This window comes from Paenibacillus sp. FSL R5-0636 (assembly GCF_037974255.1).
In the GTDB taxonomy this organism is placed as follows: Bacteria; Bacillota; Bacilli; order Paenibacillales; family Paenibacillaceae; genus Paenibacillus_AQ; species Paenibacillus_AQ odorifer.
The window spans coordinates 4,671,385-4,786,727 of record NZ_CP150232.1 but is presented as its reverse complement, the minus strand read 5'-3'; the positions used below and the strand labels follow the sequence as shown (position 1 = coordinate 4,786,727).

Genomic DNA, 115,343 nt, shown 5'->3' with positions numbered 1-115,343 from the left:
CCCCCTTAAAGTTGAAAAGCTTTATATGTCGAGGACGCCCTGATGGGCAGTCCACAATACCAGAAGATTCACGAACTAGTAGAGAAAAACATGTAATAATAGTAGATCAACGCGGTGTCGCACAAAAGAAACAGCGTGCAAGAGTACCGCGAAATCGGTAACTTTGGGCATAAGGTAGTATTTATGGGGGATTAGGGAATTAAAAAAACTCCCAACCCCATACTACTGCCGTAGTAAGGGACGAGAGTTATCTTCGTGGTACCACCCTAATTCACTGCAACTTGGAAGAAGCAGCCTCATTGGCCTGCATAGGCCACACTGTTAACGGAGTTGATCCGATTGTACCTACTTTAAGGTTCGATACAATATCTCAGGAGCGCTAAAGATAGCTGTTCGTCACCGGTTTGCACCAACCACCGGCTCTCTGAAGACTTCCAGGATCTTTGTTCCATCATCGGTTTTGAATGATTAATTTTTTCATAATGTAACACGGTATGCAAGTTGTGTCAATAGGCTTTACAAGTAGCGTTTCTTGAAGTGAACTTCATTTTTCGTTATGATTCAATAACTGGTTCTATTCAAAAAAGAACGGAAGCTGAGGTAGTGTCTCCCTGTTATAATACTGTTCCCGCCATTTTATAAAATCCTGTTCCTGCACAGCACCTGTAGAAATCAACAAGGTTACTGAGGACTGGATATCCGAAAGATTTAATGAGTTTGCAGTGCCTGAGTAAATCATATCGTCTATTTTAGCAGTGATGTCCTGAGGATCATAACCTGCAAAAATTCCGCGATTCAACATCATGTCAGCGATAGAAGCATTCTTCAAAAGAAGGGGCATTTTTTTCCACTGAATGAAAGACATCGTTTTTAGTTCGCCAGGTGCAGAAGGTATTTTCTGGTTTGTCTTAGAGCCCCATTTTAGCATAGAATCATAGAAGTTCTTTTGTGCTAACAGACCGTACTTCACGGCGCCAGTTGTAAATTCATCATTTTTCAATAACTTTGCGGTCTCTGCACCAGATGCACTAGTAGAGACTTTGCCGGAGGCTTTAGAAAATAAAGTTAAGCTTTTGAGTACATTGACCTGTGACTGATGTAATAGAGGAGAGTTAGTGAAAATAGAATCTTGATTAACTCTCTCATATTGCTGGTCTGCTAGAATACTTAGATTCTTCATTACTGCCGCATTCATACGAGCATCTGTGCTGCGCGCTAACTTATCTACTTGAATGTTCCAATTCCGCTTGAATTCCCGATAGGGCAAAAATACGTTATGATAGAAAGTAACCAGATCCTGCTGTTGATAAGAGCCCGTGAATTCTACTAAACCATTCATACTTGATTGATTGTCATATTTGGCTTCAGTTTTGTCTGCGCCAACCTTGACGCCAGTAAAAAATGCGGCGAAGGCGCAAACTAGGAAAAACAAAAAAACTAGCGTGTATAACATTTGATTGCGGGACTTACGTTTGCTCATAATAAATGCTCCTTTTTCTGGGGGGATTATCCTATGTATTATGTATTGATAGCAACACTATGGACGGTTTCTCTCTCGGAGCTGCCCGAAAAAAATAAAGAACAGGCAGGTCACGATGAAAAAATTCAAATTTGGCGAGATTAAGGTTAAAAAGGTAGAACCAGGCCAGTTGACAGACCGTCTTCTGCTGCTCAATCTCTATATCACTCAGGGGCTCACATTAATTATCGGTTTGATATGGATATTATTTCAGAAAAGAAATCCTTTTCAGCTATTAATTATTCCAGAAAAAGTACATTTTGTGGCATGGGGCCTCGGACTTGCTGCTGCAATGCTAATTGTTGACTATTTATTGACACATATTGTCCCTGAGGAAAGCATGGATGATGGTGGAATAAACGACCTTTTATTTCGAAATCGCCCTGTGTGGCATATTATCGTCATAGCAGCAATTGTATCGGTATGTGAGGAGCTCTTATTCCGCGGTGCCATCCAATATTCCATTGGCCCTTATTGGACGAGTATAGTATTTGCTCTTATTCATGTCCGTTATTTACGTCACTTTGTACCTACCGGCTGGGTGTTCTTAAGCAGTTATGGTCTTGGATATATTTACATTCAATCGGGCAGCCTCTGGGCCCCTATACTATGTCACTTCTTCATCGACCTGATCTCAGGTCTGGTGATCCGCTATAGGAGGGAATCATGAGTGAGGAATTAAGCCGGGTAAAGTCTCGACAAAAACAACACAAAAGTGAAAGCAAACATCCTGGCAAAAGTAAAAAAGAGAAGCGGACTTCGGAGGCTGTAAAAAAGGCTACTCCTGAAAAGAAGTCTGCTCCTATAAAGAAAAATGCTACCGCTCGGGTCTCTACGGCAACTTTATCAAGAAAAGCTCGCCGCCCAGCAGGTTCTGCAAAGCGCTCTTCCACAGGAAGTAAAGAGAAGGATGAAGAATCTGTTCCTTCTCGTGCAGATACTTATTCTTCAGAAAAAGTTCGTCTAAGCAAGATGTTTGTGAACTCTTTGATTTTTATCTTTGTTATTTTGCTAATAGGGCTGCTTTGGTGGGGAATTGAAGGAGCGCCTCCGCTGAGTACATTATGGTGAGTACATGGGCATGGGGAGTGGTCTTGGCCATTCTATTGATAGCTGCGGCTGTTGTCATAATCATGATGATCAACGCGTTTAGAAACAGAATTATTACCGAGGAAATAATGCTAGATTCGCTACCTGAAGAGTTCGATGGATTTCGTATCTTGTTTATAACAGATATCCATCGCCGCCGCCTTCCGTCCTCGCTTCTGATGCCATTAAAGGGTGGAGTAGATGTTGTCTTTCTGGGAGGAGATCTAACGGAAAAAGATAGCCCTTTAAATCGTCTTGTCGATAATATGACTCTAGTTACTTCTATTGCATCTACCTATGTAGTGCATGGAAATCATGATTATCGGGCTAATATTACAAGGGTGGATGAGATTATTCAGGACAGTGGTGCAAAACTGTTAATGGATGAAAATGTGGCTTTTGAACGTGAGGGAGCTAAACTTTGGTTAACCGGAATTGATTTTCCGAAAAATGGGGGCAAAACTCCATACCGTCCTTTTCCGCAATTAACCACAAACACTTCTGCTGAAGATACCTGTCGTATAATTCTTGTACATGATCCGCTTTGGTTGTCCAAGCGCCAAAGTGTGCCAGCGGACCTGATTCTGGCAGGTCATACGCATGGGGGCCAGGTGATCCTTCCGTTTGTGGGTCAAAGACATGTTGAGCATTTCTATCATAAATATGACGCTGGAAAGTTTAGTTGGCCAAGAGGTGACGGTTCCGCAAAAAATGCGCTGCTGCTGATCAGCAGAGGGTTTGGAACAGCACATCTGCCAATTCGCTGGGGCAGTCCTGCTGAAATGCATGTGCTGACACTGCGTAAATCAACCCAATAGTGCTTACTCTTTCCAGTAAGAAAAATAGGTAGCGTAAAAAAGGGGGGTCCAAAGCCATACAAATGGCTTTTGGAACCCCCTTCTATTTTTCGTTTGATTTGATCAACGCATTTTTAGCTCAATGCTGCGCGGATCAACAAAGCTATATCCTTTGCCCTCAAGTGTAGTGAGCAGGGTATCCAGACCTTCAACGGTCCATGGTAGCTCATGCATCAGGATATTACTGCCAGAATGCAGCTGATCGGTAACATTGCTGATCAATTTTTCTGTCTTACCCGTTTCTTTTTCTTTCATTTCCCAGTCAAGAGAGCCTACAGACCAGGTCATGTATAACATTCCATTCTCGGCAGCGACCTTCTTGCCAACATCCCCGCCAGCACCATGTGGCGGACGGAAAAAGTGAGGAGCTTCTCCCAGCGTTTCTTTGACAATATTTTGAACATCTTCGATTTGCTTTTTAACCTCAGTATAGGACTTGTCTTTCAATACAATATGATCCCAGCTGTGGTTGCCGATAATTCCACCGCGGTTATGTATTAACTCCAGAAGCTCAGGATGCTCCTTAACACGATAACCATTCACGAAAAAGATGGCTTTAGCTTGATGTTTGTCCAGAACATCCATCAAAGGGTTAATCATTGCCGCATCTTTAGGACCGTCGTCAAAGGTGAGCAAAACCACTTTTTTATTTGTAGCTTCCTCATTAGGGACGATATCGTAATTTTTGTTCATATGGTACAGCAGTGGAATTTCAGCGGATGCTTCGCCCTTACTGGCTGTACTATTTCCTGTAGTACCTCCATCTGCTGTTGCTTCAGGGGTAGGACTGGCTGTTGCTTCAGGTGATGGCGCCGTAGTTTCTGCGCTTTGTGTAGCTGCCGCCGTGGGCGGATTGTTTGAGGCATTTGTTTCCTTAGCTGTATTTCCATTTGCACCGCTGTTGCCACAGGCAGTAAGCAACAAGGTAGCCAATAGGAGCACTGATGTCATTTTACCCACTTTTTTCAACTCGCTTTCTTGTTATTAGGTTGTATGAGCCGGAATCTTTCCGCGAACACTAAACATGATTTTACCATACAAGGAGGCTGGAAATATGAATACTTCGTCATTTTTATGCGGGGTGCTGATGGGCGCCGCAGCCAGTATGATTATGTCCAAAAAGCGGAATTCTTTAATGTCTTCGCTAGGGCAATCGGGTGGTTCCATGAGTGGAGCTGCAGATAAAGCAAAAGAAAAAATAATCGGTATGGCCACGACTGGTTTTGGTAACACTGCTGTTTCAAGCAGTAATGCTCAAAGTAACGGTTCAAGTAGCGGAACCACTGAGCATAAGACTGAATTACCAGTGAAGTCGAAGGAATCCAATCTTAAATTGTTAAAGGAATTCATTCGCAGCAATCCTGAAGTGAAGAGCGAAGTAGAGCAGATTCTTAAAGAAACGCATACAACCATACCGGGATTGTAACCGTAAAGGACTCCATCAGAATCATTTTGGGGATGAAATATTCCGCAGAATGATTCTTTTTTATTATTCAGGGCTCTGAAAATGGTTTATTCAATAGAGAGGATTTTATATATTTATTTACGTGCATTTATCTCGGCAAAATGATAACATACTTACATAGTAACCATTTTTGGCTCATTACTCGGGACTCATCATACATTATAATAAATGAGCTTGCAAAAGGAGGATCCTGTCATGAGAATAGAGCGATTAAGTCAAGATAAGATACGGATTTTCCTCACTTTTGACGACCTGAGCGAGCGGGGCATCCAGAAGGAAGACATGTGGCAGGAAGTTCCTAAGGTTCATGACCTGTTTACGGAGATGATGGATCAAGCATATAGTGAACTAGGTTTTGATGCCACGGGTCCGCTTGCCGTAGAAGTTTTCGCATTGCCCGCGCAAGGTATGGTCGTTATAGTGACCCGAGGAAAATATGATCACCATCAGTACGGTGCGTCCGGGGAAGAAGAATTGCCAGAAGAGATTTATGAAATGGAAGTTACTCTTGAACAAAGCGACTCCATTGTATATGCATTCCGCGATTTCGAGGTTCTGGTTGAAGCGGCCCATGTGCTCATCGGTAATATTACTTCCCAGGGGAAACTGTATTCTTATAACAATAAATGGTATCTGTATTTCGATCCAAAGGAATTTGAAGAAACGGCGTTGTCAGGTCTTGTTGGCGTACTAGCTGAGTTTGGAGATTCCTCACCGGTCACAGAAGCTGTTCTCGATGAATATGGGAAAACAGTGATGCCGGAGAATGCGGTCCAGTTATTGTGCACTCATTTTAAGCGTCAGGAGTAATTAGGCAAGATCTAGGGGCTGATGACCATTGTTTAGGCCGATCAGCCCTAGTCTTGTTGTTGGTGATATGTCGGTCATTCTTGTATCAAAGTTATCATCTACCTTGCTGTGTAACGGCAGTAATAGGGTTTAGGGGTGTAGGGAGGTTATTCGGTGCTCGTGTTATCGGTTATTTCGTCGGCAGTGGCGCCGGGACTTGCTCTGTTGACCTTTTTTTATCTGAAAGACAAGTATGATCAAGAACCGCTTCATGTAGTCATTAAAGTATTCTTGCTCGGCCTTCTGATTGTGTTTCCTGTCATGATCATTCAGAGAGGGCTGATGCTGGGACTAAATGGCGGTCCGTATGTGGAGTCGTTTCTCATATCCGCTGGCGTGGAAGAATGTCTAAAGTGGTTTGTGCTTTACCATATGATTTACAATCATACCGAATTTGACGAGCCATATGATGGGATACTATACGCTGTGGCGATTTCGCTCGGCTTCGCAACAATAGAAAATGTAATGTACGCTTGGTATAGCAACGCTTCAATCGGATCAATGTTTCTGAGAGCACTTCTTCCGGTTTCTGGACACGCTATGTTTGGTGTGATCATGGGCTACCATATGGGGAGGGCGAAGTTCTCAAAAGGTGTTAAGACCCGGAGAATTCTGGTTTTTTCGCTACTGTTGCCATGGATGTGGCATGGGATATATGACTTTATTTTGAGTACGACAGCTAACTATTGGATATGGTTTATTGTGCCTCTGATGGCTATCCTATGGTATGGAGGTATGGGAAAGGTAGCTAGGGCCAACAGCCGTTCTCCTTTCCGCTTTCTGAAACGTGAAGAAGAGGTTAACCTATAATCGAGATGGACACACTTATATTCGAAGGGCAGTTCCTAGTAAGGAATTCCAGAGAGGAGAGAGGTGTCTTTTTTTGCGTATAAAAGTACGTATCGTTTGCAAACAGTGCGGTGAGACCTACATATTAAGAGGGATTAAAGAGCATGGTATCATTCAAACCGGCTTTAAACAATGCCTTTGCAGTAATAGCAGTGGCTTTGAGATTGAAGAAAGAGCATGAGCGGACGTTATAGTCACATGGTGTAGCAACTTCAGTGCATAAGACTCCTAGTTTATTGTCAAACTAACGCCAATAAGCTATCGAAAGGAGTCTTGTAGCCCTATGTACAAAAGATTAAGTGCTGTAATGTTCCCGCTGACCGCGCTGCTGCTGATTGGTGCGCTTGTGTGGGGTTATCAGGAGAACCAGGAGAAGAATTCAATACTAATTAAGGCGGAAAACCAATATCAACGCGCCTTTCACGATTTGTCCTATCATGTGGACCGTCTTCATGGTGAGCTTGGAAATACGCTTGCGGTTAATTCTGCTTCTAACGGGATGCACCGCAAAGGACTCGTCAATGTGTGGCGGATGACCAGTGAGGCCCAAAATGAGATTAATCAGCTGCCGCTGACCTTGCTGCCATTTAGCAAAACAGAGGAGTTTCTGTCCAAAATCTCCAACTTTTCTTATAAAGCCGGGATTCGTGACTTCACTAAAAAACCTCTGACAGATGGAGAATTGAGTAATCTAAAAGCATTATATAAGAACTCGGGAGAAATCTCTAAGGATTTGCAAGAGGTACAGAATAAAGTCATTGGCAACCGGCTGCGCTGGATGGATGTTGAAACGGCATTGGCAACAGAAAATAAAGCGGAGGACAACACGATTATTGACGGTTTCAAAACGGTGGATAAACGTGTTGGCGCATACCCTGAGCTAGACTGGGGCCCTTCAGTAGCAAGCATCTACGATAAACGTTCCGTCAAAATGCTCGGAGGTAACCCCGTGACTGCCGGAGACATCAAACGTAAGGCATTGAAGTTCGCGGATGCGGGCTCCAACGCTAAAGTCGATGTTAAAGAAAATGGGAAGAACACCGAATGGCCATCCTATACGGCAACAGTTAGTGGTTCGAATGAGAAGCACACCATCAGTATGGATTTCACAAAAAATGGCGGATTGCTGATCTCTTATTATGATAACCGTGAGATTGGACCTGCCAAGGTATCTATTAAAGAAGCAGTTACCAAAGCCGAGAAGTTTCTTGAGAAAAAAGGATATCCCCATATGACTGCAGTCAGCGCTGATCGTTATGATAATATCGGGAATTTGACCTTTGTGACCAAACAGAATGATGTATTGATTTATCCTGAAAAAATGACTATTCGTATGGGGCTGGATACAGGTGATACCATCGGTTTTGAGGCCAGCGAATATGTTAAAGAGCATAAGGACAACCGTCAGCTTCCAAAACCAAAGCTTACTCTTGCTGAGGCGAGAAAATTTCTGAATTCTGATTTCAAGGAGCAATACAATCGCTTGTCCTGGATTAAAAATGATGATTCCGTCGAGGTCTTGACTTACGAGTTCGGTGGAGGAGTCAATGGCTCAAAGTATCGTATTTATATTAACGCTGAGGATGGAATTGAAGAGTCTGTGGAAGAAATCAGACCTTCTTCGGGGTCTGAGGCAAAATAAAAGGGAGGGCGCATCCAGCAGTTGGGTGCGTCCCTTTTTTTTGCAATATCTATAAAATATATCTGACTGGCTGATATTCCCATGCTATAATCAGGCTTAGTGATAATTACTAAACTGATGTGGCGGTGACATCTTTGTATCCTAAAATTAACGAATATCTATACATACAGGTTGCTTCCAGTGACGCTGCTGAAGCAGAAGTTGAATATAGATCAAGAATTGCAGAGACGGAAGAAGACGCATTTCTGATTGAAATTCCTATGCAGGAGAGCAATGGTCGTCTAAAAAGGCTCTTTATGGGGGACGAGCTTTCGGTCTATTTTTTAACTGAGGGTGGCATTAAAAATTACTTTAATACTTATGTGCTGGGCTTTAAAGAAGATGTAATTCGTATGGTCCGGATTCAAAAGCCAGAGACAGATTCAATATTTAAGATCCAGAGAAGAAGCTTTTTTCGAGTGAATGCTGATCTAGAGCTTGCTGTGAAGGATAGCCTTGGCAAACGGTTCCTGGTTCGTACAGATGATATTGGTGGTGGAGGAATCTCCTTTTTGGTGGATAACCAGGTTAAGCTGGAGGTTGGTAATAAATTGTCCTGCTGGGTACTGGTGCCTTATCGAAACGGAAGCACGGAGCATGTCAATTTTGAAGGTGAAGTAGTGCGCATTAAAAAGCTTGAGAATGGACGTCTTTTAGCCATGTTGAAATTTGTCGCTATTTCAGATTTGGAACGCCAGAAAATTATCCGTTATTGCTTCGAACGTCAGTTTGATTTCCGCAACAGATAAGCATTTTTAACAGCTCTATTAAGCTGTCTGATTTTGCACTGAAGTATAAACTGTGGTATAATTTTATAAGTCGCAGGCAATGCCTGCTTTTTTCTTGATAATATCATCAAGCATAACAATTTATGTGTGCTCCTTGATATTGCAGGAATAGTTTTCGTAACGCTAGATGTTTTTTTTATGAAAGAGTGTTTGAGGAGGAATGCCCCGTTGGATAGGCAGGGTACACATACTTATGACAGAATAAACGTCGCCATCGACGGACCTGCCGGGGCAGGCAAGAGCACTGTAGCCCGATTGGTAGCCCAGAAGTTGTCTTATATCTATGTCGATACTGGTGCAATGTACCGGGCAATCACCTGGTATATGATCCAAGAAGGCATTGAACCGGAAGATCAGCAGCGAGTGAACGAGAAGGTTCGCGACATGGTGATTGAACTTATTCCGGAACGAGACATTCAGAAGGTGCTGATTAATGGGGAAGACGTGACCCCACATATTCGGAGCCTTCAGGTTAGCGGCCTTGTGTCGCAGTATGCGAAGATCGAGGATGTAAGATCCAGACTGAGTCAATTGCAGCGTCAGATGGCGCTTCGCAAAGGCGTGGTAATGGATGGCCGCGATATCGGTACAACCGTGCTGCCGGATGCCGAGGTAAAGATTTTTATGACGGCAAGTGTGGAAGAACGAGCTCTCCGTCGTTATAAGGAACTGAGAGACGCGGAATCGGTGACGCTTCAGCAGCTTGAACACGATATTGCAAAGCGGGACCGTCTGGATGAAGGACGGGAGATTTCACCGCTGCGCCGTGCAGAGGATGCTATTCTTCTGGATACGACCTTAATGAATATCGATCAAGTTGTGGAGGCCATTGTATCCCACTGTAGATCTCATGTTGACGGGGAGAGAAATCATTTATGATTTATGCAATTTGTGTTGGATTGCTTCGCTTGATTTACGCAATCCTTTTCCCGCTTAAGATTGTGGGGAAAGAAAATGTGCCAAAGGAGGGCGGGGTACTGCTCTGCGCTAACCACATTAGTCTGCTTGATCCAATGACTATTGGAATTAAGCTGGACCGTCAGGTAAAGTATATGGCTAAGGCTGAACTGTTTGAGGTTCCGGTGCTTGGCTGGCTTATTAATAAATTGGGTGCTTTTCCGGTGAAACGTGGCGGCGTAAGCAAAGAATCCATAAAAACGGCCCTTAACACACTTCGTAATGGTAATGTCATGGGTATCTTCCCGGAGGGTACGCGTAACTCTGATGCCGGAGTGGCCAAGAAGGGTGCTGCTAGCTTTGCACTTCGAAGTGGCGCAGCAGTTATTCCAGCGGCTATTATTGGCCAGTATAAACCCTTTCGACGCATGGTCGTTGTCTACGGTGCTCCTGTAGACCTTAGTCAATTTGCCGGTGCGGGGAGCGAATCTCTCGAGGCTGTTACCGATGTCATTATGGATCGCATCCGTGAGATGAAAGAGACAGGTAAACCAAGTGCTAGTTAAGGGATGAGCAGAACAATAAATTTTGCTCAATGTTTTGATTAAATAACGGCATAGCCGCTATTTTTTGGAACATACTATCATCAAGTGTAAGTGGCAATATCAAGCATTGCTTGTTTTGAACTCTGCTATACGCAGGTTTAAATAAATGGGGTTTTGAATCGAGGAGGCTAATCACATGTCTGAAGAAATTAAAAATCAGGAAGCTGCGGAAAAGAATGAATCCGTAGAAGCGGTGGATTCCGCTGTGACAGAAAATAACGGAGCTGTAGAAGAAGTTGCTGCCGTTAACGAAGAAGAAGTGACTAACCAAGCTGACTTGGAAATCATTTCTCTGAAAAAAGGCGATACCGTGAAAGGAACAATCGTCAAAATCGAAGATAACCAAGCTTATGTAAGCATTGGATATAAATACGACGGTGTGATCCCAATTCGCGAATTGTCCGCTGTACAACTGGACAACGCTGCTGCAGCAGTAGAAGTTGGACAGGAAGTAGAATGTAAAGTTGTCAGCATCAACGACAACAAGGAAAGCCTTGTTCTTTCCAAACGTGCAGTTGATAGTGAAAAATCATGGGAAGATCTTGAGAAATACTTCGCTTCCCAAGAAGCTTTCGAAGTTACAGTGGCTGACGTTGTTAAAGGCGGTCTAGTAGCTGATGTTGGAGCTCGTGGATTTATTCCAGCTTCCATGGTAGAGCGTCATTTCGTTGAAGATTTCAGCGATTACAAAGGCCGTACCTTGCGTGTTAAAGTGAAAGAACTTGACCGTGAGAACAGCAAAGTAATCTTGTCTGCTAAAGAAGTTCTTGAAGAAGAATTCGAAGCTAACAAGCTGAAAATTATGGCTGAGCTATCTGAAGGCCAAATCATCGAAGGTACAGTACAACGTCTGACTCAATTCGGCGCATTTGTTGATGTGGGCGGAGTTGACGGTCTTGTACACGTATCTGAAATCGCTTGGAGTCACGTAGAGAAACCTTCTGATGTAGTATCTGAAGGTGATAAAGTACGTGTTAAAGTATTGAAGGTTGATCCTGAAAAAGGCAAAATCAGCCTGAGCATCAAAGCTGCTGCTCCAGGTCCTTGGGACTCTGCTGCTGGCGAAATCAACATCGGTGATGTTGTAACAGGCGTTGTAAAACGTCTTGTGAACTTCGGAGCGTTCGTAGAATTGCTTCCGGGTGTGGAAGGTCTTGTGCACATCTCACAAATCTCCCACAAACACATCGCTACTCCACACGAAGTATTGAAAGAAGGACAAGAAGTTCAAGTGAAAGTTCTGGACTTCAATCCATCCGAGAAACGTGTTAGCCTGAGCATCAAAGAAACTGAAGAAGCTCCAGCTCCATCTGCTAGACCTGAACGCAGCAATAGCAGAGACAGAGCTCCTAAAGAAGTTCTGAACAACCCTAACGTTTCCCTTAGCAACGAAGGCCTTAGCTTTACGCTTGCTGAACGTTTTGGTGATAAGCTGGACAAATTTAAGGGTAATAACTAATCCCTAAACGAGCTTTTGAATATACGGGTAAAGTAATCGGCGAGCCCTCGATACGGGGGTTCGCCGATTGTCTTTTTTTCGGAACCGGCAGGATTGATGAGAGTTAACATGATTGTTAGCCAATTTAAATGTTTTTTGCTATGATGAGTAACGTAAGGATGACAGGAGGAATGAATATGGCAAGACCCGTTGTGGCAATCGTTGGGAGGCCTAACGTCGGGAAATCGACGATATTTAATCGGCTGATTGGCGATAGATTAGCCATTGTAGAAGATAAACCGGGGATTACACGTGACCGGATTTATGGTATTTCAGATTGGAACGGTAAGTCGTTCAGTGTGATTGATACCGGAGGTATTGAAATTGATGGAGAAGACACAATTCTGAAATCAATCCGCGTTCAAGCGGAGCTGGCGATTGAAGAAGCGGATGTTATTGTATTTATGTGTGAGGCAAAGAGTGGTGTGACGAATTCAGATGAAGAGGTAGCTCAGATTCTGTTCCGTTCAGGTAAACCGGTCGTTCTTGCCATCAACAAAGTGGATAATATGAAGCGTGCGGATGATATTTATGAGTTCTATAGCCTTGGTTTTGGCGATCCAATCGGAATTTCTGGTAGTCACGGAACCGGACTCGGCGATTTGCTAGATGCTGTAGTTGAGCGCCTACCTGAGAAAATAGATGATGAATACGATGAGGATGTCATTCGTGTAGCTTTGATTGGCCGTCCGAATGTAGGGAAATCCTCTTTGGTCAACGCGATTTTGGGCGAAGAACGTGTTATCGTCAGTGATATTGCAGGGACAACAAGAGATGCTATCGATACTCCTTTTGAACGTGATGGGCAACGTTATGTGCTTATCGATACGGCAGGTATGCGTAAAAAAGGCAAGGTATACGAGAACATTGAGAAATACAGTGTTATGCGTGCTATGCGTGCGATTGAACGGGCTGATGTGGTCCTCGTTGTAATTAACGGCGAAGAGGGCATTATCGATCAGGACAAGCATATTGCTGGTTATGCACATGAAGCTGGTAAAGCATCTATTTTTGTTGTGAACAAATGGGATGCCATTGTGAAAGACGATAAGACTATGCAAAACTTTGAGACTAAGATACGTGACCATTTCTTGTTTATGAGTTACGCACCGGTTGTCTTTTTGTCGGCCTTAACCAAACAGCGTTTGCAAAAACTGCTGCCTGTTGTACAGCATGTATCTCAACAGCACGCACTGCGCATTACTACACATTTGGTGAACGACGTTGTATCTGATGCAATCGCGATTAACCCTCCACCAACTGACAAAGGCCGTCGCTTGCGTATTAACTACGTAACGCAGGTTGCGGTGAAGCCGCCTACGATTGTGGTGTTCGTGAATGATCCATCGCTGATGCACTTCTCCTATGAACGTTATCTGGAGAATAAAATTCGCGCAGCGTTTAATTTCGAAGGAACACCAATCCGTCTCTTTACACGGCGCAAATCCGAAAACGAAGGTTAGGGGAGAAGAAGTGTGGCGCTTGAACTTCTGGTTATCGTTGTAAGCTATTTGCTTGGTTCTGTCAGCTTTAGTGTACTGCTTGCAAAGTTGCTAAAGGGAATTGATATCCGTCAATACGGAAGCGGAAATGCGGGGGCTACCAATACACTGCGTGTATTGGGTAAAGGTCCTGCAATATTAGTGCTGTTGCTGGATGTGCTGAAAGGGGTTGCCGCTGTATGGTTAGGAACCTGGGTCGGCGGATGGGGAACCTGGGTTCCGGCTCTTTGCGGAATCGCTGCCATCATCGGACATAATTGGCCGCTCTATTTTCGTTTTCGTGGGGGGAAAGGCATTGCTACTACGATCGGTGTTATGGCTACGCTTTGTTTATGGCCAGCGCTGCTCGCCGGTATCATCGCCATCCTGTCTATCTTTATCACACGTTACGTGTCCCTTGGCTCATTAATTTTTGTAGCACTGACACCAGTGGCTTTATTGTTGACAGGATTTACACAACCTGTGCTCTGGACCAGTATTATTATTGCGGTCTTCGCCTTCTGGCGGCACCGGACGAATATTGTAAAGATCGTAGAAGGCCGTGAGAACAAGATAGGCTCAAAAGTTAAAGGAGGGAATCGTGTTGTCTGATAAAGTTACCGTACTTGTAGCGGGGAGCTGGGGAACTGCGCTGGCTAGTGTGCTGGCTGCAAACCACTCGGAAGTTTATCTGTGGACACGCAACTCTGATCAAGCTGCCGAGATCAATGGCTCTCATACGAATAATAAGTATCTGCCTGGCATCGCTCTGCCAGCTAACATTATTGCAACTACGGATATGGAAACGGCAGTGTCCGGTTCTAAGGCGGTTGTAATTGTGGCTCCGTCTTCAGGAATGCGGCAGGTTGCTCGCAGTCTGAAGCCATTCTGGAAGGATGACATGTTATGTGTCCATGCTACGAAGGGCTTTGAGTCGGAAAGCAATAAGCGGATGTCTATCGTAATTGCAGAGGAACTGGGCTGTGACGAAGGGCAGATCGTTGTGCTCTCCGGTCCAAGTCATGCAGAGGAAGTTGTACGTCTGTGCCCTACAACAGTTGTAGTTGCTTCACCTGATGACAAGCGTAGCGCCGAAGCGCAGGAATTGTTCATCAACAACGATTTCCGTGTATATACGAATCGTGATCAGGTTGGGGTAGAGCTTGCCGGTGCTCTTAAGAATATTATTGCCCTTGGTGCAGGCCTATCCGATGGCCTTGGATATGGGGACAATGCTAAAGCAGCGCTTTTAACCCGTGGACTCGCTGAGATCTCTCGGGTGGGAGTTGAGCTTGGAGCCAATCCTTTGACCTTTGCCGGACTTGCCGGAATTGGCGATCTTGTTGTGACAGCTACTAGTCAGCACAGCCGTAACTGGCGCGCTGGGTCCATGCTTGGTCAAGGTAAGCCGCTGGCCGAGGTGCTGGAATCCATGGGGATGGTAGTCGAAGGTATTCGTACTACCGAAGCAGCTTATGCAATTTCGCTCAAACTGGGTGTGCAGATGCCGATTACGGATCAGATTTATCATGTGCTCTTTCAAGGAAGAAGCCCACGCAGTGCGGTTGAAGCCTTGATGGGGCGTGATCGTAAACCTGAGCTTGAGTCGATCTCCCAGGAAACTTGGGAGCAGTGGCATTCCTGATCCTGTTCACCTTTTTCCGCAAATTCTCATATGTTGTAATGGGGATTGACGGAGGAGGGATGAAAAGTGAGCAGAGATTTTTCCAAGGATGCATTGAACGCCATTAACAAAAAGGCGGGCAAGAACATTACGGAAAGTGCCGTCAAAAAGCTAGCCAGTACGGTAAAGCCAGGAACTACGCAGAATGAAGCCCAGCTCCGCCAGTTAATTAAGCAGGTGTCATCAATGGCGAAAGTGCCGGTCAGTGAAGCTACTGTGCAGGAGATTATCAATGCCGTTAAAAAAGGCGGCGCAGGTTCCAGCACAATGGAGTCTTTAATGAAAATGATGCTTAAAAAATAGCTTTATGTTGGGTGAGCAAAAGAAAACGGATCAATGAATGATTCCGTCGTCTTTTGCTTTTTTTTTTATATTCCTGATAATTTTCACGAAGCATAGTTTATTTAAAATAATACATAAAAAATGATGTTTTTTTACAGAAAAGGATAAGGTCATGATATAATAGTCCCTAATAAATTACAGGCGAATGGGGGCTTTGACCATGGATCCGATGACAAAAATGTGGTTATCCCTGATTGCGATGCTGATTATGGGATTATCAGTATTTCTTATAACTTTTGCTCGGAGCAAAACCAAGGGATTGCTTAAGGCTGTACTGTCTATACTTGCTTTTGTCATCATGTTAGTGGGCCTATTGGGCGGAGTTGTTTCAATTATGTAAGCAGTTACATAGTGTTGAGGAAGGAAGTAACATCATGAAATCACAAAAAGGAGTTACCGTTGTATTTCAACCAGAAGGCCGTAAAGCTGTTGTGAACCGTGGCATTTCGTTATTAGAGGCTGCTCGTAAAGCAGGAGTGCCAATAACAACTAGATGCGGAGGCAAAGCAGGCTGTCTGATGTGCAAGGTTACAGTCGCGAAGGAAGAGGCTGCTGCAGTAAGGCCTCCCGGTGATATTGAGCGGCGTAAGCTTGGATCGGCCTTAGAAGAAGGAACGCGTCTGGCCTGTCAGGCTGCCGTATGGAGCGACGTAACCGTTCAGGTGCCGGAAGATCCACTGAAGGCTGCGGTGCGCCGTAAGCTTGAAGCAGCGCGGCGTGGGGAAGAAGATGAGCTGTGGTAGCGTAAGAATGTCACCGTGGGAGGGACTCGGTTGGAGTTTATAGGATATAAAATGAAACTGAAGGCAGGGGCCAAGATTTTGCTAGGGATGGTATCGCTCGCGCTTACGCTTTCGGGCTGTCTATACCCAGGTGAAGAGAAGCGGGCTAGTGTTAATTATCGGGAAAGTGTTAAACGGATACAAGCAGCCGTTGATTATTATCAACAGGAGGAAGGGGTACTGCCCATTCTTAATGCGGATGAAACTACTCCAAGGTATGAGAAGTTTCGTATCGACTTGGGGAAGCTGAATAATAAGGGATATTTGGATGATATACCGGCTACCGCTTTTGAGCAGGGTGGAAGTGCTTATTTTCTTATTTTGAATGAGGAAATTGATCCTGTGGTGAAGGTGATGGACCTTGTTACGGTTCAAAAGGTGAATGACGTGCAACGACAGGTTAACCGCTATAAATCAGCTCATGGCGGCAACCTGCCTGTGCTTGATGAGCTATACCCCGGATTGTATACCATTGATCATAAGCAGGCGGGTACAAGCTCTATAACGTTAACTAGTGTCTATTCCGGTCAAGTTCTTGACTTTATCATGGATAAGGATGGAACTGTCTACGTAGATTATGTTTTTGATATCATGGCTGCCGTCGATAAGAAGGGTGGAGAGCGCGACAAGAATCAGGACTTGCGACTGGATCTGGAGGAAGCTTCATATTACGTTCCCGTGAAGTCTTTGCCGTATCTATGGATTAACAATCAGCCAATCCCGCAGCCTCCAAGTTAGAGTGAAAGTTTAAGAGCGTCTAAGCTTCGGTTTTATCCGGGGTATTAGGCGTTTTTTTGTTTATATCCTTTTACACCAAGTCCTGTAATCTCAGCATCCACTAAAAATAGTTCTATCAAAGAATCCTAGCTCATAAGATGGATGAGTAAGCTTCCGGGCGTCAGACGCCTTGCGGCGCGCAGACTTAACTTTTTTGAAATTACATTGGGAAATGCGCGAATACGGGTCATAAATTCGTTCCGGATACATATGATGATACTAGTCCAAATGCATGTCCGAGCATTCGGAGTTTAGCGCGGGGCAAGTACGTCCCGGTCGAAAGCAGCTAGGCTTCGGGCGGGCATACGATAAGTCCGGTTGATGTCCTGCAAGGGTCAGATTACCGGCGGAACGCGAAGTCGATGCTCTTCAGGCATTTTTTCTTCGGAGTAATATGAGGAGGGGATCTCTTTTGGAAAAAGTGGATATTTTCAAGGACATTGCCGAGCGTACCGGCGGAGACATTTATCTTGGCGTCGTCGGCGCGGTTCGCACGGGGAAATCGACATTTATCAAGCGCTTCATGGAAACAATTGTCCTGCCAAACATCACGAATGAGGCTGATCGAGTAAGAGCTGTGGATGAGCTTCCGCAAAGCGCAGCAGGCAAAACGATTATGACGACAGAACCGAAGTTTGTGCCTAACAACGCAGTCCAAATCAAGGTTGCGGAAGGGCTTGAGGTTAATGTTCGTCTGGTAGACTGTGTGGGTTACGCTGTAGAAGGTGCAAAAGGCTACGAGGATGAAAATGGACCACGAATGATCTCTACACCTTGGTTTGAAGAGCCTATTCCTTTTCAGGAAGCGGCAGAAATCGGGACACGTAAGGTTATTCAGGAGCATTCAACGCTAGGTGTAGTGGTAACAACAGATGGTACGATTGCAGAAATTCCGCGGAACTCGTACGTGGACTCTGAAGAGCGCGTCATTGCAGAGCTGAAGGAAGTGGGTAAGCCATTTGTGCTTGTCATTAACTCCACCCGGCCACGCAGTGAGGAAGCGCAGCAGCTCCGTAACGAGCTAGCCATCAAATACGATATCCCAGTTATGACGCTAAGCGCCGCAAACATGAGCGAAGATGACGTAACTGGTGTGCTGCGGGAAGTGCTTTATGAATTCCCAGTGCATGAAGTAAATGTAAACCTGCCAAGCTGGGTTATGGTGCTTGGAGAAAACCACTGGCTGCGTAGTAGTTATGAGAACTCCGTTCGCGATACGGTAAAAGACATTCGCCGCTTGCGGGATGTTGACCGCCTCGTATCTCAGTTCACCGAATATGACTTTATTGATAAAGCTGGCCTAAGTGGTATGAACATGGGTCAGGGCGTAGCAGAGATCGACCTGTATGCTCCAGAAGAGCTGTACGATCAAGTTCTGATGGAAGTGGTCGGGGTTGAGATCCGCGGTAAAGATCATTTGCTCCAGCTTATGCAGGAGTTCTCGCATGCGAAACGAGAATACGACCGATTCTCAGAAGCATTGGAAATGGTCAAGACTACAGGTTATGGTATCGCGGCTCCATCCTTAGCCGAAATGGCGCTCGACGAGCCAGAACTGATACGTCAGGGCTCTCGCTTCGGGGTTCGCTTAAAGGCTACTGCACCGTCCATTCATATGATTCGGGTGGATGTGGAGTCTGAATTCTCGCCAATCATCGGAACGGAAAAGCAAAGCGAAGAGCTGGTTCGTTATCTGATGCAGGACTTTGAGAATGATCCTATTAAGATTTGGGAATCCGATATTTTTGGCCGCTCCCTGCACTCCATTGTTAGAGAAGGCATTCAAGGCAAGATAGCTATGATGCCGGATAATGCACGCTACAAGCTGCAAGAAACGCTTGGCCGCATTATTAACGAGGGTTCCGGCGGACTTATTGCAATTATTCTCTAAGCTGAATATAAATAAATTCAAAGAGTGGGAGAAATCCTGCTCTTTTTATTTGTATATATCCTAAAACTTGATTCCTAGTTCCTATAATAACGGTGAATCTGACTCAATTATTCTGATGAAATAAAGACCTAAACTGCTCCTATAGGTCTAACAAATTAGATCGAATTTAGATAAATATGCACGGATAGATGATAATTTCTGCTCCTTTTTTGAGTAACAGCTTGAATTTATGGATGGGCTGTATTACTATAAGTTTGTTGCGCTTCAAGGTCTAAGGGCGCCAAAGTTAAGTTTTAAACGGGATTATCACGTATATTTTACGTTGAAACGGAAACAGTGTATGATACCGGAGAATTTACTCAGGGAGGTGAGAAAACATGAATAAATCAGATTTGATCAATGTAGTTACAGAAGCAACTGAACTTCCCAAGAAGGATGCTACTAAAGCTGTAGATGCGGTTTTCGAAGCAATTACAGAAGCACTGCAAAGCGGTGATAAAGTACAACTGGTTGGATTCGGAAACTTTGAAGTGCGTGAGCGTTCTGCACGTAAAGGCCGTAACCCGCAAACTGGTGAAGAAATCGAAATTCCTGCAAGCAAGGTACCGGCATTCAAACCCGGTAAGGCGCTGAAAGACGGAATCAAATAAAGATTTCTACATACCTATCCCATAGTCTTTTAAGAACAACTATGCCGCCCTCCAAGGCGGCATTTGTTTTTTGAAATACTATGAACTGTATAATAGGTTTAGAGGAGGATGAGTGATGATGGATAAAAATACGGGTACTACTCCGCTTCCAACGGGCAGCGACTATATTGTGGTTAAAGCTAAAGATAATGGCGTTCAGGTCATTGGGCTAACCAGAGGTACAGATACACGTTTTCATCATACAGAGAAGCTGGATAAGGGCGAGGTATTGATTGCCCAGTTTACTGATCATACCTCAGCGATGAAGATTCGCGGTAAGGCTGAAATATGGACAAAGCACGGACAATTGGAAAGTGAAAGCTGAAAAGCAGGCATAGCCTGCTTTTTTTCAAAATATAGTAAAGATAAATGATCGTATTAGCTAAGAGGGGAATTATGGATAAGGAGGCGTGTTCATGAACAAGGCCTGGTGGGTCGGAGCCGTATTACTCTTGACTGCAACCTCTGCTGTAATATTGCCCAAAGTGGCAGATATGGATTCTACCTTACAGCAACGCAATGGTGCAGTAGAGACTTTTACTGGCGGCCATAACACAGTGCTAGACAACGATAATCTTGTTGATGTTCTTGGTGCACTTCCATTGACCTTATCCATTGATAGCGTAGGCTGGGAGGATCACGTTCTGTCACTGGATTTAAAAGTGAGCGGAAATGATCATGAACCCCAGGAGCTTTATCGAAATATGGCGCAGGCTATTTCTTTTGCTTTTCAAGAAACCTCGAATGTGGATCAGCTTTTGCTGCGCATCGTGGTCATGGATAAATGGCTGGATAGCCGCCGGCTGCTGCTAGCAGGGGATATCAGACGCACGGAGTGGTCGGCTGAACTCCAGAATGAACTTCAGTCTGCGGGTAATCTCCCCATATCCGAGCGACTCAAGACGGGCTTCCGTATTAGTGAGACTGAGCTCTGGAAGAAGCAGTTCATTTATCCTTAAGAAGAATAAAAGAAACTCAGTCCTACCACAGTGCGTGACAAAAAAACATGTGATATAATAGACAAGATTGTGAACAAAGGAATTATTATTAATGTCAATGGCTTCGGAGGCTGAAATGAAACCGTACTGCATACCGCAACTGGCAAAACCCTACACCGACTACGACATGATTCAGAAGCATACGGATTTGCCGCCGTTTTCTGATGGCCGGGGTCATTTGTTATATATTTTTCTAAACCATGGATCTTCTGTTAAAGGAAATGCTGGTGAGTTGTATACGCTCGTAACAGCACTTATTCAACTTGGACTAGATACACATGAGGTAATTGACCGCTCGAATGATAGACGCGGTGGAGATCCTATGCGTTCCCGTCAATTAAAGGTATTGGCTGGCGATTATTTCAGTAGCTGGTTTTACCATCTGCTTGCAAAGAGTGATCAAATTGAGATGGTTGGAATCTTGAGTAAGGCGATTGCTGATTTTAATGTCTTGAAAGCGAACCTCTATGTGAAGATGAGAGGAATCCGTCTTTCGGCTGAACAATACTTGAGGCACATGGTACAGCTCAATATGCGGCTGTTCCTTTCTTTTACGCCCATGATCGAGAATTCCTTAGTGGAGTTGTGGGAGAAGTTATTGACAGAATTCAGTCAGTGCGAAACTGTTGCCATAGAGCTTCAGCGTTGTGATAACCTTGAGAATGCTAGCAATGGTTATTGCTACTGGAAGATGCTGGAGTCAGCGACAGAGGAAGAACGCAAACAGCTTCAAGACCAGAACCTTGATCAGAAGGACTGGAAGATGCTGAAGATGAAATATAAATGTGATTCTCTGCTGACGGACAAGCTCCATCAGTCGATTCAGTCGATTCAGGGACTATTACAAAGCGTTAAAGACGAAAGCCTGCTTAGAGAGCTTGAGATAGCGCTGGATCGTATTCTCCTGCAGATGAAAGTCTCAGGACAAGCAGCCGTGGAGGGTTAGTGGATGACTATGGACAAAACTACAACTGCTGTGGGTGATAACAGCAAGCCGAAGGAACAGTTTGTGCACTCGGTGTTTGAGAGTATTGCAGGTAAATATGATTTGATGAATGATATCTTAAGCTTTCGCCGCCATAAGGCTTGGCGCAAGTTCACGATGAAGAAGATGGGCATGAAGCGCGGGGATTCAGCTGTAGACTTATGCTGCGGCACTTGCGATTGGAGCATTGCCTTGGCAGAAGCCACACAGACAGGGAATGTGATAGGACTTGACTTTAGTGCTGGCATGCTTGAAGTGGGGCGCCGTAAGGTGGAGGAGCGCAAGCTTCAGGACCGGATCTCTCTCGTACAGGGCAATGCTATGGAGTTGCCTTTTGAAGACAACGCATTCGATTATGCAACGATTGGTTTTGGACTCCGCAACGTACCGGATCTTGTTCAAGTGCTGAACGAGATGAAACGCGTGGTAAAACCCGGAGGAATGGTGGTCTGCCTGGAGCTTTCCAAGCCGATGAAACAACCGTTTAAAGGTATCTATTTCTTTTATTTTCAGCGTGTACTTCCATTGCTGGGCAAGTTATTCGCTAAAAGGTATGAGCAATACAAATGGCTGCCAGAATCGCTGGCGCTGTTCCCTGACCGGGAGCAATTAGCTGCTATTTTCCGTGAAACCGGACTGCAAAAAGTGGAATCCTTCCCCTTGACCGGAGGCATCGCGGCATTACATATTGGGCTCAAGGAGAACGGGAATGTTTAAGAAAATCGGTATCTTTTTACAAATGATCAAGTTTGAACATACGGTATTTGCTTTACCTTTTGCTTTTATGGGCGCTTTACTTGGTTCCGTTGTCATGTCTGGCACGCTACCTTCCTGGAGCCAGATTGGTTGGATCGTAGTGGCTATGTTTGGGGCACGGAGCGCTGCTATGGGGCTGAATCGACTGATTGACCGGATAAGTGATGCTAAGAATCCTCGCACAGCGGGAAGGGCTATTCCTGCAGGATTATTGAAGATCGGTGAAGTCGTCATTTTTATCGGCATTTCGTTTTTCTTACTCTTTTGGGCAGCCTTTAAGCTGAATCCTTTGTCGGCCAAGCTCTTGCCAATCGCAGTTTTCCTTCTTGTTATTTATTCATTTACGAAGCGCTTTACATGGGCTTGCCATCTTATCCTCGGTCTGACCATTGCGCTTGCACCTTTAGGCGGTTGGGTAGCTGTGACCGGTAGCGTGAATTGGACTTCAATGGTATTTTACTTCACTATTGTGTTTTGGACTGCAGGTTTTGATGTAATTTATTCTTGTCAGGATGTTGAGTTTGATCTAAAAGAGGGCTTGAAGTCCATTCCGGTTCGGTTCGGGGTTCAAGGTGCACTCATTATTGCCCGCGTATTTCACATTCTCACGGCGATTGGATTCGTATCGTTGCTGTTTATGACGGATTTAAGCTGGTGGTATGTAGCAGGCATGATCATCGCATATATTATTCTCTTTTATGAGCATTACATTGTATCTCCGAGTGACCTGAGCCGTCTGCAGACTGCTTTTTTCACTATGAACGGCGTATTGAGCATCGTAGTGTTCTCTTTCACTTTGATTGACTTGGTGGTGCAGTTCTACTAATGACGCTTACTAAACCGAAAAACATCGTGGTTGGAATTACAGGAGCAAGCGGTGCGATATATGGTGTTCGTCTAACTGAAACCTTGCTGTCACTAGGCTACTCCGTGCATTTGGTGGTTAGCAATGCGGGCTGGCGCGTATTTAAAGAAGAACTTGGCTATATCGCATCAGACCGGGAGGGCTTTTTGAACGAAAGGTTCAAAGGCTATCCCGGTTCTCTGCTTTATCATCCTGTTGCGGATATCGGCGCATCCATTGCAAGTGGTTCGTTTCGTGTGGAAGGGATGATTATTATGCCTTGCTCTATGGGAACATTGTCCGCGGTAGCGAATGGGACCTCTGATAATCTGATGACACGTGCTGCTGACGTTATGCTCAAGGAAGGACGCCCACTGGTGCTTGTTCCTCGTGAGACTCCACTGCATGCCATTCATCTAGAGAATATGTTGAAGCTGTCCCGTCTGGGAGTTCGGATGATTCCCGCAATGCCGGCTTTTTATTTCGGGCCGCAAAGTATGGATGATCTGATTAATTTCATGGTGGGCAAAGTGCTTGACAGCTTTAATATTGAACACAATTTATTTCGAAGATGGGGGGATTGAAAGGATGGACAATAACAGCCACACCATCATCGGCAAAATCAGCTATACCAACTCATGGCCGGTATTTCACAATTTTCATCCCTCTGCATTAAAATATCCTGCAGAGATGGTGAGTGAGGTACCTGCCATTCTTAATCAGGGGATGAGCCGTGGAACTATTCATGTAGGTGCTTTATCCTCTTTTGCTTATGCTGAGGCCAGTGACAAATTATTACTACTACCTGATTTATCGGTTAGCGCGGACGGTCCTGTGAGATCAATATTCCTTTTTTCCAGGGTGCCATTTGCTCAGATTGGTAGCGGTAAGATTGCTGTTACGAATACTTCTGCAACCTCGGTAAATTTGCTGAAAATTTTAATGGAAAAAGCTTTTGGCAATAAACCGGAATATATTAGCGCTAATCCTGATTTGGATGCCATGATGCATGAAGCGGATGCCTGCTTATTAATTGGTGATAATGCTATTAAAGCCTCATGGCAGGATCAAGGTTATATCGTTACTGATCTAGCTGAGGTTTGGAAGGAATGGACGGGCTTAGGGATGACCTTTGCGGTCTGGGCAGTGAACCGAAAGGCTGCTGAGGACAAACCGGAGGCTATTTCTGAGATTGCAGAGGCTTTTGCCGAGAGTAAAATGCGGGGATTGAGAGATTTAGATCCTATTGTACAAGCAGCTTGTTCTAACATTGGAGGAACAAAGTCTTATTGGGAAGGGTACTTCCGCAATTTATGTTATGATTTTGGAGAAAGGCAGCAGCAAGGTTTGAACCTCTATTTCCGCTATGCCTATGAGATGGGCCTGCTGCCGCAGGAAGTGAAGATGGAGATTTGGAGCCATAAACTGTTGACACGGGTGAAAGAATGAAACGACTGCAAATATTCGGATTACTGAACAGAGATATGGATCAGATTGAAAAAGAGCTGTACCGCAGTGTACAGGGGGATGACGATCTGCTTACAGAAACCTCCCTGCATTTATTAAAGGCAGGGGGCAAAAGATTACGTCCCGTATTTGTCCTGATGGGCGGGAAATTCGGTAAGTATGATCTGGAAAAGCTGAAACGGGTAGCGATACCGTTAGAGTTGATCCATAGCGCTTCACTGGTCCATGATGATGTGATCGACGATGCAGAATTGCGCCGTGGTGAACTCACCGTGAAAGCAAAATGGGGCGATAAAATTGCCATGTACACTGGTGACTACATATATGCAAAAGCGCTGGTTATGACTACGGAGCTGAAGAATCCACGAATTCATCAAATTCTGTCTAAGGCGATGATCGAAATGTCGATCGGAGAGATGGAGCAGATTCGTGACTTTTTCAACAGTGAGCAAAGTGTACGTCATTATCTACGGCGTATCCGCCGCAAAACAGCCCTGCTGATTGCAGTTAGCTGCCAACTCGGCGCACTTGCTGCTGAGGCAGATCCAGAAGTAGCTCGCCTGCTTTATAATTATGGATATAACGTGGGTATGGCGTTCCAGATTCGTGATGATTTACTGGATCTCTCAGGCACAGAGAAACAGATCGGTAAACCTCCGGGCAGTGATATGCGTCAAGGAAACATTACACTTCCAGTGATTTATAGTCTTGAGGATGAGCGGCTGCGCGAGTCATTGCTTGAGGAACTGAAGTCTATACGTGAGGGCCATAGCACGGTAGGACGTGCGATTGATCTTATACTTTCCGGAGACGGAATCGCCCGCTCTGAGGAGCTCGCTTCACGTTATATTGACAAGGCGCTGGCGGCGCTGGAACAATTGCCTAATAATAAGACTAAGCGCAATCTGCGTGATATTGCTTATTTTATAACAGGAAGAAGTTATTGATCTTCTGGTGAGATTGAAATTAAACGTTTCCAGAAAGCAATGTTTCTGTTAAGATAGCGTCAAAACAACCCTTCAAATGGGAAAATGGAGAGTGCTTCTATGGAAAAGACGTATCTGATGGTCAAGCCTGATGGAGTTCAACGTGGATTAATAGGGCGTATTGTTACCCGCTTTGAGGATAAGGGGTTTAAATTGGTCGCTGCTAAGCTGATTACAGTTAGTGAGGATCAAGCGAAAAGACATTATGCTGAGCATGCAGGCAAAGACTTTTTTTCGGAGCTGGTCTCTTTCATCACTTCAGGTCCAGTGTTTGCAATGGTATGGGAAGGCGATGATGTTGTAACGTTATCCCGGACACTCATAGGCAAGACAAAAGTTGGAGAAGCTCTGCCAGGCACGATTCGTGGCGACTTTGCCAGCCATACACCACTTAATCTAATTCATGGATCAGACTCGCCTGAAAGTGCAGAACGGGAAATTGCTAATTTCTTTGCTCCAGATGAACTGAATCAGTATAACAAAGACATCGCAGTCTGGATGTAAGGTCCAGGTGGGAGGCAGGGGATTAACATGTCTGATCGTAATGTTGCAGCATTAACAACAGATCCAGATTATAGCGGATTTATTCACAACGTTAAACAAAGCACCGGAATTGATCTGGCTCAATATAAAGAAGCGCAGATGAAGCGGCGTTTGACGACTCTTCGGATGAAGAATGGGTATCATACCTTCAGTGATTTTTTTGCAGCGATGATGAAAAATAAGGACTTATTTTATGAATTTTTAGATCGAATGACGATCAATGTCTCTGAGTTCTGGCGGAATCCGAATCGCTGGGAAGTTTTGCGGGATATTATCCTTCCTGACCTCCAGCAGTCAGGCCGCAAATTAAAGCTATGGAGCGCGGCGTGTTCCACTGGCGAAGAGCCTTACACGCTGGCTATGATTTTGTCGGACAAGAATATATTGGCGCAGACAGGCATTCTTGCCACTGACATTGATGATGGCGCTTTATCCAAAGCAAAGCAAGGTCTTTATTTGGAACGTTCTTTAAAGGATGTGCCAAAAGACGTGGCAGCACGTTACTTTACACCGGAAGGCCCTGTTTTCAAGGTCAGCGATTCACTTAAGAAAAACATAGATTTCCGCAAACAGAATCTGCTCTTGGACAAGTTCGACGAAGGTTTTGATCTTATTATTTGTCGCAATGTAATGATCTATTTTACTGAAGAGGCGAAGAACAAGCTCTATCATAAGTTTTCGGCTAGCTTACGTCCGGGTGGTTATTTGTTTGTGGGCAGCACAGAGCAAATCTTTACACCGGCTCAATACGGTTTTGAATCGACGGAAACTTTTTTCTATCGTAAAAAATAAATATTTTTTGCTCCTTCGCCATTAACTTCAAAGGTATACTTTCGCAAAAGTTCAGTGATACTGGATAGTAGAATCTGTACGCTAAGTGAAAGGAAAGTTAAACCGATGGACAAAAGCAAGGTCATTGCCGCGTACAAACGAGGCTTTATCACCGTTCGTGAGTGCGGGCAAATTCTCGGTGTGGAAGAAATGCAATTGGAGCGCCTTCTGCAGCTGGAAGAGCGTAAGTCTACATTCCCTCCACCAAGTCAGCGGCTCGGCAGCTAACAAGCTGAGGACCCAGCCGAGGAGCGCCATTCATACTCTTAAGGGTATGGATGGCGCTTTTTATTTCGATATACATAGAGTGTTTCTAGGGAGAGCCCTTTCTTGTCAAAGCGGATTCCCTATACTATAATGAGCAAAGATCATAGGATTTTAGCGGTTTACAGTTTAAAAGTATAAAAGGGGGAAGACATCATGAGTTTACGCTATTTAACAGCGGGGGAAACGCACGGCCCCCAGCTAACGGCTATTATTGAGGGATTGCCAAGTAATTTAACTTTGGATTTTGAAGAGCTTAACTTTCAATTGCATCGTCGACAAAAGGGATACGGACGTGGACGCCGCATGCAGATTGAGAAAGATACGGCACAAATAGTCGGTGGAGTACGTCACGGCTATACTACAGGTGCTCCGGTAGCCTTGGTAGTAGAGAACAAGGATTGGACTCACTGGAAGAACATAATGAATATTGAACCTATTCCAGGCAGTGATGAAGAAAAACGCCGGGTAAATCGGCCGCGTCCTGGACATGCAGATTTGAATGGTGGATTGAAGTACAATCATACGGATCTTCGCAATGTTCTGGAGCGCTCCAGTGCCCGCGAAACAGCAGCCAGAGTTGCATGTGGCGCTGTAGCCAGACAGCTGCTGGCAGCTTTTGGTGTGAAAGTAGCAGGCCAAGTCATTCGTATTGGTGAAATTGAAGCGCCTGCAAATGATCTGCCTATCGATGAGCTGATTGAACGCACAGAACAGTCTTCTGTCAGAGTTGTCGACAAAGAAACGGAACAGAAAATGGAGGCTTACATAGATCAGATCAAGGAAGAGGGCGACTCCATCGGTGGAATCGTTGAATGTATCGTCGAAGGACTGCCCATCGGACTTGGCAGCTATGTACAGTCAGACCGGAAGCTGGACGGTGCGATCGCTGGGGCAGTGATGTCGATTAATGCCTTCAAAGGCGTTGAAATCGGCATTGGGTTTGAAGCAGGTAAATTGCGTGGATCGCAAGTCCATGACGAAATTATGTATGAAGCTTCTAAAGGATACTATCGCGCAAGCAATCGTTTAGGCGGTTTTGAAGGCGGGATGACGAATGGTATGCCGATAGTGGTTCGTGGTGTTATGAAGCCTATTCCTACCTTGTATAAGCCACTTCAAAGTGTAGATATCGATACGAAAGAACCTTTTACAGCTCAAGTAGAACGTTCGGATGCATGTGCAGTTCCAGCGGCATGTGTGGTTCTGGAAAGCGTAGTGGCATGGGAAGTTGCCAAAGCTTTTCTTGATAAATTCGGCGGGGATTCTCTCGAAGAAATTAAAGCGAACTATGAAAACTATCTTGCACAATTGGAGAGTTATTAATCATGCGTACGATCAATGTAGATTTAGGAGATCGTTCTTATCCAATTCACATCGGTAGTGGTCTGCTGCAGAACATTGGCCAGTACTGTGCTGAGGCTGGACTGTCCACTCGCAGCCCACTACTGGTTGTGAGTGATAGTGAAGTAGCTCCACTGTATTTACCGTCGCTTGAAGAAGCTCTACGTCAGCAAGGCTATACCGTAGTCAGCCATATTATGCCGGCAGGGGAAGCATCCAAATCATTAACCGTGTATGAAGAGGTTATGACGACCGCGATTCAAGCGGGACTGGATCGCAACTCAGCTGTGTTGGCTTTAGGTGGCGGGGTTGTTGGTGATTTAGCTGGTTTTGTAGCAGCTACCTACATGCGCGGAATAGGATTTCTACAAATTCCAACGACGATTCTAGCCCATGACAGCAGCGTAGGCGGCAAAGTGGCTGTCAATCATCCACTAGCCAAAAATATGGTTGGTGCGTTCTATCAACCTTCGCTGGTGCTTTACGATTTGGATACCCTTCGCACGCTTCCGCCACGCCAAGTCTCTTCTGGCCTGGCCGAAGTAGTGAAGCATGGTCTGATTACGGACAAAGAATTCGCATATTGGTGCCGTGAACATGCTGATGAGCTGCTTGCTCTGAATGCTGAAGCACTCGGCTATGCCCTTGAGCGCGGTTGTGCAATCAAGGCTCATGTCGTAGCGAACGATGAACGTGAGCATGGACTTCGGGCGATTCTGAATTTAGGACATACGATCGGACATGCTATTGAAGCGGTTGGCGGATATGGCGTATTTTTGCACGGTGAAGCGATTGCGATTGGTATGGCGGGTTCGGCGCTGCTGGCTGTAAAGCTTGGACATGATCGATCCATTTATGAGGATACAGTATCTATGTTATCTGCACTTTCATTGCCTATACAGCTTCCTTCTGAATATGATGAAGCTGAGCTAATGGAAGCAATGATGCATGATAAGAAATTCAAAGAAGGCAGAATGACTTTTATTGTGCCTGATGCCATAGGAGCCGTAAGCATTGTAAACGATATACAGGAATCGCTTGTGCGAGAGGTTCTCGCAGAGCTTAAAAAGGAGGGGAAACCGTGGTAAATCGAGGGATTCGCGGAGCAACTACCGTGATTAATAACGAAGAAACAGAGATTTTGCGTGAAACCGTTGTGCTGCTGCGGGAGATCGTAGAACGTAATGATGTTATAGCTGAGGATATTAGCAATGTATGGATTACGATGACCAATGATCTGGATGCTACTTTTCCGGCAAGAGCCATTCGTGAGATTGAGGGCTGGGAAATGGTGCCACTTATGTGTTCAACGGAGATCCCTGTTAAAGGCAGTCTGCCGATGTGTATCCGGTTAATGGTGCAGTTTAATACGGATAAATCACAGCGTGAGATCCGCCATGTATATCTGAATGAAGCTCAGAAGCTTCGTCCGGATTTGTCGCAGAGTAAGTCTTAAATTTGAGTTGTGGGTTGTCAATGACCCTTGTCATCATGTATAGTGTAATTAGCCGAGTATAGAAGAGTTTAGTTGAGTTGAGATGAGTATAGTTGAGCAGAGTGCAAGAAATTTTTGCGAATATAAGAAAGTATAAGCTTTGTTCTATACATTCTTATATTTCACGCATATACGCTTACCGTCCTTATAAGGACGCTGAAGACGTTTATGCCTGATTAGCAGTTTTTGTGTACGCAGAGTCTTTATTTTGATATGTACTGGAGTGTTATTTCACATCCGTGATGTATCTTATTTAGAGATAAGTCTGTAGGCACAACATAACGATGCTGATCATTGCTCAAAAACATATACTTACTTACACAAACCCTCTACTTTGGTAGAGGGTTTTTCTGTGTTTCGGAAAGATTTATATAACTAAGGGGGCATCTAAAAATGACGAATCCGAGTGTTCAAGAGGTGGTAAAGCTGTCGCAGGATTATAATCTGATTCCTGTTGTGAAGCGGCTGCTGGCTGATATGGAAACACCTATCCGGTTATTCCAACGTTTTGCTGAACGTGACCGCGCGTTCTTACTAGAAAGTGTAGAGGGCGGCAAACAATGGGCCCGGTATTCGTTCATCGGCAGCGATCCCTTTTTAATGATATCGGGAAAAAAGGGTGCAATTAACGTAGAGATCGACGGTAAGAAAAAACAGCTGCATGGAAAGCCGATTGAGGAGCTTAAAGCACTGCTTCGTTCATACCGTAGCCCTAAGCTGGATGAGATGCCGCCATTTACTGGAGGAGCTATCGGATTTTTTGGATATGATCTGCTGCAATATTATGAGAAGCTGCCTGAGCATCCAGTAGATGATCTCCAAATGGATGATATCCGGTTTATGTTCTGTGATCGCATCATTGTTTTTGATCATGTGAAACAACAAATTCTCCTAGTTGGCAACCTGCATGTTAAAGACGGTGATACGGACTCAGATATCAAATCTAATTACGAAAGCTTAAGTCGTAAGCTTGAGGATATGGCCGAAGAGCTGCAAAAGGAAGGGCCAAAGGAAAATGTGAACCGCCGCAGCATTCCGCAGGATATTGAGCTGGGTGAGATTCATTCCAACCTGACTAAAGAACAATATATCAACAACGTAGAACAAGCGAAGGAATACATTCGGGCTGGCGATATTTTTCAAGTGGTGTTGTCGCAGCGCCTGCATATTGAAACGGAGGTTTCTCCACTGCATGTATACCGGATGCTCAGGACGCTTAACCCATCTCCATATATGTATTATTTGAAAATGGATGAAGAGATTATTGTTGGAACCTCACCGGAAGCGCTCGTAAAGGTAGATGGAAACCGTGTGGAGACACGGCCGATTGCCGGAACAAGACCAAGAGGTGAAAGTGAAGCTTCGGATCGTGCTTACGCCGCGGAGCTGCTGGAGGATGAAAAAGAACGTGCAGAGCATTTGATGCTAGTTGATCTAGGTCGTAATGATCTAGGAAGAGTGTCCAAATTTGGTTCTGTAAAATGCGACTCCTTTATGGAAATTGAAAGATACTCTCATGTCATGCATATGGTATCGAATGTGTCAGGCACGCTTAGCGAGGATAAAGATTTCTTTGATGCCTTTCTCTCCTGTCTGCCAGCCGGTACTGTCTCAGGAGCACCTAAGCTACGGGCAATGGAGATTATTGCTGAATTGGAGCGAGAAGCCCGTGGTGCTTATGCGGGGGCGATTGGATATTTGGGATTCTCGGGAAATATGGATTCATGTATCACCATCCGTACAATCATCTTCCGTAAGGGCAGAGCATATGTGCAGGCCGGGGCGGGTATCGTTTGGGACTCGGTTCCGGAGAAAGAGTATGAAGAGACGGTGAATAAAGCGAAGGGCATGCTAAAAGCTATTCGTATGGCAGAGGCTATGTTCCCACCCGAGATAAAAGAGAAACAAGTCATCAATCAAGATTACATGTACACATATACCCCTGAACAGGTGGTTTGATTAATATAAAAGATTACATTAAGGCTGGGAGGATGAACATTATGGATGCAACAAAATTGATACAATCAGGAATCGCTGGACTAATCGAAGGCAAAAGTCTGACACGTGGAGAAGCACGGGATATAATGGGTGCAATCATGCTGGGAGATGCTTCTCAGGCGCAAATCGGATCACTGCTGACCGCTTTACGGATTAAGGGAGAGACCGTGGAGGAAATTACGGGGTTTGCGGAAGCCATGAGAGGTTTCGGCACACCTGTCCTTACTGAAAAAGCGCGTCTGCTAGATACATGTGGTACGGGCGGTTCCGGCATCCATAAGTTTAATATTTCTACCGCCTCAGCGATTATTTCATCAGCGGCTTCTGTACGAGTTGCCAAACATGGCAACCGCTCAGCTTCCGGTAGAGCAGGAAGTGCAGATGTACTTGAAGCTTTGGGCGTCAACATTCATCTGAATGCGGATCAGGCTCGGGAATGCTTGGATCGAATCGGCATTTGTTTTTTATTCGCGCAAATCTATCATCCTTCGATGCGGCATGCGGCGGCACCGCGTAAAGAGCTTGGAGTGCGGACGATTTTTAATATGCTTGGTCCGCTTACGAATCCCGCGGGTGCTGACCGTCAGCTGCTGGGGATTTATGATCGGAATAAGACAGAGACGGTGGCTAATGTACTGAAGGAGCTGGGGTCCAAGCGTGCGATGGTTGTTAGCAGCTTGGATGGTCTGGATGAAATCAGCATCTCGGCCCCTACATTAGTGTCTGAGCTAAAAGAGGGCACCGTAACCACGTATGAGGTAACGCCAGAGGCATTAGGTCTTAACAGACATCCACTGGAAGCTGTGTTGGGTGGAGATGCAGCTGAAAATGCGGCGATTATTACCTCGGTCCTTCAAGGGCAGATTAATCCTTATCGTGATATCGTTCTTGCTAACGCCGGAGCCTGTATATATGTTGCTGGTCTGGCAGATACCATGGCCGGAGGCGTAGAGAGAGCAAAAGATGTAGTGGATTCAGGCAAGGCACTATCCAAGCTTAATCAGCTTGTAGCTATGACGGAGGAACTAAATTATGTATCTTGATAAAATTGTCGCGACTAAGATTAAAGAGGTTGAACTGCTCAGTAAAAACTTTTTGTTGGCACAAGCAGAGCGTGAAATTGCTCTTCTTCCGGCAACAAGAGGCTTTCGTAAGGCTCTGACCCAAGGGAAGAACAGAGATATGGGCTTGATCGCTGAGGTGAAGAAGGCTTCTCCTTCCAAAGGGTTGATCCGTGAAGATTTTGATCCTGTTTCCATTGCAAAAGGGTATGAAGCTGGAGGCGCTGATTGTTTATCTGTTCTGACGGACACAGAATATTTCCAGGGCAGCGCAGCTTATCTGCAGCAAGTGAAGGAAGCTGTAAATCTGCCGCTGCTTCGCAAAGATTTTATTATCGATGAGAAGCAAATCTACGAAGCACGTCTTCTCGGAGCGGATGCCGTGTTGTTGATCGTCGCTATTTTGACACCGGCACAACTGTCTCATTTTATAGATATAGCTTCAGGGCTTGGATTGGATATCTTGATTGAGGTGCATGACCGAAATGAACTGGCGGTTGTACTGAGCACAGAAAAGATAACCCAACCTAACGTCCTGCTAGGAATTAATAACCGTAATCTACGTACCTTCGAGACCTCTTTGGAGACAACAGCCGAGCTGGCAGCTCTTGTGCCGCAAGGTGTTCCAGTGATCAGCGAAAGTGGAATTTCCGGGTCAAAAGACATCGGCTACCTAAGAACTACTGGTGCTCACGGAGTGCTCGTTGGGGAGTATCTAATGCGTCAAGCTAACGTAGAGGATGCGGTTAACGGTTTGCTCGGTGAGCTTCCTAACGGAAAGGACCGTGTCCGGCATGGCTGAGACATTAGTAAAAATCTGTGGACTTCAGGACGTTGAAGTGCTAAAATCTATGTTACACTTACCACTAGATTATATCGGATTTGTTTTTGCACCTAGCCGCCGGAAGGTATCCATAGAGCGTGCTGCCGAACTGATTGCAGAACTTCCAAATTGGAAGACTGGTGAAATTCCTAAGGCTGCAGGAGTTTTTGTTAATCCGGAGCTGGATGAGTTGAACGAATTGTTGTCTGTGGTGCATTTAGATGTAATTCAGCTCCATGGACAGGAGAGCCCGGCTTTTTGCCAGCAGGTTCGCCAAGCTTATCCACAGGTTCAGGTATGGAAGGCACTGTCCGTTGCTGATCAAGAGCGGGATAAAGCTGAAAATGAATATACCTTGGAAGATTACGCAGCTGCAGTAGATGCGGTTTTATTAGATACTTATGATCCATTGCAGAGCGGCGGCTCTGGCCGAACCTTCGCATGGAACAAATTACCTGAGTACCAAGAAATTGCAGTACGACATGGCTTGCCCTTGTTTGTGGCTGGAGGGCTTCATTCAGATAATGTTGGTGAATTGCTTGATACCTATGTCCCGTATGGGGTAGACGTATCGAGTGGAGTAGAGACTGACGGCATTAAGGATATTCAAAAAATGACAGCTTTTGTGGAAAGGGTGAAGCAATCATGATACAAGTACCGGACCAGCATGGACGTTTCGGTTCATTCGGAGGCCGCTTCGTGCCCGAGACTTTGATGAATGCATTGATTGAGTTGGAGGAGGCCTACCGTAAGTTTTCGGCAGATCCAGCTTTTCAGGAAGAAATAGATTATCTATTAAAGCAGTATTCCGGACGGGAGACCCCGCTGTATTATGCGGAACGTCTGAGCAAACATCTGGGAGAAGCTAAAATATATTTGAAGCGTGAAGATTTGAATCATACAGGTGCCCATAAGATTAACAACGCGATTGGTCAAGGGATTTTGGCCAAAATGATGGGAAAAACGAAGGTAATCGCTGAGACTGGCGCGGGTCAACATGGTGTAGCCACAGCTACAGTTGCAGCTCTGCTAGGTATGGAATGTAAGGTGTTTATGGGGGAAGAGGATACGCGCCGCCAGGCCCTTAATGTATTCCGGATGAAGCTGCTTGGTGCAGAAGTGATTCCCGTTACTTCCGGATCGCGCACTTTAAAAGATGCCGGCAACGAAGCGCTTCGCTACTGGGTTAGCAATGTAGACGATACCTTCTATATATTGGGTTCAGCTGTAGGACCGCATCCTTATCCGATGATGGTCCGTAACTTTCAGCGGGTTATTGGGGATGAAACACGGCGCCAGATTCTGGAGGCTGAAGGAAGGCTGCCGGATCTGCTCGTAGCTGCTGTAGGCGGTGGCAGTAATGCCATCGGTATGTTCTATCCATTCGTTGAGGATGAAAGTGTCGGTATGATTGGTGTAGAGGCGGCTGGTAAAGGCATTGATACCCCTTTTCATGCGGCAACAATGAGTAAAGGAACTCATGGCGTATTCCAGGGTTCGATGAGTTATCTCCTGCAGGATGAGCATGGACAAGTAACAGAAGCACATTCCATCTCCGCAGGCCTGGATTATCCTGGTGTGGGTCCTGAACACTCCTATCTAAAAGATATCGAACGCGCAAAATATGTACCGATTACAGATGCAGAGGCGCTAGATGCACTGAAGCTGCTTTGCGTAACGGAAGGTATTATTCCAGCGTTAGAATCAGCACATGCGATAGCTCATGTAGTGAAATTGGGTCCAACCCTTACCAAGGATGATATTGTTGTGATCTGCCTGTCAGGCCGGGGAGACAAAGATGTAGAATCCATTATGGCGTATACAGAAGGGAAGGGAACTGAATGACAACCCAAACTACAAACCGGATGGATTTGGTATTCCGGAAGCTTAAAGCTGAGAACCGGACCGCATTGATTCCTTTTCTGACTGTTGGAGATCCAGATTTGGAGACTACTCTTGCCATCATTACTGAACTGGAGACAGCAGGTGCAGATATTCTGGAGCTGGGAGTACCTTACTCTGATCCGCTTGCAGACGGCCCTGTAATTCAGAGAGCATCTGCCCGGGCACTGCGGGGTGAAGTTCACCTGCGCACTTGCATGGAGACCGCGCTAAAGGCTCGTCAAGCCGGCAGCAGTTTGCCATTTATCTTGTTTTCTTATTACAATCCTATCCTGCAAATGGGTCTTGATACGTTTTTTGCTGATCTGAACAAGCATGAAATTAGTGGACTTATTATCCCGGATCTTCCCGTTGAGGAATCAGCGGAGATGCGGCGCCGTAGTGATGAAGTTGGAGTCAACCTCATTCCTTTAGTTGCACCAACCTCAAGCGAACGTATTGCAAAGATTGTATCCGGTGCGAGCGGGTTTATCTATTGTGTATCTTCATTAGGGGTGACTGGAGAAAGATCCTCTTTCCATGCGGATGTAGAAGCCTTTATTGCTTCCGTTCGTCAAGCTACGGATCTGCCAGTGGCTGTAGGATTTGGGATCTCTACTGGCGAACAGGTTGCCCGTTTTGCTCAGATTTGCGATGGTGTTGTAGTAGGGAGTGCCATTGTCCGCAAAATAGAAGAAGTAATTCCGCTGCTCGATCATCCTGCTACGCGGAATGAGGGGCTGTTGCAAATTCGAGAATTTGTGGCACAATTAAAAAGACCATAACAGTGTCATTCTGACCTGTGTATAGTGGAGTAATCAACTATGGAGAGCGAGGACTATTCAATGAATCCAAAACCGAATATAGTTAATCTCCCTGTCTACAAACCAGGGAAACCTATAGACGAAGTCAAGAAGGAGCTTGGCTTAAGTGAGGTTATTAAGCTTGCATCCAATGAGAACCCGTATGGAGCTTCACCGAGTGCAAAAGAGGCAATTCTAGCAGAACTTGAGAATCTTTATCTTTATCCGGACGGCTCAGCCGTTGAATTGACTTCAGCACTTTCCAGCCGTCTTGGCGTGAATAACGACAATATTATTTTTGGCTGTGGCTCAGATGAGATTATTGCACTTATTGCTCGTGCCTTTTTCTTGCCAGGTGATGAGACCATCATGGCGGACCAGACCTTCTCCGTGTATAAGAGTAACGCAGACATCGAAAGTGCGGTATCTATTGAGGTGCCACTTGTAAAAGGGACACATGATCTGGATGGAATGCTGGCCCGTATAACAGACCGTACTAAGGTTATCTGGATCTGTAATCCGAATAACCCAACAGGTACGATTGTACCAGAGGAAGCTTTGGTTTCTTTCCTGGATGCTGTGCCTTCCAATGTAATGGTTGTCCTTGATGAGGCATACTGTGAGTATGTAACAGATCTTTCATACTCCAATGGCATCCAGTTACTGACTCGTTACAAGAATTTGGTTGTGCTTCGCACATTCTCCAAAATTTATGGCTTAGCTGCATTGCGTATTGGATACGGTGTTGCGAGTCCTGAGATCATTTCGTTGATCAACAAGGTACGCGAGCCATTTAATACCTCTCGTCTTGCTCAAGCTGCAGCTCTTGCTGCTTTGAATGACCAAGATTATGTGCAGGAATGCCGTCGTCTTAATAGCGCGGGTATTGTCCAATTGCAAGGTGAATTCAAACGTCTGGGTCTAGAATCCTTCCCGGCACACGGGAACTTCATCATGGTAGATGTTCGTAAGCCTGCTACAGAGGTCTTTGATGCTTTGATGCGTAAAGGAATCATCGTAAGAGCGGGTCATCAGGTTTATCCGACTTATATTCGGGTTACTGTGGGCTCGGCTGAGCAGAATACAGCTTTTATCACCGCGCTGGAACAAACTCTTATAGAGAGTGGAGTACGCGCCTAGTAATAACAGCAAGTCAAGACTAAAGAAGGCAGGTAGTTCAAAGAACATGACGACAAAAATAGCAATATTCGGTGTCGGTCTGATCGGAGGCTCACTGGCCCTTTGCTTTAAAGGCAAGGAGGGCCTGACCGTCGTTGGCCATGCCCACCGTCCTGAATCCGCGAGTAAGTATATTAGCAGAGGTGTGGTCGATAGTGCCACATTGTCTGTGGAGGAAGCGGCAATCGATGCCGATTTCATTTTTTTATGTGTGCCGGTGGGTATGCTAGAGGATTATTTGCAGCAGTTAAGCAAATTGCCGCTCAAGCCCGGCTGCATCATTACAGATGTTGGAAGTACGAAAGCTAGTATTGCCGCATGCGCGGTCTCTTTGGATATTCCTGGAGTACATTTTATCGGCGGTCACCCTATGGCAGGATCAGAGCGTTCAGGTGTTGAGGCAGCTTCATCGCTGTTGTTTGAGAATGCCTATTACGTATTAACGCCTCCACCGGGAGTGCCAGACGAGGCTTATCACGCGTTGGAGTCCTTACTCCACCTTACTAGAGCGCAGATTGTACGCCTTAATCCAGAACGTCATGATGAGATTGTAGGTGCCATTAGTCATTTGCCACATATTATTGCGGTTGCGCTGGTAAATCAGATTAAAGCTTATGATGATACTGACTCCTTGTATAGTACGTTAGCTGCAGGGGGCTTTCGGGATATTACACGGATTGCGTCCAGTGATCCAATTATTTGGCGTGATATCTTGTTAAACAATCGTTCAGTGATGCTTCGATTGTTGAAGGATTGGAACGAGGAAGTTTCTTCTTTTGTTCGTTTGCTGGAAAGTGAAGATGGTGTTGGGATTGAAGAGGCATTTCATGAAGCTAATGGCTTCCGTAGTCAATTGCCTGAACGGCGTAAAGGTATGATAGCACCTTTATTTGACCTACATATTGATGTACCCGATCATCCGGGGATTATCGGTCGTATTGCTACAGAGCTGGGGGATCAAGGAATTAACCTTAGCAACGTACAAATTATCGAAAGCCGTGAAGATGTGCCGGGGATTATGCGTCTCTCTTTCCGTCAGGAGAACGATATGGAGCGGGCGAAGATCCTGTTGCAGCATCATGATTATACGGTATACGTGTAGTATTAAGGTTCGCTCAGGTTCATTTTCAAATCGTAATAAACAGCAAAACAGCGATTCTCATGTTGATAGAGAATCGCTGTTTTTTTGTTGGCTGCTTACTTCAACATGCCGCCGTCAGTATCGTCATCGGTATCGCCATCGCCATCGGTATCACTATAAGTACCAGTATAAGTACCACTATAAGTACCACCTAGTACTTACGGACCCTAATGACGTTATTTGCTCGTTTTTTGCCTTTGAAGCAGTCTTTCGGACTCCACTGACACTATTTCATATGAAGAGGCTTATATTGTGTGTTTTTCGTGACAATAGCTGCTATGGGGTCCGTTAGCATCCCAAATGTGGATTAATGCTGCATTTAAGGTCAACTGTGTCCGATAGCGTCTTCGTACAAGCTAAATGTTTATTGGATCAACGAAGAAAAGAAAGGAGTGCCGCAAAATGCTTCCGGATTTATACCCGCAGACTCTAATTTAGGTTTGGTTTGTTGCAACTGTTCCCAAACTCGCTTTCTTCATTTCGATCAGTATTTCCATGAAATTCTCTGGTACTTGAGTTTTCTTCGTCGTAACTAGCTTGGCTACCTACAAAACGATTTCTTGCTGCTCCTAGACCGACAATAAAGAGTAAAACCGAAGCGCCAAGCAGTATGAAAAGTGGCAGGTTCCAACTATTTGTCGTGTCATGCAAATATCCTATAAGGGCAGGACCAATTGCGGCAAGCAGATATCCGATCGATTGCGCCATACCAGACAGTTCCGCTGCTTGATGCGCACTTTTAGTACGTAAACCGAAAAACATCATGGATAAGCTAAAGGCGCAGCCTCCACCAATTCCGAGTATGATAATCCACAACAGAATGATATTGGAGCTTCCGTAAAGCAGTCCGAGCGTTCCCGTCAAAAGCAAAATGGTTGTGATGAACACTAACGAACGTTGATTTGACATTCGCCCTGCAATAACGGGGACAATAAAGGTAAATGGAAGCAGCGCTAACTGCATTATTGAGAGGTACCATCCTGATTGGTTTGAGTCAATGCCTTGCTGTTTTAAAATTTCAGGCAACCATGCGATCAGCACATAGAAAATCATAGACTGCATCCCCATAAACAAGGTTACTTGCCAGGCAAGAGGGGAACGCCAAACATTCACATCATTGCCGGCCATCTGTTGACTTGTCGAGGCTGTTTGCTTCGTATGCTTCCTTAATTGAGGCAACCAGCAAAGGATCGATACAAAGCTTAGGATCCCCCAAATTCCCAATGCACCCTGCCATTTTAAACCTGCGTTTGCAGCTAGCGGTACACTGATTCCCGAGGCGATCGCTCCAGATAAACTCATTGAAATTGCAAATACACCAGTCATGGCACCGATTTTATTAGGGAAATCACGTTTGATTAAACTTGGCATTAATACATTACAAACGGCAATTGCAAATCCAAGAATTGCAGTTCCAATATACAGATTTGCAGCCCCAGATAAAGAACGTATTACAATACCAACAGTCAAAAAGATCAGGGCAAACAAAATTAAAAGTTCTACTCCATACCTACGTCCTAGTTTTGGTACTAGAGGCGATATTAAAGCAAAGGTAAGTAAAGGTACCGTTGTGATCAGGCCTGCTAAAGTATTGGAAATATGAACGTCACCCCTTATGAGACCCACTAAAGGACCGACCGAGGTTAAGGGAGCACGTAAATTTGCGGCAATAATAATAATGCCGAGTAGTAGCAGCCCTAAAGATGATGGTACAAATTTTTTATTCGGCATTCTTCATTTTCCCTCCCAGAATTAATGCGTACTAATATCCGCGCGGACAATGAAAGTATAGTATAATATATTAAATTTAACAATAAGTATTTTAAAGTTTACTTTATTGAGATTGTTCTATATCTTGAAATGCTTAAATTAGTTAAAAAAATACAACTCAGAGTTCCCATATAGAATGGAATACTGAGTTGCATTTTATAGGTGAAATTTTCGACTTTTAGAAACCATATTTTAAGGAGATATGGAGCACTGTTTCGCTATTTGTATGATTGGTATAAGAGTGAGGGCGGTCTGCACGAAAACTGATCGTATCATATTGATTCAATGTGTACATTTCTCCATCGACTCGAATTTCAATGGAACCAGTCATTACTGTCGCAATTTCAGTTGTATTCACATGATGACCTTCAGGGTGATACGAACTATTTGGCTGTAAGTAAGCCCGACACATTTCAATATCGTTGCTTACGTTTTTAAAGACGGGTTCAATGATCCAATTCTTTTGATCATTAGAAAACCGGAGACCTTCACCTGCTCGATACAGACTAACAGGGTCTTCAGATTTGAACAAAGCTAATAGGGGCAAAGATATGCCTTTTGAAATTTTCCATATTATCGCCAAAGTTGGATTTGTCTCGCCACGTTCGATATTCCCCAGAGTAAGTTTGCTTACGCCTGTTAATTCCGCTAAGTCATCTAAGCTCATGTTTTTTTCTTTTCTGTACTTTTTCAAGGCACCGCCGATTTGTAGTACCAGTTGTTTTGATTCATCGATTTCATCCATTTCAAATTCACCTCAATAAATAACTTTATAGCTAGTATATTGTTTATTTTGACTCTTTTCCATACGATTAGGATTAGAGGGTGGATAACACACGCAGCTAAACAAAATCTGACGTCTTTGTAACGAACCTGCCCGTAAGCTTATCACCGTCCCCGGTTTAATCCTTTATTTTTGCAAAAGGAAGGATACCAATGGGGTGAGCGCAGAGGAGGCTATATTTGTAGGTGATCATCCAATGAATGACGTACAAGCGAGCCGTAACGCAGGGCTGCAAGGCATTTGGAAACGTAATGAGCATATACCTCTTCAAGTGGACGCAGACGGGGTAATAGATGATTGTGGGGATGTGTGGAAGCTAATTCGCTCGCTATAGTAAAATAATCTGATATTGATCATCTAAAAAAGGTAGAGCGCTTTCAGGACAAAAAAAGACCGCTTACAAAGTAAGCGGCTACAGTTCACAATAAATTGGAACCGTTAAGTATTGGATAGGAGTGGAGAGAAACCATACTGTACTTTTATTATATGTATACGTTTACATTTTGTCAACAGTTTTTAAAAATTGATAAATGTGTTATTTTTAAAGCCGGAATCTATGTCAGAAATCCAATGTCGGGTCTTGTTGGCGAGAGGACCTATCTTAAGTCTATTAATGTCATCCTATGAGAATATGTGGTACAATAGAGCAGGTATGTTTCTAGATTCGTTTCTATATTTATGTAAAATTAGAAGTATGCCTTATTTCTTTTTGTCTTCTTCATATACATCATGCCTTAATTATCGGGTAGTTGAATATACATAGGTGTATTTCATAAAAAAACTAAAAATTTGCAGTAACACCGCAACTTTTAAAGCCCAAACCGGTATAATAAGTACGGACCGGATGGGAAAAGACGTGCAAGGGCGAGGAGGGCCAATCTCACCATGACGGATTCCCAGTTGATCCAGCAAATCAAACAAGGAAACACAGAATTATATTCAGAATTAATGCGTCGTTATCAACGTAAAATACTAGCATTTGTATATCATATGCTTAGAAATTCACATATGGAGCTTATCGCAGAGGACCTTTGTTCGGAGACCTTCTACAAGGCATTTCGTAGCTTGCATTCCTTTCGAGAGGTAGATGCTTCATTCTCAACATGGCTGTACACTATCGCCCGCAACACTGTGCTAAGTGAGCTTCGCAAGAACCGTGCCGGTAATGTATCTCTGGAAGAGAGTGGATATACACCAGTAGCACCGTTTGAAGTTGCACCCGAGCAGGCTGCATTGCGCAATGAACGGATGAATTTGGTCCGTGAGGCGATAAATAATCTTCCCGAAAAACAACGCTCTGCACTTATCCTACGTGAATATGATCAAATGGACTATCAAGAAATCGCAGAAATTTTAGATCAGAGTGTAAGCTCAGTGAAATCATTATTGTTTCGTGCCAGGAGTAGTGTGAAGCTTCAACTCGAATCCTATTTCAATGAGCCTGAAGTTGAAGAGCAGGTTGAGAGGGTGTAAGGCGAATGAATTGCAGGGAAGCGCAAGAATGTATTCCGCTCTTGTGGGACGCTCCCCCCACACATCCTAGGCGGATTTTACTAGAAAGACATATTGAAACTTGTCCTTACTGCGCTGCAGAATGGGCTCTATGGCAAGAGAGCAGCCTGCTTATGCAAGATTTGAGGGAAGAGATCAGTGAAGAGCGTGCTGAAGCCATAAATGTTAAAGTCATGGAGCGGATTTATTTAGAGAGTCCATGGTTGATGCCCGGTGACGGGAAATCTGCTGGGACCTCTGCTATTGTTCGCCATCGGCTTAGCTTATGGATCGCATGCTTTCTGGCAATATTTCTGTCCAGCGTTCTTTATTTTACGATGTTCAGAACTCCAGGTGATGCAGTTGTTGCTCAGAGTGGAATTGTGGAGACAGGTGTCGCTGGATCCTCGATGGAATGGCAATCAACGTATCCAATCTTGGGCTCTGAAGGTGGGATCATTGAACCCCTTGTTGTAAGTATGGGACCCACTCATCCTCAATACTGGATGATGTTATCGATGTTAGGTGTAGGCTTTGCAGTATTTTCATTAACTAGGCTGAATCGTTATCGCCGATCATAGAGGGTTATTAGACGTATGTCTTTGCTTCCGTTGTTTATAATATTCAGAACATTGAAGGAGTCCCTTTACTTAATGTAATGAGGGGCTTTTTGCATTGTAAAACTCATAAAAAGAAGACTTTTTATTTCATCCATGTTACATTAAGAGACAAATACTTTGCTGAAAAGGGGGAGGCAACATGCTAATCGGCTTGATACGCCATGGATTGACGGACTGGAACGCGATAGGGAAAATACAGGGACAAAGTGATATTCCACTTAATGATGAAGGACGGATGCAAGCTGCAATGCTTGCTGACCGCTTATTACAGGAACCGTACAGCTGGGACTACTGCGTTACTAGTAATCTTTCCCGCGCTGCTGAGACCGGTAAGATTATTGCTGACAAGTTAGGAATTCCGCTATTAGAACCTGATCAGCGTATCCGGGAACGTGCTTATGGGCAGGTAGAAGGGCTTACTGCCGCAGAACGTGAAGAGAAGTGGGGTAAGGAATGGAGCCAGCTCTCCCTCGGTCAAGAAACCGACGAACAGCTTCAGGCTCGGGCTCTTGCTTTTATGGAAGATATTTCTGCACTGCATCCCAATCGGAATATACTCGTCATATCCCATGGAGGATTTCTTGCTCAGCTGTATACTGCTCTTTACAAGGATAAGTATTCTGAACGAATTGGCAATCTATCCTTGACGATTCTGGAGAAGAAAGAGCGGGAATGGAATCCTATTTTATATAATTGTACTCGCCATATCCTGCAAAATCAGCATTAACCCGGGCTTCGGGTTATTTTTTTTGCAATAAAGGGAATAAAATAGGCAGTATTCCCCATAATGGTAGTAAAACGGTGAGGCGATAAAACATGAATCTGGCGGATATGCTTACTTATGCAGATATTGGACAGCTGACCGCCATAGCGGGCCGCTACCGGTGTGAATGCAAACAGAATTCCAAACACGACTTGATCCAAAGTATTTTGATTATGCTTGGAAGCAGAAGTTTTATGGAGTCTCATATCCGGGAATGCGCTCCGGAGGATTTACGGTTTTTGAATACATTGCTTTTTGATGAACGCACATACTTTAGTCTTGAGGATTTGTTGGCTGTGGCAAGGCAAGCGTCCTTTGATGCACCTGAAGGGAAAACTGGAGGTTTCCGGGAGATGGTCTCTCGTTTCAAAAGTGGAGGCTGGCTTTTTAGTGGTTCCTCACAGCAGACCAGATATTTGTACCAGGTACCCAAAGATTTAAAAGAACGTTTTCGGGAGACGATGAGTGCACATATCAAAGAGAGCATCGCAACTAGCCCTGAACCTGTTATGTATCGCAGTGAAGGAGAATTAATGATCAGTGATCTGGTAATGCTGCTGAGATATATTAAGGACAATGAGCCAGAACTGAATCAGGAAGGGGCAATGTATAGGCGGTACCAGCAAGGTGTGATGAACGCGCTTCATATTCCGGAGGAGCTTCTTAGCAAAGGCGGTTGGAGGTTTGGTTATGGGAGAGCTTGTGAGCATTATCCTCCAAGATTTGCGCTTTTGTATGACTATATTCGTCACCGCCGCTGGATCTCTGAGGAAGGCTTCCGGCTAAGGCTTACTGCGACCGGTGAGGCTGTGTTAAACGATGGAAAATGTGATTCGTTGATGCAGATATTCTCTTTTTGGTTAAGACTATATAAAGGGGCTGTGCCAAATCTACCTTCACTTGTGTATTGGATAAGCATTAGCGCCGGTAATTGGGTGACAGTACCTTCTTTAGTGGATGGTGTGGGGTGGCTAATTAAACCGTTCTATTATGACAGTGCTGCTTCTATTCTAGAGCAACGAATAATACGGATGATGGTGCACCTAGGGATGCTTAAATTGGGCGAGACTTCTGGTGGACTCGCTGTGATGATGACGCCATGGGGGATAGAGACAGCCGTACCTAAGTATCTTCGGTAGAGGTGCGCATGCGAAAAGGCTTATGGGGATTACATACGCAGATGTAGGAATCCGTTAATGCTGCTGATGGGTACAATAGAGGAAGTATTGAGCGTAATGGGCAAATATGTAGAACGAAGACAGGATTGATGAATATGCTTTAGTAGGTGCCGCTTCTCTTGAAACCGAAAACATAATCATCTTGAAGGATATCAAAATATCAAATAACAAGAAAAAAGGATCTCTTAAACAGCGGAGGTGTATCGAATGGACAAAATGAAGGCTACGTATGAAGTGATGCTAGGACTTGCGGCAGAAATGGTGTGGGATGAAGCGCTGCGAAAGCGTCGCTCCGACATCTTGCACCGTGAGATTGACACGGCGCTGGCTACCGGAGATGAGATGGCTTTCCGAAATCTTACTGAGGAACTTAAAAGTTTGGCATAAAGAAATGCGCTTAGCGCATTTCTTTTTTTGCTTATAATCTACTCACTTTGCTTAAACGAACGAAAATAAAAAATCTAAATCTGGACGTTCATCCTCCTCCTTCAATATAATGGGTTCTATAACTTCAGGAAGATCTGCGAAAGATCAAAAAGATTAACAATTATACATAGGGAGATGAATGGGAATGAAATTCAGCGATTTTGAAGTGGACACTTGGGAAGAAAATCGAAAATTCTATGATACATGTCTCATACCTTTTACAGGATTAACTGGACTTGAGAGTCCTCCTGAGACCGTTCAGGCACTCGAAAGATTACGTAATTTCATGGATATGGTGGAAATACCGTTCAAGGGGCGGATCGTGACTTACCCAGCCATTCAGTATGCTGGAGAGGGTTATGTGAATTTAATTAATGAGATTTGCCAAAAAGTCAAATCCAGTGGTTTCCAGCATGTTGTGGTGTTGACAGCGGATGTACCTCTCCAAGAAAGCCAAATCTATGAAAGCGATTTAGTTCTCTCTCTGCCTATCATTGAGGCTTCTCCAGAAGGGAAGAATAACAGTGGAATTAGTATCAAAATTCAAGAGATGTGGCGGAGATGAACTCCTTATAAATGTGACAGAAAATCAACAATTACAGGTTGAAACCGCTTTTTAGCCTGTCACAAATTAGACAATATTCTTGACGGGTTTTGGAGCCTAAGCTATTATTAGGTTGAATCCAAATGGTATGTGATGTATTTCATTGAAAAGATTTGAAAACGGATTATTTATATTGAGACATCTCTGATCGGACACCACAGATACTTTCTTATATCTTGAGAAGGGGGTTATATAACAGTATGAGCAGCCATAATGAACAACAGGAGACATGGCCTGAACAACCACCCAGCCGTAAAGAGATGTCGCGCAGGCAATTTTTGACCTACACGCTTGGTGGCGCCACTGCTTTTATGGGGGCGGGTACAATTCTTCCAATGGTCCGTTTTGTCGTAGATCCGATATTACATAAGAAGGGTGCTGGAGATTTTATCAAGGTTGCTGAGATAAGCAAAATCACCGAAGAGCCCCAGGAATTTACTTTTGAATTGAAACAGAAGGACGGATGGTACGACAGTACAGCGACACTCACTGCGTGGATCCGGAAAGACGCGAAGGGTGATATTTATGCGCTTTCACCGATTTGTAAACATTTGGGATGTACGGTCGGGTGGAACAACAATAAAGCTCATCCGGACGAATATCACTGCCCTTGCCATGGTGCACGTTATACAAAGCTTGGCAAAAATCTCGAGGTTGCTCCTAAGCCGCTTGATCAGTATAAAACGAAATTCGATAACGGGTGGGTGCTTTTGGGAGACATTGTGCCAAATACAGTAGCTCGTGAGGAGGCGTAGTTCTGATGTTTAAAAATGTCTATAACTGGATTGACGAACGTCTGGATGTTACGCCAATTTGGAGAGACGTGGCCGATCACGAGGTTCCTGAGCATGTTAATCCGGCCCATCATTTCTCTGCGTTCGTGTATTGCTTTGGCGGACTGACCTTTTTTATTACAGTCATTCAGATTTTATCAGGTATGTTCTTAACGATGTATTATGTTCCGGACATTATTAATGCTTATGCTAGTGTTGAGTATTTACAGACAAGTGTTGCATTTGGACAGATTGTCCGCGGGATGCATCACTGGGGTGCAAGTCTAGTAATTGTTATGATGTTCCTTCATACGATGCGCGTCTTCTTTACAGGCTCTTACAAAGCGCCGCGTGAGATGAACTGGGTAGTTGGAATGCTGATTTTCTTCGTAATGTTGGGACTTGGTTTAACAGGTTACTTGTTGCCTTGGGATAATAAAGCTTATTTCGCAACAAAGGTAACTCTTGAAATAGCTAATTCTGTTCCAGTAATGGGGCCGGTGCTGAAGGAACTGATGCAAGGCGGAACGATTGTTGGCGCCGAAACCTTAACTCGGTTTTTCGCACTACATGTATTCTTCCTCCCAGCGGTGCTTCTTAGTCTGCTCGTAGGACACTTTATTATGATCCGCAGACAAGGGATTTCCGGACCGCTGTAAGTTAATCTGAGAGAGGAGGAATACGGATGGCACATGGAAACAATTCTAAGGAAAAGGTTGTATATGTCGGTGATTCCAGAGTTCGCAAAGGGAACGGATTTATCACACCTCCGGACTACACGGCTTACCCCGGCAAATCGGAAGCCTTTATCCCTAACTTTCTATTGAAGGAATGGATGGTCGGAGTCGTTGTACTTGTAGGAATATTAGTACTTACTATTTCAGAGCCAGCTCCGCTAGGGTTTCCAGCAAATGCTAGTGCTACGGTTATCCCGATTCCTGACTGGTATTTCTTGTTTCTCTATCAGTATTTGAAGCTCCCTTATGCTTCGGGCGATTATATCGTTCTGGGTACACTAGGAGTTACTGGTGTGGCTTTTGGTTCACTTCTGTTGGCTCCTTTTCTGGATACGGGTAGAGAGCGTCGCTTTTACCGTAGGCCGATTGCTTCATCTTTGATGTTCTTGTCCCTAGCAGCAATTGTTTATTTGACCAATACAGCCTGGACTGAATATAAACATGAAATGGCTGAAACGGGTCAGATTCCTGAAGATGTTCAACGGGAAGAAAAGGCGGCGGAGAACAGGGCAAAAGGTCTTCCAACCTCCAGCGCCGTTAAGGCAAAAGAAGTAGCGATTGTGGACAAGGATGATCCAGCTATGGGGCTCTACAAACAAGCCACTTGTATCACCTGTCACGCAGCGGATTTGAAAGGGGCAGGCGGACCTTCGCTTCGCGGAGTTGGGGACACTCATGACAAAGAAGCAATCCTTACTATTATAAAAGAGGGTCAAGGGCAGATGCCAAAAATGTACGATACCGCGTTGGGAGCAGGTCTGTCAGAAGCGGATATCGATACCTTGGCCGGCTGGCTTGCCAAACAAAAAAGCGAACAGTAAAATAATGATAACGCAACCTGATCGTGCATGCGGTCAGGTTTTTGTATGTCTAAATGTAAAGTGCCACTACTTGGGGAGGTTAATAATCTGTATGCCAGTTCATTGGTTTAACAAACTGTTTAAGAACCGGGGAATTATTTGGTTGTTATTTATCGTAAATTTCCTGGGCACAATTTATGGCTACATATGGTATGGCAATCAACTGGAGTTCACTGCGGCTAATTATCCACACTGGCTGCTTCCATTTGTTCCGGATAGCCCAACCGCAAGTTTGTTTTTTACCTTAGCTCTGTTGCTGATGCTCTTCCCTCCAAAAAGCTACACAGGAAACAATGTAAGGGAACTTATTGAGGCTTTGGCGGTCGTTACGTCAGTGAAGTACGGGATATGGGCAGTGAGCATTATTTTTGCCGGGGGTTATCACGGTGATGTTTTGGTTTGGAAAGATTGGATGCTGGTAATCTCCCATACGGGGATGGCAGTTGAAGCGTTGATTTATGCAAGGTTTTTTTCTTTCCGCAAAATGATTCCATTAGCCTTACTATGGACACTCGCCAACGATATGCTGGATTATTCTTACGGAATCTATCCGTGGTTACCTTCTGTTTTGAACGATTATGTAATTCAGGTACAGTACTTTACTATGGCGCTTACGCTGCTTAGTGTTGCAGCTGCTTGGTTGTTTAGTAGAAGACAAAGACCGGTAGAGTCAATCTATCAGTTCAAGAATAGACGTTAGTAAGCAGTTCTATCCCTTGTCCCCCTGCCATACATTTAGAATTATAAGAAGTATAAGTTTTATACTATACTTTATCCTTATAATTTTACGAGAAACGAATATCGTCTTTAAAAGACGACAACGTCGTTTCTTCTTGGGTAGGAGGGGAGTTTCATGCTCCGCGGGAGATATTATGTAGTGGTTGTGCTAGTATTCTGCTGGCTACTGACCAGTATGGATGTTGTAAAGGCTTCAGCAGTGCTAGGGGATGATGGCGAAGGGTCTGGCAATGCTTCGAAGCAAAGCGCCGACGTTAGTTCGGGTAACGGTTTGGCAGTAATGAGCGGAAAGACTGGAGCACAGCAGCTGGAACAAGCCGCTGAGGCGTTGTATGGGTATGTTTTGGAAGGGGATGTAATGAAGGTCCGACAGGAGACCGAAGCGATCTCCAAGATCTTTGTGTCCACATCCTTTGAGGGAATGACCTCTGTGGAGGGGATTAATGCGTTGTCAGGGGCCATTATGGACCTGAAGGCTACAGTGGCAGGCGCGAAAATAAATCCACAGCAATGGGAAGCGGCAGCCGCCAAGCTACGTCTAGCTGCCAACAGTCTTAATCATCCGCGTCAGCCTATCTGGCTTCAGTACTACAAGCTGATTCGTGAGGATCTAAATGCGATGGAGCAAAGTGCGGTTGCAAATGATTTGGCGGGCTGGAAAACAGCTCTGGAAAGACTGCAGGGCAGGTATGATAACATCCGTCCGGCAGTGATTGTCTCCCGCCAGCCTGAAGTTGTGAGTGCTTTTGATTCTTGGCTCTCATATGCGGCCGGCATTCCTTCGTCCTCACAAAAAGTTGAACGTGCCCGCCTGCTTGAAATTGTATCTTATGGTCAGGATGCGGTAAGAGTGATGTTCGGAAAAGAGAAGGATGAACCCGCATTGTCCTTGCCGCTGACATCGCAAGAATTTGGGATTTGGGGAGGGTTAGCAGCAAGCTTCATTATAGCTGCGTTAGCCTATGTAGCTTATCGCAAGTACCGTGGTCAGAATCAGAATTGGAAGCCGATTCCGTAGGGTGAAATTATAAACAGCAAAAAGGAGTGTGGGCTTGAAATGGCCTACACTCCTTTTTATTTAGGTTTCTCGAAAGCCTTCTCCATGTACGTCGTGTACATCGCTAATAATTACGAAGGCGCGTGGATCAACGGATTTGACCAGCAGACTTAGCCGGCGAATTTCTTGCCTTGAGACTACACAGTACACCATATATTTAGCTTGCTTGGAATAAGCACCAATGGCAGGGATGAGGGTTACACCACGATCCATTTCCGCTGTAATCAGATCGGCAATTTGCGGTGCATCATCACTGATAATTGTAAATGCCTTGGCAGCATAGGCACCTTCTTGGATAAAATCTATAACTCGTGATGAGATGAAAACTGCGACAAGTGTGTAAAGTATTTTTTCTTTAGGAATGTAGAGGATGGAAGAGCCAATAATAATAATGTCGATGGCCAAAATAATCTGCCCCATGCTCCAGCCAAAATTCCGTCCCAGAATTCTTGCGACAATATCAACACCACCTGTTGTACCCCCAAAACGGAATACTAGCCCAAGCCCCGTTCCAAGCGTTACTCCTGCGTAAAGTGCCGCAAGAATAAAGTCGTGTTCGGTACTGAAGGGGATAATCCATCCCGCAGTAATCATTCGTTCGAAAACCCACAGGAAAAAGGTCAACGCCCCGATCCCTACACCTGTATACACAATTTGCCGCCCGCCTAGGACTTTCCAGCCCAGCAGAAACAAAGGAAGGTTGATCAGCAGTGTGGATAAAAAGATGGGAATACTAAAGGCATAATTAAGGAGAAGTGTGATCCCGGTTACGCCGCCTTCCATCAACTGATTTGGAATGATGAAATACAGTAGCCCGAAGGCATATACTGCGGCTCCGAGCAAGATGGGAGCGACTGTCTTGCTGATTGTAATTACCTTTTTTGAATTCATGAAATCCCTCGTTAGGCCTTTTGTAGGCAGTTTTTCTTTTCCTATAATAAGTATACCTTTTCTTGCGTGTGTTAAAATATTCAAAAAAGATTGTCTTCAAAACGTCTTTACGATAACATAGGGGCAAACAGAAGGCAAGATATACAGAGGGGGAGAAGTTACATTTTATGGACAAAAGTCTTGGTGACATACAGCGTGAAGTAGACGCTTATATATCGCAGTTTAAGGAAGGGTACTTCAGTCCACTCTCTATGCTGGCCCGCATGTCCGAGGAAGTCGGAGAACTGGCTAGAGAGGTCAATCATGAGTTCGGTGAGAAGCCTAAGAAGTCTGATGAAGCTGAGAATTCCATTGAACTTGAACTGGGAGATATTCTGTTTATTACCGTTTGTTTTGCAAATTCTCTCGGGATAGACCTGACGGAAGCGCATAATAAGGTAATGCATAAATTTAATACCCGTGATGCGGGACGTTGGACACCGAAAGACACCGATTAGGCCTCTATAACATATGCTGTACCAAACGAACGGGATTTAGCCGTGAGGATGGTGAGTATATGGATCATAAGGATTATGTAAGAGAGGCTTACCGCTCGATATTGCGCAGTGACTTTGCCGAAGCTATTGTTTGCTTCGAGTCTGCAATTGCGGCAAGCCCTGCTGATGCCGAGGTTAGATATCGTTGTTCCATAACGTATGCCCGCAGTGGTATGCTAGATAAAGCTTTAGTTCATGCTCAGGCTGCTGTAAAGCTGGACACCAGCAAACCTGAGTATAGTCTGCATCTGCAGCATTTGCAGGCTATGATGCATGTACAGGAAGCCAAACGGTTGATAGAAGATGAAGACAACAAAACTCGCAACCCTTATCATCCGATTACACTGCTCAAAGAGGCGATTACCCTTGATCCATTATATGGGGATGCTTATGTATGGCTTGCTATCGCGCATAGTCGAGTGAATGAACATTTACAGGCTATGACTGCCTTAAAAGAAGTGATTTCGTTACATCCGGATGATTCTGGCTTGCGGGAATTGATGAGAGACCTTCAGAAATCCATACAATCGTATATGCAATAACTATATAACTAGTGAGAGCGAGGATGGAAAAAATATGAATAACAAGATCAGGGTCGTTGTATCCGGCGCAGGCGGAAGAATGGGTAAAGAGGTTGTTAAACTTGTATTGCAGGACGAAGAGCTGGAGTTAGCAGCAGCAGTAGATCGTTCTTCGGGCGATATTGATGCAGGGCGTCTGGTAGGTCTGGAAGACTCAGGCGTTATTGTAACTTCTGATCTTGAGGCCGCCCTCGCGGGAAGCAACGGAGATGTCCTTGTGGATTTCACTACACCACAGTCAGCGTATACGAATACAGCGCTAGCTATTAAGTACGGAGTGCGTCCGGTTATCGGTACAACCGGATTCACACCGGAGCAGATGGTGGAACTGGACAAGCAGTGTCAAGAACAGGGGATAGGCGGACTTATTGCTCCGAATTTCTCCATTGGGGCTATTCTATTGATGAAATTTGCGGCGCAAGCTTCAAAGTACTTCCCGCATCTGGAAATTATAGAGTATCATGGTGACCAGAAACTGGATGCTCCATCCGGAACTGCGGTCAAAACCGCAGAGATGATTTCGGAAGTTCGTGAGGAACTTCGTCAAGGTAATCCTAAAGAGGAAGAAACCATTGAAGGTGCCCGTGGTGGTTACTATAACGGATTCCGGATACATAGTGTCCGTCTTCCTGGTGTGTTTGCTCAAGAAGAAGTGATTTTTGGCGGATTCGGACAATCCTTGAAGATTCGCCATGATTCTTATGAGCGTGCGGGATATATGCCAGGCGTTAAGATGGGTATTGAAAAGGTAATGGGATATACAGGCTTGATCTATGGATTCGAGCACTTTATAGAATAGACAGGAGAGAACACCATGTTAAAGATCGCATTTATTGCCCACGATCGTAAAAAAGATGAAATCGTAAATTTTGTATTAGCTTATGAACATGTATTTGAAGGTCATGAACTTTTTTCTACAGGGACTACTGGCCAACGGATTATGGATGTAACTAACTTAAAAATTCATCGTTACATGTCTGGTCCATTAGGTGGAGATCAGCAAATCGGTGCAATGGTAGCACAGGATGAACTGGATCTTATTATTTTCATGCGTGATCCATTAATGGCGCAGCCACATGAACCTGATATTTCAGCTCTACTTCGTCTATGTGACGTATACGGGATACCGGTAGCTACGAATATTGCCACAGCGGAGGTTCTTGTGAAGGCGATTGATCGTGGTGATTTTGCTTGGCGTGCACTGGTTCATAAATACAAACCAGGTGTTGATGAATGAAGCTGGACATTCTTGTATTTGGTGCGCATGCAGATGATGCGGAGATCGGTATGGCAGGAACAATTGCAAAACATACCGCTGCGGGACTTAAGGTGGGACTTTGCGATTTAACAGCCGCGGAAATGTCATCGAACGGTACAGTAGAACTTCGCAAGCAAGAAGCGCAGCAAGCTGCAGACCTTCTCGGAGCATCCGTGCGGACAAACCTGGGTCTGCCAGATAGAGGGCTTTTTATTACAGCAGAGCATGTGGCGGCTGTGACTGCTGAAATTCGCCGCTTTTCTCCTACGATAGTTTTTGCTCCTTATTGGGAGGATCGTCATCCCGATCATATCGCCTGTAGCAAGCTGGTGGAAGAGGCTGTTTTTAATGCCAAGCTACGTAAATATATGCCGGACAAGCCGGCAATTCCTGCTCCACAGCTGTACTTCTATTTTATCAATGATTTAGGACGTACCGATCTTATTGTTGATGTTACTGAGCAATATGGCTTGAAGGAGCAGGCGTTGTCCTGCTATCGCTCCCAGTTCACCAAACCTCCGGGTGAGGATGCTGTATCCACACCGTTAACGGAAGGCTACATTGAACGAGTCCGTTCGAGAGATATGCTGCTTGGCCAGCGCAGGCTGATTCCTTATGCAGAAGGGTTTGCAACCAAGGTACCTCATACGGTGGAATTGTTTACTTAAGGAACGGATATAACGAAGTTTGTATGATAATATAATAAGCTGATTATGATTGATCCAGGAGTGCTTGGAATTAATACGCCATTGCGCTCCTGAGAGCTTTTTTTGAACAGCTTAGAGAAATAAAGTCCTGTGATTTTGAAAGAAACGGTGTTCGCTTCGCTTTTTTGAAAGCGGCCGACAAACAATAGATGATTCATTACACGAATCAATACTGGAGAAGAAGGAGACAGGAAGATGGATCGTATGCTGAAAATAGGAATTACCTGTTATCCGTCTCTTGGCGGTTCAGGCGTAGTTGCGACTGAATTAGGTAAACTCTTGGCCGAGAAGGGTCATGAAGTTCATTTTATTACACATAGTATCCCGTTCCGGTTGGGAACGTTTCAGAAAAATATTTTTTATCATGAGGTAGAAGTAAACGATTATTATGTATTCCGCTATCCCCCGTACGATCTAGCGCTTGCTACGAAGATGGCTCAGGTTGCCAAAATGCAAAATCTGGATCTTCTCCATGTTCACTATGCAGTGCCACACGCAGTGTGTGCTTTCCTTGCAAAGCAAATGCTTGGGAACGATATGAAGGTTGTAACGACTTTGCATGGCACGGATATAACGGTGCTTGGTCAGGATGAATCGCTTAAAGATTTGATTCGCCTGGGGATTAATGAAAGTGATGCCGTTACGGCGGTCTCTCAGGATCTTATTAGAGAAACAAGGGATGTCCTCGATATTACCCGCGACATTGATCTCACTTATAACTTCGTGGATCATCGGGTCTATTATCCGCGTGATGTAACGGATCTGCGGGGAGATTTCGCAGCGCCTGATGAGAAGATTCTGATGCATATCAGTAATTTCCGTCCTGTAAAAAGAGTCAGCGATGTTGTTGACGTTTTTGCCAAAGTGAATCGTGAACTGCCTTCCCGCCTGCTGCTTGTAGGGGAAGGTCCGGATCTTCCCAAAATTCAAGCCAAAATTAGCGAAATGGGTCTGGAAGATAAAGTTCGTTTTCTGGGAAGGCAGGATGAAATCGCTCAGGTGATCTCTTTAGCTGATCTGCTTCTGCTTCCTTCCGAGAAGGAAAGCTTTGGTCTGGTTGCTCTGGAAGCAATGGCTTGCGGCGTACCGACGATTGGCTCGCAAACCGGAGGCATTCCTGAGCTTATAGAGCATGGAAAGACTGGATTCCTTGCACCGATTGGCGATACAACGACTATGGCTAAATATGCAGTTAAGCTCCTGTCGGATGAACGTATGGTGCAACAGTTCAGAGAAGCTTGTTTACAAACAGCCTGCAAAGATTTCTGTAAGGATTCGATAACGAAACAATATGAAGATATTTATTACCGGGTGCTGGGGCGCAAGGTACTTGGTCTGGACCCAGTTCGGGGGTAAGGAGTCACATATGGAATGGACAATGGCACCTTCTGCGATGGCAATTGCAGCGGAGATTGTAATTTCCGAGTTAACCCAAAATGGCCACGAGGCTTATTGGGTTGGAGGATGTATTCGCGATGAGCTATTAGGTAGGCCAGTGCACGATATGGATATTACAACCTCAGCACTGCCGGAGGAAGTGATAGCTATCTTTGCGCGCAGTGTGCCAACAGGATTAGCTCATGGTACGGTCACCGTGATACAGGATGGTTGCGGGTTTGAAGTGACGACATACCGGACAGAAAGTGGTTATGTAGACCATCGTCGTCCTGAACATGTTTTTTTCGTGAACGATGTGAAGGAGGATCTTCGTCGTCGTGATTTCACGATCAACGCGATTTGCTGTGGATTCAATGGGGAACTTATTGATCCTTTTGAAGGTGAGAAGGATCTACAGCTGCAGGTGATTCGCTGTGTAGGCGATGCGGAGGAGCGGTTTGACGAAGATGCGCTTCGTATGCTTCGCTGCATTCGGTTTGCATCGGTGCTGGATTTCTCCATCGCGAAGAACACGTGGAGGGGCCTGATGCGCCAGCGGGATAAGCTGGCGCATATTGCTGTGGAGCGAGTCCGCGCGGAGCTGGACCGCATCGTCGAGGGGCCGCATCCTCTGCGCGGCCTAGGCATGCTAGCACGCTGCGAGCTGCTGGCGCGCGGCAAAGCCCCGTTCCCCTGGACCGGAACCGATATGGCGGCTGCTGCCACCTTAACGGCCGGGATCGGGGAACTGGAGAGCGCCCGCCTGCGGTGGGCGCTTCTCCTCCATGCCCTGAAGCAGTCGGCCCAAGAGGCCGATGTGCTGCTGCGGGCATGGACGTTCTCGGGGACGACGCGGAGCGGCGTCGTCCAGGTGCTGCGGGTCCGCGAAGCTTGGACCGCTGCGCTAGAGGCCATGCCGCCGGATATGGGCGGCATGGAAGGTCTGCGGCGGCAATGGATCGCCGCTGTGCTGGCCTTCGGCGTGGAAGCCGCCGAAGGGTGGCTCTCGCTGCTGGCGATACTGCCAGCCGCCGCACCTACTCTTCCCACTGCGGCCTCTTCTGCCTTTTCCATCGTGGAATCGTCAGAGGCTGCAACCGCACCTGCCGCTGTAAATGTACAAGCGGCAAGAGAATGGATCGCGCAAATGCCGCTAACCAGCCTTTCGGAGCTTGAGATTACAGGCAATGAGCTGCTGGAGTCTTTGGACAAACGTCCGGGACCATGGCTCGGCAAAATGTTAAATGGACTCCTGCAAGCGGTCGCTTCAGGTGATTTACCTAATGATAAACAATTATTGCTGCTTGAAGCAAAAAGGATGGATGGACATGAGCGATGATAAAGCGCTGTCGCTAACTGAGCTGAAGCGAGAGACCTCCGCTTCGAATTGGATAGGCAACGTTCAGTTGCTGGAATCTGTGGTGTCCACACAAGAAGAAGCTAAGTTTTTAGCGGAAAACGGCGCGCCGGAAGGAACAACCGTCATCGCAGAAGAACAGACGGGTGCCCGAGGCCGAATGGGAAGAAAGTGGTTCTCTCCCCGTGGCAAGGGCATTTGGATGAGTATTGTGTTACGGCCCCAATTACCCTTGTCGGAGACTCCGCAGCTGACATTGCTGGCTGGAGTTGCCGTCTGCAAGGCAATTCGACGGGTGACCGGTGTAGATGCCGGCATCAAATGGCCGAATGATCTGCTCGCAGGCGGTCGTAAGATTTGTGGGATTTTACTCGAATCATCTCTAAGAGAAGGGGAGCTTCATTATTGCATTGCTGGAATTGGCATTTCCGCGAACATGACAGAGGAAGATTATCCCGATCATCTGCAGGAGGTCGCCACTTCACTTCGGATTGAGCGGGGGGGTGCTCCAGTTGACCGTTCTGAGCTGGTAAGGGCGGTTTTGGACGAACTGGATATGCACTACAATCTGTACATGAAGCAAGGTTTTAAACCTATAAAGGAGCTTTGGGAGTCCATGTCTGTGACTTTGGGGCGCCAGATCGCACTGAACAGCCCTCAGGGGCGTTCTGAAGGTGTGGTAGTGGGTTTGGATGAAATAGGTGGTCTACTGCTTAAAAACAGCTCAGGAGAGATCTCTAACGTATGCTCAGGTGAAATTGAACTTTTATAAGATTTATTTATATGACAGGGGTATCATCCCTTGTCATATTTTTTTTCGTGTAATTCCGCGCTCTTTTTGATATACTATGGGTCGGAGGCGGTATCGTTTATCGAACTGTACTCTTGAATTGTAGAACTTTTTTATATTTTTTATTACTGAAAGTACCTTCATAACTGCGTTTGACGGTTACGTTGGATTCTGCTCTGAGCCGTAAGGACCGAGACAGAAGGGACGATCGCAAGTGACTCTTTTTTGCCCTTCGGACCTTTTTAGCAAATGATTGCTAAAAGGTTTTTTTGTTGCGATTTTTACGGGCAGGTTACTTAAAAAAGGAGGACGAAAAGAGAAATGGCAAATAAACAAGCACTAAATATTGTAAAAATGAAAAAAATGAAAGCAGAAGGTGTGCCACTGAGCATGCTGACCGCTTATGATTATCCATCTGCAGTTCTTGCAGAAGAAGCAGGTATCGACCTTATTTTGGTTGGTGACTCTCTTGGGAATGTAGTCCTTGGATACAATACAACTTTACCGGTAACGATTGAAGATATGGTGTACCATACCCGCTCGGTAACTCGAGGAGCACAAAGTACATTTATCGTGGCTGATATGCCATTTATGACGTATCACGGGAGTATAGATGAAACCCTGCGGGGTGTGCGCAGATTGATGCAGGAAGGGCGGGCTCATGCCGTCAAAATGGAAGGTGGACTTGAGATTTGTGAGACTGTAGCTACGGTTGTGGCTGCGGGAGTCCCTGTGCTGGGACACATCGGGCTTACTCCTCAATCCGTGAATATGATTGGTGGCTACCGGATTCAAGGCAAAGACGCCAAGGATGCCCAACGCCTGATGGATGAAGCTAAGGCGCTTGAGGCAGCAGGTGCTTTTGCAATCGTTTTGGAGCTGGTAACGGAAGAAGTAGCCCAGGCAATTTCTGAAGCGCTTAGCATCCCAACCATTGGGATTGGTGCAGGCCGTTACTGTGATGGACAGGTATTGGTTTTCCATGATTTGCTGCGTTATGCCTCACCTTATCGTGAGAAACGTTTTGTCAAAACCTATGCGGATGTGGGTAATGTGATCCGTGAGGGCATCAGCCAGTATGTGAAGGAAGTGAAGGAACGTTCCTTCCCAGATGAAGGCCACGTTTTTAATGCAGATGAAACAGTCTTGGAATCTTTATATGGCGCTGCCAGAAAGGAAGGGAAATAAATGAGAGTCGTCAGAAGCATTGAGCAGCTGCGCGAAGCTTTGGAGTATATGAGACAAGGCGGGCACGCCCCGATTGGGTTCGTTCCTACGATGGGATACTTGCATGACGGACATGCCAGTCTGCTTCGCCGGGCTGGAGAAATGAGCAACACAGTGGTAATGAGCATTTTTGTGAATCCTTTGCAATTCGGGCCAAACGAGGATTATGATTCCTATCCGCGTGACGAGCGTCGTGATTTGGAACTCGCTGAACGAGAGGGAGTAGATATTGTATTTATCCCCAGTGTGGAAGAAATGTATCCGCAGCCTACTCGGACTACTGTCTCGGTATCGGAGCTCACTACCCGGCTATGTGGGGCTTCCCGCCCTGGGCATTTTGATGGTGTAACCACAGTGGTTAATAAATTCTTCAATATTGTACAGCCGGATTATGCTTTCTTTGGGCTGAAGGATGCTCAACAAGTTGCTGTGCTTCGCCGAATGGTGTCCGATCTTAATATGAATGTCGAAATTATTCCTTGTCCGATCGTTCGTGAAGGGGATGGACTCGCACTAAGCTCACGTAACGTATTTTTGTCTCCAGAGGAGCGTAGTCAGGCATTGGTGTTATCTCGTTCCTTACGTGAAGCACGTCAGTCTATTGAAGAAGGAAAAGTAACAACCGTTGCTGAAGTGCGGGAATTGTTGACATCGGTTATTTCCAGCTCACCTCTAGCGGTGATTGATTATGCGGAGATCCTAACATTCCCTGATCTTGAAGGATTAGAGGATGAAGCTCTTTTATCAGAAGTGGATGGGGAAATTATTATAGCGCTTGCCGTGAAGTTTGGCAGAACACGCTTGATTGATAATAATGTATTTATTCCAAAGGAGGTTGCTGCACTTGTTTAGACATATGATGAAATCCAAAATTCACCGCGCAACAGTAACGGAAGCGAATTTGAACTATGTGGGCAGTATTACCATTGATGAGAGCTTGATGGAAGCCGCGGACATTCTTGAGAATGAAAAAGTTCAAATTGTGGATAACAACAATGGTTCGCGACTGGAGACCTATGTAATTCCTGGACCGCGTGGAAGCGGAGTGATCTGTCTCAATGGTGCCGCAGCTCGTCTTGTTCAGCCGGGCGATACAGTAATTATCATTTCGTATGCGATGTTGTCCTCGGAAGAACTGGAGTCACATAAGCCAACGGTGGTATTCGTGGATGAGAATAACAAACCAGTGAAGCTGGCTGATCATGAATTGCATGCTACAATCGCTTAATGTATGGACTTACGCCATGTAATGAATGGCAGGGATGAAAGACCCCGATCTCGCAGAAAATGAAGTCAGGCAAGCTGAACTGATTTCATCTTCAGTAAGGGGGGATAGCCCATGTTTCAACATTTGTTTGCTGAAATGAACAAGGTGCTTCAGGAGATCGTAACAGATTACCCTACAGCGGAGGGTGCCCGCCGGAACGAGCTTTTATGCAATTATAATATGCTGCATAGACTGAGCGATAAAGTGATGGATGAATGGCTCGCTTTTGCTGAGAAGCTAAGTCACTTTCGCGAAAGTGCGGATTTTACAGCAGTGGTCGAAGAGGAAGTGCCGGAACAGGAAGCACCAGAGCTGTGTATGGATTCCTTTGTAAGAGGTCAGGGATATTATAAGCTGCTGATGTATGGAAAGTGTATTGATCAGTTTAAAGAAGTTATTGCGCAATACCCGGATAGCTTGGCTGCTCGATTATATTTAGCCATCTCTTATCTGCAGGAAGGTGACGGTGAAGCCGCTTGGAGTCATCTGAACCATATGCTGGGCTTGATACGGGAGACCAAGCTGAAAGCCATGGTATATAATGCTTTAGGCTGCATACGAGCCTCACAGGAACGTTTTAATGAAGCGCAGGAATTGTTTGACCTTGCCTTGCAGCATGACCCGGCGCTTCCGGAGCCAAACGTTAACTTAGAGGTATGCCGCCGTCGTGGAGGGAAGCTGCATTTTGGAAATCAGCTGGTTTCCCTTTTGTAAAAAAATAACGGTTTTAGAAATTTCTATTCAAGCGATGCATCCCCTGAACCAGTGGTGTGCATCGCCTTTTTTCGCAACTTCTGTTATGCTGATTAAGAGTCTCAATTGAAAGGGAATAGAATTATAATGAAATTTGCCGTGCTTGATTTTGAAACAACAGGAACCCAATCCGTGGGTGAAATTATCCAGGTTGGCCTTGCAATTATAGAAGAAGACCGGTCCATCTCCCGGGTATATGGTTCCTATGTCAAGCCCGGAACGCCGATTCCTCCTTTTATAACAGGTCTGACGGGGATTACCGATGATGATGTGAAGGATGCGCCTGAGCTGGATGAGATGATGATGGAGCTTGTTCCGCTCTTGGATGATGTTGTGCTTGTAGGGCATAATGTCGCTTTCGACTTCCATTTTTTACAAAATGCTTTAGATCGTTGTGGTTATTTGCCATTTCAAGGGCGGATTTTGGATACGATTGATTTTCTGAAAATTTGCTTTCCTTCGCTCACATCTTATCAGCTAGGCTCTGTCAGTGCTCATTTTGGAGTGACACATGATCGTCCGCATCAGGCAGATAGTGATGCACTTGCGACTGCTTTAGTGCTGTTGAAATGTCTGGAGGAGCTCTACGAGCTGCCGCTGCTTACGATCCAGAGACTCTGTGAGCTGTTTACCGAAGAGGATAGTGATCTGGGCTGGTACTTTGATGGTCTGCTGCGAGAGCGGGAAGCGGAGACGCTACAGCCCGAAGGTGATCTGACTTTCTATCGTCAATTAGCGCTTGCAGTAGGAGACTGGACGGAGTTAGCGCCACCTAGAGATGAGCAGGCTGAGAATCCGCTAGCGAATTTATCTTTTACTGATTATATGGACGAAGTAACCAAACGACTTAAAGACACATTACCGCAGTATGAAAGCCGGGAAGCTCAGGATATTATGATCAATGAGGTGATGACGGCACTTGCCGAAGACAAACACCTACTGATCGAAGCGGGTACAGGAACCGGTAAATCGCTCGGTTATTTGTTGCCTGCCATTTATCAAAGCGTTCGCACCAATGAAAAAGTCATGGTCAGCACTCATACCATTAATCTGCAGGATCAATTGCGCGAGCGGGATATCCCTTTGTTAACGCAGGTAGTTCCTTTTCCGTTTAAAGCTGCTATTTTTAAGGGAAGAGGACATTATTTGTGTCTGCGTAAGTTTGAGCATAAAATTAATAAAAAGGACTTTATAAGCCCAAGGGAAGATGCGCTTACTGCCGCTCAGATGATTGTATGGCTCACTCAAAGTGAATCAGGGGATGATGAAGAGCTGAATTTAAGCGGCCGGGGCGGTGATTTCTGGGAGACGGTGGCAAGCGATACCGATTCCTGTCTGGGCCGTTCCTGTCCGTGGTTCCGCAAATGTTATTATCATAGGGCCAAGCATGAAGCTGGGATTGCTGACGTGGTTATTACGAACCATTCCAAGCTATTCGCAGATGTTAAAGCTGGGCACCAGCTGCTTCCGGCTTACGAGCATCTTGTCATTGATGAAGCACATCATTTAGAAGATGTGGCTGGTAAACATCTTGGCATGCATATGAAGCATTTCACTGTGGCACACACGTTATCGCGACTGTATAAAGATAGCCGAAACGGACAGCTTCCTGCTCTGCGCCAGATCTTACAGTCGTCAGGCAGTGAAGAGGCTTCAGAATGGAGCGGAGTCATTGATCGGATCTACCCGGATCTGCTTACCGTCAAAGAAACCTGGGATGCACTCAGCGACAAGCTGTTCAGCCTTTTGCCGGAACGCAGTGATGCAGCAGCAGGGGAAGCGGGACAACTGGTTTTGCGTTTGCTTCCCGCCCGTAAGCCGAAGGATTGGGATGAATTAGTTGCGCTTGAGAACACTATGAATCTGACGTTAAGTGACATCATCCGTAAGGGTGATAAAATGCTTAATGAGATGCGTGACCAGGAAAGCCAATCCTCAGCAGACAGTCTTGTTACTGATATTAGCGGTTTATTTAAGGATTTGGCTTCCATACGTGAGCAAGTAAGATTCTTTATGGGGCTGAATGACGATAATGTAGTATATTGGCTGGAGGCAAATGGAAATTACCGCAGCAAATCACTGCAGATGTATGCCGTCCCTGTGGATGTTAGCAGCCAGCTTAAAGAGTTGTTCTTCGATAAGAAAAAAAGCATCGTGCTTACCTCGGCGACGCTGTCTGTAGATAAATCTTTTCAGTTTATGATTGATAATCTCGGACTTAACGAAGCTGCGGAAGAGGGACGTCTAATGACCTCACTCCTTCCTTCTCCCTTTAAGTATCGCGAGCAGGCGCTTCTAGTTATACCGCGTGATTTTCCTAGTGTGAAGGGCAGTGTGGGCGATGCTCGATTTGTCGATACACTCGTACAGTCGTTAGCAGAAGCTGCCAAAACAACACGTGGGCGGATGCTGGTTCTGTTTACTTCTTATAAAATGCTGCGTCAGGTATATGATCCGCTTAAAGAGGCTTTGGCCTCACAAGAGATTACGGTGCTTGGTCAAGGCGTGGAAGGTGGCAGCCGGAGCAAGCTGATCCGCCGCTTTCAGGACAGTGCAGCATCCGTTCTGCTGGGGACGAGCAGCTTCTGGGAAGGTGTAGATATTCCAGGTGAAGCACTGACTTGCCTGGCCATCGTGAGACTTCCGTTTCAACCGCCGAATCACCCGTTGGCGGAAGCGAAGTCGGAGTTATTGCAGGCTCAGAAGAAGAATCCGTTCATGAAATTGTCTGTTCCTCAAGCGGTTATTCGCTTTAAGCAGGGATTCGGAAGACTGGTTCGCACGGCGCAGGATCGCGGAATAGTTATTGTTTATGATACAAGGGTTATTGAATCTCATTACGGGAAGTATTTCCTTTATTCATTGCCTGGTCCCAAAATGGAGCATATGCTGACTGATCAAATGGTCCCCCGCATAGCGGAATGGCTAGAGGATGGCGGCGCTTCTTAAAATGCTCGTCTTCAGTTTAGCTCCTCCTTATCCTTAAGGGCGGTAAGTTACAGTACCGCCCTTAATAAGGAGAGGTATACGTTTGAATATGGATTTTCACAAGAACATTACTATTTTTAGGAGGAAAAATATGAAATCGGATAAAATATCAGAAGCCGTTGTTCGCAGACTACCTGTGTATTTGCGTTTTTTGAATGATCTCCAGAATCGCGAAATATTAACAGTTTCCTCTCAGGAACTTGGACAAAAGCTTGATCTTAATCCCGCACAGATTCGTAAGGATTTAGCGTATTTTGGTGACTTCGGCAGAAAAGGTATTGGCTATGATGTAACGTATCTTATTGAGAAAATCCGTCATATCCTGAAGCTGGATCAACAGCTTAATGTAGCTTTAGTTGGAGCAGGTAATCTCGGACATGCCTTGTCTAATTACAATGCATATCTCAAAGATACTATGAAAATCACCGCTATATTTGATTCGTACGCTCCTAAGGTTGGACGTAAGATCAACTCCCTTACTGTGCAACCAATGGATGAACTAGGCAGCACGATTCGTGAGCAAGGTATTCGCATTGCCATTATTACCGTACCTGATTCAGAAGCTCAAAATGTAGCAGATATTCTCATTTCTTCTGGGATTGAAGCAATTTTGAACTTTGCCCCTGTGATTCTGAAGACACCACCGAATATCCGGGTGCATGCAGCTGATTTTACAACTGATCTGCAAAGTCTTGCGTATTACTTGCGGGATGGAAAGGAAGAAAGCGAACATGAACAACAATAAAACGATAATTAAGGGCGGGTATTTTCTGACTCCGGGAACGGATGAGCCGGTTCTGAGTGGATATATGACTATTGAAGATGATTTAATCACTTACATAGGAAAAGAAGAGCCTCAGATGGAAGCTGGAGTGCAAGTGGTTGATGGCAGCCGTCTGCTGTTCATGCCTGGACTTGTAAACACACATGGTCATGCGGCGATGTCTTTGCTGCGTGGATATGGAGATGATTTAGCGCTACAAGTGTGGCTTCAGGAGAAGATGTGGCCGATGGAGGAAAAGTTCACCGGTGATGATGTATACTGGGGAACCTCCTTATCTGTATTGGAAATGCTGAAGGGTGGAACTACGACCTTCCTCGATATGTATGATCATATGGACCGAGTAGCTGAGGTAGCTGAGTTATCAGGTATCCGTTCCGTATTGATGCGTGGTGTGATCGGGTTATGTCCAGAGGATGTACAGAATCACAAGCTTGCGGAAGCGATTTCTTTTGCCCGTAACTGGCATGGAAAGGCTGACGGTAGAATTACTACTATGATCTCGCCGCACGCCCCTTATACTTGCCCTCCGGACTTCCTGGTTAAGTTCGTGCAGGCAGCGCATGATCTGGATTTACCGATGCATACGCATATGTCCGAAACGAAACGTGAAGTGGAACAAAATGTGGCGGATTACGGGTTGCGTCCTGTAGCTCACTTAGAGAAGCTTGGAATGTTCACACGTCCCTCGATAGTTGCACATGGTGTTCATTTAAATGATGAAGAGATTGAGATCTTGGCTCGCCATAATGTGGGTGTCTCTCATAATCCGGGCAGTAATTTGAAGCTGGCTAGCGGAGTGGCTCGGGTTACTGATCTTCTAAAAGCTGGTGTGAAGGTGTCTCTTGGCACGGATGGCGCGGCAAGCAACAATAACTTGGATATGTTTGAAGAGATGCGGCTTGCAGCTCTCATTCATAAGGGTGTCAGCGGTGATCCAACGGCTGTTCCAGCTCCAGAAGCTCTACGTATGGCTACAGAATATGGCGCCCAGTCCATCTTTTTAAATAATGTAGGTAGACTTGCTGTTGGGATGAAAGCTGATTTCATTGCAATTGATATAGATCAGCCGCATTTGCTGCCACACACAGATCTGTTGTCTCATGCAGTTTACTCTGCTAGCGCTAAGGATGTTGAGCATGTGTGGGTGAATGGTAAACAGGTCATCAAGCATGGACAATGCTTAACCCTGGATGAGGAAGCTATCCGGCGTAAAGCGCAAGAAGCCTTCGAAGGTTTATTGAAGCGTTAAGTCTGGAGAATAACGAATAAATAATAGGCTGCGACTTTTTGCTTTTAGCAAAAGTTGCGGCCTTTTGTACATTTTAAGGCTGGGAAAGCTAGAAAATTATGAAATTTTGGATAAACACGCGGGTGTGTTATATAATCAAAAAAGATATATTACTAGAAAGGGAGCTGTACCTTGAAGAAAAGGAAAAAATGGATCCTCCTGGGGTCAGTTCTGATTCTGCTCCTGGGGTTTGGACTTATCCAGTTCTATGCCTATATTATGAAAGATCAATGGAACGAGCAGGATATCGCCAAGGATGTTGCCAAAACCAGAGCGGGTCTAACAGAGGTAACCAAAGCACAAAAATCGGTTTGGGATGAAAATGCAGTGTACTGGGTTTTAACAGGAAAAAATGAAGCCGGGACTGCTCTTATGGTCTGGGTCCGCTTTACGGTAGATGGAAAATTTGCTGAAGGCGACGACGCAGTGTTTGCTGAGGAACTAAGTAAAGGAACCTCAGAAGCCCAAATACGCGGCATTATCAAAGCTGATCTTCCGGACATAACGATTGAACGCTTGCTGCCGGGAGTATATAACGGAGAGTATGCTTGGCAGCTTTTTTATAAACAGAGCGGTCGGTATTATTATCAATTTTATCGGTTTTCGGATGGGTCCCGAATGGGTGAAGGTTACAGTTTACCTAAAAGTTAAGCCGAACATAAGGAAATTAAGGGTGGCAATGTAAACAAGCGAACTTATTATAAGTTCGCTTGTTTACATTTATTTGATGTACAAAAGTGATATACTAAGTGATATACTGAATGGGTGGTTATCACCGAATATTCTCTTAAATTCACATACAAAAATAGGCCGATTGATTAAAAATCAAGGCCGATTTTGTCGAAAACGAGGAATATATTTGGTATTGATGGAAATATTTAAAAAATTAAATTTTAAATATATTCACATTTATTTTGAAATTAGTATATACACCTGTGATATACTACTACTTGTAATTAGAACAGCAATAAGAGACTTCAGTCTCTCTGATGAGCTCTCAAGTAGCTATAAATTATTATACTGAGCTTTATATTTTGTCATCTTTGAGAGGAGGACGTTTCTTGAAATTACGTCTTGTACCTGTGCTGATAACGTCTCTACTGTCGGCTACTCTATTGTTTGGTGGCTTCTTTTTGTATCGTCAGTTTGCAATGCAGGAACCACTTCAGAAGATTGTATCTCAATATGAGGGCGTCAATAATTCTCATATCAGTATTAACCGCAATGAGGTCACTTTGAAACTTGATCTCCAGCCAGGCACGAAATTACGTGAACTGGTTCAGTACGTCTCCAAAGAAGGAAAATCGATGATTGATGGACGTACACTGAAACTTGATGTAGAACAGAACTCCAGTGAACTGCTGGATGAATACTGGGATAAAGCGATGTTCTCTGTAGCTGAAGCCATGGAGAGCCGTAAATATACACTTATACCCACAGAACTTGATGGACTCAAAGCGCAATATCCGCAATATAAAAATGTGATAGCCTCAACAGAAATTGACGACAATAATGTCTATGTAAGCTTGAGTAATGGAAAAGAAAGCAAATTTATTATTTTGCCGCGCAAACCTGCGACATTGGGGGTATGGAATAATGCCTAAATACCTTAAAGAAATTCTAATTGGATTTGTTCCTGTCTTGTTTATTTTTATTGCTTTTCTAGGCATTAATATATTCCCGATTGTAATTGCTGCTGGGATGCTCACGGCTTTACTTATCATTGCTCATTTAAGAGGCGGACTTGCGGTGAATGCAGGTGCCGGGAAGAAACGCAAGAAGGATGGACCTTCAAAGCTTACTTTTGAAGAAATTGGCGGGCAAGACAATGCAAAGCAGGAGCTTCGTGAAGCGTTGGATTTTTTGATCCGGCATGAGGAAATCAGCAAATTCGGGATTCGGCCTTTGAAAGGGATTCTGCTTACAGGCCCTCCAGGAACAGGTAAGACCCTTATGGCTAGAGCAGCAGCACATTATACGAACTCTGTATTTGTGGCAGCATCAGGCAGTGAGTTTGTAGAAATGTACGTAGGTGTCGGTGCCGGCCGTATCCGCGATTTGTTTAAGGATGCCCGTACCCGCGCCCTTAAGGAAAACAAGCAAAGCGCTATTATTTTCATAGATGAAATTGACGTAATTGGCGGTAAGCGTGAAGGCGGACAGCAGCGAGAATATGATCAGACCTTGAATCAGCTGTTGACTGAGATGGACGGGATCTATAACAACGAAACGCCGCGCATTCTGCTGGTAGCAGCCACTAACCGTAAAGAAATGCTTGATTCAGCATTGCTGCGTCCTGGCCGGTTTGACCGTCATATTCAAGTGGACATGCCTGATAAAAAAGGCCGCAAATCGATTCTCGAATTGCATGCCAAAAATAAGCCGCTTCATGCAAATGTGAACCTCGACAAAATTTCCGAAGAAGCCTATGGTTTTTCCGGTGCTCAGCTCGAAAGTGTTATGAATGAGGCAGCAATTTATATGATGCGTGAGGAATTGACAGAGGTTGAGCAGCGGCATCTGTCGATGGCGATTGACAAGGTTATGATGGGGGAAAAAACGGACAGAGAAACTAATCACGAAGAGAAAAAACGGGTGGCGATCCACGAATTGGGACATGCCATTATGGCAGAGCTGCTGCGTCCGGGAAGTGTTAGTCAGGTTACGCTGACTCCGCGGGGGCAAGCCCTTGGTTATGTACGTCACAATCCTCAGCAAGAGCAGTATTTGTACACCAAAGATTATCTCGAAGATCAGATTATGATTGCACTTGGTGGAGCGGCTGCAGAAGAAATGTATTATGGCGGACGAAGCACAGGTTCGCGTGGCGATTTTGATCAGGCCCTGAATATTGTCGAAACCATGATGAAATCCGGATTGACTTCGTTGGGTATCGCCAAGCTGGAAATGGTTACCACTGAAGAGCTTATGAAGGAAAACAGTAAAATTTTGGATGAACTGATGGTTCGTACTCACGACCACCTTGAAAAGCAACGAAATGTATTTGATTACTCCCTTGACATTTTAATGAAGGAAGAAGTGCTCTCTGGAGAGCAATTTCGATGTCAATTTCGTGACAGCGTGCGTTTACCAGCATAAATATTTATGCTGGTTATTTTTTTTTACTTTTCAGGCATGCTAAGATATCATTATATGTCGGGCTTTATAAATTTTTGCGACAGACAAGGTACAATACAAAAGTATAGATACCTGAAAGGATGGAGACTTTTTTATGAATTTCAAGAAAATTGGTGTCATCGGCGGTGGCACAATGGGACAAGGGATTGCCGAAATGCTGGCAGCCAAGGGCCTGGATGTATTGCTGGTGGAGAAAACCCCTGAGAAACTGGACTACTCCTACGAAATGATCGAGACAAGTCTAGATAAGCAACTGGAGAAATGGGCGATCACTCAAGCTGAGAAGAAGCTGATTCTTAGCCGCATTCAAAAAGTGACACATTTCGCAGAGCTGAGCTCTTGTGACATGGTTATCGAAACAATCGTTGAGGATTTAGAAGAAAAGAAAAAAATATTAAATCAACTGGATCAAGTATGTCCAAACCACATTATTCTTGCCAGCAATACGTCAACACTTAGCTTGACTGAACTTGCAAGTTCTACAATGTATCCGGAACGCGTGATCGGAATGCATTTCATATACCCTGTAGCTAAAGTGGATCTTGTTGAAATTGTACGCGGTCTGAAAACTTCAGATGCTACTTTTGAAGATACAAAATCCTTTGTTGATGAAATTGTTGAGAAAAAAGGTGTAATGATTTATGAATCCCCAGGATTTGTAACATCACGCCTCATTTGCTTGTTTATCAATGAAGCTATGCACGTGCTGCAAGAAGGCGTTGCCTCCGCACAGGATATTGACGATGCTATGCGTATTGGTTATCAATTCCAATATGGACCGCTTGAAATGGCTGACAGATTCGGTCTGGATTCGGTTCTTGCTGCACTTGAAAATATGTTCCGTGAATATGGTGAGCTGAAATATCGTCCTTCCACGATCCTTAAGAAGATGGTGCGTGCAGGACAATTGGGTATGAAATCAGGCGAAGGCTTCTTCCAGTACGACAAGGATGGTGACCGTATATGAATATTCTAGTAATTAACTCCGGTAGTTCTTCTTTAAAATATCAATTGTACAATATGGCTGATGAATCCGTTTTGGCTAAAGGTTTGGTGGAACGTATCGGGATGGATTCCTCCATTCTGAACCATAAACCTACTGGTAAAGCTGAAGTAACAGAAGTAAGTGAAATTTTGGAGCATAACACAGCGATTCGTAAAGTTCTAGCTTGCCTAACGGATAAAGAGCATGGCGTTATTGAATCCATTAAAGAAATCAATGCTGTGGGTCACCGTGTAGTACATGGTGGTGAATTCTTCAAAGCTTCCGCACTTGTGGACGCTGATGCCAAGACTAAAATTCGTCAATTGTTTGACCTTGCACCACTGCATAACCCAGCAGCAATGATGGGGATTACGGCTTCTGAAGTAAATATGCCGGGTGTACCGCAGGTTGTTGTATTCGATACTGCATTCCACCAAACAATGCCTGAAAAAGCTTATATGTACGCGATTCCTAGAGTACTGTACAATAAATATAAAGTTCGTCGGTATGGCGCACACGGTACATCACACGACTTCGTAAGCAAAGCTGCTGCGGAGTACTTGGAGCGTCCGTTGGAAGATCTGAAGATCATTACTTGTCATATCGGTAACGGAGGTAGCGTAACTGCAGTTCAAGATGGAGTGTCTGTGGATACTTCCATGGGTATGACTCCTCTGGAAGGTTTGATGATGGGTACTCGCAGTGGTGATCTTGATCCAGCAATTGTTCCTTACGTGATGAACAAGGAAGAATTGTCCGTAGGAGAAGTTAACTCCATGTTGAACAAACATAGTGGACTCCTAGCAATTTCGGGCGTAAGCAGTGATATGCGTGATATTATTGAGGGTATGGAAAAAGGTGAGCCTAATTCCACGCTAGCTTTTGAAATGTATGAGTACCGCTTGCGCAAGTATATCGGTTCTTATGCGGCTGCTATGAACGGTGTAGATGCTATCGTATTCACTGCTGGTGTTGGTGAAAATGCTTCATTGCTACGTGAGAAACTGCTAAATAACCTTACGTTCCTGGGTATTGAGTTGGATGTTGAAGCTAACAAAGTTCGCTCCGGCGACCCGCGTCGTATCTCTACGGTAGATTCCAAAGTGCAGGTGCTTGTAGTTCCGACTAACGAAGAACTTGTCATCGCACGTGATACAAACCGTATTGTGCAAGGAATTAACGGCTAAATTAGAGGAGAGATTGAAGGCATGGCTAACAAGAGTGTAATCAAGAACGTGAATGAACATGTTGGAGAAAGTGTTGTTATCGGTTGTTGGGTAAACAACAAGCGCTCCAGTGGTAAAATTCAGTTCCTGCAGCTTCGCGATGGTACAGGTTATATTCAGGGAGTTGTAGTGAAATCAGAAGTGCCTGAAGAGGTATGGGACGCAGCTAAGAGCCTCACGCAGGAAAGCTCATTGTATGTGACTGGTATTATTCGTGAGGAGCCTCGCAGTCAATCCGGTTTTGAAATGACTGTTACCGGAATTGAAGTTCTGCACCTTACAGAGAATTATCCAATTACTCCGAAAGAGCATGGCGTTGATTTCTTGATGGATCACCGTCACCTCTGGCTCCGTGCCTCGAAGCAGCGGGCTGTTCTGGTTATTCGTGCGGAGATTATCCGGGCAATCCAACAGTTCTTCAACGAGAGCGGATTTACAAAGGTGGATCCTCCGATTCTGACGCCAACGTCAGCAGAGGGAACTACTAACTTGTTCCACACGAAATACTTCGATGAGGATGCTTACCTGACCCAAAGCGGACAGTTATACATGGAAGCTGCAGCTATGGCACTGGGCCGTGTATATTCCTTTGGACCAACCTTCCGTGCGGAGAAATCTAAGACTCGTCGCCACTTGATCGAGTTCTGGATGATCGAGCCGGAAATGGCCTTCACAGATCATGAAGAAAGCTTGAAGGTTCAGGAAGAGTTTATTAGCTTCGTAGTGCAATCCGTATTGAAGAATTGCCGTGCGGAGTTGGAAGCGGTAGGCCGCGATATTTCCAAGCTGGAGAATATCAAAGCACCATTCCCACGCATTACTTATGACGATGCGATCAAGTTCTTGAATGATAAAGGCTTTGAAGATATTGCTTGGGGTGATGATTTCGGTGCACCTCATGAAACAGCAATCGCTGAAGCATACGATAAACCTGTATTTATTACTCATTATCCTGCTTCATTCAAAGCGTTCTACATGAAGCCGGATCCAAATCGTCCTGAAGTCGTACTGTGTGCTGATATGATCGCTCCTGAAGGTTATGGAGAGATTATTGGGGGTTCACAGCGGATCGATGATCCTGCGCTGCTTGAAGAGCGTTATAAAGAGCACAATCTTTCGATGGATTCTTATAAATGGTACATGGATCTGCGTACTTACGGATCTGTACCTCACTCCGGTTTTGGACTTGGGCTTGAGCGTACTGTAGCTTGGATCTGTGGTCTTGACCATGTACGTGAGACTATTCCATTCCCACGTACACTGTACCGCCTCTACCCATAAGTTCTTAGGATTTGAACAAAGGGGGAAGCACATGGACGGCAAGACATGGAGTACCTGGAGCGAAGGCGTCTCCTTCGGTCTGGAGAACGGAATGGCCGTCATACCTTACGCTTTACTGAAGTATTACCGGAAGCTGAATTTAAGCGGAAGTGAAGCCATGCTGCTGATTCATCTGCTCTCCTTCAGGCAAGTAGAAGGGATTGAGTTCCCTTCTCTGGAGGAGCTTCAGGTTGTAACTGGTCGTAGCATTTCCGTTCTCGCCGGAGAATTGCAGAAGCTCATGAAGGAAGGTTTCATTAGCATCGATGGAGACAACGATGAGCTAAGAGATATCCATTATGAACGCTACAATTTCTCAGGGCTATATGGAAAGCTAGGTGCTTATCTTGCGACAGCTGTACAAGAAAATGAGCAAGATAAGGACAAGGGAGCATATGGAACATCAGCTCCCCGGGCTGCTGCGTCAGGTGGAGGATTCGGAACTCCCCCCACATCTCCTTCTTCACTTGGAGATAAAGAGGAGAGCCGGAATCTATTCAGTATTTTCGAGAAGGAATTCGGGCGCCCGCTGTCTCCAATGGAATGTGAGACGATTTCCAGCTGGGTGGATCAAGACCGATATCCTGAGGAGCTGATTCTGTTAGCACTCAAGGAATCCGTATTTGCGGGGAAGGTTCATTTTCGTTATATCGACCGGATATTGCTGGAATGGGCCCGTAACCGGGTCAAGAACGCTCAGGATGTTAAGACGTATACACAAAAATTCCGCAATGGTGGAAGATAGATCGTTTAGGAGAGAACCGTATTGCTTTAGCTATTGCTAGAGTCTGTACGGTTCTTTTTTTATTTTTTTAGATAAGTGCAGGGGTAGGCGAAGAACTCAGCGTCTATTGCTGTGGGAAGGAGGGGAGAGTCATTGAGGAAGAGCTATTAATCAAGCGGATTTGCCAAGGAGACGAAGATGCGTTTCGCCAGTTTGTAAATACATACAGTCAGCATATATACAAAATCACCTATTCTGTATTACGTGAAGTCAAAGGGGCTGAAGACGCTGCTCAGGAAGCTTTTCTCCAGATGTATAAATCTCTCCCTGACTACCGTTATCAAGGCTTAAAATCATGGATTACGCGGATCGCCTTAAATAAGGCTATTGATGCCAAACGTAAACGTGATCGGCTACGAGAGTTACCTGTTGACTATGAGCTTGTGCTGAGCCAGACACCTTCTAATGAGGAGGATGTACTAGCCACTGTTGTCCGTCGTGACCGGATGAATCGTCTGTCGGGTGAGATCAACAATTTACCGGAGGGTCATCGGGAAATTATGGTGGCTTATTATCTGGAAAATAAAAAATATGAGCAAATTGCTGCTGAAAATGAAATTACTCTGAAGACGGTGGAGTCCAGACTATATAGGGCGAGACAATGGATGCGAAAACATTGGAAGGAGGACGAATGGCTATGATGAAGAGTGGAGAAAACCTAAATCGCCGCGAGCAGGCAAAAGCTTATCTTGAAGGGCAAGAAGATAGTATAGAGCGAGATGAATGGGAACAATTGCTGCTCAAGGATGAAGACACATTTGTTTCGTACATGGAGATGCTGGATGAGCTAAAGGAGGATCTGCCTTCATTGGAGAATTCGTCTGCTTTTACAGAGAGAGTTATGGGAGATTGGGTTGCTACGGTGAGATCTTCAGTAGTCATAGAAGAAGTAGCGGGGCAAGAAGAAGGATCACGGCGTTATCGCTGGTATGAAAAAACAATCTTTCATTATGCCGTTGCTGCTTCGTTAACGCTGTTGATTATGTCTTCCGGGATGTTTGATAAGTTACTCACGGGTGAAATGGAGCTTATTGTCCCTAAGAAAGATAATTCGCCATCTTATAGCGAACAATTCATGCAAGCCACCAGCGGATGGTTGAGCCGGATTATGGACGGAAGACAGAAATGAGAGGAGAAATGAACAATGCAACAGCAGCGTAATAAAATTAAGGGTCTTTTTCTTAATATGATTCCTGGAGCAGGTCATTATTATATGGGAAGACGCCCACAAGGGATTGTTTATTTTTTGCTAAGCTTTGGTGTGTTATTTATGTCATTCTTAATCGCTATGGCTGAAGGGGATGAGGGAATTCTGGCATTGGGAGTGATCGGATTCTTACTTCTATGGATCCTTTCGATGATTCATCTGGTAATTAAATTACTGCAAATGCCCACTCCAATTGTAGCGCCTGATGGATCAATGCTGGATTTTAGTTCTACTATGCCCGTAAAGACGGAGGATAATGAACGTGTGCATGTCATCTTATTGTCTTTCATTCCTGGATTGGGTCATTTTCATATGGGGCTGATGCAGCGTGGACTATCCTTTCTGATTTCTTTTTTCGGATTCATGACCGTTATGTTGTTCTTGGCCGGAATTACTTCGAGTGATGCATTTTTGCTGCTGTTTGGAGTATTGCCAGTAATTTGGCTGTATTGCATGTTTGATGCAGTTCAGTTGATCCATCGTAAACAAGCAGGAGAAATGCTTGTTGACCGCACATTATTCGAAGAGATGGAGGCTGGACGTGAGGAAGGACGACGCAGCAAAGTATTAGCGACATTACTATCCGCATTTCCTGGTGCTGGACAGATGTATCTGGGACTGCAAAAAAGAGGGCTCCAGCTCATGCTTCTTTTCTTAGGAAGTATTTATGTCATGGATCTATTGCGGTTAACATTGCTCTTTTTCCTTATCCCGGTCATTTGGTTCTATAGCTTATTCGATGGCTTACAGTTAGTTAGCCGATATGGACGTGAACCTTTGCAGGATAAGCCGGTTATCGAAGGTTTCTTAAATCATCAAGGCTGGCTCGGAGCAGTCCTGATGTGTCTCGGATTATACTTTATTGTTGTGAATGTCGCAGTTCCTGCCATCGATATCAGATTTCCAGAATGGCGGCTGGAATATCGCGTAAATGAATATTTTAAGACCATTGTCGTCTCCGTGTTATTGATTGGTGGTGGGGTGAAGCTGATGACTGGAAGTAAGAATAATAAGAGTAGAAAAGGGGCGGGGGGTCAATCTTGAATAATCCAGTAGAAGTAGAGCCGGGAGTCATGGTAACTAGCGAGTTTCCAGTGAACGAAGGGAAATCTAGAAGTTGGCGTGTAGGTACGTTGTCGATGGGACTGAGCCTTTTATTTCTGGGGGCATTAATAATGGTCTCGCAGTGGAAAGGAGCGGATGTGTTCGAGACAACGCTTGCTTGGTGGCCGCTCATTTTTATCTTACTTGGTTTAGAAATTGTAATTTACACCTTATGGTTCCGTGGTAAAGGGAAAATGTACTATGATGTGCTAAGTGTTCTGTTCGTCGGATTTCTGGCAGTGTGCTGTTTAGTATTCGCAGGAGTCAGCTCTTTAGGATTAACACAAGAACTTAGACATGTGATCTCATCTACGGAGGAGAATTATTCCTTGCCGGAATGGAAGGGGAATGTTCCACAGGGTGTAGGCACACTTATAATCCAGGCTGCTGAACCTTATGGAATTATGGTTGATCGAACGGCTGGGAACGAGTTGAATGTATTTGGGAGTTATTCCACGGCAGAAGGGCAACTCAAGCAAGAGCAAGAGAAGCGGCTGTTGCAAACTAAACAAGTCGGAGACACATTTTACGTCATTTTAGGAGACATACCTAGACATCTAGTATTCGATAACTCCAGGAATGCATTGAACGTGACCATTGCGGCTCCTGTAAATCTAAAGGTAATCGTAAGAGATAATTATGGAAATGTTGTAACAAGATAAAAAAAAGATCGCTTCCCACCCGATGAGGGGATGGGCTGCGATCTTTTTTTGGTTAAGAACGAAGCTCTTTCTCTAGGGCAGCACCCATTTCACGTGAGCGCTCGGCACATCGGTTAACTGCAGCAATCACAGTTTCAAAGAATTCCCCTCGTTCAAGCACTTCTATAGCTGCTTGTGTTGAACCGTTAGGGGAAGTAACCTTCTTACGGAGTGCTGCGGGTTCTTCTCCCGTCTGTTGTACCATTCGGGCAGCACCCAGCACTGTTTGAACAGTTAATTCGGTGCTTTGATCAAGTGGCAGCCCACCACGGATACCAGCGGCGATCATGGCTTCCATCATGTAATAGATATACGCAGGCCCGCTGCCTGAAATTCCGGTCAAGGTTTCCATACGTTCCTCATCAATGACTGTTGTAAGCCCGACAGCCTCAAAGATATTAAGAGCAAGGCGACGGCCACTTTCGTCTACTTCTTTGGAGAAGGCTAGACCAGTGGCACCCAGACCGATGGAACTGGAAGTGTTAGGCATTGTGCGAACAATAGGCTGTGCTTTGCCAAGTAGACCTTGCATGGTGCGAATAGATAGACCTGCAATGACAGAAACTACGATCTGATCCGGAGAAAGAATTGGACCTAGTCCGCGTAAGGATTCTGCAGCATCTTTAGGTTTCATTGCCAGTACTATTACTGGTGCGTTCCGTAAGTATTCTATTTTTTGTTCGGGATCATTTGTGCCTATTACACCATAACGGCTTTTTAGTTCTGCCAGACGTTCACTGCTGCTGCGATTGAGCATGATGACATTATCGGACTTCACGATATTGCGGCTAATCATCCCGCGAACGATAGCTTCTGCCATGGAGCCTGCGCCATAAAAAACAATATTATGATTCATGAGTGGAACTGATGGTTGCTGACACATGGCTAAAATCCTCCTAAAAGTTGTGTGATAGAATACTTAAACGTGTATACTAACCCCGAATTTGTCCCGTTCCGTAGATCTTATATTTGGTTGAAGTTAGAGCAGGCAGACCCATCGGGCCACGAGCGTGGAGTTTCTGGGTACTAATACCAATCTCTGCACCGAATCCAAATTCAAAGCCATCCGTGAAGCGGGTTGAGGCATTGTGATAAACAGCGGCAGCATCCACTTCTTGTAAAAAGCGTGTGGCGTTCTCCTGATCTTCTGTTACGATACATTCCGAATGTTTCGTACCATACTGGGCGATATGCTGCATAGCTTCTTCCAAATCACTGACGATTCTAATATTAAGGATATAATCGTTGTATTCTGTAGCATAGTCTTCTACGGTTGCAGGTAATACCCATGGGACAAGAGAGATGGTTTGTTGACAGCCGCGAAGTTCTACATGAACCTCACGGAATGCTTCGGCTAAGGATAACAGATATTTGCTCGCGTAATCCTGATGAACGAGTAGTGTTTCCATAGAGTTACATACCGAAGGGCGCTGAGCTTTGGCATTTAAACTAATGTCCCGTGCCATTTCTGGCAAGGCAGTTGTGTCGAGATAAGTATGGCAGATGCCTGCTCCAGTTTCAATTACGGGAACGGTTGCGTTAAGGACTACATTTTGAATAAGAGAGCTGCCTCCGCGCGGGATGATCACATCTAAAAGTCCGTTCAGCTTTAGCATTTCATCTACTGAAGAACGATTTGGGTCTTCAATCAGCTGAAGCGCGTTAGGCGGCATTGAGGTTTCAGCAAGAGCATTGTGCAGAACCTCGACAATTTTACGGTTGGAGGACAGGGCAGAAGAGCCACCGCGCAGCACAACAGCGTTGCCGGTTTTGAGACATAGACCTGCAGCATCAACAGTTACATTGGGACGTGCCTCGTAGATGATGCCGATCACACCAAGCGGAACACGCAGCTTCTGGATGTTGAGGCCGTTAGGACGTTCAATGCTTTCTAGCGTGTCACCGATAGGATCCGGTAATATAGCGATTTGTTGCAGGCCTTCGGCAATGCTGTTAATCCGGTCCACATCTAACGCCAACCGGTCGAGCATGGATTCCGGAGTTCCATTAAGTCTTCCTCGTTCCAAATCCTCCGCGTTGGCGGCGATAATGGCGGGAGCTTCGCGGCGAAGCGCATCGGCCATGACCAGCAGTGCTTCATTCTTCTGGCCAGTTGTTAAGCTTGCTAGAACTCCTGTAGTCTCCTTGGCTAATTTACTCTTATTAATTACTTCACTCATGACGATTCCTCCCTATATTTGAATTGAAAAAAATGTTTATCTCAGTGTAATCCATTCGTCACGGTGAATGACCTCAAGCCGGTGTACTTCTCCCAGCTTTGGTACAATCTCACGGCTTGGCAGACCTTGAATGCTGCGCAGCTGAGCATCATCGTAATTTACAATCCCACGTCCAAGCAATTTGGAGTCGGGTCCAAGTACTTCTACAACATCTCCTGCGTGAAAGCTACCCTCTGTCTGTTTGACGCCTACAGGCAACAGGCTGTGACCGCCATGAAGCAAAGCTTCTACAGCCCCTTCGTCCACGTATAGGGAGCCGAGAGGGGTAGACATAAAGCCAAGCCATTGCTTTTTGACGGGGAGAGAGGATAGCTTCGTTGCAAAATAAGTGCCCCTGCCTTCTCCTGTTGCAGCAAGCTGTAAATCTCCAGGTTCGGTGGCTCTTCCGACAAAGACAGGAACACCACCTCGAGTAGCGATCTTGGCCGCATCGATTTTTGATCGCATACCGCCTGTTCCAACACTAGAGCCAGCTCCACCAGCAATAGCATATATCTCCGGTGTAATGTCATCTACGAACTGATAGCGGACAGCATCCGGATGCTTGCGGGGATCTCCACTGTATAAACCATCCATGTCGGTTAAGACAAGTAGTCTAGAGGCTTTTAACAGGTTGGCTACTAGCGCAGAGAGGGTATCGTTATCGCCAAATTTCAGTTCATCTACGGAGACAGTGTCATTTTCGTTAAATACGGGCACCGCTCCTTGGCGAAGTAGCTCTTCTACAGTCATCATAGCGTTATTCATGGCTCTGCGGCTGCAGAAATCGGTGCGAGTCAGCAATATTTGCGCGGTAGTAATTCCATGCTGGGCAAAAGCTTCCTGATAGGCTTGCATCAGCAGTACCTGACCCACAGCCGCAGCGGCCTGCTTCTCATGCAGCAGCTTCGGACGTGCTGGATAACCGATACTGCGGAAGCCGGCGGCTACCGCACCAGAGGTTACTAACAACACCTCACAGCCGTTTTTCTTCAACTCGGCAATCTCTGAGGCAAAAAAGGAGACTGCTTCACGATTCAAACCGCCCTCGGGTCCGGTCAGCGAGCTGCTGCCTATTTTGACCACGATTCGCGTCGTCATTTCTGTCCACATCCTCTTCGTTTATTAAGTCCTGAAAACAACAAAAAGCCCCCATCCTTAGACTTAGCAAAGGACGAAAGCTTATAAACTTCCGCGGTACCACCTTCATTGATGAGGGATCATCCGACTTCATTCTCATAACGGGAGGATCCGTCCTGTTTGACACAGGCCGCTCGGGGGTAGGATTCGGAACGAAAACCGCGGTAAATTCTTTCAGCCTGTCGGAATCTACTCTCTAGGCGCGGTTAGACTCATTCTTACTGGTCCCGTCTGCACGTTTCACTTATTTTCAATAGAATACCATGGAGCTCGTTGCATTGCAAAGGGAAAACGTAGGATATATTTCTTCATGCAGAAAGCTCTAAATATTATGTTTAACCTCAAAGAGAAGGGGTAAAGAACTTATAATCTGTTACCAGGAGGTGGATTAAATTGACTAAAGACAACAATGCCGAGCAGGGACAGAATCAAGATTCAAACGAAGTAGCAGAGCTTCAGAATAGTGTGACTCGTGAATTTGTGGAAGAGCACACCGGGGCTCCAGTTGATAAGGGATTGGCTGATTCAAGTAAAGCACATGTGTCGGATGATCAGAACCGCCTGATTACACAGCGTAATTTGCGTAAATAATCTAGTACTGTTAAAAGAGGTTTACCTGAAAAAGTGCCCCGACAACCACGCGAATGGTTACTGGGGCACTTTATTTGTATATATTCTATTCTTCCGTTAATTCAGACACTGTTGATTTGAATGTCTCTACAAAAGCCTTTGCGGCCTTGGATAAATATCGTCCGCGTCGATATGCTACAACTAGCGTACGACTAGGCACTGGATCAGCGAGCGGTAAGTAGACTGGAACAAATTCACTCCGCGGTGCACGAGCGATAAAACGAGGAACAAGAGTCACGCCCATGCCTGTTGCCACTAGGGACTGGACGGTTTCCATATTGTTGCTCTCGAAAACGATTCGTGGCTCGAATCCGGCTTTCCGGCACAGTTCCACTGTCATTTTGCGGAAGCCCTGACCTTCCTTAAGTACGATAAAGGGTTCGTCCTTAAGCTCTTCAAGTGAGGTCCGTGTTCCATCTAGGATTCGTTTAGCGAGCGGATGTTCAGGAGGAACAGCGAGATCGATTCTTTCCTCTCCAAGCTCTTCATAAGCCAGAGCAGGAATTTCGAGGGGTAAGGAGAGCAGGCTTAAATCGGTCTGGCCACTTGCCGTGAGTTTCTCTAGGTTCATCGACGAGTCTTCGAGCAGCGTAATTTCTACCTCAGGATAATTTTGTTTGAAAACTGGAAGCACATGCGGCAGAAGATGTGCACCTGTTATCGGCATACTGCCCACAACTACACGTCCAGTGCGCAGTTCTGATATGTCGGACATTTCTTGCCGCAGCAGCTCCACTGCGTCAATGATAATCTGGGCTTGTTCAACGAATTTAGAACCTGCGTAGGTCAGCTCAACGGAGCTGGTATTACGCTGAAACAGCATTACGCCGAGCTCTTTTTCCAGTTTGGAAAGCTGCTGGCTGAGCGAGGGCTGGGCAATATGCAGCTTGTCCGCTGCACGAGAGAAGTTTTTTTCGGCTGCGATTTGCAGCACATACTGCAGTTGTCTCAGTTCCATGTATGAACTCCTTAGGAAAATGATTTACTTATAAGTATATCCTATTGGATTATAGTTTTGTATAGGCAACCCGAAAGAGCCTTCACTTCATCGCTCCTCAGGATTTGCGGGCCTGATTTCAAGAGATTAACCCTCCAACACTGACCGAAGTATCCGATATCCTCTAACAGTATATTTTTAGCGCCGGATCTTGAGAGTATCTATGAAATAACTGTATTTTGTACAGCTATTTCGTATGCAAAAGGGATCATTTTGGTTTTAAGTGTATTCTATACAACTAAAAACTAGAGTTCCCAGCTATAACGCGATAAATCATGAAAATAGCTGTACAAAATGCAGCTATATTCATTAACGAATGATTCACAGGAATATAGCTGTACAAAATACAACTAAACGCACCAACACATCACACTTGCGCATCGCACCAACACATCACACTTGCGCATCGCTTCTACACACTATGCTTGTGCATCGCTTCTACACACTATGCTTGTGCATCGCTTCTACACACTATGCTTGTGCATCGCTTCTACACACTATGCTTGCGCATCGCACCAACACATCACACTTGCGCATCGCTTCTACACACTGCGCTTGCGCATCGCACCTACACATCACACTTGCGCATCGCTTCTACACACTATGCTTGCGAATCGCACCTACACAATACGCTTGCGCATCGCTTCTACACAATACGCTTGCGCATCGCTTCTACACACTACGCTTGCGAATCGCACCTACACATCACATTTGCGCATCGCTTCTAGACACTACGCTTGCGCATCGCACCTACACATCACACTTGCGCATCGCACCTACACATCACACTTGCGCATCGCTTCTACACACTATGCTTGCGAATCGCACCTACACATCACACTTGCACATCTCTCCAACATATAGCGCTTGCGCATCGCTTCTACACACTACGCTTGCGAATCGCACCTACACATCACACTTGCGCATCGCTTCTAGACACTACGCTTGTGCATCGCACCTACACATCACACTTGCGTATCGCTGCTACACACTATGCTTGTGCATCGCTTCTACACACTATGCTTGCGCATCGCACCAACACATCACACTTGCGTATCGCTTCTACACACTATGCTTGCGCAACGCTGCTACACATCCCGCTTGTGCAACGCTGCTACACACCCCGCTTGCGCAACGCTGCTACATACCCCGCTTGCTCATCGCTCCTACATATTGCGCCTCAACATACCCTAACTCAGCTTATAGGTTCAGGCTATCACTTTTATAGATATCATATCTTGGAATTATAAAGACAGGGGTGTTATATTTAGATCATTCAAGAGAGACTCCACGCTCTCTTCCAATGAACGATTCTATTAATGAGGTGAAATTATGAGCAACAAGACAATGTTTGAGAAGATTTGGAAGAATCACGTTATTCATCAAGAGGAAGGTAAACCTAGCATTATTTATATTGATCTGCATTTGGTTCATGAAGTTACTTCTCCACAGGCTTTTGAAGGGCTTCGTCTCAGCAACCGGAAGGTTCGCCGTCCTGAGCTGACTTTCGCAACGATGGATCATAACGTACCAACTAAAGATCGTTTTAACATTAAAGATCCAATCTCCAAGCAACAAATTGATACCCTTTCTAAGAACTGTGCTGATTTTGGTGTAAGACTGTTCGATCTGAATGATATTGATCAAGGCGTTGTACACGTAATGGGTCCTGAAATCGGCTTGACACATCCTGGCAAAACTATCGTTTGCGGCGACAGCCATACCTCCACGCATGGTGCATTCGGCGCGCTGGCATTCGGTATCGGAACTAGTGAAGTTGAGCATGTAATGGCTACGCAATGTTTGCAGCAATCCAAAGCTAAGACTATGGAAGTACGCTTTACAGGCAAACGGAACCCTGGCGTAACAGCAAAGGATATGATCCTAGGTGTTATTGCTAAGTACGGTACTGATTTTGCTACAGGTTATGTAATTGAGTACACAGGCGAAGCTATTCGTGAATTGTCGATGGAAGAACGTATGACTGTCTGCAATATGTCGATCGAAGGCGGAGCAAGAGCTGGCTTGATCGCCCCTGATGAAACTACTTTTAATTATCTGCGTGGACGTCAATACGTACCGCAAGGTGAGGCTTATGATGCTGCTGTAGAAGCATGGAAGAGTCTTGTAAGCGACGAGGGCGCTCAGTACGATACGGTTGTTGAATTTGATGTGGAAACATTGATTCCACAAGTGACCTGGGGGACTAGCCCGGGCATGGGTACTGACATCAACTCCAGCGTACCGAATCCGGCTGACTTCACCACTGAAAATGAACGTAAAGCTGCTGAAAAAGCGCTTGAATATATGGATTTGACTCCTGGAACACCTATTTCTGAAATTCCGATTGATTATGTATTTATTGGTTCCTGCACTAACGGACGGATCGAAGATTTGAGAGCTGCAGCAGTGGTAGCTAAAGGTCATAAGGTGTCTGAAAAGGTTACTGCCATTGTTGTTCCAGGCTCGGGCCGTGTTAAGATGCAGGCTGAGAAAGAAGGACTTGATAAAGTCTTTACTGAAGCTGGCTTTGAATGGCGTGAAGCGGGATGCAGCATGTGCTTGGCCATGAACCCGGATGTTCTGCAGCCTGGACAACGCTGTGCATCTACCTCGAACCGTAACTTTGAAGGACGCCAAGGACGCGGAGGACGTACACATCTGGTATCTCCAGCTATGGCAGCCGCAGCTGCGATCAAAGGTCGTTTCACTGATGTACGTGATTGGAATTATAAGACGGAAGCCGTCAGCTCATAGAACTAGAGAGAACACGGGAGGATAAAACTATGGATGCTTTTAAAAAATTAACAGGAATTGTTGCACCAGTTGACCGGGTGAATGTAGATACGGATGCGATTATTCCGAAACAGTTTTTGAAACGGATTGAACGGACGGGATTTGGACAGTTTTTGTTCTATGAATGGCGTTTTGATGAAGAAGGTAACGATAATCCAGCCTTCGAAATGAATAAACCACGTTATCAAGGGGCTTCTGTTCTGATCTCACGCGCTAACTTTGGTTGTGGATCCTCTCGGGAGCATGCACCATGGGCGATTATGGATTACGGGTTCAGAGTTGTAATTGCACCTTCTTATGCGGATATCTTCTACAATAACTGCTTTAAGAACGGCATTCTGCCGATTAAGCTTTCGGAAGAGCAAGTGGATGAATTGTTCAAACGGACAGCTGAGCATGAGGACTACAAGCTGACAGTTGATCTTGAGAACAACGCTTTACAAGATGAATTCGGACTGAGCATCAACTTTGATCTGGATGAGCACCGTCGTCAATTCCTGCTGCAAGGCTTGGATGATATCGGTTTGACCCTTCAACATGCGGATGAAATTGCTGCTTATGAAGAGCGTCATGCTGCAAAGCTATTCTCTTAAAAAGAGGATATAACTGGTCTGATTCTTAAACTTTACAAAAAATACGCAAAACTTCTATTTCCGGGTGTCGGAAATAGAAGTTTTTTTGCTATAATCGATATATTCATTGGTCATTAAGGAAACATTTGGTGATTTCTGTCGTCTAAATACTTATCTAGGATCTATTACTTGCAGAAGGAGCGGAAAATGAGAATGAGAAGAGCTGGGCTTCGTATATTGCTGCTTTTGTTACTGCCATTATTATTATTATCATCCACCGGACAAGAAGCTGCCGCAGCTGGTAGCAGCGCAGGCAGAATTATTATGGACAATCAGGAACTTGCTTTGCCAAAAGGAATTAAGCTCGAAAACGTAAATGGTAGCGTTATGATTCCGGTCAGAGTGGTAGTAGAGAATCTTGGATTCGAGGTGTTATGGGAGCAGCAGACCCGGAAAGTAACCGTTCAACAGGATGGTAAAAGCATTGAGCTGGCGGTAGGACGGAAAACAGCTGATGCAGATGGGGTGACGTTTGATTTAAATGCAGCTCCTAAGCAGAGTGGCGGCACAGTACTCGTTCCAATTCGTTTCGTAAGCGAGCAGTTCGGCTTAAAGGTGGGCTGGGATAATGTTGATAAAACCGTCTATTTGACAGGTGGACAAGTTAGCAATTCTGCAATGACACCTGAGGGGAATACTACCAATCCAACAGCAACTATTACACCTGTCCCAACTCCAAGTGCTACGCCGGGAAGTGACAACGGGACAACTGCTGGCAGTGTAGTAACTTCACCCAGCCCGACACCAGTTCCACAAACAACTACGGCACCAGGAAGCACAGCAGGAATTCCAACAGGCCCTCTAGTAAACGGGGCAGTATTCACTGAGAATCGGCTTATTATCGCTGTATCGGGGGCTACTAAGCCAAACGTTACAAAAATGAGCAACCCTGATCGAATCGTCGTAGATTTTCCGGGTGCTGCTTTCGATCCGAATTTCATTGGAAGTCTTTCGGGTGTTACCAGCACTGGAGGTCCTCAAGGTAAGCTGGACGTTGTCGGCTACCCGCTCGTTTCTGAGATCCGTTATGCACTGTTCAGTGTGAGTCCGTCCACTGTCAGATTCGTAATTCAAACGGTTGGAAATCAACCGTACCAGCTTAGTACGGATGAAAGCACCGGGCTGGTTACGATTGATTTGAATGTAACTAGCAGCGGAGGCAACACCCCAGGGGCTAATGGAACGTTAGGTAAACCCATTGTAGTTCTAGATGCGGGGCATGGCGGAACTCAATCTGGAGCTGTCAGTCTCACAGGCAAGCTGGAAAAAGACTTCAATCTGGCCGTCATCCGCAAAGTACAAACGCTGTTAACGCAGGAAGCATTAGTTGACGTGGTCTTTACTCGAACGGATGATGCTACCTTGGGGCTTCAGGATCGCGTGAAAATTGCGGAGGCTGCTAAAGCGAATCTCTTTATTTCAGTGCACGCGAATTCGCTAGATGTTGGATATCCAAATAGAGATAAAATAAATGGCAGTGAAACCTATTATTCTCGCAGTGATAGTCTGCCTCTTGCTCAGATTATGCATAAGCATTTATTAGCCGCTACTGGTTTTAAAGACAACGGGATTCGTACGAAAAGCCTACATGTTACACGAGAAACTACTATGCCGGCAGTCTTGCTGGAGGTAGGATATCTTACAAATTCAGGGAATGAGTCGGCGATGTATAGTGAGCAGCTTCAAGAGAAATTAGCGAGAGAAATTGTTGCCGGGATTAAGGAATATCTGGGGCTTTAAGACTTGAGGTTGGTGAGATTTCTCAATTTTTATGGAATATATTCGCAACCTTTATAGATTACCAGCGTCTAATAGAGGTCTGAGGTTGACGGAGACAGGGCACCACGATCGCCATTCACAGGCGAATACTAGATTCTTAGAGGTGAAGAATGAAGAAATTCAGTTTGATGTTGTTTTTGTTGCTCTTTGTGTTGGTTTTGCCTGAGCATGGACATGCTGCTGCCGCGAATAGCAAGATTTATCTGGACGGCAAAGAGATTACTGCAGGGCAAAAAGTACCGGTTGAAAATGTGAATGATACTATCATGGTACCGTTGAGATTGATCTCCGAGAGTCTTGGTTATACCGTGGGCTGGGATCAAAAAAGCAAAACGGTGACGATTGAACAGCAAGGTAAGGTCATCAAACTTATTGTTAATCAAAAGACAGCTTCGGTTGATGACAAAACAGTACAGCTTACCACTGCACCTGTCCTGCGGAGTGATACGACACTTGTACCTATACGGTTCATAAGTGAGCAGTTTGGTCTCACCGTCACTTGGGATAATGCAAAGAAGATCGTGTACCTTATTACCCCAGGATCCTCAAATGAAAACGGAAGTTCAGATGGAAACTCTGGAAATGGTGGATCTGAGGTTGTTCCGCCGGTAGATCCTACTAAGAATTTAACCATGATAAATGGTTTGAGCTTTAGTGAGAATCGTTTGAGCATTGCGATGGAAGGTAATTCAGCGCCAAAAGTAAGTGTAATGACAGGGCCGGATCGGTTAGTTATTGATTTTCCTAATGCCACTTTCTCAGATCTGTTTGGTACGGGACAAGTTCTTGATCCTGATCTGAATGGCAAACTGGAAGTGAAGGATTATCCTGATGTATCAGGCGTCCGGTATTCGCTTTATAGCTCCAACCCTTATACTGTACGTTTTGTAATTGATTTGAATTATCCTAAGAATTATAACATCAGCGTATCTGGAACTGATTCTAAGTTGGTTATCATTGACCTGAATGCAGAAAGTACGGATGATACTTCAACACAGCCAGGTAATGATGGCAAGAAGCTGGTAGTACTGGATGCAGGGCACGGAGCTAAAGATTCTGGTGCAGTAGGAGTAACAGGAAAATACGAAAAGAATTTTAATTTAGCTATAGTACTTAAGACAGCAGCATTGCTGAAAAAAGAAAGTAATATCGACGTCGTACTGACACGCAGTGACGATACATTCTTGGAGCTCAAGGATAGGGCGGCTATGGCTAATAATTTAAAAGCAGATCTATTCATTTCTGTACATGCCAACAGTTCCGCATCTTCTGCGGCAAGCGGGACAGAAACGTATTATCAGCGGGAAGCCAGTAAGGCCTTAGCGAAAGTGATGCATAAGTATCTAGTTGAGGCTACAGGGCTTAGTGATCGCGGTGTACGATACGGGAATTTCCATGTCATTCGTGAAACGAAAATGCCTGCTGTTCTACTTGAAGTAGGATACCTTAGCAATAAGAAGGATGAGACATTGCTCTTTACGGAAGCATTACAAAACAAAGTTGCTGCTTCAATAGTGAGTGGAATCAAGGAATATTTGGGTATAAAATAACAGACCAGTGGCAGACGAGCGCCGCAAAGTCAGCTTTCTGCTTTTATCAATTAAAAGGCAAGAAGTGGTTTTGCGGTACCTGTCTGCCCGTATTCATCTAGAGGAGGCGTTTATTAATGTTTAAACAAAAATGGACTATGGTTGGGGTTGCTGCGCTGCTTCTACTAGTGATTGCTGGCTGTGGAGATAAGCCTACTGCAGCTCCTGCTAATGGAGTGGAGCAAGATACTACAAACGTTGTAAGTGGTGCGGGAGAAAGTACCCCAGCTCCGTCTGATGATCAGGAAACCGAAGTGGCTAGCACTCCGCAACCGACAGCAGATATTACTAATGCAGAAACTCAGCCGTCATCGAAGCCGGTAGAAAATGAGACACAAAAGCAAAGCCAGAGTATTGAAGTTTATTACACAGATTCGCAAATTATGGATTTAGTGCCTGCTAAGACTACGATTAACTACTCTGACGATATTGAGAAATATACAGAGACGTTCAAAGCACTGCAAAGTAATGAGAATACAGATCTTGTACCTTTATGGGGAAAAATTGAGCTGAAATCATTGAAATTCGTAGAGGGGCAAATCGTAATGGATATTCATAAACCAGATGAAGCTCAGCTTGGTGCGGGTGGAGAATCCTTTGCCATTACTTCACTTGCCAAAACTTATTTTCAATTTGCGGAAGTAAAGAGTATCGAAGTTTTAGTTGATGGTGAAAAGGTAGAGAGTCTGATGGGCCATGTGGATCTATTGCATCCTATGACTAGAGATAATTCTTAATTGGTCATGCAACAAAGGAATTAGGCATCTAGCTGACGAATTTTTAAACATACTATTTATTTGAGTCATAGAGAGGGGAATAATCTATTGTCCGCGCAAAAAAGGTCAAAACGTCCATTGAAGGCTTATTCTAATAAAGCAGTGTCGGCTGTTATGGCTGGTGTTATGGTTTTTGGTGGTGCAAGTGCAGTGTTTGCAGACACAGCTGCCACTACACCGACATCAACCACTACTCAATCTGTAGGGATTTTTAGCGATGTGAAGACAGGCTTCTGGGCTGAAAAACATATTTACAAACTCGCTTCACAAGGAATTGTGGTTGGGAATAATGGATTGTTCCGTCCTGGAGATTCTGTAACTCAACAGGAAGCAGTGCTTATGGCCCTGCGGTTTATGAAGTTGCAGGATAAAGTGGATGCTTCTTCTGCGGTAGCATTGCCTACCGATTTTAAGGTTACAAATTATTACAAGGATTATGTTGTGTTGGCTTTTCAACAAGGATTACTCGATAAAGCAACCGAAATGGCTCCAGATAATCTGAAGACTTCTTGGGGAGAGCGTAAAGCATCCCGGGAATGGATTGCGGAGCTGTTAATCCGCTCCCTTGGAAAAAGCGCAGATGCAGCAGGGGCTGCTAGTGAGCCAACTGGCTTTGCAGATGATACCAAAGTGTCTGCCAACAAACGTGGTTACATCAACGTTGCCGTTGATTTAGGCCTAGCCAATGGACTTGATGGCAATCGTTTTGATCCGCAAGGCGCTGTAACACGTGCGCAATTGGCGACTTTTTTCAGTCGCGCTGAAGCTCACAATACGGTTGAATACGACAACACGGTATCAGGAACGATCAGTCAATTAGCAGATGGGAAACTATCCGTCTATAACAACGGAAAGACTTCTACATATACCCTGGGAGCAAGCACTGCTTATTACACAAGTGCTTCTGAAAGCAGAATCAATCTAAGTGATGTCCAACCCTACACTAAGGTTACTGTAATTGGCGCGACATATAACGCGGCTTATGTTGAAGTGACTGACCCTACACAACAAGTAGAGACTCTGTCAGGAAACTTCGCCATGGTAGCTCCAGGTAATAAGCTTTGGTTAAAGTCACCAACAGGGTTCACAGAATACTACTACGATGAGACTACTTCCTTTGTGGATGTAAATGGAGCTGGAATTGAACCTGCTTCGCTGGTAACAGATAGTGTAGTTTCACTGCAACGTGAAACGTATAGTGGTTCACATAAAGTAGTAAAGGTTCAAGTGACTTCAGGGGTTGTTAACAAAACAACAACAGGCACTATTCAAAGTGTAGATCTTACTGGTAAAAGCATTACTTTCAAAAATACTGCGGGTACTGTAGAAACTTTTAAATGGGAAGATGGGACTTCATTATTCAGCTCTCAAGCATCAGTGCTGCAACCTGCAGATTTGAAGACAGGTAATGCGGTCAAATATACGATTCAAGATAATGTGATCCGCACTGTAGAAGTGACAGAAGGTGTTGAACGGACAGTTGACGGGGTACTTACCGAGCTGACTAGTTCCACAGTTGTTTACAAAAAAGCAGACGGAAATCGTGAGGTTAAACTGCTTGGCACTAAACCGACGATTGTTATTCCGAACATGAGTGGAGCAGTAGCTGATGATCTTATTGCTGATGCAGTAGGTGGGGACAAGATTCAGGTTACCCTAAACAGCAGCGATCAAGTCACCAAAATTGAAGTGTTAAGCCGTCAAATTGAACAGTATAGTGGAGCAGCGGTTATAGACTATAATTCTAAAACGCAGCTGTTGACGGTTATGGATACTAACAATAAGGCACATGTGGTTCAGTTGGATGAAAAAACAAAGCTGTCCTATGAAGGTGTACTTCCTAACTTAACTAGCATTGGGGCAAGACTGACCGAGAATCGCAAGGTGAATATAAAGGCAATCGGACAACGTGCGTTATCGTTGGAAGTTGTTACGAAGTATGAAGGAACCGTTACTTCAATCAATGTTGCCTCAAGAACTATAGTTATGAAGCTAAATGACGGACAGAGTCTGACACTGCCAACTCCACAGTTTATTGATATCTTTGGTAAAACGAATCCAACCGTAACAGATGTTCCTGTTGGCAGTTATGTGACAGCCTCGTTAACTGCAAATCAGGACCTTGTGGCTGTCCTGAAAGTAAAGTCAGTTCTTCAGGTTGAAGCAGCAACGGTTAATTCTGGAACCAACCGTTTGAGCATCAAATGGAATGGGGGAACCAGCGAGATCAATACTTATGCTATCCCGATGACCAATGAAGCTGGTGAAAGCATTAAGCTAACAGCTTTAAAATCGGGTGATTATCTTAACGTGACCTTCGATGGAAGCACACCACTGGCTATTCAAGCAATTAAGCTTACAACAGGTCAGGTAAGTTCTGTAGATCCCGCTGGGAATAGCTTGGTTGTGAAAGATTTTGCTGGAGCAACACAGACTTTAGCGGTGAGCGGAGGAGTCAAAATCATACGTGATGGCTCCACAACGACTGCTCTTAGCAACTTGACCACAGGTGACCGAGTAGAGATTCGTAAGGATACGGATGGATCTACAATCGTTCGTGTAATGTCTCAACTTAGTCGAACATTCTCACGCTATGAAAGTGCAACTAACTTATTGTCGACTAAGAGAGCTAATCTAAATGATAAATATCAATTCTTTGTTCCTGCTAATGTATATATTCATCAGGGAGATTCGACTTTATCCGTGCAATCTTTGAAAGAAAATGATAATATTATAATGTATTTCAATAATGATATTTTGGTTGAAATTGTGAAACAATAGTTGCAATGGTGGATTTCTGAGTGAATCACCGTCTTGACACAGGGGGCTTTACCTGCGTCAAGACGTTTTTTTTGAAATATAAGAAAGTATAAGTATTGCTCCTATACTGTATGTCTTATATTTCTCGCTTAAACGCTTACTGTTCTTATAAGGACATTCAAGGCGTTAATACTTGAAATATAATGCCAGTATCGTATGTGTTGAAATGTATGAATCCATACGTTATAATACATACTTTGCTTATATTTCTAACATTTGAGGTGAGACGCTCGTTAGAATTTTCTGAGCGTTTTTGCTCCGTGGAGGGGACACTATGAAAGCTGCAGACGTCCGCCACATTTTGGATACGATTGGAGATTTGTTTCCGGATGCACATTGCGAGCTAAATCACAGTAACGCTTTTGAATTAACAATAGCGGTGCTGTTGTCAGCCCAATGTACGGATGCAACGGTGAACAAAGTGACCGAGGACCTGTTCCAAAAGTACAAAGCCCCCATCGATTATATTTCTGTGCCGCTGGAGGAATTGGAGGGGGATATCCGGCGCATCGGCTTATATCGTAACAAAGCTAAGCATATCCAAAGCCTGTGCTCTATACTCATAGAACAGTATGGCGGAGAAGTGCCTGAGGCACATGACTTACTTGTAACGTTGCCAGGAGTAGGTCGTAAAACCGCTAACGTAGTAGTGTCCAACGCATTTGGAGTTCCTGCCATTGCTGTGGACACTCATGTGGAGCGGGTTGCTAAACGACTTGCATTGGCAGGCTGGAAAGATTCTGTGCTGGAAGTGGAGAAAAAGCTGATGAAGGCTGTGCCACGTGATGAATGGACGCTCACGCATCACCGGCTAATCTTTTTTGGACGATATCACTGTAAGGCTCAGAATCCAAAATGTCAGGTTTGTCCGCTCCTTGATGTATGTCGAGAGGGCAAAAAACGTATGAAAACGGCTGTCGTCAGGAAAGCTAAAGATCATACGCCAAAAAGTTAAAAGTTAGAGTTGAAGAAGAGGATGGGATAGAGATGAAATGCATTTCTGTATACACAGATAATTTTGAGGTATTCTCGGATATTTTTGACCGCGTAGTGGAAAGCCCGCTGGAAGAAAATGAAGAGCAAGAAGTAGAGGGCATTACGATCAGTCATTCCGGTGATGTGCCTGAGCACTATCTGGAGCGTATGTCTGTAAAACCAGAGGTTGTCGTAATGAGAGACAAATCTCGTGGATTGACTATTCTGCAGCACGGAAAAGTATTCGAAATTCTGTTGCCTGTTTTGGAAACTGCATAATTGAGAAGTGACCTGAAATGGAGTCAGCCCTTGGGGCTGGCTCCTTTTTTTATTGAATATCCTTATATTTCTACGAGAAACGACTGTTGGCTTTACAGGACGACAACGTCGCTTCTTTTTTTGGTATCATTTCGTAGGAGATGATAGGTTATTTTGTAAGTAGTGTGTATTTAATTTGTGTCAAACTGGTGATAAACTGTAATTATTATTTATAAAAATGTTCCGCGCTAAAGTTCAGAAATTGCACCTATATAAGTTTTGCATAAAAAAGAGCTTAAATCAGTATTCATGAATGGATTAAGATCAGTGCATGATTAGAAGGTAACTGTGGAGGTGGAATGTCTGTGGGAGCGGAACGGGTTAGAATTCAGAGAGAGACATTAAGTGAAACAGCATCGCTGCTTTCCCAACTGAAAGATTTAATGCGCCACTGGCGCGATGAGAGTGCTGAACGAATATATGAAGATTTACAAAATAAAGAGGGTGGGAATGAACTGACCCTTGCTTTTTGTGGGCATTTTTCGGCAGGGAAATCCAGCATGATTAATCTTTTATGCGGCAGCTCAGTGTTGCCCTCCGGACCTGTGCCGACTAGTGCCAATATTGTTTCAATCCGCAGCGGGGCTCCACGAGTGCTTATCTATCCAAGGGTTGAGGGAAGTGAAAATGAATCTGCCCCTGTAGAGACAACACCAGAAAGATTACAGGAATATTGTCGAAATGGCGGAGAATATTCCGCTATTGAAGTCTGGAATGAGATTCCTCTTCTAGGGAAGCATGGTGTTCTATTGGATACACCTGGCGTGGATTCGACGGATGATGGCCACCAGGCGGCCACTCGTTCCGCGCTGCATTTAGCTGATGTCGTTTTTTATGTTATGGATTATAACCATGTACAGTCAGAGAATAATTTGGCATTTGCCAAAAATCTTAGTGACTGGGGCAAACCGCTCTATCTTATTGTTAATCAGATAGACAAGCACAGAGAACAAGAAATTTCCATTGAAGAATATAAACGCCAGCTTGAAAATGCTTTTGAGCAGTGGGGGATTCATTGTGCGGGGATTCTGTTTACCTCACTCAAAATGAAAGAGCACCCATTGAATCATTGGGATAATCTGTTGAACCTTATAACAGAGCTGTTGGAGCACAGGGAACAATTGCTTCAATATAGCTTGTCACGTTCCATTCATCATACAGCAGATTCTTCGCTGACCGCGTTCCGTGAAGACCAGCAGGAGGAACGGGAAACTCTTTTAGCTGAGCTAGAGGGTGCAGAGGTTACAGTTGTGATGGAAGAGCTGAAATCGCTGGAGGAAGAGAAGGCACTGCTTGAGGAGCTGCCTCAGCAATCACGAGCTAGCCTGCGAAGTGATCTTGATGCCTTACTCAATAATGCTAACTTAATGCCTGCGGATGTTAGAGAGGCGGCAGGGAGCTATGTGGAGAGTGTCAGCCCAGGCTTCCGCTTAGGTTTGTTCTCTACAGCCGGACGGCGGGAGAAGGAACAAGACAAACGACTGGATGCCTGGCAAGGATTACTGGTCCGAGAGGTTTCCGCACAGCTGGAATGGCATCTGATTCAGCTGGTACGTCAATGGGCGGAGAATCTCGGACTGTGGGCAGAGGAGGCAGAGACGACTCTGAAGCAAGGGTTCCCGGCGGTGAGCCAGGAATGGCTGGCGGCTGCAGTTAAGCCGGGAACGGGGAATAGCGGCGAGGCGCTGCTCAATTTCTGCCGCACACTTGCGGCAGATCTGAAGAGCCAATTCCGCCGCGCTGCGCTGTTAGTTGGCGATGAGCTGCTGGCGAAGCTGCCATCGCTTATCGAGGAGCAGCGCGCGAAACTCCAGCGCCGCGAACAGGCCCTTACGCGGCAGGCGAGCGCTGCCCGCGCGCTAGCCGCCCTGGACCGCGCGGCTGACGCCCGCGCGCACGAGCTAGCGGCGCTGCTGCCGCCGCGCCGGACCCTCACCCCCGGCATCCTGCCGGAGGTGAGGGTCACCCCGCGTGCGGCAACGCAGAGCGCCGCACCGCGGGAGACCCAGCCGCGCGAACGCGCCGCGGCTGGAAGTGCCGCCGCCGCAAGCTGGGCGGCGGGAACGGCTTCGCCGGCGGGCGGACGCCGCCGGCTCTCGGCAGCCGCTGACGCGCTGGCGGCTGCGGCAGAGCTGCTGCGCCGCGAGCCAGCGATGGCATCGGCGGCGCGCAGTCTGGCTGCACGGGCGGAGGATCTCGCCGGCGGCCGCTTTACCCTTGCGCTGTTCGGTGCGTTCAGCGCAGGCAAATCTTCCTTCGCCAACGCTTTGCTCGGCGAAGAAGTGCTGCCCGTGTCGCCACACCCTGCCACGGCCGCAGTTAACCGCATATTGGCGCCGGAAGGAGACTTCCGCCATGCCAGCGCGGTTGTAACGATGAAGAGCATGGCGGATTTCTGGGATGACATCTGCCATTCCTTCAGCGTGCTGCAGCTTGGAGAGCCGCAACAGGATACGTGGACAGCAGTACTTGCGAACCTGCCAACACGGGGAATCCACCCCTCTGCGCTGCCGCATGCAGGATTTCTAAGAGCCGCAGCATCCGGTTGGGCTGAAGCGGAGCCGTTGCTAGGAACGGTGCGGACGGTTGATTTGGAAGAATATCGAAACCTAGTTGCGGAAGAGACCCGAGCTTGCTTTGTGCAAGGGATTGACCTCTATTATGCCTGTCCTTTGACTGAGAGCGGGATTGTGCTCGTAGATACACCAGGAGCAGATTCACTGCATGCACGCCACACTGGCGTAACCTTTAGTTACATGAAAAATGCGGATGCGATCTGTTTTGTTACCTATTATAACCACGCTTTTTCGAAGGCGGATCGCGGCCTCTTGGCCCAGCTGGGCCGCATTAAAGACAGCTTTGCTCTCGATAAAATGTTCTTTATTATTAATGCCTCCGATCTCGCTTCAAGCGAAGAAGAACTAGATGAGGTTAAAGCACATGTCGTTCAAAATCTGCGTGCCGGAGGTTTGCGGTCTCCGAGAATCTATGCTTTGTCCAGCTTGCTTGCTCTAGAAGCTAAAACTCAACATAATCACGATCTTTATGGAACCTCCCGCTTCAATGAATTTGAGCAAGCATTATCCAGCTTTGCTGGTGATGAGCTTCCTCAGCTTTCACTTAACGCAGCTGCTGAGAGTATCGCATCGGTTCGGCGCCGGGCTGAGGAATGGCAGAATCTGGCTTCCAAGGCGGCGGGCGAGCGTGAAGCCGGGTTAAAAGAACTGCAGGAACGGCGTCAGTTCGCCATGAAGCGGTTGTCTCTTTTGGAGACTGAGGAACGTCCTAGCAGAGATCTTATTCACGAAAGTGAAGAACTGATCTATCATGTGTGCCAGCGGATTAGCTTCTCCTTCAATAGAAATTTTCAGGAATCTTTTCATCCCTCCTTACTGCGTGAGGATGCAGGGAATTTAAAAGCCATTTTCTCTGCCTGTGGTGCCGAACTAATGCGTACTACTCAGCGCGAGCTTGAGCAAGAGCTATGGGCAACAACGCTGCGGCTAGAGAGCACGGGACGCAGGCTTGTTCATGAAGCTGCTGAAGCGGCAGCTACAGAGCTACTCTTTTCCACGGAGGAATTTCATCTTATGGAGAATGAGGAGCAGGCTTGGCCATCTCCTAAGGGTCTGGAATGCCAGCTTCAGCCTGTGCAGTGGTCCGCTTTATGGGGCCATTTCAAATCCCCGCGTTATTTCTTTGAGGGAACTGGGCGGGAATTGGTCAAAGGTGCGGCAGAGCCGCTTTTGAAAGAAGCGGTTAATCTTGCAGCGGCAGTGCAGAAGGAAAAATTAATTGCTCATTACGTCGAGAATATCAGCAGAGAATTAAAATCTGCTGCCGAAAGCCTGCAAGAAGGGCTTGCGGAGCAAGAGAAAGCGATGTTAGATCTCCTTAAAGGGGGTGAGACTGCAGATCATTGGGGCCAAATAAGCCACCAATTATCACGTCTAGAACAAACTTTCGTTGATAAAGTCGACAAAGTTCTGTGAAGTTTGTAGGAAAATGTCGAAGAACACTTGCAATCTGGCGTATGATGGATGAAAATAAAGAAGCCTGAAAATATACAATGAAACTGTTACGTTTTCTGAAATTCATAAAAACGAGACAGTCAATTTGCCGAAAGAGGTTGGAATCGACAATGTGGGGAGCTCCTTTTTCAGCTCAAAGCCGCAAGCTGTTGCTGCTGGGCAGCGGGGAACTGGGTAAGGAAGTCATAATTGAAGCTCAACGTCTTGGCGTAGAGACCGTAGCTGTAGACCGTTATACCGATGCACCGGCGATGGGTGTAGCTCATCGTTCACATGTAATTGATATGCTGGATGCAGAGGCGCTGAAAGCGCTGATTCGCTCTGAGAAACCGGATGTCATTGTTCCGGAGATTGAGGCAATTGCCACTCATGCTCTTCAAGAGCTTGAAGAAGAAGGCTTTTTCGTTGTTCCGACGGCGCGGGCGGCTCGGCTGACCATGGACAGAGAAGGGATTCGTCGTCTTGCGGTTGAAGAACTTAGACTGCCAACCGCTGATTACCGTTTTGCGGATAGTCTGGAAGAGCTGCAACAAGCTATAGCCGAGCTAGGCACTCCTTGTGTCATTAAGCCGATTATGAGTTCTTCTGGCAAGGGTCAGAGCGTATGCAAAAGCCCTGAGGATGCAGAAAACTGCTGGAACACTGCTTTGGATGGAGCGAGAGCTAAAGGAACGCGAGTTATCGTGGAGGCTTTTGTTACTTTTGAGAGCGAGATTACTCTTTTGACGGTGCGTTCTGTATCTGGAACGGTATTTTGTCCACCTATTGGACATATTCAGAAGGATGGAGATTACGTGGAATCCTGGCAGCCTCACTTTATGAAGCCAGAGCTGCTTGAAGAAGCGCAATCTATTGCAAAAGCAGTAACGGATCAGCTCGGAGGTTTCGGTATTTTTGGAGTGGAACTTTTTTTGACAGATCGAGGCGTATTGTTCAGTGAAGTGTCACCTAGACCCCATGATACGGGGATGGTCACGATGGCGACGCAGGATTTATCTCAATTTGCAGTGCATGTCAGAGCTATTCTTGGTTTTCCTGTCCAGTCAGTACAATTGCTGACACCTGGTGCCTCAGCTACGCTGAAGGCTGATGGAGAAGGACGAGCCTTTGCTGTGACCGGAATTGGAGGAGCTTTGGAACTGCCCAGGACTCAGGTTCGCGTATTTGGTAAACCGGAAGTTCGTCCTGGTCGGCGGATGGCAGTAGCGTTAAGTGCGGCGGAAGATGTGGAAATCGCGCGGACGATAGCCAAGCAGGCGGCGTCTATGCTAAAAGTGGAGGTATATGAGGATGAACAGTAGTACCATGGCACCTGTACTGGAAATTCGCAAATGCGGCTTGAATGATCTGGAGAGAGTTACAGCGCTTCTGCGGGAATTCGGCTATCCAACAACGCTAAGCGTGATGAAAGAGAGACTGGAAAGCATGGAGAACAGCAATCTCCAATGCACACTTGTAGCAGAGCTGAACAATGAAGTTGTGGGTATGATCGGCCTTAGACAGGTAAGCTCGTATTACAAACAGACAGATTGTATCACTGAGATTACTGCACTTATCGTATCAGAAGAACTCAGAGGAAACGGACTCGGTAAAAGACTTGTGGCCGCAGCAGAAGAATGGGCACGTGAGCAAGGTTGCTGTCAGCTTTTCCTCAGAAGTGGCAACCGCGTAGAGCGCGCACCGGCACATGCTTTTTATCGTCATATCGGTTTCGAAAAGACAGCAGGCTATCGCTTTAACAAAGCGTTGCTATAATACTTATAGGTTACCGATCATCCCCATCCCAGCTACGGCGGGATGGTTTTTTTTTGCTCTGGAACTCTTTTTTTATATGTATTTAATATATTAATACCTAAAACTATTTAAATAACTTAACCATAGATGGATTGGTTTGAATCATATACAATAAAATTTATGACATCTAAAACGTTTCCAAAGAGGGATGAGACATGTATAAGCTAGTTCTTGCTGAAGATGAAGAAGACGTTAGGGAAGGCGTTATCGGGCAGATTGACTGGGAGCGTTACGGATTTGAGATTGTTGAGCAGGCGGAGAATGGACGGGAAGCTGCGGATGCCATAGACCGTTTGCTGCCGGATGTGGTAGTTACCGATATCCAAATGCCTTTTATGAATGGACTTCAGCTGGCTGAATGGATTCGTAGTCATCATCCTAACACTAAGATTATCATTTTGACTGGGTATGATGAATTTGAATATGCTCAGAAGGCGATAAAATTGCAAATTGACGAGTATATTTTGAAACCGTTCTCTTCGCAGGAATTAATTGATGTACTGCTTAAGGTTAGGGTCACTATTGAGGCTGAAATTGCAGAAAAGGAAAATGTATTTGTACTCAGTGAGCATTACCGGAAAAGTCTGCCTGTGTTAAGGGAGCAATTTTTATCGTCCCTTATTTCGCGTAGACTGCGTACGGATGAAATTGCTGAGAAAAGCTCTGAATATGGCATAAAATTAACGGGACGGTGGTTTCAGGCTTCGGTAATTAGTGTGGATTATATTCGTCCTGAGCGGGAATCGGCTGGGGGTGCAGCAGGCAGGCAAATTTCTTTACGAGACACTGGTGAAAAGAATTTACAGCTATTCGCTGTGCTGAATATTGCTGAAGAAATATGCTCGAAGCATGGTTTTGGAAGGGTGTTTATTCATCGTGATGAGGTCGTATTGCTCACAATCCATGAAGAAGGGGAAGAAACTGATATCACTGGAAAGACTTTTGAGCTTCTTGAAGAAATCCGCCAGAACGTACAGCGTTTTCTGAAGCTGACGGTAACGGCAGGCTCCGGAACGGTCTGTTCATCGCCTGCTTTGTTATTTAATTCATTTGGGGATGCCATGCAGGCATTAGATTATCGGCTTATTCTCGGCAATAACCGGGTGATCTGGATTGAGGACGTTGAGTCACGTTCCAGCACACTGCTAACCTATGATGAACTAACCCAGCAATCCTTAATCCGGACGATTAAACTAGGTACGGTGCAAGAACTTAAAGAGGTTGTTGAGGAGTTATTTGCTGGTCTTGACGCAGAGCAGGTGTCTACACAGGATTATCAGATTTTTTTGCTGGAGATTTTTACATCTATCCTGCGAGTGGCTAAAGAATCCGGCAGTGAGGCTGCAAAGTATATTGGTTCTGGCATTTCGTCGCTAACTGCCATCAATAAATTTAATAGTATGGCCGAAGCCAAGCAATGGATTATTGCAGTCTGTAGCGGTTTAATGGATACGATTGCATTAGAACGTCAATCTTCCTATAAGCTGCTTATTGATGAAGCTAAAGAATATATACGCAGCCACTATGTTGAATCTGATATTTCCATCGGCAAGGTTTGTCAGCATTTACATATAAGTACCGGTTATTTTAGCAGTATTTTTAAGAAGGAAATGAAAATGACGTTCGTTAGTTATCTTTTGCAAATTAGGTTAGAAGCAGCCAAGGAACTTTTGCGGTCCACGGAGCTGAAAGCTTTTGAAATCGCAGAAAAAATAGGTTTTGCCGATCCTAACTATTTCAGCTTTTGTTTCCGCAAAAAATATGGCCAATCTCCTAAAGAGTATAAAAACAGCTCCAGAGGAGGGTAAAGATGCTGAAGGATAAACCTTATTCCTTTCCTCTAAGACCGCAGCATCCCAAAGGCGGAAAACGTCGGTTGTCCTCCAAGCTCCGAAGCATTCAAGTTACGATTACACTCACTTTTACATCTGTTGCCGTGCTGGTAGCTGTCGTTGTCAGCCTTATGCTGTACAACAAGTTTGCCAAGACCGCAGAAGAGAATGCCAATATGAATATGCAGCAGATCATTGAGCAAGTGAATTACAATCTGGGTCTTTATGTTAAGGGAATGCGCAATATTTTTGAGACAGCGGAGGAGCAGATTACGAATAGCCCTTCCGTGGATTCCGCTTTATTGACGGAAAGAATGGCTATGTTAATGGGGAGCAGAGAGGATCTGGTCTCGGCGGCTGTTTTTACACCACAGGGGAAATATGTCGTGGGTACACCCGGTCAGAAGCTGCGCAGCAACACACAGCTGGAGACTCAGAGCTGGTTTACGACGGCGCAAAGAACATCAGAGCTCTCCTATTCCGCACCTCATATTCAGAATTTATTCAAAGGTCAATATATCTGGGTCGTGTCTATCAGCAAATTAATTCAATATAAGGAGAACGGAGTCTTAAAAACCGGCATCCTGCTGATGGATTTTAACTTTCGAACCATTGATGAGTTGAGCAAGCAGGTTAAGCTTGGCAAAAGAGGTTACGCTTACATCCTCGATCAGCTAGGAAATATTGTGTACCATCCCCAGCAGCAGCTGATTTACGCTGGCTTAAAATATGAGAATGTGGAGCCAGTACTGGAATATGCTTTTCGTAGCTATTTGGATGAGTCTACGGGTGAAAAACGTTTTATCACCGTAAGGACACTGGAACAGACAGGCTGGAAGATCGTGGGCGTGGCTTATTACGATGAGATTGTAACCACCAAACGTGATCTAAACACCTTTTTATCCTGGTTTTTAGCGGTAGTCATTTTATGCGTAATTATTGTATCCGTCTTTTTGTCTGCACGTATTGCCCGCCCTATCCGCAAGCTGGAACGGACGCTTCAGCAGGTGGGCGAAGGGGATCTCAACACCCGAATAGATGTCAGCGGGGCGTATGAGGTGGAACAGCTGTCCAAACGGTTTAACCTTATGCTGCAACGTATCCGCCAACTGATGGATCAGATTATTTATGAACAGGAAACCAAACGTAAAGGTGAGCTTGAAGTGCTGCAATCCCAGATCAATCCGCACTTTCTGTACAATACCCTGAATTCTGTGATCCGGCTCGCTGAACGCGGCAAGACTGAGGAGGTAGTCACGATGATTCAGTCCTTATCGAAGTTTTTCCGGATTAGCCTTAGTAAAGGGAATAATATGATTACCGTGCAGGAAGAGCTTGATCATGTTCGTCATTACCTTGTGATTCAGAGCTTTCGGTTCAAAAATAAGTTCCGCTACGAGATCGAGGCTCAGGATGAAGTGCTGCAGTGTCAGACTATTAAGCTAATTTTACAACCTATTGTGGAGAATGCCCTGTATCACGGGATTGAAATGATGCCTGATGAAGGTTTTATTTCGATCCAAGCGGAGCTGAAGGATGATCTTGTCATCATCCGCATTCGTGATAATGGACTGGGTATGTCCGAGGAGACTATGAAGGTTCTTTTAACTGGCGGCAGTAAGAGTATGCATGGCTCCGGGGTAGGCGTTAGAAATGTTAACGAGCGTATTGAGCTGTATTATGGGCGTGATTATGGTCTTTCTTTTGAAAGTGAAATTGAAGAAGGCACTACGGTTACTCTTATCTTCCCGGCACTCGCAGCAGGCGAGGGCAATCCTGGACATGAGGAGGATGAGACATCGGTATGAAAATCGTTCGTTTTTGGCTAACCCTGCTGGTATGTGTGGTGTTATGGACCACGATCACGTCTTGTTTTAATTCGGCACCTAATTATATCAATACGAACAAAACCCGCAATATTCATCTTATTGTGAAAATGAACAAAGGCGACTATTGGAATACAGTTAGATTGGGTGCAGAAGCCGCGGCACAGGAATTTAATGTGAAATTAACGTTCAAAGCTCCGAATGCGGAGAGTGATATTGCGGAACAGGTCAGAATGGTTGAAGACTCCATTAAAGAGAAGGCGGACGTAATTATTTTAGCTGCCAGTAGCTACATGGGACTTGCACAAGTAGTCGATCGGGCGGCATATTCCAAGATTCCCGTATTGTCTGTGGATGCAGAAGTCGGTTCGGCCAGAGTAAGAGCCTATGTGGGTTCAAACGGCTATGAAGCGGGACAAAAGTCTGCAGAAAGACTCATTCAGCTGCTAAATGGATACGGGGAGGTCGGCATCATTAACTTCACAAATTCATCTTTGGGGGCGGAGCAGGAGTCTTCAAACGGCATTGAATATGGTGCAAGAGATGCAGAGGAACGGGAAAAGGGATTTTTAAATTACGCTGCCCGATATCCGAACATACAGGTAGTAGAGATTTCTTATACCACTTCGAGTATTAGTGATGCTGAAGAGCTGACACGGTTAATGCTGCTGAAACATCCAAATCTTCGCGGGATCGCCAGCTTGAATGAGACAGCTTCACAAGGGGCGGCAAAAGCTATCCAGAGCCGAGGGCTGCATAATATTAAAATGGTTGCGTTCGACAGCTCCCCGTCAATGATGGAGTTGCTGCAGGAGGGGACGGTTCAAGCGACCGTAATCCAAAATCCTTTTAGTAACGGGTATTTAGCCGTAAAACATGCCGTTGAGGTAATCGAAGGAATGGATGTTCCTGAACGTGTCGATACGGGCACTAAACTCATTGATTTGGACAATATGCTGTGGCCTGAGAATCAAAAATTGTTATTTCCCTTCGTCAGATAGTGGACGGGTTATTTTTGAAAAGACGAATGCCATCCTTAAAATGGGAGGTATTCGTTTTTTGGGTTCAGTAGAATTTTTATAAAAGTGAGTAGGATTTTATATTCGAAACCGTTTTCACCTAAGGCATAATATGGATGTGCCCGAGAGAATTCGGGGTTAAACCAAAAAAAAGAAGTATAAACAGGAGGTCAATGAATAATGAAAAAAATCACTTCCGTTCTTTTAGCAAGCGCAATACTGGGTGCCGCTCTGGCAGGCTGTGGCAATAGCAACAATAATGCAGACAGTGGTAAAGCTACCAATGCTCCAAAAACTGAAAATGCGGGTTCTTCCACTGAAACGCCAAAAGTAGGGGTAGCCATTTACAAATTTGACGATACCTTCATGACGGGTGTTCGTAACGCAATCGACACTGCTGCCAAAGGCATTGCTACTGTAGATATCGTAGATAGCCAAAATTCTCAACCCACACAAAATGACAAAGTTGACTTGTTCATCACCAAAAAATATAAAGGCATGCTGATCAATCCGGTTGATCGTACTGCGGCTGGCGTTATTATCGAAAAAGCAAAAGCGGCAAATATTCCGGTGGTCTTCCTGAACCGCGAGCCGCTGCCAGAAGATATGAAGAAATGGGATAAGGTTTATTATGTAGGCGCTAAAGCGGAAGAATCCGGAACTATGTCCGGTCAACTGATCGTGGACTACTGGAAGGCACATCCTGAAGCGGATAAAAACGGCGACGGTGTCCTCCAATACGTAATGCTAAAAGGCGAACCGGGGCACCAAGACGCTGAACTTCGTACTACGTACTCCATCCAAGCAATCGAAGATGCCGGCATCAAGGTAGAAAAGCTGGCTGAAGATACTGCGATGTGGGACCGCGTAAAAGGGCAAGAAAAAATGGCAGCCTTCCTTGGCTCCCATGGTGACAAAATTGAAGCTGTGCTTGCGAACAATGACGATATGGCTCTCGGTGCAATCGAAGCTCTGAAAGCTTCAGGTTACTTCACGGGTGATAAATTTATGCCGGTAGTAGGTGTAGATGCTACTGCTCCTGCGATTCAAGCGCTGCAAGATGGAACGATGCTTGGTACCGTGCTGAATGATGCGAACAACCAAGGTAAAGCTGCGATCACAGTTGCTGCTCTGCTTGCTAAAGGAGAAACACCTACAAAAGATAACGTAGGCTTTGATATCACAGACAACCAATACGTGTGGATTTCCTATAAAAAGATCACCAAAGACAATATCGATGACGCCAAATAATAACGCTCTAATCTAGATGGAATTCATGATCATATGGCAGCAACGGGGAGCGGATATTCGCTCCTCGGATTTCTTTCAGGCAGGGAACAGGATGAAACCGCTGTGCCTCTCATGAAAAAAGAAAAAAGCGTAGGGGGCGTAACAACATGGAAAAAGCTGAGTTTTTGCTAGAAATGAATGACATTACTAAAGAATTCCCCGGCGTCAAAGCGCTGGATGCAGTTAGTTTAAAGGTCAGACCAGGTTCGGTGCATGCCCTTATGGGCGAGAATGGTGCGGGTAAGTCCACTTTAATGAAATGTCTCTTTGGTATTTATTCACCGGATGCCGGTGAGATTTTTTTGGAGGGTGAGAAGACCTCTATCGGAAGCTCAAATGACGCTTTGAAAAATGGGATATCCATGATTCACCAGGAGCTGCATCCCGTGCCGTTCCGAAGTGTGATGGAGAATATCTGGTTAGGACGTTTCCCAACCAAAGGGATTGGACCTTTTCAGTTTATTGACCATAAGAAAATGTACACTGACACGGAGAATTTGTTTAAAGATCTGGATATCGATCTGAATCCCGAGACATTAGTGGGTAAGCTGTCTGTATCCAAAATCCAATCCATTGAAATTGCGAAGGCTGTCTCTTTTCACTCCCGCGTTATTGTAATGGATGAACCTACTTCCTCCCTGACCAGTGTGGAGGTAGAGCATTTATTTCGGATCATACGGGATCTTAGGAGTAGAGGCGTAGCTATTATTTATATATCTCACAAAATGGAAGAGATTCTCGAAATTTCTGACGAGGTTACCATTATGCGGGACGGGAAAAAAATCGGAACCTGGCCAGCGGCGGAATTGACCACAGATCTTATCATTTCCAAAATGGTTGGCCGCGACTTGACCAATCGATTCCCAGAACGCTTTAACGTGCCTGGCGAAGTATATATGAAGGTGGAAGGATTAACCTCCCCTGAAGAAAGATCGTTTAAAGATGTTTCTTTTGAATTAAGACGAGGTGAGGTTTTAGGGATTGGTGGGCTGGTAGGCGCTCAGAGAACAGAGGTTATTGAAGCATTATTCGGCCTGAGGGCTATTAAATCGGGGACGATTTCTATCGATGGTAAGCGCATTCATATCCAATCTCCCAAGGATGCTAAGAAACACGGAATGGCCTTGCTTACCGAGGAACGGCGTGTCACCGGTATTTTTCCAGTCTTGTCTGTTCATGAGAATGGCGCAATCGCTAACCTGCATCGATACCAGAAACTACTACTTTTACTAGATGGAAAAAAGAAAAAAGAAGAAGTCGATAAAATGATTGAAAAATTACGGACCAAAACTCCAACAACCAAAACGCTGATCATGAATCTTTCTGGTGGTAATCAGCAAAAGGTGCTGCTCGCCAGATGGCTTCTAACCGAGCCCGAAATCCTGCTTCTGGACGAGCCGACTCGCGGTATCGACGTAGGGGCTAAATTCGAGATTTATTCGATTATTGCCGACTTGGCGCAGCAAGGGAAAAGCATCATTATGATCTCCTCAGAAATGCCGGAGCTGCTCGGAATGTCTGACCGTGTAATGGTCATGTCGGAAGGTAGGCTTACCGGAATACTAGAAGGCGGGCAAGCTACGGAAACCGAAGTTATGCGGCTCGCTGCACAGCATTAGGATAGGATTTCAATGATAGTTTTGCTGGGCGAAACTAGATTGGTTTACGAAGAGAATTACTCTTCGCGTAACTTTAAGGAGGAACACTACTAATGAACGCTAAAAGAGCCCAATCTTTTATTACTCAAAATGCCATTTATATTGTCTTGGTAATTCTGATTATGGGTATTGCCTTATATGAGCCGGCCTTTATCTCTGTAAATACTTTACGGGACATTCTTATTCAATCGTCAACACGGATTATCATCGCGCTTGGTGTTGCCTTCATCCTTATCACAGCTGGGACGGACTTGTCTGCTGGACGTGTGGTTGGTTTTACGGCGGTAATCTCTGCTTCGATGCTGCAAATTCCGGATTATTCCCGGCGGTTTTTTCCTGATCTGCCGCAGGTGCAAGTGTGGCTTCCGATCCTTATAGCTATCATCGCTGGTCTTCTCTGCGGACTCGTCAATGGTATTGTCGTCTCCAAGCTGAACGTCCCGCCGTTTATCGCAACACTGGGTACGATGGTTATCGTCTACGGCTTGAATTCCTTGTACTTTGACATGGATCCGAACCAATCGCAGCCGATTGGCGGTCTGCGTCCAGATTTCACTACAATCGGTTCCGGGTTTATTGGCAAGGGGCAATATTCAATCCCGTATATTGTGCTGATAGCCTTGGGTGTCGCCGCCATCGTATGGGTGGTGTTCAATAAAACCAAGCTGGGTAAGAACATGTACGCTATCGGCGGTAACATACAGGCAGCTAAAGTATCTGGCATCGATGTTTCCAAGAACTTGATCTACATCTATGCGATTGCTGGAGCCCTTTATGGTCTGGCGGGTGTGCTAGAGGCTGCAAGAACAGGTGGCGCAACCAATAACTACGGGAACATGTATGAGCTTGATGCGATTGCTGCTTGTGTAGTGGGCGGGGTGTCTACAACCGGTGGTATCGGAACGGTGCCAGGTGTCCTGGTCGGTGTTATTATCTTTACCTTAATCAACTACGGCCTGACCTTCATTGGCATCAGCCCTTACTATCAGTTGATTATCAAAGGTCTAATCATCATTGCCGCCGTCGCGTTTGATATGCGGAAGTATTCTTCGAAGAAATAGTTGCGTGTTGGATGTATGGTGATCATAGCGTTTGCTATTTATGGCAAACGCTTTTTGGTTTGTCCATTTCGCTTGCTGAGATTAAGCAATTCATAAGAAACAATTCATAAGAAGCAATTCATAAGATGCAATTCATATGAACCAATTTAAAGTACCAATTCATAAGATGTAATTTAAAAGTACCGATTCATAAAAAGCAATTTAAAAGTACAATTTCACAAGTACCAATTCACAAGTACTTAACGTCGCCCCCTTCCTCCTCGCATAGAAAAACTACGCACGAGCACGAAAACTACCCACCATAACTATGTATGAAAAACTACCCACAAAAACTGGTTTAATTAGTTGGGGATAAACCAATTCCGCTCCCACTAGTACCATTGGCACCACCATCAACTACGCCAATAATATCAATTACACCAATAATATCAATTACACCAATAATATTAATTACACCAATAATGCCACTAGCAGCACTGCTAACTACAGCGCTGCTAACTAAAGTACTACTAACTACGGTACTGCCAACCACAGCACTGTCAACCACAGGACTGTCAACCAAAACACCACTAACTAAAGTACTACCAACTACACACAACACCAAAAATACCCACTAAGATGACACCACGACCAAATAGCGTCAACACCACCAACACACAGATTAACAATGGCTACTACCAACATGAAACAAACACACCACAAAAACTACCCGCGAAAATGTAACCACAACTAAACAGCGCCAGCAACACTAAAATCAACATCAACATCAACATCAACATCAACATCAACATCAACATTATTTACCACCACAAACTTCAATCAACATTGCCACCCTTGCTCCATCAAATCTAATATTCCACCAATAGGATTTACTCGACCCAATAGTTGCACCTTCACCGCCACGGAACATCTACAGCATCATTACCATCACCAATTAATGTCATCAACACAAACACGGCTATCACACTCCACTCAATATTATCAGCATGAACACAGCAATCACGGCCACAAATCAATATCAGCAGCAATAACACGACCATCGCCATCAGGAGCACCACGAAAACACATCATATTCATCATAGCTCCCCAACAATATCAACAAACTAATATTAGTAACAGAACAGAAGCACCATGAGGCGAAAGAACGGTATAAATCCCGTACAATTAGCCGCCCTGAGCTATGTGAGGAAAAAGAACGGTATAAATCCCGTAGGATTGGCTGAAACGAGCTATGTGGGACGATAGAACGGTAAAAATCCCGCAGAATTGACTAAAACGAGCGACGTGGGGTGAAAGAACGGTAAAAATCCCGCAGAACTATCCGACCTGAGCTATGTGAGGAGAAAGAACGGTAAAAATCCCGCAGAATTGACTGAAACGAGCTATGTGAGGCGAATGAACGGTAAAAATCCCGCAGAATTGGCTGAAACGAGCTATGTATGGCGAATGAACGGTAAAAATCCCGCAGAATTGGCTGAAACGAGCTATGTATGGCGAATGAACGGTAAAAATCCCGCAGAATTGGCTGAAACGAGCTATGTATGGCGAATGAACGGTAAAAATCCCGCAGAATTGACTAAAACGAACGACGTGGGGTGAAAGAACGGTATAAATCCCGTAGAATTGGCTGAAACGAGCTATGTGGGACGATAGAACGGTAAAAATCCCGCAGAATTGACTAAAACGAGCGACGTGGGGTGAAAGAACGGTAAAAATCCCGCAGAATTGGCTGAAACGAGCTATGTATGGCGAATGAACGGTACAAATCCCGCAGAACTACCCGACCTGAGCTATGTGAGGAGAAAGAACGGTAAAAATCCCGCAGAATTGGCTGAAACGAGCTACGTGAGGCGAATGAACGGTAAAAATTCCGCACAATTAGCTGAAATGATATACAGAGGACGAAAGAGAGGCGAAAATGCCCTAGAATACGCCTACCCCCTCTGCGGATTCCCCACCAAAGCTCCTCTCCCCCCAACCCCAAAGATCAAAAAGCACATAAACCAACGTTCTCCCATATTCTATAGGCAAATGCCTTTGTTAAAGGGGAGCGACTGGATGTTAAGGATTAGGTTGAATGAGCTGGGGAAAGGGAATGACAATGGTCTGATACAGGCGGATGTATGGAAATGGGATGGCATTGGCTGGAACGAATATATTACTCAGCAGGATGAGGATTTCATACGCACGGAAGAGGAGTTATTTGTCACGATTCCGGCAGAAGCGGGATTATATCGTGTAGATTACTCTAATAAGCCTTTTGAGGCGCCATACTTATTGCCGGAGTGGGTGGGGGACGATCTGCGGACCACGGGTCTGCACCCGGCGCCGTTTAATCTCAAAGAGGGCACACTTTGGGGATATATTAATGACGAAGGCCGTGTTCAGATTGAACCTCGGTACGAATATGCTGAGGATTTTCAGAAGAACGGTCTTGCCGTAGTTCAGCGAAAAAATAGCAGCGGGCTCATTGACAGCACTGGAAGAGAACGAGTGAAGCCGATCTATTCTTTTATTGCGCCTTTTTCGGAAGAGCGCGCGGTAGTGTCGGATGCCAAGGGGTACACTTTTATTGATGAAAAAGGCAAAGAAGTGACGTCCGCCCGGTATGATTATCTGAACTCATTACATGAGGGGCGTGCACTATTTTCAAAACAAAATACAACCGGTGGCCAATCGCTATATGGATATGTGGACGCGCAAGGTAAAGAGGTGCTGCCCGCGATTTATGTGGATGCCAATGATTTTATGAACGGCGTGGCTTTGGTTAAAATCAAAGAAGGAGAGTATGCGCTCATCGATCCGGCTGGGAACATCCTGCATACTTATAACCATCCTTTTGTAGGAAGTCCGGGAGAAGGTTTACTCGCCTATCAAGCGACTGAAAACGGTAAATATGGCTATTTAAATACGGATGGTTCTGTAGCTATTCAGCCGCAATTCACCTCTGCTTTACCTTTTTCAGAGGGACGTGCGGTGGTGAATACCGCTGAGAATTATGGCAACGCCTACGGGCTGATTGATAAACAAGGGAAAATGATCATCCCGGCAAAATATTATGAAGTATTGCAGCTAGGTGAAGGCAGAGTAGCCATAGGAACGCCTGTATTCCCCAGCCAGCCTTATCGCGGATCACGTTATGTAATTGCAGATGCGGAAACGGGAGCGGTCCTGAGCAATCACACCCTGCTTGGCGTGAACAATTATCAGGAAGGCTTGGCGTCTGTATTTGATGCTAAAGATACCTATTTTATCGATAGAAGTGGAAAAAAGGCAGCCCAGCCTCCAGTTATTCCAGGTGCAGGAACACTCACCCTTAGCGGACGTTTGATAAGAGCAGATGTAGATCAGCGCACATCTTATTATGATCGGCAGGGAAAGCAGGTTTGGCGCCAAAATGGAGTCATTCCGCTGAGACCTCCCTATTCTGTAGTGGAGAAGAAATACAAACCGAACAGGGATTATCTGGTGTATTATCCGGTCGTTGAAGGGATTGCCAGTGCTGAAGTTTCGCGAGAGGTTAACGATAAGCTGCGCAAGCTATCCCTTGCTGAAGACGTTGGGAGTGGAGGGGTTTCCCAGGACTTTAGTTATAATGGTGATTTTTCAGTCTCTTTCTTCCGTAAAAACCTGCTGGTGCTGGAGCTGACCGGATATCGTTTTCCTTTTGGAGCAGCACATGGAATGCCTACCAAAATCTATCCGCATATTAATTTGCGCAGCGGCAGGTTCTATAAGCTGGGAGATTTGTTCAAGCCGGGCAGCAGATATGTGGAGAAGCTCAGTAAAATTGTGGGCAAACAGATCGAGAACGATCCACAATATTCATATGTTTTTCCGGATACGTATAAAGGAATTACCTCGGATCAACCCTTCTTTGTGGATAATGAAGCGTTGTATCTGTATTTCGCACCTTATGAGATCGCTCCGTATTCTGCAGGTTTTCCAACCTTCCGGATTCCTTATGCGGAGATCATGGGATTGATCTCTACGGAGGGCGAGTTCTGGCAGTCGTTTCATTAATCGACAGGTATCCATAGGTTTGCTGAAGTTGCCGTCCTTTCGGGGAGGGCGACTTTTTTTGTGCTTTCTTTCGCGAATAATAGATGAATTGGTATTTTTAGGCAGGAAAACAGCGAAAGAAAGCGAATGTATCTAGGAATCAGAAATCTTACAGTCAAGACTATTATATGTAAAAAATTAGAAGCGCACATTTGAGAGATTTATGCTACAATGACTGAGGAACAAATTACAACTTTGTAACATTTGTAGATGGTCACTCTAGGCAGAAGCATATATTACACGCAAGAAAAAAGGAGATGGCAGATTGAAGAACAAGACATTGAAAGCAATCATCGGTGGTAGTGTGGCAGCTGTTATGGCACTTAGTATTTCTCTTCCATTGGAAGCAAATGCGGCATCGAATGAATCGACAGTAACAATAAAAGGCACAAGTTATGAGCAAATATTACAATATTTTAAACAAGCTAATCTTGAGGGATTCCCTTTTTCGAATAGCACAATCGTGGTAACTAAGCCGCAAACTGGAACAGTACCAAACAAAGACAACACGACCACAACTACAACTACAAAACCGGTTACAAAGCCAGCAGACACAACTACTGTAACTAAGCCGACAGATAATACAACTACAACAGGTGCTGTGAGCAATAAAGGAACCTATGTTCAGCAAATCGTAACGCTGGTAAACAAAGAACGTGCAGCAGCTGGATTGTCACCTGTAGCTGGATTGGACAGCCTGCACAAAGTTGCCGCTACAAAAGCTACGGATATGCGTTCGAACAACTATTTTTCACATACTTCACCTACGTATGGTTCACCGTTTGATATGATGAAATCCTTTGGCATCACTTATAAAGCCGCAGGCGAGAACATCGCAATGGGACAAAAAACACCAGAAGAAGTAATGAAGGCATGGATGAATAGTCCAGGTCACCGCGCTAATATTTTGAATGCTAACTTCAATTATATCGGTGTAGGTTATGATAATAATTACTGGGTTCAAGAGTTTATTGGTAAATAATACGAGTAGATGCTTCAGGAAGAAATCGTTCTCCGATGTAAGTCGGGGAGCGGTTTTTTTTGTGTGGTGAAGATCAAAAATGCAACAAAAAAAGAAGCAAGGAACTTGTCCTTACCTCTTCTGTCTAGCTATATGGGTTATGCAGGGGTCGAACCTGCGACCTGCCGATTAAGAGTCGGCTGCTCTACCAGCTAAGCTAATAACCCGTAATGTCTAAAGAGTCAACGGTAAATATTATATAATGGCATTAATTAAAAAGCCAGTATTTTTTTATTTTCAAAAAAGTCCACACTCGCTCCTCGGCAAAAACACTGTAACAGCGGGATTTATTTCTTTGCTAGACATTTGCAAAACTTGTATGGAAGAATTATGTTTATGTAACATAGTTAAGATCTTTGTAAATTGTGGAACAATACATAATAGAACGGCATACGGAGGGATAGCTTTGAAGGATTCGAAATGGACATGGCGCAGCGTCAGCTTGATTTCCATAGTAACAACTATAGTTTTGATGGTTGGTTTAGTTTATGCGGTTAAAGATATTATCTATCCGGTCGGAGAGGTTACCGAGAGCAGCTTGCCTCAGCAAACAGCCGCACCGGTGACGGAGACTGTCAAGCTCCTCAAAATTGTTGCGCTCGGGGATTCGCTTACCAAGGGGACTGGTGATAACACCGGAGAAGGGTTTGTTAAGCGTACGGTTACTGGTTTATCTGCAAAAGGTGTCACCGTAGACTTTTTAGGTAATATGGGGATTAACGGGTTGACTACTGCGGGGCTGTTAAGCAAACTGAACGAAGATGGTGTGGAGTATGCCTTGCGCATGTCGAATGTTGTTTTGCTATCCGTCGGAGGAAATGATCTGTTTAAGGATTCGGATATTCTTGAGAATAATGGGGCGCAGCAAGGAAACACAACTTCATCAACCTCGGAGCAGGAGCTGACTCCAGAGTCTTTATTAGCCGCTCTGCCAGAAGCAGCAGCTAGACTGGAGAAGATTCTCGATAAAATCTCACAGATCAATCCGAATGCGCAAGTTTACTATATGGGGCTGTATAATCCCTTTGGCGATATTCCAGAATTACTGGCACCAGGCAATCAAGCGGTAACGAAGTGGAATAATACGGCAATGGATATTATTAATAAGCATAGCAACATGACCTTGGTTCCTACGTTTGACTTGTTTAACAGACATTTGGACAAGTATCTATCCACCGATCATTTTCATCCTAATGGTGATGGCTATCAGCGAATCGGAGAACGGTTCATACAGGCTGTGCAGTAGTATATAGGTGAGTGTTAAATTTTGCAGTAAGATCATGTAGGTAAATGCCCTTTGAGCAAGTACAAACCGAGAAAATGACAGTCACAAGGAGCTAAATTAAATATGACAAAAGCGAATAGTGAAGACTCCGGCACAGTCGTCTTGTCTGTGGACGGGGTACGTAAAAAAATAGGACGGAAATGGATAATAGATGATGTTACTTTCGATGTGAGAAAAGGGGAGATTTTCGGCTTTCTCGGCCCTAACGGCGCTGGGAAGACGACCACGATCCGCATGCTTGTGGATTTGATTCGTCCTACTGAGGGCAAGATTACAGTATGTGGGTACAATGTGAACCGAAATCCGGAAAAAGCATTGCAATATGTAGGCTCTATCGTTGAGAATCCTGAGGTATATACCTATTTGACCGGGTGGGAGAATTTGCAGCATTTTGCCCGGATGCAGCCTGGCGTAGACAATGAACGTATTAGCGAAGTGGTAGATATTGTTCGATTAGATCAGCGGATACATGATAAGGTAAGTACATACTCGCTTGGGATGAGACAACGATTAGGCATTGCGCAGGCACTGTTGGGACGTCCACGGCTGCTTATTTTGGACGAGCCGACGAATGGACTTGA

The 115,343-nt window shown here is 45.2% G+C and carries 114 protein-coding genes, 1 tRNA gene and 1 other annotated feature (1 of these 116 running past the window's edge); of the genes, 103 read left to right on the top strand and 12 right to left on the bottom strand.

Translation table 11 applies throughout. The features are described from left to right. Positions 1 to 233: 233 nt before the first annotated feature. Positions 234 to 464: a binding site (T-box leader), on the bottom strand. A 110-nt stretch (positions 465 to 574) separates the two neighbouring features. After that, positions 575 to 1,480 (bottom strand): hypothetical protein, encoded by a 906-nt coding sequence (locus tag MKX34_RS21855; protein ID WP_076101483.1) that lies wholly within the window; start codon positions 1,478 to 1,480, stop codon positions 575 to 577. A 115-nt stretch (positions 1,481 to 1,595) separates the two neighbouring features. Here MKX34_RS21855 and MKX34_RS21850 point away from each other — a divergent pair, with 115 nt between their 5' ends. From MKX34_RS21850 to MKX34_RS21840, 3 genes are read left to right on the top strand one after another with little or no spacing between them, the layout of a single operon-like run. Beyond that, on the top strand, positions 1,596 to 2,189 hold the full coding sequence (locus tag MKX34_RS21850; RefSeq protein WP_036676197.1) for a CPBP family intramembrane glutamic endopeptidase: 594 nt from the start codon (positions 1,596 to 1,598) through the stop codon (positions 2,187 to 2,189). Beyond that, positions 2,186 to 2,590, top strand: a complete 405-nt coding sequence (locus tag MKX34_RS21845) for a hypothetical protein (RefSeq protein WP_076101482.1) — start codon at positions 2,186 to 2,188, stop codon at positions 2,588 to 2,590. The genes MKX34_RS21850 and MKX34_RS21845 overlap by 4 nt, the downstream gene beginning before the upstream one ends. Further along, entirely contained in the window at positions 2,584 to 3,426 is an 843-nt protein-coding gene (locus MKX34_RS21840) for a metallophosphoesterase (protein ID WP_076101480.1), read from the top strand. The genes MKX34_RS21845 and MKX34_RS21840 overlap by 7 nt, the downstream gene beginning before the upstream one ends. Before the next feature lie 102 nt (positions 3,427 to 3,528). Here MKX34_RS21840 and MKX34_RS21835 read toward each other — a convergent pair whose 3' ends face one another. Beyond that, positions 3,529 to 4,425 carry a polysaccharide deacetylase family protein gene (locus MKX34_RS21835; protein ID WP_076101548.1) on the bottom strand — a complete coding sequence of 299 codons (897 nt, stop codon included), beginning with the start codon at positions 4,423 to 4,425 and terminating at the stop codon, positions 3,529 to 3,531. 94 nt (positions 4,426 to 4,519) lie between these two features. Between MKX34_RS21835 and MKX34_RS21830 the strand changes: the two genes are divergently transcribed. From MKX34_RS21830 to MKX34_RS21640, 39 genes are all read left to right on the top strand, one after another. Then, positions 4,520 to 4,891 (top strand): hypothetical protein, encoded by a 372-nt coding sequence (locus MKX34_RS21830; RefSeq protein WP_076297396.1) that lies wholly within the window; start codon positions 4,520 to 4,522, stop codon positions 4,889 to 4,891. A gap of 234 nt (positions 4,892 to 5,125) precedes the next feature. Next, positions 5,126 to 5,740: a genetic competence negative regulator gene (locus MKX34_RS21825; RefSeq protein ID WP_036676203.1), complete on the top strand. Its 615-nt coding sequence runs from the start codon at positions 5,126 to 5,128 to the stop codon at positions 5,738 to 5,740. A 153-nt stretch (positions 5,741 to 5,893) separates the two neighbouring features. Beyond that, the gene (gene prsW, locus MKX34_RS21820; RefSeq protein WP_038572438.1) at positions 5,894 to 6,589 is read left to right on the top strand and encodes a glutamic-type intramembrane protease PrsW; all 696 of its coding nucleotides are present in this window, start codon (positions 5,894 to 5,896) and stop codon (positions 6,587 to 6,589) included. 322 nt (positions 6,590 to 6,911) lie between these two features. After that, entirely contained in the window at positions 6,912 to 8,270 is a 1,359-nt protein-coding gene (gene ypeB, locus MKX34_RS21815) for a germination protein YpeB (RefSeq protein ID WP_076297397.1), read from the top strand. A 134-nt stretch (positions 8,271 to 8,404) separates the two neighbouring features. After that, a complete protein-coding gene (locus MKX34_RS21810) occupies positions 8,405 to 9,058 on the top strand; it encodes a flagellar brake domain-containing protein (protein WP_036676209.1) in 654 nt (217 codons plus the stop codon). A gap of 207 nt (positions 9,059 to 9,265) precedes the next feature. Continuing rightward, the gene (gene cmk, locus MKX34_RS21805) at positions 9,266 to 9,976 is read left to right on the top strand and encodes a (d)CMP kinase (RefSeq protein ID WP_254924541.1); all 711 of its coding nucleotides are present in this window, start codon (positions 9,266 to 9,268) and stop codon (positions 9,974 to 9,976) included. Beyond that, positions 9,973 to 10,560 carry a lysophospholipid acyltransferase family protein gene (locus MKX34_RS21800; RefSeq protein WP_036676211.1) on the top strand — a complete coding sequence of 196 codons (588 nt, stop codon included), beginning with the start codon at positions 9,973 to 9,975 and terminating at the stop codon, positions 10,558 to 10,560. Before cmk ends, MKX34_RS21800 begins: the two co-directional genes overlap by 4 nt. Before the next feature lie 175 nt (positions 10,561 to 10,735). After that, a complete protein-coding gene (gene rpsA, locus MKX34_RS21795; RefSeq protein ID WP_170914203.1) occupies positions 10,736 to 12,058 on the top strand; it encodes a 30S ribosomal protein S1 in 1,323 nt (440 codons plus the stop codon). 176 nt (positions 12,059 to 12,234) lie between these two features. Next, a complete protein-coding gene (der, locus tag MKX34_RS21790; RefSeq protein ID WP_036676212.1) occupies positions 12,235 to 13,560 on the top strand; it encodes a ribosome biogenesis GTPase Der in 1,326 nt (441 codons plus the stop codon). 12 nt (positions 13,561 to 13,572) lie between these two features. Then, positions 13,573 to 14,190 carry a glycerol-3-phosphate 1-O-acyltransferase PlsY gene (plsY, locus tag MKX34_RS21785; RefSeq protein ID WP_036676213.1) on the top strand — a complete coding sequence of 206 codons (618 nt, stop codon included), beginning with the start codon at positions 13,573 to 13,575 and terminating at the stop codon, positions 14,188 to 14,190. Continuing rightward, the gene (locus tag MKX34_RS21780) at positions 14,183 to 15,223 is read left to right on the top strand and encodes an NAD(P)H-dependent glycerol-3-phosphate dehydrogenase (protein WP_036676214.1); all 1,041 of its coding nucleotides are present in this window, start codon (positions 14,183 to 14,185) and stop codon (positions 15,221 to 15,223) included. The genes plsY and MKX34_RS21780 overlap by 8 nt, the downstream gene beginning before the upstream one ends. Before the next feature lie 66 nt (positions 15,224 to 15,289). Then, on the top strand, positions 15,290 to 15,565 hold the full coding sequence (locus tag MKX34_RS21775) for a stage VI sporulation protein F (protein WP_038572437.1): 276 nt from the start codon (positions 15,290 to 15,292) through the stop codon (positions 15,563 to 15,565). Between the two features lie 199 nt (positions 15,566 to 15,764). Beyond that, on the top strand, positions 15,765 to 15,944 hold the full coding sequence (locus MKX34_RS21770; protein WP_036676218.1) for a DUF2768 family protein: 180 nt from the start codon (positions 15,765 to 15,767) through the stop codon (positions 15,942 to 15,944). Between the two features lie 34 nt (positions 15,945 to 15,978). Beyond that, positions 15,979 to 16,347, top strand: a complete 369-nt coding sequence (locus tag MKX34_RS21765) for a 2Fe-2S iron-sulfur cluster-binding protein (RefSeq protein WP_036676220.1) — start codon at positions 15,979 to 15,981, stop codon at positions 16,345 to 16,347. 30 nt (positions 16,348 to 16,377) lie between these two features. Further along, positions 16,378 to 17,124, top strand: coding sequence for a DUF3939 domain-containing protein (locus MKX34_RS21760; protein ID WP_256717663.1), 747 nt, complete (start codon positions 16,378 to 16,380; stop codon positions 17,122 to 17,124). Between the two features lie 451 nt (positions 17,125 to 17,575). Continuing rightward, entirely contained in the window at positions 17,576 to 19,054 is a 1,479-nt protein-coding gene (gene spoIVA, locus MKX34_RS21755) for a stage IV sporulation protein A (protein ID WP_036676222.1), read from the top strand. Positions 19,055 to 19,431: 377 nt separating this feature from the next. After that, positions 19,432 to 19,704, top strand: a complete 273-nt coding sequence (locus MKX34_RS21750; protein ID WP_036676223.1) for an HU family DNA-binding protein — start codon at positions 19,432 to 19,434, stop codon at positions 19,702 to 19,704. A 115-nt stretch (positions 19,705 to 19,819) separates the two neighbouring features. Continuing rightward, positions 19,820 to 20,068: a trp RNA-binding attenuation protein MtrB gene (gene mtrB, locus MKX34_RS21745; RefSeq protein ID WP_051490908.1), complete on the top strand. Its 249-nt coding sequence runs from the start codon at positions 19,820 to 19,822 to the stop codon at positions 20,066 to 20,068. Positions 20,069 to 20,159: 91 nt separating this feature from the next. Next, on the top strand, positions 20,160 to 20,702 hold the full coding sequence (locus MKX34_RS21740) for a hypothetical protein (RefSeq protein ID WP_038572433.1): 543 nt from the start codon (positions 20,160 to 20,162) through the stop codon (positions 20,700 to 20,702). A gap of 115 nt (positions 20,703 to 20,817) precedes the next feature. After that, complete coding sequence (locus MKX34_RS21735; RefSeq protein ID WP_036676391.1) at positions 20,818 to 21,687, top strand: heptaprenyl diphosphate synthase component 1; 870 nt, start codon at positions 20,818 to 20,820, stop codon at positions 21,685 to 21,687. A 3-nt stretch (positions 21,688 to 21,690) separates the two neighbouring features. Next, a complete protein-coding gene (locus MKX34_RS21730; RefSeq protein ID WP_094901689.1) occupies positions 21,691 to 22,443 on the top strand; it encodes a demethylmenaquinone methyltransferase in 753 nt (250 codons plus the stop codon). Continuing rightward, positions 22,436 to 23,308, top strand: a complete 873-nt coding sequence (locus MKX34_RS21725; RefSeq protein WP_036676227.1) for a UbiA-like polyprenyltransferase — start codon at positions 22,436 to 22,438, stop codon at positions 23,306 to 23,308. The genes MKX34_RS21730 and MKX34_RS21725 overlap by 8 nt, the downstream gene beginning before the upstream one ends. Beyond that, on the top strand, positions 23,308 to 23,910 hold the full coding sequence (locus tag MKX34_RS21720; RefSeq protein WP_036676229.1) for a flavin prenyltransferase UbiX: 603 nt from the start codon (positions 23,308 to 23,310) through the stop codon (positions 23,908 to 23,910). The genes MKX34_RS21725 and MKX34_RS21720 overlap by 1 nt, the downstream gene beginning before the upstream one ends. 4 nt (positions 23,911 to 23,914) lie before the next feature. After that, on the top strand, positions 23,915 to 24,775 hold the full coding sequence (locus MKX34_RS21715; protein WP_076101474.1) for a menaquinone biosynthesis protein: 861 nt from the start codon (positions 23,915 to 23,917) through the stop codon (positions 24,773 to 24,775). Continuing rightward, positions 24,772 to 25,740 carry a polyprenyl synthetase family protein gene (locus tag MKX34_RS21710; RefSeq protein ID WP_036676233.1) on the top strand — a complete coding sequence of 323 codons (969 nt, stop codon included), beginning with the start codon at positions 24,772 to 24,774 and terminating at the stop codon, positions 25,738 to 25,740. Before MKX34_RS21715 ends, MKX34_RS21710 begins: the two co-directional genes overlap by 4 nt. A gap of 99 nt (positions 25,741 to 25,839) precedes the next feature. Next, positions 25,840 to 26,283, top strand: a complete 444-nt coding sequence (ndk, locus tag MKX34_RS21705; RefSeq protein WP_036676234.1) for a nucleoside-diphosphate kinase — start codon at positions 25,840 to 25,842, stop codon at positions 26,281 to 26,283. Between the two features lie 27 nt (positions 26,284 to 26,310). Continuing rightward, complete coding sequence (locus MKX34_RS21700) at positions 26,311 to 27,114, top strand: protein-glutamate O-methyltransferase CheR (RefSeq protein ID WP_036676236.1); 804 nt, start codon at positions 26,311 to 26,313, stop codon at positions 27,112 to 27,114. Between the two features lie 105 nt (positions 27,115 to 27,219). Further along, positions 27,220 to 27,381, top strand: a complete 162-nt coding sequence (locus tag MKX34_RS21695; protein ID WP_169744788.1) for a hypothetical protein — start codon at positions 27,220 to 27,222, stop codon at positions 27,379 to 27,381. A gap of 192 nt (positions 27,382 to 27,573) precedes the next feature. Next, positions 27,574 to 28,743, top strand: coding sequence for a chorismate synthase (gene aroC / locus MKX34_RS21690; protein WP_036676238.1), 1,170 nt, complete (start codon positions 27,574 to 27,576; stop codon positions 28,741 to 28,743). Positions 28,744 to 28,745: 2 nt separating this feature from the next. Next, complete coding sequence (gene aroB, locus MKX34_RS21685; protein ID WP_076297398.1) at positions 28,746 to 29,849, top strand: 3-dehydroquinate synthase; 1,104 nt, start codon at positions 28,746 to 28,748, stop codon at positions 29,847 to 29,849. Next, entirely contained in the window at positions 29,843 to 30,217 is a 375-nt protein-coding gene (aroH, locus tag MKX34_RS21680; protein WP_036676241.1) for a chorismate mutase, read from the top strand. The genes aroB and aroH overlap by 7 nt, the downstream gene beginning before the upstream one ends. A gap of 432 nt (positions 30,218 to 30,649) precedes the next feature. Continuing rightward, the gene (trpE, locus tag MKX34_RS21675; RefSeq protein WP_036676243.1) at positions 30,650 to 32,215 is read left to right on the top strand and encodes an anthranilate synthase component I; all 1,566 of its coding nucleotides are present in this window, start codon (positions 30,650 to 30,652) and stop codon (positions 32,213 to 32,215) included. 41 nt (positions 32,216 to 32,256) lie between these two features. Continuing rightward, the gene (trpD, locus tag MKX34_RS21670) at positions 32,257 to 33,297 is read left to right on the top strand and encodes an anthranilate phosphoribosyltransferase (RefSeq protein ID WP_170914202.1); all 1,041 of its coding nucleotides are present in this window, start codon (positions 32,257 to 32,259) and stop codon (positions 33,295 to 33,297) included. Next, positions 33,287 to 34,117, top strand: a complete 831-nt coding sequence (gene trpC, locus MKX34_RS21665) for an indole-3-glycerol phosphate synthase TrpC (protein WP_076297399.1) — start codon at positions 33,287 to 33,289, stop codon at positions 34,115 to 34,117. Before trpD ends, trpC begins: the two co-directional genes overlap by 11 nt. Further along, a complete protein-coding gene (locus MKX34_RS21660) occupies positions 34,110 to 34,787 on the top strand; it encodes a phosphoribosylanthranilate isomerase (RefSeq protein WP_036676248.1) in 678 nt (225 codons plus the stop codon). The genes trpC and MKX34_RS21660 overlap by 8 nt, the downstream gene beginning before the upstream one ends. Beyond that, positions 34,784 to 35,983: a tryptophan synthase subunit beta gene (gene trpB / locus MKX34_RS21655; RefSeq protein ID WP_076101466.1), complete on the top strand. Its 1,200-nt coding sequence runs from the start codon at positions 34,784 to 34,786 to the stop codon at positions 35,981 to 35,983. The genes MKX34_RS21660 and trpB overlap by 4 nt, the downstream gene beginning before the upstream one ends. Next, positions 35,980 to 36,804, top strand: a complete 825-nt coding sequence (gene trpA, locus MKX34_RS21650; protein WP_076147359.1) for a tryptophan synthase subunit alpha — start codon at positions 35,980 to 35,982, stop codon at positions 36,802 to 36,804. The genes trpB and trpA overlap by 4 nt, the downstream gene beginning before the upstream one ends. 60 nt (positions 36,805 to 36,864) lie before the next feature. Continuing rightward, positions 36,865 to 37,962, top strand: coding sequence for a histidinol-phosphate transaminase (hisC, locus tag MKX34_RS21645; RefSeq protein WP_076127634.1), 1,098 nt, complete (start codon positions 36,865 to 36,867; stop codon positions 37,960 to 37,962). Positions 37,963 to 38,008: 46 nt separating this feature from the next. Then, on the top strand, positions 38,009 to 39,103 hold the full coding sequence (locus MKX34_RS21640) for a prephenate dehydrogenase (RefSeq protein WP_036676253.1): 1,095 nt from the start codon (positions 38,009 to 38,011) through the stop codon (positions 39,101 to 39,103). Positions 39,104 to 39,571: 468 nt separating this feature from the next. Here MKX34_RS21640 and MKX34_RS21635 read toward each other — a convergent pair whose 3' ends face one another. Continuing rightward, on the bottom strand, positions 39,572 to 40,873 hold the full coding sequence (locus MKX34_RS21635; protein ID WP_081384043.1) for an MFS transporter: 1,302 nt from the start codon (positions 40,871 to 40,873) through the stop codon (positions 39,572 to 39,574). A gap of 217 nt (positions 40,874 to 41,090) precedes the next feature. After that, positions 41,091 to 41,657, bottom strand: coding sequence for an XRE family transcriptional regulator (locus MKX34_RS21630; RefSeq protein ID WP_038572428.1), 567 nt, complete (start codon positions 41,655 to 41,657; stop codon positions 41,091 to 41,093). A gap of 196 nt (positions 41,658 to 41,853) precedes the next feature. Between MKX34_RS21630 and MKX34_RS21625 the strand changes: the two genes are divergently transcribed. The 12 genes from MKX34_RS21625 (at position 41,854) to MKX34_RS21570 (ending at position 50,904) form a co-directional block, all read left to right on the top strand. Further along, positions 41,854 to 42,030, top strand: coding sequence for a hypothetical protein (locus MKX34_RS21625; protein WP_256717664.1), 177 nt, complete (start codon positions 41,854 to 41,856; stop codon positions 42,028 to 42,030). Between the two features lie 551 nt (positions 42,031 to 42,581). Next, positions 42,582 to 43,169, top strand: coding sequence for a sigma-70 family RNA polymerase sigma factor (locus tag MKX34_RS21620; protein WP_036676255.1), 588 nt, complete (start codon positions 42,582 to 42,584; stop codon positions 43,167 to 43,169). 152 nt (positions 43,170 to 43,321) lie between these two features. Beyond that, positions 43,322 to 43,768, top strand: a complete 447-nt coding sequence (locus MKX34_RS21615) for a hypothetical protein (RefSeq protein WP_051490909.1) — start codon at positions 43,322 to 43,324, stop codon at positions 43,766 to 43,768. Positions 43,769 to 43,946: 178 nt separating this feature from the next. Then, positions 43,947 to 44,534: a histidine phosphatase family protein gene (locus MKX34_RS21610; RefSeq protein ID WP_036676257.1), complete on the top strand. Its 588-nt coding sequence runs from the start codon at positions 43,947 to 43,949 to the stop codon at positions 44,532 to 44,534. A gap of 89 nt (positions 44,535 to 44,623) precedes the next feature. Continuing rightward, entirely contained in the window at positions 44,624 to 45,709 is a 1,086-nt protein-coding gene (locus tag MKX34_RS21605) for a hypothetical protein (RefSeq protein WP_076101463.1), read from the top strand. 246 nt (positions 45,710 to 45,955) lie between these two features. Then, a complete protein-coding gene (locus tag MKX34_RS21600) occupies positions 45,956 to 46,135 on the top strand; it encodes an IDEAL domain-containing protein (protein ID WP_036676261.1) in 180 nt (59 codons plus the stop codon). A 184-nt stretch (positions 46,136 to 46,319) separates the two neighbouring features. Further along, a complete protein-coding gene (locus tag MKX34_RS21595; RefSeq protein WP_036676262.1) occupies positions 46,320 to 46,739 on the top strand; it encodes a DUF2487 family protein in 420 nt (139 codons plus the stop codon). A gap of 239 nt (positions 46,740 to 46,978) precedes the next feature. Next, complete coding sequence (locus MKX34_RS21590; protein ID WP_036676264.1) at positions 46,979 to 47,533, top strand: ubiquinol-cytochrome c reductase iron-sulfur subunit; 555 nt, start codon at positions 46,979 to 46,981, stop codon at positions 47,531 to 47,533. Positions 47,534 to 47,538: 5 nt separating this feature from the next. After that, entirely contained in the window at positions 47,539 to 48,210 is a 672-nt protein-coding gene (locus MKX34_RS21585) for a cytochrome b6 (protein WP_036676266.1), read from the top strand. Positions 48,211 to 48,236: 26 nt separating this feature from the next. Continuing rightward, complete coding sequence (locus MKX34_RS21580) at positions 48,237 to 49,109, top strand: menaquinol-cytochrome c reductase cytochrome b/c subunit (protein WP_036676267.1); 873 nt, start codon at positions 48,237 to 48,239, stop codon at positions 49,107 to 49,109. A 91-nt stretch (positions 49,110 to 49,200) separates the two neighbouring features. Then, positions 49,201 to 49,848 carry a DUF1405 domain-containing protein gene (locus MKX34_RS21575; RefSeq protein WP_051490910.1) on the top strand — a complete coding sequence of 216 codons (648 nt, stop codon included), beginning with the start codon at positions 49,201 to 49,203 and terminating at the stop codon, positions 49,846 to 49,848. A 153-nt stretch (positions 49,849 to 50,001) separates the two neighbouring features. Next, entirely contained in the window at positions 50,002 to 50,904 is a 903-nt protein-coding gene (locus MKX34_RS21570; protein WP_076223058.1) for a sporulation protein YpjB, read from the top strand. A gap of 60 nt (positions 50,905 to 50,964) precedes the next feature. Here the strand turns inward: MKX34_RS21570 and MKX34_RS21565 are convergent, their stop codons facing one another. Continuing rightward, positions 50,965 to 51,834, bottom strand: coding sequence for a YitT family protein (locus MKX34_RS21565; protein ID WP_036676270.1), 870 nt, complete (start codon positions 51,832 to 51,834; stop codon positions 50,965 to 50,967). 167 nt (positions 51,835 to 52,001) lie between these two features. On the opposite strand from MKX34_RS21565, the gene MKX34_RS21560 reads away from it, so the two are divergent. The 26 genes from MKX34_RS21560 to MKX34_RS21435 all read left to right on the top strand — a co-directional run bounded on the left by MKX34_RS21560 (position 52,002) and on the right by MKX34_RS21435 (position 77,173). Then, positions 52,002 to 52,331, top strand: a complete 330-nt coding sequence (locus MKX34_RS21560) for a nucleotide pyrophosphohydrolase (RefSeq protein WP_036676271.1) — start codon at positions 52,002 to 52,004, stop codon at positions 52,329 to 52,331. Between the two features lie 59 nt (positions 52,332 to 52,390). Continuing rightward, a complete protein-coding gene (locus MKX34_RS21555) occupies positions 52,391 to 52,912 on the top strand; it encodes a tetratricopeptide repeat protein (protein WP_036676272.1) in 522 nt (173 codons plus the stop codon). A gap of 34 nt (positions 52,913 to 52,946) precedes the next feature. Further along, complete coding sequence (gene dapB, locus MKX34_RS21550; protein WP_036676273.1) at positions 52,947 to 53,750, top strand: 4-hydroxy-tetrahydrodipicolinate reductase; 804 nt, start codon at positions 52,947 to 52,949, stop codon at positions 53,748 to 53,750. A 15-nt stretch (positions 53,751 to 53,765) separates the two neighbouring features. Beyond that, complete coding sequence (mgsA, locus tag MKX34_RS21545; protein WP_036676275.1) at positions 53,766 to 54,188, top strand: methylglyoxal synthase; 423 nt, start codon at positions 53,766 to 53,768, stop codon at positions 54,186 to 54,188. Next, positions 54,185 to 54,877, top strand: coding sequence for a bacillithiol biosynthesis deacetylase BshB1 (bshB1, locus tag MKX34_RS21540; RefSeq protein ID WP_038572419.1), 693 nt, complete (start codon positions 54,185 to 54,187; stop codon positions 54,875 to 54,877). Before mgsA ends, bshB1 begins: the two co-directional genes overlap by 4 nt. Before the next feature lie 234 nt (positions 54,878 to 55,111). Beyond that, the gene (gene bshA, locus MKX34_RS21535; RefSeq protein ID WP_038572418.1) at positions 55,112 to 56,272 is read left to right on the top strand and encodes an N-acetyl-alpha-D-glucosaminyl L-malate synthase BshA; all 1,161 of its coding nucleotides are present in this window, start codon (positions 55,112 to 55,114) and stop codon (positions 56,270 to 56,272) included. Positions 56,273 to 56,282: 10 nt separating this feature from the next. Then, positions 56,283 to 57,632, top strand: coding sequence for a CCA tRNA nucleotidyltransferase (locus tag MKX34_RS21530; RefSeq protein WP_076297400.1), 1,350 nt, complete (start codon positions 56,283 to 56,285; stop codon positions 57,630 to 57,632). Then, positions 57,622 to 58,422, top strand: coding sequence for a biotin--[acetyl-CoA-carboxylase] ligase (locus MKX34_RS21525; protein ID WP_051490911.1), 801 nt, complete (start codon positions 57,622 to 57,624; stop codon positions 58,420 to 58,422). The genes MKX34_RS21530 and MKX34_RS21525 overlap by 11 nt, the downstream gene beginning before the upstream one ends. A gap of 339 nt (positions 58,423 to 58,761) precedes the next feature. Further along, a complete protein-coding gene (gene panB, locus MKX34_RS21520) occupies positions 58,762 to 59,628 on the top strand; it encodes a 3-methyl-2-oxobutanoate hydroxymethyltransferase (protein ID WP_036676283.1) in 867 nt (288 codons plus the stop codon). Then, entirely contained in the window at positions 59,629 to 60,519 is an 891-nt protein-coding gene (gene panC, locus MKX34_RS21515; RefSeq protein ID WP_036676286.1) for a pantoate--beta-alanine ligase, read from the top strand. After that, complete coding sequence (gene panD / locus MKX34_RS21510; RefSeq protein WP_036676288.1) at positions 60,512 to 60,895, top strand: aspartate 1-decarboxylase; 384 nt, start codon at positions 60,512 to 60,514, stop codon at positions 60,893 to 60,895. Before panC ends, panD begins: the two co-directional genes overlap by 8 nt. Before the next feature lie 111 nt (positions 60,896 to 61,006). Continuing rightward, positions 61,007 to 61,648, top strand: a complete 642-nt coding sequence (locus MKX34_RS21505; protein ID WP_038572413.1) for a hypothetical protein — start codon at positions 61,007 to 61,009, stop codon at positions 61,646 to 61,648. Positions 61,649 to 61,774: 126 nt separating this feature from the next. Beyond that, positions 61,775 to 64,636: an ATP-dependent DNA helicase DinG gene (dinG, locus tag MKX34_RS21500; protein ID WP_076297401.1), complete on the top strand. Its 2,862-nt coding sequence runs from the start codon at positions 61,775 to 61,777 to the stop codon at positions 64,634 to 64,636. Between the two features lie 130 nt (positions 64,637 to 64,766). Continuing rightward, positions 64,767 to 65,420, top strand: a complete 654-nt coding sequence (locus MKX34_RS21495) for a redox-sensing transcriptional repressor Rex (protein WP_036676294.1) — start codon at positions 64,767 to 64,769, stop codon at positions 65,418 to 65,420. Further along, complete coding sequence (locus MKX34_RS21490) at positions 65,407 to 66,708, top strand: amidohydrolase (RefSeq protein ID WP_076127547.1); 1,302 nt, start codon at positions 65,407 to 65,409, stop codon at positions 66,706 to 66,708. The genes MKX34_RS21495 and MKX34_RS21490 overlap by 14 nt, the downstream gene beginning before the upstream one ends. A 171-nt stretch (positions 66,709 to 66,879) precedes the next feature. Continuing rightward, entirely contained in the window at positions 66,880 to 67,398 is a 519-nt protein-coding gene (locus MKX34_RS21485) for a DUF5590 domain-containing protein (protein ID WP_076101457.1), read from the top strand. A gap of 410 nt (positions 67,399 to 67,808) precedes the next feature. Beyond that, positions 67,809 to 68,351, top strand: coding sequence for a hypothetical protein (locus MKX34_RS21480; protein WP_076297402.1), 543 nt, complete (start codon positions 67,809 to 67,811; stop codon positions 68,349 to 68,351). Next, positions 68,344 to 69,846: an AAA family ATPase gene (locus MKX34_RS21475; protein WP_076297403.1), complete on the top strand. Its 1,503-nt coding sequence runs from the start codon at positions 68,344 to 68,346 to the stop codon at positions 69,844 to 69,846. The genes MKX34_RS21480 and MKX34_RS21475 overlap by 8 nt, the downstream gene beginning before the upstream one ends. A 133-nt stretch (positions 69,847 to 69,979) precedes the next feature. Then, a complete protein-coding gene (locus MKX34_RS21470; RefSeq protein ID WP_036676304.1) occupies positions 69,980 to 70,852 on the top strand; it encodes a 3-hydroxyacyl-CoA dehydrogenase NAD-binding domain-containing protein in 873 nt (290 codons plus the stop codon). Then, positions 70,849 to 72,057, top strand: coding sequence for an acetate kinase (locus MKX34_RS21465; RefSeq protein WP_036676305.1), 1,209 nt, complete (start codon positions 70,849 to 70,851; stop codon positions 72,055 to 72,057). Before MKX34_RS21470 ends, MKX34_RS21465 begins: the two co-directional genes overlap by 4 nt. Before the next feature lie 21 nt (positions 72,058 to 72,078). Beyond that, positions 72,079 to 73,377 carry an asparagine--tRNA ligase gene (gene asnS / locus MKX34_RS21460; RefSeq protein ID WP_036676308.1) on the top strand — a complete coding sequence of 433 codons (1,299 nt, stop codon included), beginning with the start codon at positions 72,079 to 72,081 and terminating at the stop codon, positions 73,375 to 73,377. 31 nt (positions 73,378 to 73,408) lie between these two features. Next, positions 73,409 to 74,161 carry a DnaD domain-containing protein gene (locus MKX34_RS21455; RefSeq protein WP_038572407.1) on the top strand — a complete coding sequence of 251 codons (753 nt, stop codon included), beginning with the start codon at positions 73,409 to 73,411 and terminating at the stop codon, positions 74,159 to 74,161. A 71-nt stretch (positions 74,162 to 74,232) separates the two neighbouring features. Continuing rightward, entirely contained in the window at positions 74,233 to 74,841 is a 609-nt protein-coding gene (locus MKX34_RS21450) for a sigma-70 family RNA polymerase sigma factor (protein WP_176462568.1), read from the top strand. Continuing rightward, entirely contained in the window at positions 74,832 to 75,329 is a 498-nt protein-coding gene (locus tag MKX34_RS21445; RefSeq protein ID WP_339203359.1) for a hypothetical protein, read from the top strand. Before MKX34_RS21450 ends, MKX34_RS21445 begins: the two co-directional genes overlap by 10 nt. 15 nt (positions 75,330 to 75,344) lie before the next feature. After that, entirely contained in the window at positions 75,345 to 76,451 is a 1,107-nt protein-coding gene (locus tag MKX34_RS21440; protein WP_036676314.1) for a hypothetical protein, read from the top strand. Further along, a complete protein-coding gene (locus tag MKX34_RS21435; RefSeq protein ID WP_051490914.1) occupies positions 76,448 to 77,173 on the top strand; it encodes a hypothetical protein in 726 nt (241 codons plus the stop codon). The genes MKX34_RS21440 and MKX34_RS21435 overlap by 4 nt, the downstream gene beginning before the upstream one ends. Positions 77,174 to 77,225: 52 nt before the next feature. Here the strand turns inward: MKX34_RS21435 and proC are convergent, their stop codons facing one another. From proC to proB, 3 genes are read right to left on the bottom strand one after another with little or no spacing between them, the layout of a single operon-like run. Then, entirely contained in the window at positions 77,226 to 78,095 is an 870-nt protein-coding gene (proC, locus tag MKX34_RS21430) for a pyrroline-5-carboxylate reductase (RefSeq protein ID WP_076297405.1), read from the bottom strand. A 49-nt stretch (positions 78,096 to 78,144) separates the two neighbouring features. Next, positions 78,145 to 79,392 (bottom strand): glutamate-5-semialdehyde dehydrogenase, encoded by a 1,248-nt coding sequence (locus MKX34_RS21425; RefSeq protein WP_076297406.1) that lies wholly within the window; start codon positions 79,390 to 79,392, stop codon positions 78,145 to 78,147. Between the two features lie 36 nt (positions 79,393 to 79,428). Continuing rightward, a complete protein-coding gene (gene proB / locus MKX34_RS21420; RefSeq protein WP_076101454.1) occupies positions 79,429 to 80,532 on the bottom strand; it encodes a glutamate 5-kinase in 1,104 nt (367 codons plus the stop codon). 432 nt (positions 80,533 to 80,964) lie between these two features. On the opposite strand from proB, the gene MKX34_RS21415 reads away from it, so the two are divergent. Further along, entirely contained in the window at positions 80,965 to 81,162 is a 198-nt protein-coding gene (locus tag MKX34_RS21415; RefSeq protein WP_036676321.1) for a hypothetical protein, read from the top strand. 85 nt (positions 81,163 to 81,247) lie between these two features. Here the strand turns inward: MKX34_RS21415 and MKX34_RS21410 are convergent, their stop codons facing one another. Further along, positions 81,248 to 82,159 (bottom strand): LysR family transcriptional regulator, encoded by a 912-nt coding sequence (locus MKX34_RS21410; RefSeq protein WP_076101451.1) that lies wholly within the window; start codon positions 82,157 to 82,159, stop codon positions 81,248 to 81,250. Between the two features lie 1,371 nt (positions 82,160 to 83,530). Between MKX34_RS21410 and leuC the strand changes: the two genes are divergently transcribed. From leuC to mglC, 17 genes are all read left to right on the top strand, one after another. After that, on the top strand, positions 83,531 to 84,955 hold the full coding sequence (gene leuC, locus MKX34_RS21405; RefSeq protein ID WP_076297407.1) for a 3-isopropylmalate dehydratase large subunit: 1,425 nt from the start codon (positions 83,531 to 83,533) through the stop codon (positions 84,953 to 84,955). A gap of 29 nt (positions 84,956 to 84,984) precedes the next feature. Then, positions 84,985 to 85,587 (top strand): 3-isopropylmalate dehydratase small subunit, encoded by a 603-nt coding sequence (leuD, locus tag MKX34_RS21400; RefSeq protein ID WP_036676325.1) that lies wholly within the window; start codon positions 84,985 to 84,987, stop codon positions 85,585 to 85,587. Between the two features lie 186 nt (positions 85,588 to 85,773). Beyond that, positions 85,774 to 87,366 (top strand): N-acetylmuramoyl-L-alanine amidase family protein, encoded by a 1,593-nt coding sequence (locus tag MKX34_RS21395; RefSeq protein ID WP_143763777.1) that lies wholly within the window; start codon positions 85,774 to 85,776, stop codon positions 87,364 to 87,366. Between the two features lie 149 nt (positions 87,367 to 87,515). Beyond that, positions 87,516 to 88,955, top strand: a complete 1,440-nt coding sequence (locus tag MKX34_RS21390; RefSeq protein ID WP_038572397.1) for an N-acetylmuramoyl-L-alanine amidase — start codon at positions 87,516 to 87,518, stop codon at positions 88,953 to 88,955. A 116-nt stretch (positions 88,956 to 89,071) separates the two neighbouring features. Next, entirely contained in the window at positions 89,072 to 89,731 is a 660-nt protein-coding gene (locus MKX34_RS21385; protein WP_076297409.1) for a GerMN domain-containing protein, read from the top strand. Positions 89,732 to 89,818: 87 nt separating this feature from the next. After that, on the top strand, positions 89,819 to 92,551 hold the full coding sequence (locus MKX34_RS21380; RefSeq protein ID WP_081384044.1) for an S-layer homology domain-containing protein: 2,733 nt from the start codon (positions 89,819 to 89,821) through the stop codon (positions 92,549 to 92,551). A gap of 313 nt (positions 92,552 to 92,864) precedes the next feature. Next, entirely contained in the window at positions 92,865 to 93,545 is a 681-nt protein-coding gene (gene nth, locus MKX34_RS21375; RefSeq protein ID WP_036676333.1) for an endonuclease III, read from the top strand. 32 nt (positions 93,546 to 93,577) lie between these two features. Beyond that, complete coding sequence (locus MKX34_RS21370) at positions 93,578 to 93,844, top strand: hypothetical protein (protein WP_036676334.1); 267 nt, start codon at positions 93,578 to 93,580, stop codon at positions 93,842 to 93,844. Positions 93,845 to 94,188: 344 nt separating this feature from the next. Then, positions 94,189 to 97,875, top strand: coding sequence for a dynamin family protein (locus tag MKX34_RS21365; protein ID WP_256717665.1), 3,687 nt, complete (start codon positions 94,189 to 94,191; stop codon positions 97,873 to 97,875). 149 nt (positions 97,876 to 98,024) lie between these two features. Further along, on the top strand, positions 98,025 to 99,215 hold the full coding sequence (purT, locus tag MKX34_RS21360; RefSeq protein WP_076297411.1) for a formate-dependent phosphoribosylglycinamide formyltransferase: 1,191 nt from the start codon (positions 98,025 to 98,027) through the stop codon (positions 99,213 to 99,215). Continuing rightward, positions 99,205 to 99,669 (top strand): GNAT family N-acetyltransferase, encoded by a 465-nt coding sequence (locus tag MKX34_RS21355; RefSeq protein ID WP_232061416.1) that lies wholly within the window; start codon positions 99,205 to 99,207, stop codon positions 99,667 to 99,669. Before purT ends, MKX34_RS21355 begins: the two co-directional genes overlap by 11 nt. Positions 99,670 to 99,863: 194 nt before the next feature. Continuing rightward, on the top strand, positions 99,864 to 101,516 hold the full coding sequence (locus tag MKX34_RS21350; protein ID WP_076297412.1) for a response regulator: 1,653 nt from the start codon (positions 99,864 to 99,866) through the stop codon (positions 101,514 to 101,516). A 2-nt stretch (positions 101,517 to 101,518) separates the two neighbouring features. Then, positions 101,519 to 103,348 (top strand): sensor histidine kinase, encoded by a 1,830-nt coding sequence (locus MKX34_RS21345; protein WP_081383399.1) that lies wholly within the window; start codon positions 101,519 to 101,521, stop codon positions 103,346 to 103,348. Beyond that, a complete protein-coding gene (locus tag MKX34_RS21340; RefSeq protein ID WP_038572394.1) occupies positions 103,345 to 104,367 on the top strand; it encodes a substrate-binding domain-containing protein in 1,023 nt (340 codons plus the stop codon). The genes MKX34_RS21345 and MKX34_RS21340 overlap by 4 nt, the downstream gene beginning before the upstream one ends. Positions 104,368 to 104,565: 198 nt before the next feature. Next, positions 104,566 to 105,636 (top strand): galactose ABC transporter substrate-binding protein, encoded by a 1,071-nt coding sequence (locus MKX34_RS21335; protein ID WP_094903385.1) that lies wholly within the window; start codon positions 104,566 to 104,568, stop codon positions 105,634 to 105,636. A gap of 146 nt (positions 105,637 to 105,782) precedes the next feature. Then, a complete protein-coding gene (locus tag MKX34_RS21330) occupies positions 105,783 to 107,294 on the top strand; it encodes a sugar ABC transporter ATP-binding protein (RefSeq protein WP_036685693.1) in 1,512 nt (503 codons plus the stop codon). Between the two features lie 92 nt (positions 107,295 to 107,386). Beyond that, entirely contained in the window at positions 107,387 to 108,394 is a 1,008-nt protein-coding gene (gene mglC / locus MKX34_RS21325) for a galactose/methyl galactoside ABC transporter permease MglC (RefSeq protein WP_036685697.1), read from the top strand. Positions 108,395 to 108,731: 337 nt separating this feature from the next. On the opposite strand, the gene MKX34_RS21320 is transcribed toward mglC, so the two are convergent. Both MKX34_RS21320 and MKX34_RS21315 read right to left on the bottom strand, forming a co-directional pair. Continuing rightward, complete coding sequence (locus tag MKX34_RS21320) at positions 108,732 to 108,956, bottom strand: hypothetical protein (RefSeq protein WP_143758706.1); 225 nt, start codon at positions 108,954 to 108,956, stop codon at positions 108,732 to 108,734. A 331-nt stretch (positions 108,957 to 109,287) separates the two neighbouring features. After that, complete coding sequence (locus MKX34_RS21315; protein ID WP_170914200.1) at positions 109,288 to 109,452, bottom strand: hypothetical protein; 165 nt, start codon at positions 109,450 to 109,452, stop codon at positions 109,288 to 109,290. Between the two features lie 310 nt (positions 109,453 to 109,762). Between MKX34_RS21315 and MKX34_RS21310 the strand changes: the two genes are divergently transcribed. From MKX34_RS21310 to MKX34_RS21300, 3 genes are all read left to right on the top strand, one after another. Continuing rightward, positions 109,763 to 109,993, top strand: coding sequence for a hypothetical protein (locus MKX34_RS21310; protein ID WP_339203346.1), 231 nt, complete (start codon positions 109,763 to 109,765; stop codon positions 109,991 to 109,993). Between the two features lie 459 nt (positions 109,994 to 110,452). After that, positions 110,453 to 112,417, top strand: coding sequence for a WG repeat-containing protein (locus MKX34_RS21305; protein ID WP_076273561.1), 1,965 nt, complete (start codon positions 110,453 to 110,455; stop codon positions 112,415 to 112,417). A gap of 304 nt (positions 112,418 to 112,721) precedes the next feature. After that, positions 112,722 to 113,438: a CAP domain-containing protein gene (locus tag MKX34_RS21300; protein ID WP_036685704.1), complete on the top strand. Its 717-nt coding sequence runs from the start codon at positions 112,722 to 112,724 to the stop codon at positions 113,436 to 113,438. Between the two features lie 133 nt (positions 113,439 to 113,571). On the opposite strand, the gene MKX34_RS21295 is transcribed toward MKX34_RS21300, so the two are convergent. Then, a tRNA-Lys gene (locus tag MKX34_RS21295) sits at positions 113,572 to 113,644 on the bottom strand. Positions 113,645 to 113,883: 239 nt separating this feature from the next. On the opposite strand from MKX34_RS21295, the gene MKX34_RS21290 reads away from it, so the two are divergent. Both MKX34_RS21290 and MKX34_RS21285 read left to right on the top strand, forming a co-directional pair. Further along, positions 113,884 to 114,723 carry a GDSL-type esterase/lipase family protein gene (locus tag MKX34_RS21290; protein ID WP_076104463.1) on the top strand — a complete coding sequence of 280 codons (840 nt, stop codon included), beginning with the start codon at positions 113,884 to 113,886 and terminating at the stop codon, positions 114,721 to 114,723. 102 nt (positions 114,724 to 114,825) lie between these two features. Then, positions 114,826 to 115,343, top strand: the 5' portion of a protein-coding gene (locus tag MKX34_RS21285) for an ABC transporter ATP-binding protein (protein ID WP_036685707.1). The gene runs 463 nt beyond the window's last position; the window shows 518 of its 981 coding nt (coding positions 1–518); its start codon is at positions 114,826 to 114,828; the stop codon falls past the right edge of the window.

Bases quoted from the DNA above. Each gene is read 5' to 3' on its own strand.
- MKX34_RS21425 (WP_076297406.1), bottom strand. From the start codon at position 79,392: ATGAGTGAAGTAATTAATAAGAGTAAATTAGCCAAGGAGACTACAGGA.
- MKX34_RS21850 (WP_036676197.1), top strand. From the start codon at position 1,596: ATGAAAAAATTCAAATTTGGCGAGATTAAGGTTAAAAAGGTAGAACCA.
- mtrB (WP_051490908.1), top strand. From the start codon at position 19,820: ATGATGGATAAAAATACGGGTACTACTCCGCTTCCAACGGGCAGCGAC.
- MKX34_RS21765 (WP_036676220.1), top strand. From the start codon at position 15,979: ATGAAATCACAAAAAGGAGTTACCGTTGTATTTCAACCAGAAGGCCGT.
- MKX34_RS21700 (WP_036676236.1), top strand. From the start codon at position 26,311: ATGTCTGATCGTAATGTTGCAGCATTAACAACAGATCCAGATTATAGC.
- MKX34_RS21455 (WP_038572407.1), top strand. From the start codon at position 73,409: ATGGACGGCAAGACATGGAGTACCTGGAGCGAAGGCGTCTCCTTCGGT.
- leuD (WP_036676325.1), top strand. From the start codon at position 84,985: ATGGATGCTTTTAAAAAATTAACAGGAATTGTTGCACCAGTTGACCGG.
- MKX34_RS21695 (WP_169744788.1), top strand. From the start codon at position 27,220: ATGGACAAAAGCAAGGTCATTGCCGCGTACAAACGAGGCTTTATCACC.
- der (WP_036676212.1), top strand. From the start codon at position 12,235: ATGGCAAGACCCGTTGTGGCAATCGTTGGGAGGCCTAACGTCGGGAAA.
- MKX34_RS21390 (WP_038572397.1), top strand. From the start codon at position 87,516: ATGAAGAAATTCAGTTTGATGTTGTTTTTGTTGCTCTTTGTGTTGGTT.
- trpE (WP_036676243.1), top strand. From the start codon at position 30,650: ATGACGAATCCGAGTGTTCAAGAGGTGGTAAAGCTGTCGCAGGATTAT.
- MKX34_RS21560 (WP_036676271.1), top strand. From the start codon at position 52,002: ATGGACAAAAGTCTTGGTGACATACAGCGTGAAGTAGACGCTTATATA.
- ypeB (WP_076297397.1), top strand. From the start codon at position 6,912: ATGTACAAAAGATTAAGTGCTGTAATGTTCCCGCTGACCGCGCTGCTG.
- MKX34_RS21335 (WP_094903385.1), top strand. From the start codon at position 104,566: ATGAAAAAAATCACTTCCGTTCTTTTAGCAAGCGCAATACTGGGTGCC.
- nth (WP_036676333.1), top strand. From the start codon at position 92,865: ATGAAAGCTGCAGACGTCCGCCACATTTTGGATACGATTGGAGATTTG.
- MKX34_RS21395 (WP_143763777.1), top strand. From the start codon at position 85,774: ATGAGAATGAGAAGAGCTGGGCTTCGTATATTGCTGCTTTTGTTACTG.
- MKX34_RS21580 (WP_036676267.1), top strand. From the start codon at position 48,237: ATGGCACATGGAAACAATTCTAAGGAAAAGGTTGTATATGTCGGTGAT.
- rpsA (WP_170914203.1), top strand. From the start codon at position 10,736: ATGTCTGAAGAAATTAAAAATCAGGAAGCTGCGGAAAAGAATGAATCC.
- leuC (WP_076297407.1), top strand. From the start codon at position 83,531: ATGAGCAACAAGACAATGTTTGAGAAGATTTGGAAGAATCACGTTATT.
- proB (WP_076101454.1), bottom strand. From the start codon at position 80,532: ATGACGACGCGAATCGTGGTCAAAATAGGCAGCAGCTCGCTGACCGGA.
- MKX34_RS21825 (WP_036676203.1), top strand. From the start codon at position 5,126: ATGAGAATAGAGCGATTAAGTCAAGATAAGATACGGATTTTCCTCACT.
- MKX34_RS21605 (WP_076101463.1), top strand. From the start codon at position 44,624: ATGAATCTGGCGGATATGCTTACTTATGCAGATATTGGACAGCTGACC.
- MKX34_RS21370 (WP_036676334.1), top strand. From the start codon at position 93,578: ATGAAATGCATTTCTGTATACACAGATAATTTTGAGGTATTCTCGGAT.
- MKX34_RS21495 (WP_036676294.1), top strand. From the start codon at position 64,767: ATGAAATCGGATAAAATATCAGAAGCCGTTGTTCGCAGACTACCTGTG.
- MKX34_RS21630 (WP_038572428.1), bottom strand. From the start codon at position 41,657: ATGGATGAAATCGATGAATCAAAACAACTGGTACTACAAATCGGCGGT.
- panB (WP_036676283.1), top strand. From the start codon at position 58,762: ATGGCAAATAAACAAGCACTAAATATTGTAAAAATGAAAAAAATGAAA.
- ndk (WP_036676234.1), top strand. From the start codon at position 25,840: ATGGAAAAGACGTATCTGATGGTCAAGCCTGATGGAGTTCAACGTGGA.
- MKX34_RS21800 (WP_036676211.1), top strand. From the start codon at position 9,973: ATGATTTATGCAATTTGTGTTGGATTGCTTCGCTTGATTTACGCAATC.
- MKX34_RS21710 (WP_036676233.1), top strand. From the start codon at position 24,772: ATGAAACGACTGCAAATATTCGGATTACTGAACAGAGATATGGATCAG.
- MKX34_RS21470 (WP_036676304.1), top strand. From the start codon at position 69,980: ATGAATTTCAAGAAAATTGGTGTCATCGGCGGTGGCACAATGGGACAA.
- MKX34_RS21660 (WP_036676248.1), top strand. From the start codon at position 34,110: ATGGCTGAGACATTAGTAAAAATCTGTGGACTTCAGGACGTTGAAGTG.
- MKX34_RS21305 (WP_076273561.1), top strand. From the start codon at position 110,453: ATGTTAAGGATTAGGTTGAATGAGCTGGGGAAAGGGAATGACAATGGT.
- asnS (WP_036676308.1), top strand. From the start codon at position 72,079: ATGGCTAACAAGAGTGTAATCAAGAACGTGAATGAACATGTTGGAGAA.
- MKX34_RS21845 (WP_076101482.1), top strand. From the start codon at position 2,186: ATGAGTGAGGAATTAAGCCGGGTAAAGTCTCGACAAAAACAACACAAA.
- bshB1 (WP_038572419.1), top strand. From the start codon at position 54,185: ATGAAGCTGGACATTCTTGTATTTGGTGCGCATGCAGATGATGCGGAG.
- proC (WP_076297405.1), bottom strand. From the start codon at position 78,095: ATGTGTCAGCAACCATCAGTTCCACTCATGAATCATAATATTGTTTTT.
- MKX34_RS21595 (WP_036676262.1), top strand. From the start codon at position 46,320: ATGAAATTCAGCGATTTTGAAGTGGACACTTGGGAAGAAAATCGAAAA.
- mgsA (WP_036676275.1), top strand. From the start codon at position 53,766: ATGTTAAAGATCGCATTTATTGCCCACGATCGTAAAAAAGATGAAATC.
- trpA (WP_076147359.1), top strand. From the start codon at position 35,980: ATGACAACCCAAACTACAAACCGGATGGATTTGGTATTCCGGAAGCTT.
- MKX34_RS21610 (WP_036676257.1), top strand. From the start codon at position 43,947: ATGCTAATCGGCTTGATACGCCATGGATTGACGGACTGGAACGCGATA.
- trpC (WP_076297399.1), top strand. From the start codon at position 33,287: ATGTATCTTGATAAAATTGTCGCGACTAAGATTAAAGAGGTTGAACTG.
- MKX34_RS21600 (WP_036676261.1), top strand. From the start codon at position 45,956: ATGGACAAAATGAAGGCTACGTATGAAGTGATGCTAGGACTTGCGGCA.
- MKX34_RS21565 (WP_036676270.1), bottom strand. From the start codon at position 51,834: ATGAATTCAAAAAAGGTAATTACAATCAGCAAGACAGTCGCTCCCATC.
- panC (WP_036676286.1), top strand. From the start codon at position 59,629: ATGAGAGTCGTCAGAAGCATTGAGCAGCTGCGCGAAGCTTTGGAGTAT.
- MKX34_RS21570 (WP_076223058.1), top strand. From the start codon at position 50,002: ATGCTCCGCGGGAGATATTATGTAGTGGTTGTGCTAGTATTCTGCTGG.
- MKX34_RS21720 (WP_036676229.1), top strand. From the start codon at position 23,308: ATGACGCTTACTAAACCGAAAAACATCGTGGTTGGAATTACAGGAGCA.
- MKX34_RS21770 (WP_036676218.1), top strand. From the start codon at position 15,765: ATGGATCCGATGACAAAAATGTGGTTATCCCTGATTGCGATGCTGATT.
- MKX34_RS21620 (WP_036676255.1), top strand. From the start codon at position 42,582: ATGACGGATTCCCAGTTGATCCAGCAAATCAAACAAGGAAACACAGAA.
- aroB (WP_076297398.1), top strand. From the start codon at position 28,746: ATGCGTACGATCAATGTAGATTTAGGAGATCGTTCTTATCCAATTCAC.
- MKX34_RS21555 (WP_036676272.1), top strand. From the start codon at position 52,391: ATGGATCATAAGGATTATGTAAGAGAGGCTTACCGCTCGATATTGCGC.
- MKX34_RS21730 (WP_094901689.1), top strand. From the start codon at position 21,691: ATGACTATGGACAAAACTACAACTGCTGTGGGTGATAACAGCAAGCCG.
- MKX34_RS21750 (WP_036676223.1), top strand. From the start codon at position 19,432: ATGAATAAATCAGATTTGATCAATGTAGTTACAGAAGCAACTGAACTT.
- MKX34_RS21445 (WP_339203359.1), top strand. From the start codon at position 74,832: ATGGCTATGATGAAGAGTGGAGAAAACCTAAATCGCCGCGAGCAGGCA.
- trpD (WP_170914202.1), top strand. From the start codon at position 32,257: ATGGATGCAACAAAATTGATACAATCAGGAATCGCTGGACTAATCGAA.
- MKX34_RS21740 (WP_038572433.1), top strand. From the start codon at position 20,160: ATGAACAAGGCCTGGTGGGTCGGAGCCGTATTACTCTTGACTGCAACC.
- MKX34_RS21585 (WP_036676266.1), top strand. From the start codon at position 47,539: ATGTTTAAAAATGTCTATAACTGGATTGACGAACGTCTGGATGTTACG.
- dinG (WP_076297401.1), top strand. From the start codon at position 61,775: ATGAAATTTGCCGTGCTTGATTTTGAAACAACAGGAACCCAATCCGTG.
- MKX34_RS21640 (WP_036676253.1), top strand. From the start codon at position 38,009: ATGACGACAAAAATAGCAATATTCGGTGTCGGTCTGATCGGAGGCTCA.
- MKX34_RS21440 (WP_036676314.1), top strand. From the start codon at position 75,345: ATGCAACAGCAGCGTAATAAAATTAAGGGTCTTTTTCTTAATATGATT.
- MKX34_RS21490 (WP_076127547.1), top strand. From the start codon at position 65,407: ATGAACAACAATAAAACGATAATTAAGGGCGGGTATTTTCTGACTCCG.
- dapB (WP_036676273.1), top strand. From the start codon at position 52,947: ATGAATAACAAGATCAGGGTCGTTGTATCCGGCGCAGGCGGAAGAATG.
- MKX34_RS21725 (WP_036676227.1), top strand. From the start codon at position 22,436: ATGTTTAAGAAAATCGGTATCTTTTTACAAATGATCAAGTTTGAACAT.
- MKX34_RS21385 (WP_076297409.1), top strand. From the start codon at position 89,072: ATGTTTAAACAAAAATGGACTATGGTTGGGGTTGCTGCGCTGCTTCTA.
- MKX34_RS21525 (WP_051490911.1), top strand. From the start codon at position 57,622: ATGAGCGATGATAAAGCGCTGTCGCTAACTGAGCTGAAGCGAGAGACC.
- MKX34_RS21840 (WP_076101480.1), top strand. From the start codon at position 2,584: ATGGTGAGTACATGGGCATGGGGAGTGGTCTTGGCCATTCTATTGATA.
- MKX34_RS21615 (WP_051490909.1), top strand. From the start codon at position 43,322: ATGCAAGATTTGAGGGAAGAGATCAGTGAAGAGCGTGCTGAAGCCATA.
- MKX34_RS21830 (WP_076297396.1), top strand. From the start codon at position 4,520: ATGAATACTTCGTCATTTTTATGCGGGGTGCTGATGGGCGCCGCAGCC.
- aroC (WP_036676238.1), top strand. From the start codon at position 27,574: ATGAGTTTACGCTATTTAACAGCGGGGGAAACGCACGGCCCCCAGCTA.
- purT (WP_076297411.1), top strand. From the start codon at position 98,025: ATGTGGGGAGCTCCTTTTTCAGCTCAAAGCCGCAAGCTGTTGCTGCTG.
- MKX34_RS21590 (WP_036676264.1), top strand. From the start codon at position 46,979: ATGAGCAGCCATAATGAACAACAGGAGACATGGCCTGAACAACCACCC.
- MKX34_RS21410 (WP_076101451.1), bottom strand. From the start codon at position 82,159: ATGGAACTGAGACAACTGCAGTATGTGCTGCAAATCGCAGCCGAAAAA.
- MKX34_RS21330 (WP_036685693.1), top strand. From the start codon at position 105,783: ATGGAAAAAGCTGAGTTTTTGCTAGAAATGAATGACATTACTAAAGAA.
- MKX34_RS21715 (WP_076101474.1), top strand. From the start codon at position 23,915: ATGGACAATAACAGCCACACCATCATCGGCAAAATCAGCTATACCAAC.
- MKX34_RS21735 (WP_036676391.1), top strand. From the start codon at position 20,818: ATGAAACCGTACTGCATACCGCAACTGGCAAAACCCTACACCGACTAC.
- MKX34_RS21505 (WP_038572413.1), top strand. From the start codon at position 61,007: ATGTTTCAACATTTGTTTGCTGAAATGAACAAGGTGCTTCAGGAGATC.
- bshA (WP_038572418.1), top strand. From the start codon at position 55,112: ATGGATCGTATGCTGAAAATAGGAATTACCTGTTATCCGTCTCTTGGC.
- MKX34_RS21465 (WP_036676305.1), top strand. From the start codon at position 70,849: ATGAATATTCTAGTAATTAACTCCGGTAGTTCTTCTTTAAAATATCAA.
- hisC (WP_076127634.1), top strand. From the start codon at position 36,865: ATGAATCCAAAACCGAATATAGTTAATCTCCCTGTCTACAAACCAGGG.
- MKX34_RS21355 (WP_232061416.1), top strand. From the start codon at position 99,205: ATGAACAGTAGTACCATGGCACCTGTACTGGAAATTCGCAAATGCGGC.
- MKX34_RS21345 (WP_081383399.1), top strand. From the start codon at position 101,519: ATGCTGAAGGATAAACCTTATTCCTTTCCTCTAAGACCGCAGCATCCC.
- MKX34_RS21855 (WP_076101483.1), bottom strand. From the start codon at position 1,480: ATGAGCAAACGTAAGTCCCGCAATCAAATGTTATACACGCTAGTTTTT.
- MKX34_RS21530 (WP_076297400.1), top strand. From the start codon at position 56,283: ATGGAATGGACAATGGCACCTTCTGCGATGGCAATTGCAGCGGAGATT.
- MKX34_RS21340 (WP_038572394.1), top strand. From the start codon at position 103,345: ATGAAAATCGTTCGTTTTTGGCTAACCCTGCTGGTATGTGTGGTGTTA.
- MKX34_RS21635 (WP_081384043.1), bottom strand. From the start codon at position 40,873: ATGCCGAATAAAAAATTTGTACCATCATCTTTAGGGCTGCTACTACTC.
- mglC (WP_036685697.1), top strand. From the start codon at position 107,387: ATGAACGCTAAAAGAGCCCAATCTTTTATTACTCAAAATGCCATTTAT.
- trpB (WP_076101466.1), top strand. From the start codon at position 34,784: ATGATACAAGTACCGGACCAGCATGGACGTTTCGGTTCATTCGGAGGC.
- MKX34_RS21575 (WP_051490910.1), top strand. From the start codon at position 49,201: ATGCCAGTTCATTGGTTTAACAAACTGTTTAAGAACCGGGGAATTATT.
- MKX34_RS21475 (WP_076297403.1), top strand. From the start codon at position 68,344: ATGCCTAAATACCTTAAAGAAATTCTAATTGGATTTGTTCCTGTCTTG.
- MKX34_RS21350 (WP_076297412.1), top strand. From the start codon at position 99,864: ATGTATAAGCTAGTTCTTGCTGAAGATGAAGAAGACGTTAGGGAAGGC.